This is a genomic window from Streptomyces sp. NPDC006711, from assembly GCF_042869775.1.
Classification (GTDB): Bacteria; Actinomycetota; Actinomycetes; order Streptomycetales; family Streptomycetaceae; genus Streptomyces.
This window is the reverse complement of the sequence record NZ_JBIAGO010000002.1, coordinates 457658-571553: the sequence shown is the minus strand read 5'-3', so window position 1 is coordinate 571553 and position 113896 is coordinate 457658. Positions and strand designations below refer to the sequence as shown.

Below are 113896 nucleotides of genomic sequence, written 5' to 3'. Positions count from 1 at the left end.
CGAGGGCATCAGCGAATCGGGCGGCGTCACCTTCCACGCCGGACCAGGCATGGAGATCTATCCGATCGGCGCGGGGGAGCGGGGCACCGCCTGGCTGCGGCTCACCGCGCGCGGCCGCACGGGCCACGGCTCGAAGGTGAACCGCGCCAATGCCGTCAGCAGGCTCGCCGCCGCCATTGCCCGCATCGACGCCCACGAGTGGCCGGTCCGCCTCACGCCGACCGTCCGCGCGAGCCTGGTCGCGCTCGCCGCCCTGCACGGCATCGACGCCGACCCGGCCGCCGACGACTTCGACGCCGACGAACTGCTCGGCAAGCTCGGCCCCGCCGCCGCCCTGGTCGCACCGGTCCTGCGCAACAGCGCCAACCCGACGATGCTGGACGCCGGTTACAAGGTCAACGTCATCCCGGGGATCGCCACCGGATACGTCGACGGGCGCACCGTACCCGGCGGTGAGGACGCCTTCGAGACCACCATGGACGAGCTGACAGGACCCGAGGTCGACTGGGACTTCTACCACCGGGGTGTGCCGCTGGAGGCGCCCGTCGACGCGCCGACGTACCGCAAACTGCGGGCCGCCATCGAGCGGTTCGCGCCGGAGGGCCACGTCGTGCCGTACTGCATGTCGGGCGGTACCGACGCCAAGCAGTTCTCGCGCCTGGGCATCACCGGCTACGGTTTCGCGCCGCTGCGGATGCCGCCCGGCCTCGACTACCAGGCGCTGTTCCACGGCGTCGACGAACGAGTGCCCGTGGACGCCCTGCACTTCGGCGTCCGCGTTCTCGACCACTACCTGCGGTCCGCATAGGGGAGTTGCACACGATGGTGCCCACCGGGGCTTATGGAAGCTGGCCCTCGCCGATCGACGCCGCCACCGCGGTCGCCCGCGACGGGCACCCCGACCACGTGGGGATGGTCGGTGACGAGCTGTGGTGGACGCTGGCGCGCCCCACCGAGGGCGGCCGGTCCGCGCTGGTGCGCCGGCGACCCGACGGCGAGAGCGAGGTGGCGCTGCCCGAGCCGTGGAACGTGCGCAGCCGCCTCATGGAGTACGGCGGTACGCCCTGGCACGGCGCGGCCCGGGCCGGCGAGGGCTCCCTGATCGTGTTCGTGCACTTCGCCGACCAGCGGCTCTACGCCTACGAGCCCGACACCGGCGCCCCGCCGCGCCCGCTGACCCCGCTCTGTCCTGTCGGCTCCGGGCTGCGCTGGGCCGATCCCCGGATCGACGTGGAGCGCGGCGAAGTGTGGTGCGTCCTGGAGGAGTTCACCGGCGACGCGCCCACCGACGTACGCCGGGTGATCGCGGCCGTGCCGCTGGACGGGTCGGCGGCCCAAGCGCGCTCGCTTGTAAGGGAGTTGAGTGACGGACGCCACCGCTTTGTCACCGGCCCCCGGCTCTCGCCCGACGGCGGCCGCGCCGTCTGGATCGCCTGGGACCACCCGAGGATGCCATGGGACGGCACCGAGCTGATCCTCGCCGACATCGGTGAGGACGGCCTCATGCACGGTGCGCGCGCCGTCGCCGGAGGCCCGGACGAGTCCATCGCGCAGGCCGAGTGGTCCGCCGAGGGGCAGCTCCTGTTCAGCTCCGACCGCTCGGGCTGGTGGAACCTGTACGCCATGGACCCCGATCAGGGGACGACGACGGCGCTGTGCCCGCGCGAGGAGGAGTTCGCCGGGCCGCTGTGGCAGATCGGGCGGCGCTGGTTCCAGCCCCTGGACAACGGCCTGATCGCCGTCGTGCACGGCAAGGGCGCCACCGCGCTCGGCATACTCGATCCACGCGGCGGCGACCTCGTCGACGCGGTGGGGCCCTGGCAGCAGTGGGGCGCGACGCTCACCGCACACGGCAGCCGTGTCGTCGGGGTCGCCGCGAGTTCGCGGACCGGCGCCGAACTCGTCGAGCTGGACACCGCCACCGGCCGCGCCCGCGTGATCGGCCGCGGCCACGCCGACACCGTGGATCCCGCCTACTACCCCGAGCCGGTGATCCGCACCTTCGCCGGCCCCGGCGGCCGTGACGTCCACGCGCACGTCTACCCGCCGCGCCACCCCGACCGCACGGGCCCCGAAGGCGAACGGCCGCCCTATGTGATCTGGGTGCACGGCGGCCCCACCTCAAGCTTCTCCCTCGTACTCGACCTGGAGGCCGCCTACTTCACCTCGCGCGGCATCGGCGTCGTCAAGGTCGACTACGGCGGCTCCACCGGCTACGGACGCGCCTACCGCAACCGGCTGCGCGAGCAGTGGGGCGTCGTCGACGTCGAGGACTGCGCCGCGGTGGCCCGCGCCCTGGCCGAGGAGGGCGCGGCCGATCCCCGCCGCATCGCGATCCGGGGCGGCAGCGCGGGCGGCTGGACCGCGGCCGCCTCCCTCGCCACCACCGACGTGTACGCGTGCGCCACCATCAGCTATCCCGTCCTGGACCTCGCCGGCTGGCTCGGCGTCACCCACGACTTCGAATCGCGCTACCTGGACACCTTGATCGGCCCCTATGCCGACGTGCCGGGCCGCTATCTCGAACGCTCGCCCGGCCGCAAGGCGGACCGCGTCACCGCGCCGTTCCTGCTGCTCCAAGGCCTGGACGACGCGATCTGCCCGCCCGTGCAGTGTGAGGAGTTCCTGGAGAAAATGGCCGGACGCGGCATCGGGCACGCCTATCTCACCTTCGAGGGCGAGGGCCACGGCTTCCGCCGCTCCGAGACCATGATCCGCGCGATCGAAGCCGAACTCTCCCTGTACACCCAGGTGTTCGCGATCGACCGTCACGACATCCCGGTCCTGGAGCTCACCATATGAGCGCCGCCACCGCGCTCACCCGGCCGCCCCGGCTGCGCCCGGGCGCCAGGATCGCCGTGGTCGCCCCCAGCGGCCCGGTGGTCGAACAGCGGCTGTGGGCCGGGCTCGACGTGCTGCGCGGCTGGGGACTCGATCCCGTCGCCACCTCCCAAGTGACCGAACGGGAACCGGAGTTCAGATATCTGGCGGGCGACGACGAGAAGCGGGCGCGCGACTTCCAGGACGCCTGGTGCGACCCCCGCGTCGAGGCGGTGATGTGCGCGCGCGGTGGCTACGGCGCCCAGCGCATGATCGACCTCCTCGACTGGGACGCGCTGCGCGCCGCAGGCCCCAAGGTGTTCATCGGCTACAGCGACGCGACCGTGCTGCACGAGGCATTCGCCGCCCGGCTCGGCCTGTCCACCCTGTACGGACCGATGGCCTCCACGCTCTCCTTCCTCACCGACACGGCCACCCAGGAGTCCCTGCGCACCACCTTGTTCGAGCCGGAGGCCGCCCTGACGCTCGGCCTGCCGGGCGCCGGCGCCCTGGTGCCGGGCAGGGCCCGCGGCGTCACGTTCGGCGGCTGTCTGTCCCTGCTCGCCGCGGACCTCGCCACCCCCGGAGCCCGCCCGCCGGCCGAGGGCGGGCTGCTCCTGCTCGAAGACATCGGCGAGCAGGACTACCGCCTGGACCGCACGCTGACCCAACTCCTGCGCGCGGGACGCCTGGAGGGCGTCACCGGCATCGCGCTGGGCTCCTGGCGGGAGTGCGGACCCTACGAGGAGCGCGTCCGTCCGGTGCTGCGCGAACGCCTGGGCCGCCTGGGCGTGCCCATCGCCGAGAACGTCGGCTTCGGGCACCGCGACAACGCCCTGACGATGCCGCTCGGGGTGACGGCCGTCCTGGACGCGGACCGGGGCACCCTCACCCTGGAGGCACCCGCACTCGCATGACCGGATCCGGCCCGAACTCCCGTACCGGGCAAGAACCTTGCGTCCCGGGCGTTGACGCACGAGTTTGACGTGTCCGAGCATGAGGGCGCCGGGCCTACCGATCGGTAGGGCCGCTCGCCGTGGAGGACACCGTGACCCGTCGCTTGGCCGTGCCCAGAAACCGCAAGCCCCTGGCGGCCGTCCTCGGCGCGGCGCTCGCCGTGCCGCTGCTCGCGACCACCCCCGCCACGGCGAGCGGCGCGGCGGCAGGTCAAGTCACCGTCACCGCACTGAAGTTCACGGTCGGCACGGTCGGCGGTACCTGCGCCGTCGACGCCGACCTCTACCGCCCCGCCGGCGTCGACAAGGCTCACCCGGCGCCCGCCGTGCTCACCACCAACGGCTTCGGCGGCAGCAAGTCCGACGGCTCCACCACCGCCACCGCCAAGGCGTTCGCCGCCCGTGGCTATGTGACCCTCGCCTACTCCGGGCTCGGCTTCGGCAAGTCGGGCTGCCCCATCTCCCTGGACGCCCCGGCGATCGACGGCCGCGCCGCGTCCGGCCTCATCGACTTCCTCGCCGGTACCCGCGCCGCCGACGACGGCACCCGTATCGACTTCGTCGCCAAGGACCGCCCGGGCGACCCCCGCGTCGGCATGATCGGCGGCTCCTACGGCGGCGCGGTCCAACTGGCGACGGCCGCCGTCGACCACCGCGTCGACGCGCTCGTCCCCATGATCACCTGGCACGACCTGTCGTACGCGCTCGACCCCAACAACGTCGCCGACCGCAAGGTGCCCGGCGCCTTCAAATGGCAGTGGACCAACGGCTTCTACCTCATGGGGGAGCGCCTGCCCATCACGGCGCCCAACCTGGACCCGTCCCGCTGGGGCACGCTCGGCTGCACGCACTTCGTCCCCGACGCCTGCCAGACCATCGGCCTGCTCAACTCCGGCAGCTACCCCGCCGCCCCCACCGCCGCCATGCTGCGCTACGCCCGCGGCGTCTCCCCGGTCACCTACCTCGACCGGGTCGAGGCGCCCACGCTGCTCATCCAGGGCCAGAGCGACACCCTGTTCAACCTCAACGAGGCGACGGCGACGTACAACACGCTGAAGGACAACGGCACCCCCACCAAGATGATCTGGCAGTCCTGGGGCCACAGCGGCGGCCATGTGCCCGGTGAACTCGACCTGACGCAGGGCAACTTGGAGACCAGCTACACCGGACGGCGGGTCCTGTCCTGGTTCGACCGCTACCTGCGCGAGCGCGAGCACACCGACACCGGCCCCGCGTTCGCCTACTACCGCGACTGGCGGAGCGGCTACGGCGAGGCGTCCAGGGTGCCGCCCCTGTCGCAGAAGGTGTACCTCTCCGGCGACGGCAAACTCGTCGACAACCGCGCGAAGGTGGCGCGCGGCAGCCGTACGTACACCAACTCCCTTGTCCCGACCAGCCATTCGGAGAGCTCGCTGGCCGGCACGGTCGGCCTGCCCGACCCCGCGCCCTACGACACGCCCGGCACCTACCTCGGCTGGGACACCGCCCCGCTGGCGGCGCCCGTGGACGTGGTCGGCTCGGCGAAGGCCACCCTGAAGGTCTCCTCACCGGAGGCGAGAAGGACACAGAAGTCCAAGGACGCCGCCGACAAGCTGGTCCTGTTCGCCAAGCTGTACGACGTGGCGCCCGACGGCACCAAGACGCTGGTGCGCCGTCTGATCGCCCCTGTGCGGGTGCCCGACGTCAGCAAACCCTTCACCGTCGCCCTGCCCGGCATCGCCCACCGCTACGAGGCCGGGCACCGCCTGGAGTTCGCGATCGCCGCGAGTGACGACGCCTACCTCGGCAACAAGGGCGTCAAGCCGGTGACCGTCGTGAGCGCCCCCGGCGACACGGGGACGCTCCAACTGCCCATCGTCAGCGGGCGGTTGAACTGAGAGCCGCGTAACCGGGACGCACGATCTCCTCGATGATGCGACGGCGCTCGGGCAGCGGCAGGAACGCCGCGTCGACGGCGGCGACGGTGAACTCCTCGAAGACCTCCGGGCCATAACCGAAGGCGTCCGCCATGTGCTGGAACTCCTCGCTCATGGTCGTGCCGGACACCAGGCGGTTGTCGGTGTTGAGGGTCACCGTGAAACCGAGCCGGCGCAGCTCGTCGATGGGGTGCTTCTCATACGAAACAGCCGCGCCCGTCTGGAGGTTGGAGGTCGGGCAGACCTCCAGGGGAATCCGGTTGTCCCGCACGTACGCGGCCAGGTGGCCGAGGGTGCCGTCGGCGGCGATGTCGTCGGTGATCCGCACGCCGTGACCGATGCGCTCGGCGCCGCACACCTGGACCGCCTCGTGCACCGACTCCGCGCCCACGGCCTCACCGGCGTGGATGGTGATGTGGCAGTTGGCGCGCTTGAGGTGCTGGAAGGCCGGCAGGTGCGCGGCCGGCGGGTTGCCGATCTCGCCGCCCGCGATGTCGAAGCCCGCCACGCCGCGGTCGCGGTGCGCGACGGTGAGCTCGGCTATCTCCAGGGAGCGCCGGGTGTGCCGCATGCCGGTGAGCAGCGCCCGCACCGTGATCTTCCCACCGGTGCGGCGCTCGCCCTCGCGCAGGCCCTCATTGACGGCGTCCACGACCTCGTCGAGGGTGAGGCCCCCTTCCAGGTGCTGCTCGGGCGCGTAGCGCACCTCCGCGTAGACGACTCCGTCGGCGGCCAGGTCCTCGGCGCACTCGGCGGCGACGCGGCGCAGCGCGTCGCGGGTCTGCATCACCGCGCAGGTGTGCGCGAACGTCTCCAGGTAGCGCTCCAGGGAGCCGGAGTCGGCGGCGTCACGGAACCAGAGCGCGAGTTCGGCCGGGTCCTCGGTGGGCAGCGCGGTGTAGCCGCACGCGTGGGCCAGCTCGACGATGGTGGCGGGGCGCAGGCCGCCGTCGAGGTGATCGTGGAGGACGGCCTTGGGGGCGCGGCGGATCCACTCGGCGGGGACGGCCGAGAAGGTGGCGGCGGAGTTGTCTGACAAGTGCATGAGGCGGGAGTGTACAGCGTGCCAAAGCGCCACCCGGTCGGCGCCTAGAGCGACTGGAGGACCGTGAGCGCAGGGGCCCCGGTCGGCAGCATGTGCTTGGCGGCCATCACCGGGACGCCGTCGACCCGCACGACCTGGGTCACCAGCACCGCGGGGGTGTCCGCCGGCCGGCCCAGCTGCTCACCCCTGCGCCGCCCGAGCAGGGTCGCGCTGATCTGGCTCACCGCGCCCAGGCGCACCCCGCGCGATGAGGCGGCGAGCACGGTGAGCATCGAGGACGCGGGCTCGGCCGCCAGAGCCTGTCCGAACGCGGGGTGCAGCCGCGCGAGGACGTCCTCGGGGGCCGCCCACTCATGGCTGAGCGCCACCGCCAGATCCGCCCCGACCAGCACGGACTCCCAAAAACGCAGCTCGGCCCCGGCGGGCGCGAGCAGATGCTGGGCCGTGAAGTCGGTCGGCTCCTCCCGGCTGCGCAGCAGCGCAGACACCCTCACCGGACCCAGCAGGTCCTCCAGCGGCCCCAGCTGCTCGAAGCCCCGCCGGGGCGGCCGGTCGTTGACGGTGCGGCCGACCCCGCGCCGCACCGAAAGCAGCCCGTCCTCCTGGAGCAGCAGCAGCGCCTCGCGCAGGGCGGGCCGGCTCACCCCGAGCTCACCCGCGAGCCTGGGCTCCGACGGCAGCGTGGACCCCGGGGGATAGGTGCCGTCGTGGATGGCGTCCGCGATCCGCTCGTACAGCGCCACGACCGGCCTGAGCCGCTGCCCGCTCCCTGCCATGAACTCCACCCCTCGATGTGCCGGAAGGCCAGCATGCCCGGCCCCTACTTGTCTGACAAGACGGGCCCGCAGCCGTCCGTCCCGGGTGCCGCGCACCCGTGAGTCGCCCAGAGGTCCCGCTCACCCGTACGGCTCGCTCCACCGCACTCCCGCGCGGCGCATCCGTCACGCTGGGCGCTACGGAGCTGACGGCGCACCACGTGCGGCCGAACGGAAGGGCCGGGTCATGAGCCCAAGGGGCGAGTCCAGCGGTACGGGTGGCAGGGCGGGCGGTGTCGTGACGCCGGGCAGGGTCGCGGTCCTGATCCTCGGCGTCCTGGCGCTCGTCTTCATCTTCGAGAACACCCGGCACGTCAAGATCAGGCTGCTGATCCCCGAGGTCACCATGCCGCTCTACCTCGCCCTGCTCGCCGTGTTCGTGGTGGGCCTGTGCTGCGGCTACTTCCTCAGGAGGCGGGGACGCCGATGAGCGTAAGCGCAGGGGCAGGGGCAGGGGCAGGGGCGGGGGTGGGGATCCGGGTACGGGCGCGTACGCGGATGCGGGCGCGCGCCGCGACGGTGACGGCCGGCGTCGTCCTCGCGACGGCCCTCACGACGGGCGCCGCCCTCGCCGAGGACGCGGGGACACCCGAGCGCCCCGCACGCATGCCGGCGTTCGTCGGCCAGGGCCTGCTCCAGATCTTCAACAAACTCGACGCGAGAACGAAACTGGACGTGGAGGACATCGGCGGCGGGCACCGCGCCGTGCTGTGGCCGTTCAACTGGAAGGTGTGCCGCCAGAGCCCCGTTCCGGGCGCGCCGCTCGCCGCCCACACCCGCGTCAGCGTAGGCGTGGTCAAGAAGACCGAGAACTGCCCTTCGGGCGCCGCCCGTTCGTAGATCAGTAACCTGATCCGATGCGAACCGAGTCCGGCTTTCTCGCCGAAGGCCCCCGCGTGGGCATACGCGCCCTCACCCGCGAAGACGCGGCGGAGTTCACCGCGCTGGCGGCGGCGAGCCGGGCCCTGCACGCCCCCTGGCTCTTCCCGCCCGCCGACCCCGAGGCATACGCCACCTACGCGGGTCGGCTCATCGACGATCCGTCCCGCCACGGCTTTCTGGTGTGTGAGCGGGACAGTGGCCGCATCGCCGGATTCATCAACATCAACAATGTGGTGGAAGGCGCCTTCCAGTCCGGCGCGCTCGGCTACGGCGCCTTCGCCCCGGCGGCCGGGCGCGGCCTGATGAGCGAGGGCCTGGCCCTCGTCCTGCGCCACGCGTTCACCAGGCTCGGGCTGCACCGCCTTGAGGCGAACATCCAGCCCCGCAACGAGAGTTCAGTCAACCTGGTCCGCCGCGCCGGCTTCCGTCTGGAGGGCTATTCGCCGGACTTCCTCTTCATCGACGGCGCCTGGCGCGACCACGAACGCTGGGCGATCACGAAGGAGATGACGCGGTGGGACGCGGAGCCGGCGCCCGCCGCGGGCCCCCGATGACGCCTGCCCCGTCCGCTAGCGCCGTCCGCCCTTGTAGTTGATCTTCATGGTGTCGAGGTCCGTCACCGTCGAGCGCAGATCGCGGAACCCGTGGCCGAGCGCCGACAGCGCGGACTCCGCCCTGTCCTCGGCGATCGCGGCGGCCATCTCCTCGCCGTCGGCGGCGTCGGAGACGACGGTGAAACGCCACGAGAAGTGCTTCAGGGCGCGGTCGTAGGCGAGCGAGCCCTCAGGCGTGAACGCCATCGCGGTCAGCCCGTGCTCGTCGGCCTCGGCCAGCAGCAGCGCCCGCGAGTCCGCACTCAGTCCGTCCCACACGCCGCGCACGATCACCCGGTAGGTGTGCTGCTCGCCCATGTCCCGCTGTCCTTTCCCACTGCCCGTACCGCACGCGCCCTATGGCCGTACGGCACGCGCCGTCTGCCCGTGGGGCTGATCCTCGCCCAGGGGAGCGGAACGTGTCGATCGATATACGCCGCACGACGCGCGTAGTCCGGGCCGCGCACGCCGTGCGGACCGCGCGCGCCGTGCGGCCTCCCGGGCGTGCGACCCTCCCCGCCGTGCGGGTCGGAGCAGGGCGGGGGCAGGCCAGGGCAGGGCGGTGCGGGGTGGATCGGCGCAGGCCAGGTCCGTGCAGGTCAGGGCGGCTTTGCGCAATCCTGACCCGGGGTGCCCCTGGCCGTTGTCAGTGGCGCGGTGTTCCATGGTCATCGGGGGGTCGGCCGAAAATGGCGCCGAAGCCCCGTACGAGGGAGTGAGGTTGCCTTGGCCACGACCGTGCGACGAGCCGTACTGACCCTGCCCGGCGCCCCGTTGGGCCAGGCCAACCCCCTGCCCGCGCTGCGCCCGCGCGACGAGGCGCACCGGCTCGACGTGCGGGCACTCGACGGGCTGCCCCGCGACATGGCCCGCCAGATCGGATACGAGCCGCTGGAGACGTTGCTGCCGGTGCGGATCCTCGATGGATACGGGCGCGAGCGGACTCCGGTCGACCTGGAGACGATCGTCATCGAGAACGATCATCTGCGCGCCACCGTCCTGCCAGGCCTCGGCGGCCGCGTGCACTCCCTGTTCCACAAGCCGGCCAACCGTGAACTCCTGTACGCCAACCCGGTGTTCCAGCCCGCCGACTTCGCCCTGAACGGCGCGTGGTTCTCCGGCGGCATCGAGTGGAACATCGGCGCCACCGGCCACACCACCCTCTCCTGCGCCCCCCTGCACGCGGCCCTCGTCCCCGCGCCCGACGGCGGGCTGATGGTGCGCCTGTGGGAGTGGGAGCGGCTGCGCGACCTCCCCTTCCAGGTCGACCTCTGGCTCCCCGACGACAGCGACTTCCTGTACGTGGGCGTCCGCGTCCGCAACCCGCACGAGCGGACCGCGCCCGTCTACTGGTGGTCGAACATCGCGGTCGAGGAGGGCGAACGCACCCGTGTGCTCGCCCCCGCCGACGAGGCCTGGCACTTCGGATACGAGCACGCGCTGCGCCGGGTGCCCGTGCCCGTCTGGGACGGTGTGGACCGCACCTATCCGCTGCGCGGCGAACACCCCGCCGACTACTTCTACGAGGTCCCCGACGGCGCCCGCCGCTGGATCGCCTCACTCGACGCCGACGGCCACGGTCTCGTCCAGACCTCCACGGACACCCTGCGCGGCCGCAAGCTGTTCCTGTGGGGCTCGGGCCGGGGCGGGCGCCGCTGGCAGGAATGGCTGACCGAGCCCGGCACCGCCGGATACGCCGAGATCCAGGCCGGCCTGTCCCGCACGCAGTTGGAGCATGTGCCGCTGGAGGCAGGCGCCGAGTTCTCCTGGCTCGAGGCGTACGGTCCGCTGAGCGCCGACGCGGCGCTGGTGCACGGCGAGGACTGGGCGGCCGCACGCGCCGAGACCGAGGGCCAACTGGAGCGGGCGCTGCCGCGAGCCACCGTGGAGCGGGCCTACGCCGCCTGGCGCCCGTTCGCCGACGCCGAGCCCGGCGAAAGCCTGGCCACCGGATCGGGCTGGGGCGCCCTGGAAGTCCTGCGTACGGGAGTGAAACTGCCCGGCACCCCCTTTCCGGATCTGACGCTCACTCAAGAACAGCTGCCATGGCTGGGGTTGCTGCGCACCGGGGTGTTCCCCGAACCGCGCAAGGTCGCCCCGGCCGGCCCCACCCTCGTCGCCCCGCACTGGCGCGACATGCTGGAGACGGCGCCCGCCGACCCGCTCACCGAATACCACCTCGGCATCGCCCAATGGCACGCGGGAGACCGGGCCCAGGCGGTGCGCAGCTGGGAGCGAGGCCTCACCCTCGCCCCCTCCCGCTGGCCCCTGCTGCGCTGCCTCGCGGTCGCCGACCAGTCCATGGGGCACCCGAGCCGCGCCGCCGACCGCTACGCGGACGCCTACGACGACTTCTGCCAGGAGCGCAGGGACGGCGAGCCGTGGACGGCGGCCGACGCCGCACTCGGCCGCGAGGCGATGGAAGCACTGCTCGCGGTGGACCGCCCCGCCGACGCCCGCGCCATCTGGGACCGGCTTCGCCCCGCCGTGCGCGAACGCGGCAGGTTCCGCCTCCTGGAGGCCCAACTCCTCCTGGCGGAGGGCCATCCGGAGGCCGCCCGGGCCCTTTTCGACGCGGGCTTCGACGTGCCCGACCTGCGCGAGGGCGCCGAGACCCTGAACGACCTGTGGTCCCGCCTGACCGACGACCCGCTCCCCGACCGCTACCAGTACCGAATGCGCCCCGAGGAGTAGCCCCGACCCGACGGGTTGGAGTGCGCCGTTGCCAAAACGGCTCCGGGGGGGAGCCGATGGGGGGAGGAGCACATCTCGTGGGGGAACAACTCGACGCTGCCGTGAAGCAGGCCACACCGTGCCCGCGCTGCGCGGCCGACATCCCGTACGACGAGCGCTTCACCAAGTGGTGCACCGCCTGCGACTGGAACGTGGACCAGAGCGACGAGGAGCCGCCCCTGAGCCGGTTCGAGGCGGCGCGGCGCCGCCTGGCCCCGCGCCACGGCGAACAACTGCACAGGCAACTGCTCGACGGCGGCCCCGGCGCCACCACGACGACGGACCGCTCCCACGTCCTCGCCCGCGCCGTGGCCCTCGCCGTGCACGCGGTCACCGCCGTCCTGGCCGTCGGCGGCGCCCTGCTCGTCGTACTCGGCCGGCCCCGCTACCTTCTCTGCGCCTTCGGCGCCATCCTGTCCACGGCCGCCGTCGCCCCCTGGCCGAGGTGGCCGTCGACGTCCTGATCCTCGGACCCCGCTGGGCCGTTCGCGGCCTCGCCCTGCTCCTGGACGGGCTCACCTTGCGCGGTGCGCAGCGCGGCGAATACCTCGCCGACCGGGTCGCGGCACGGGTCGGCTCGTCCGAAGTGGCCGCCGCCCTGGTGGACCGGCTGCTCATCGGCGCTTCCGTCACTGGAGCACTGCACACGGAGTCCGTCCGCGCGCGGACGAAGACCGGCGTCGCCGGGCCGGGGGCCACGGCCGATGACCTGTGGGAGCGGATCGCCGAGCGCGCCGCCACTGTCCCCGAGCGCGAATACGAGCGGCTTCGCCGCCTCGCGGCGCCGCATGGCCACAGCGTCGACTCCACCCACCCGCCCACGCATCCGCGCCGCCACCTGATCACCGCCGGGTCACCGCAGACGGCGGCGGTCGTCGTCGACGCACAGCGCTCCGCCGCCATCGCCACCGAACTGGCCCCGCCCCGCACCACCGCGGCCCGCGCGGTCCTCAACGGCGCGACGGTTCAGGGCCCGCCGCTCAGCTTGTCTTTCAACCTCAGCACGCGCGCGCGAAGCTACGGTTGATCGCCCGGCTCAGACCCGATGCCGGGGCCGTGTTGCCGGTCGGCACATGATGACCTGCATGGAGAGCGCGCTCGTGAAGATCAAGGTCTGGTTCCGGTTTGTACCTCGTGAGGGGTGGTTCCCGCAGGACACCGAGGGGTTGTGGGCGACGAGGCTCAGTGATGACACGGTCAGGGTGCAGAACGTCCCCTTTCTTCAGGACGGGGTGGCCGAAGGCGATGTGGTGCGGTACCGGACCGACTCCGACGGGCTCCACTGGGCCACCGGGCGGGTCAGTGCTTCCGGCAACTGCACGATCCGTGTGGTGCCCGTGCCCGCCGGTCCTCTGGGACGGAGTCCGCAGGCGGTGCATCAGCGCCTTTCGGCGTTCGATCTCGGAGGCGAGGTCTTCAGCGAGGACTTCCCCATGGTTGCCTTCACGGCGCCGGCCGGCGCGGACTTCGCCGGGATCAAAGCCCTTCTGTCGGAAGGCCAAGAGGAAGGCTGGTGGCACTACGAAGTGGGGAGTGGCACCGACGAGTGGTGGAACGCCTGAGCCCGTCTCCCGGCCTCCGGTCTCGACCATCGAGTCGCAGAGGTCCGAGCTGTGCGACGCGTCGCTTTGCGAGAACGGTTCGGTGGCCCAGCTGGTCGACCAAACACGGCTGGCCGAACAGCGGCGTGGGCACGACGCGTTGAGGGACGCGCTCAACCAGATCTCCGCCGCCCCTGGGAGACGCCTGCCGAACCCGCCAGGCCCAGTCCGCCCACTTGGCGTGCAGAACCAACGGCTCGCCACCCGGTGCGACGTAGCCACAACTCAAGCCCGGGGCTCTGTGAGAAGCCCCGCTACGAGCCCGCGGACGTACGCCTCATCCGTACCGGGGATCGAGAAGACCACCCGGAAGTAGAGCGGCGCGACGATCCGATCCAGAATCTGCTCCAGAGACGGGGGCGGAGGCGCGTCGCCGCGCTCCCGGGCCGCGTCGAGAACGGGACTGAAGCGCGCGCTGACCCGGCGCAGACACTCCCGCAGTCCTGCGTGCCGCTCGTCGATGTCGGGCGCGACCTCGGCACGGAAGAACGCGATGCCGCCGGGCCGGGCGAGCTCCGTCAGCGTCCAGGCCGCCTGACGCTCCAGGTCGGTGCGCAGGTCGCCGACGAGCGGGGGCGCGCCGGCATCATCGCGGTGCTCGGCGACGTCGGCCATGAGCGCGGCGAGCGTACCCCAACGCCGGTAGAGCGTACTGGAGTTGACCCCGGCGCGCTTGGCCACGGCGGGGAGGGTCACCTGGTCGGCGCCGCGCTCGCCCACCAGCGCGACCACGGCGCTGTGTACGTCGGCACGGACGCGGCTACTGCGGCCGCCGGGCCGCTTCGTCGATGCGTCAGCGTTCACCCCACCACTCTAAAGCAAAGGCTTGCGCCTTAGTGGGCCTGTGCCTACAGTCGGCACCGAAAGCTAAAGCGGAGATCGCCGCTTTAGTGTTCTTCGAAGGGAGTGCCATGACCACCCACGAAGCCGCCCTCGCCCTCGGACGCACCTTCCACCAGGCCCTCGTCTCAGGCGACTTGGAGGGCATCCGGGCCCTGCTGCACGACGACGCCACCTGGACCCTGCCCGGCGACAACACCATCTCCGGCACAGTGAAAGGCGCCGACGCCGTGGTGGAGCGCGCTCAGCGGATCGCGTCGTACGGCCTCGACTTCGAGCTGCTGCACGTTCTGGTCAGCAGGGAGAACATCCACAACAAGTCAACTCGCCGGCACCCGTGCGGGTTACGCGATCTGGCGCGCCGTCCCCGCACGAGGCCTACGATGCCCTCGGGAGTACCACCGCCCGCGCCGGGAGGCCGCCGTGACCGACCAGACCCACCGTCCGGACTACCCGCCCAAAACCCCGCCACCGCCGAAGCGCCCCGTCGAGCCGCCCCGCCCCGAAGCGGACACGACGGTCGCGACGAGGCCCCGCATGCGGGCCGCCATCGGCAATCGGCGGGCAGCGAACTGGGCCCTGGAAAACGCCCCCTGGACGCCGGCCAAAGCGGGCCGTCACGTCCTCGGACAGCTTGACGCATGGCGCTATCGGCCCGTCCCCGCTCTCGCCGACCGGCTCACTCAGGTCACCGAGCTGCTGACCCGCACCGCCCTCGCCGACGGCGGACGCCGCGTCAGTCTCCACCTCGCCGACCAGGACCAGCAGGCCCTCGTCATGGTCCTCTCCCACGCCCCCGGCGCTGACGTCACCAGCGAGGAACTGCTTCGGGACGTGGCGGAGCTCGGGGCGAGCAGTTGCGGCGCTGACACCGCCACCGACGGACGCCGCCTCTGGGCCGTCATCGACCTGTGAGTGATCGGCGGGCCCGGCGGCTCCGAGGTCACGAAACGGCAACAGCCCCACGCCGGAAGGGGAGCGGGCGGAGAGATAGCCCCCTCGACCCAGGGGGATCCATGAAGCACACCCGCACCGTCACCGTTGTCCTCGTCGCAGCGGCGAGCCTGATCCTGGCCGGATGCTCCAGCGGGCCGCCCAAGGCCGACGGTCGGCCTGCCACCGCCTGCGAAAACAAGACCTGGCCGCAGAAGATCCCCGCCGTCGTTGGCAAACCCCTCACCGACGCCGTCGACGGCCCCTTGCTCTGCTTCAACATCACCAGAGCGACCGCCCCCGACGGACGTGACGCCCTCCAGGACAGCACCACCGACGCCACCCAGTGGATCATCAACAGCGTCACGCCCGCCGCTGGCACCCGCGTCACCGAACACCAGGCAGTCACACTGGCAGTCGCCCCCGACAACTGACGGAGCCACCGCCATGGACGCCATCGATCTGGGCTTCGAAACGACGATCACCCCAAGGCGCGTGGAAACCCACACGACCCTGGGCTGGGTAGCCGCCATCACCGGCCTCGACGACACCTACGAGTACCGACGGACCTTCCTTGGTCGGGTCACGCCTGAAGACCGCGACACCCCGCCCCGAGGATGGAACGCCTGGCGCATTCCGGGTCCCGGGCTCTACGAATACCGACACCTCGGCAACTGCCAGCTTACCGGCTTCTTCGTCGTGGGCGTGACCGCACCCTCAGTCGCGCCGCACCAGCGAGGCCGACCTCCATCGGCCTGGGAGAAGAGGGCCGAGCCCCGCCCAGCTCGCCCCGGACCGCGTCCGCCCGGGGGACACCAACCTGCGCCCACGCCTGCGCAGTCCGGCCCGAGCGCCCAAGCCGCCAACTCCCGCTTCAATAGCGCCGCTTGGCGCGAAGGGCCGGCGACCCCTCAGCCCTTATGACGTGAGCAGAGAGACCAGACGGCCTGAGTGAACGCAACCCTGTACCCGAGCGACTTGTCGGACGAGCAGTGGGCTCTGGTCCAGCCGAGATCACTTCGTGGAAGGACCGGCATCGCTCGGTCAGCGGCCACCAGGGTGAACGCGATCCTCTACCAGGGCCGGACCAGCTGCCAGCAGGCCTGGGCCCACCTCCCGCACGACCTGCTCCAGAAGAGCGCGACGTACAACTACTTGGCCGTCTGGCGGGAGAACGGGGCCGACCAGGTCATCCACGAACTCTTGCGCTGCCAGGTCCGTGAAGGGGCGCGCCAATTAGTGTTGAAGACGCCAGGGATGCGGGGCTAGAGGGTCAGGCCCTCGATGCGACCGGACCGCTACGGGCCCGGGGCGCCTGCGGAGCGCTCGACCACGGACTGCTTACGCAGAGCATCGAGGGCACGGAGGCCAAGCTGAAACGTCGGGTAGACCTCGACATCCTCACCGAGGCCGGTACCGGCAGCTTTACCAGAAAACAGTAGCCGCCAAGCACCTCGGCCAGCAGGGCCCATGTGCGCTCCCACTTCACATTCCCACGCGTACAGCCAGCGCCTGAGTCACATCCCGGGACGACTTCTTGATCAAGTTGTTGCCCGTGCCGGCAGCGCCGGGACGTATCGTTGCGGCCTCCGCTCTGCCTCGAACGAGACCAGCAGAGCATCACCTGGGGAGTAGCCGCCGTGACTTCTGCCGTGCCCGTCGACGGGCGCTTTGACTTCGACTTCATCTTCGGCCGCTGGCAGGTGCGCAACCGCAAGCTGGTGGACGTCACCGACCCCGGCTGCGAGGAGTGGATCGAATTCGATGCCACGGCGTCGGCGGAGCCGATTCTCGACGGCCTCGGGCACATCGACCGGATCTTCACCGATTCCTTCGAGGGGTTCACGCTGCGCCAGTTCGACCCGGAGGCCGGGGTGTGGCGGATTTGGTGGGCCTCCAGTGGCCGACCGGGACACCTGGACCCGTACGTGGAGGGCTCATTCACCGATGGCATCGGCCGGTTCTACTGCGACGACGTCCTCGGCGGACACGAGGTCAAGGTCCGCTTTCAGTGGACCACTCATGACCCGGGGGCCCCGCGCTGGGAGCAGGCGTTCTCTTACGACGGCGGGACCACCTGGCACACCAACTGGATCATGGATCTCACCCGGACCGCATAGGCAACTCTGCACAGCAAGTAGCCGTTGGCGGCCAGTTGACTCCTCGCTAACCGGCCCCCGTCAACGGGGAAGTCGAACTGGCCGCTGACAGACCCACACCAGCCTCACCGGGAAACGGTCATCACTTCACGAACTGCCCTCTGAGAGCAGCACTGAACTCGATCCGCTTAAAGCACATGAACCACATGAAGCAGGCTCAGTCTCAGCGCCCCGGTTTGCGGTCGACGTACTCGAAGACCGAACCATCGGGGTGCAGGGCGATCAGATTGCGGCCCGCCGGGGTCGCGACCGGGCCGGCGACGATGTGGGCGCCCGCCCCGGTGAGCGTGGCGTGCGCCTCGTCGATGTCGACGACGGCGACCGTCGCGGCCACCTTGCGCAGCACATCGAGTTCCGCCTCGGGCCCGCTCATCAGCAGGAAGGCGCCGACGGCGGCGACCGATACCCCGCCCCGGTCGAAACGGTGCGCCTGACTGCCGGTGACGCGCTCGTAGAAGACGATCGCGCTCTCCAGGTCGTCGACGCAGACACGCAGCGTGGTCCCCAGAATTTCCATGCGTCGCAGCCTAGTTGGCGGAAATCGCCCACGGCAGGCGTTCCGACGACGCGAACGCGGCGCCGATGCGGGCGGGACGAGGGCGGACGCTTCCGGCGCCACCGCGCCGGAACCCGGCGGGGCGGCGCCCGCCCCCGCTCACACGCGGCAAATGATCTCCCCGTGCGGCGTCATGAACCACGCGTCGTCCTGGTCCCCCCACGCCCGCCAGGCCTCGGCGATCGTGGCCAGTTCCTCGACCGTGGCGTGGCCGCCCTCGACCGCCAGGTCCGCGTACGAGGACGCGACCGTACGGTCCGCCCACAGGCCGCCCCACCAGGCGCGCTCCTCGGCGGTGGCGAAGCACCAGGTGCTCGCCGACGCCCGGACGTCCACACAACCCGCTGCCAGCGCCCAGGACTTCAGACGCCGTCCCGCGTCCGGCTCGCCCCCATTGGCGCGTGCCACGCGGTGATACAGATCCAACCAGCTGTCCAGAGCGGGCAGTTCGGGATACCAGGCGAACGCCTTGTAGTCACTGTCGCGCACCGCGATGATCCCTCCCGGCTTGGTGACCCGACGCATCTCGCGCAGCGCCCCCACCGGGTCACCGACATGCTGGAGCACCTGGTGGGCGTGGACGACGCAGAACGTGTCGTCGGGGAAGTCCAGCGCGTGGACGTCGGCGACGGCGAACGACATGTTCTCCTGACCGCGTTCCGCCGCGTAGGCGCGCGCCTGCTCGACGATGCCCGGCGCGTGGTCGACCGCCGTCACATGCCCATCCGGGACCAGCGCGGCCAGGTCGGCGGAGATGGTGCCGGGACCGCAGCCGATGTCCAGGATCCGCATGTGCGGCTTCAGTTCACCGATGAGGTATGCGGCCGAGTTGGCGGCGGTGCGCCAGGTGTGGGACCGCAGCACGGACTCGTGGTGGCCGTGGGTGTAGACCGCGCTCTCGCCCGGCGTGACCCGAGACGTCTCCTGTGACATGGACGGACTCCCTTTCGGTGAACTGCCTGGACTGCCTGGACTGCCTGGACTGCCTGGACTGCCTGGACTGCCTGAACTGCCTGAACTGCCCTGCTGATGAGCCCACTTTAAGAGGGCTGGCCAGATTATGAGATACCCGTCTTGAGATGTGGACGAGGTGGGTGGTGCCCCGTCGCCCGCCCGCAGGGGACTGGCTCCGACCCCCACGGGTACTCGGGCGCCCATGGAAACGAACCCGCCGCACGTGCCGCAGCAGCTTTCCCAGGCCGTCCGGGACGCCATCAGGGACGAGCTGCGCGAGCAGACCCGCGAACACCGCCACACCGCGCGGATGTACGCGGGCGCGGGCGCGGCCGCGCTCTACGGAGGCGCCGCGCTCACCGCGTTCCTGCTCCTGGCACTCGCCCTGGCGCTGCCCTACTGGGCGGCCGCGCTGATCGTCGCCGCGCTGCTGCTCGGGGCCGCCGTCCTCCTGAACAAGGCAGCCCGTGACGGCCGGAGAGCGCTCTCAGGTCGCGAGACCCCAGACGCCGGCGACCACGTGACGCCGCCCCTTGAGCCGGGCGTGCCGCCGGGCGCCCCCGTCGTGGCGCCCCCCCAACTTCGCGCCCGACAACCCAAAGCGGCGGCCGGACCACCCGTAGGGGGTTTGAGCTGGCCCGTCGCGGCTACCCGAAAGGCCTAGAACGCGAGGTGACATGACTGAGAAATCCGAGAACCCGGAGAAGACGACATCCAGAACGGCGGCCAAGACCGCCCCGAAATCCCGTGAGGACGACGGCCTTCCGAGCGCGGTGGAGGTTCTGCGGGGCGCTCGCGCCCAGCTGGCCGAGCTCATCGGCATGCCCGCCGAATCCGTCTCGTCCTTCGAGCGCACCGACGACGGCTGGCTGCTGAAGATCGAGGTCCTGGAACTCTCGCGAGTCCCGGACACGATGAGCCTTCTGGCCTCCTACGAAGTCGAGCTCGACTCGCACGGCGACCTCACCGGCTACCAACGGCTGCGCCGATACGAACGCGGCCGGGCCGACAAGAACACATGACCGCGAACGCGCGCAGGACGCGCGAAATGTCCGCCGCGCAGGATTCGTCCCCCGTGCGCGAACCGTCCCCCGTGCGCGAACCGTCCGTCATGCGCGAATCGTCCGCCCGTCCCGGGGGGTGGCGAGGCTCACAGGGGCCACCACCCGGCGAGCGGGGCAGACGGTCAAGGACCCCCGGCGCTCACGAGGCGCCGCCGGCCCCAGGACGCCGGACAGCATCCGCGCCGGTAAGGGAACCGGCATCCGTACCGGCACAGGCACCGGCGTCCGTACCCGCATCGGCATCCGGACGAGCGGCACCACCCGACAGAAGACGGACGACAGGCACCACCTGACAGAAGACAGTCGGACTACACGTAAGGAGGCCCGGACACCATGACGGTTGTCCCGGCACAGCAAGGCGGCAGCGGCGGCACCAGTGGTCTCTATGACGTCCTGGAGCTCGTGCTCGACCGAGGACTCGTGATCGACGCGTTCGTACGTGTCTCCCTGGTCGGCATCGAGATCCTGAAGATCGACATACGGGTCGTGGTCGCCAGCGTCGACACCTACCTGCGCTTCGCCGAAGCGTGCAACCGCCTCGACCTGGAGGCCGGCGCGCACCGCAACCCCGGCCTTCCCGACCTCGTCGGCGACGTCACCGAGTCCGGCGCCCGCGGCAAGACCAAGGGAGCGCTCTCAGGCGCCGCGCAGACCATCTCGGATGCCTTCAAGGAGGCACGCGACGACGGCGAGCGCGAAACCAAGCCCCGGGCCCGGCGTACCACCTCGCGCCGTAAGGAGGAGCAGGAATGACCACGTACGTCTACGGAATCGCCCGCCGGGGCCACGGACGGCTCCCCGAGCAGATGGGCGGCATCGGCGACCCGCCGCGTCCGGTGCGCACCGTCGAGCAGGGTGAACTCGTGGCGCTCGTCAGCGACGCCCCCGAAGAGCTCAAGCCCAAGCGGCGCGACCTGCTCGCCCACCAGAACGTGCTCGCCGAGGCGGGCGCGGGCGGCCCCGTGCTGCCCATGCGGTTCGGCGGGGTCTCCACCGACGACGAAGCCGTACGGGCCGTGCTCGCCGAGCACGAGGAACGCTACCTCGAACGGCTCCAGGCGCTCGACGGCAAGGTCGAGTACAACGTCAAGGCGACCCACGACGAGGAAGCCGTCCTGCATCAAGTACTCGCGGACAACGCCGAGTTGAGGGCGCTGAGCGAAGCCAACCGGAAGTCGGGCGGCGGCACCTACGAGGACAAGCTCCGGCTCGGCGAACGCATCGCCGCCGCCGTGCAGCAGCGCGAGAAGACCGACGCCGCCCTCGTGGAGCAGGCCCTGCGGGACGCCGCCGAAGAGCAGTGCCCGGGACCGCAGTCCACCGGCTGGCTGGCCAACATCTCCTTCCTCGTGCCGCGCGAAAGCGCCGACGAATTCATCGCGACCGTGGACCGCGTGCGCGCCCAGGCGCCCCACCTGGTGGTCCAGGTGCACGGCCCGCTGCCCCCCTACAGCTTCACGGGGTGAACCAGTGGGCCTCCTGAAGGAGCTGCTGCTGCTTCCCGCGGCGCCTGTCCGAGGCACCTTCTGGGTGCTCGGACAGGTCGCCGCGGAAGCGGAGCGGCAGTACTACGACCCGGCGACCGTGCGACGTGAACTCGCCCAGCTGGAAAAGCAATTGATGGAGGGCGAGATCGACGAGGCAGAGTTCGACCGCCGCGAGGACGAACTCCTCGACCGGCTTGAGCAGCCCGCGCGCGCCGCATCCGATTTCGGGAGGAACTGATGGCGACCCCGGCACGATTCCCCGACGCCTACCCGTCCGACGGCGGCGGCGCCAACCTCGCAGACATTCTCGAACGCGTCCTCGACAAGGGAATCGTCATAGCCGGGGACATCCGCATCAACCTCCTCGACATAGAACTCCTCACCATCAAACTGCGCCTCGTCGTCGCCTCGGTCGACAAGGCGAAGGAGATGGGCATCGACTGGTGGGAGGACGACCCCTCCCTGTCCACCGGTGCCCGACGACGCGAACTCGCCCGTGAGAACGAGGAGTTGAAGGCACGGCTGGCCGCACTGGAAGCCGCCCGCTCCCCACAGAGCGAGGCGGCCGAGGAGAAGGAACCAAGGGCGGTGACCGATGAATGACAACGAGCTGCTGTATGTGTACGCCGTCACCCGCCCCTTCTCCGGGGAGCTCCCCGAGGGGGTGCGCGGACTCGACGGCCGGCCGCCCCGGCTGATCGAACACGACGGGCTGTGCGCGGCGGTGAGCCGGGTGCCCGCCGAGGAGTTCGACGCGGCCCCGCTCCGCGCGCGCCTGGAAGACCTCGACTGGCTCGCCGCGACCGCCCGCGCCCACGAGGCGGTGATCGCCGCGCTCGCCGCGGTCACCTGCCCGGTGCCGCTGAGGCTCGCGACCGTGTGCCGCGACGAGAGTGGTGTCCGGCGCCTGATCGACTCCGGCCGCGCCCGCTTCGTACCGACCATCGAACGCCTCGACGGCCGGGTCGAATGGGGCGTCAAGGTGTACGCGCAGGCCCAGCCACCGGCGCCGGAGCCCGAGGCGAAGGCGGCCAGCGGGCGGGACTATCTGCGCCGCAAGCTCGGCCAGCGGCAGTCCCGCGACGACACCTGGCGGCGCGCGGAAGCGCTCTCACGGGCCCTGCACGCCGACCTGTGCGAGCGCGCCGAAGCCGGACGCCTGCACCGCCCCCAGAGCGGCCAGCTCTCGGGCAAGTCCGGTGAGAACGTTCTCAACGCCGCCTACCTGGTGCCGCGCGAACGCAGCGAGGAGTTCGTCGCGGCCGTGCGCGAACGCACCCCGGGCGACGAGGGCGTACGCGTGGAGCTGACGGGCCCCTGGGCGCCGTACTCCTTCGCCGGTGGCCCGGACGACGGCCAGGAGGCACAGCGGTGAGGGACGGCGAAGGAGCCCTCGCGCAGCGTGAGGTCGCCCTCGTCGACCTGCTCGACCGGCTGCTCGCCGGCGGCGTGGTCATCACCGGCGACCTCACACTGCGGATCGCGGACGTCGACCTCGTCCGCATCGACCTCAACGCGCTGATCAGCTCCGTCAGCGCCGACGTCCCCTCACCCTTCGACGACTTCGAGGAGGCGACGACGTAATGGACACGACGGACCTCACGGCCACGGACGCCTTGGAAGCGCTGGACATCCTGACCGGCGCGGATGGCGCAGGCGGCGCGCCCGGCGACGCGCGGAGCGGTACGCGGGCCACGGATGACGTACGCGGTACGGATGACGCACGCGGAGCGAAGAGGACGGACGGCGTACGCGTCGCGGATGACGCAGGTGCCGGGGACGACGCACGCGGCGCGGACGTGCGGGACGGCGGCGGCGAGGGGAAGGCGCGGCGGCGGGTGGAGCTCGAGCCCGAGACCGTGGAGCGCGATCTCGCCCGGCTCGTCCTGACCGTCGTCGAGCTGCTGCGCCAGCTCATGGAACGCCAGGCCCTGCGCCGAGTCGAGACCGGCGCGCTCACCGAGGACCAGGAGGAGCGCATCGGGCTCACGCTCATGCTCCTGGAGGACAGGATGGCCGAACTGAGGTCCAAGTTCGGGCTGCGCCCAGAAGACCTCAACATCGACCTCGGCCCGCTCGGCCCGCTCCTCCCCAGGGACGGCGCCTGATCGGAGACGGCAAGACGGCAAGACGGCAAGCCTGCAACGGGGCAATGGGGTAAGACGGCAAGGGGGCCGGAGCGAAACACCGCTCCGGCCCCCTTGCCCGCCCCCCGGCTGCCTCAAGCGCTAGCCGAGGGACGGTATACGGTCAGCGCCTCGGGCAGCTTATCCAGCGTCAGCTCGCCTCGGCTGCCCTGCGTGTCTACCCTCAACGGCCGCTCGCAGCGAAGCACTTGGAGCGCTGCGAGAACTCCTGCCGCCCGCCCGCCGATCCGTAGCGACCGGCGTTCGCGCCGCCGCGCAAGCTCGGGGCGGACGCCCAGGCTGAACGTGTTGCGGAAGTATCCCGCCTCCGCGCCGTCCGGGCCCGGCCTGAACCGGCCGAGGTCCACCCGCACCGCGTCGCCAGAGGCCAGCGCCCGGCAGGTGTCCCGGACCCCCTCGATGCCGAGGTCACGCGCGAAGTGGTTCAGGGTGCCGCCCGGGAACACGGCGAGCGGTACGCCGGCCCGGGCCGCGACCACCGCCGCCCGGTTGACCGAGCCGTCACCGCCACACACACCGAGCACCGCACCCCGTTCGGCCGCCTTCTCCAGAGCCGACGGCAGGTCGTCAGCGTCGCACTCGACGACCTCGGCGAGCGGCAGCCCCTCACGGATCAGCGCGGCCCGCGTGAGAGCGCTTCCAGACTCGCGGTTGACGACGACCACCACGCCCTTGCCCTCGGGCAGCGCCGGTGCGTCGGCGTGCGGACGACCGGGTGGCGGAAGCTGCGCACGGGTCGGCACGAGCCCGCGCATCGCGAACGCCGCCCCCATCCCCAGGGCCGCGCCCGCCAGCACATCGCCCGGATAGTGCACTCCGGTGTAGACGCGGGACGCCGCCACCGAGAAGCCGACCGGCGCCAAGAGCGCGCCCAAGAACGGTGACTCCAGGGCGACACCCGTCACGAACGCGGCGGCGGACGCGGAATGGCCGGACGGAAACGACGTCGTGATCGGGCGGCGCTTCAACTGGCGTACCAGCGGCACCCCGTCGAGCAGCGGACGCTCCCGGCGTACCGAATGCTTCGCCACGGTGTTCACGGTCAGCGAGGCCAGCGCCAGTGAGGCGACGCCCCGCACCGCGGCGCGCCGGGCGCGCGGCGAGCCGGTCGCGCCCAGGGCGGACGCCGCCGCGAACCAGAGCACCCCATGGTTCGCGGCCCGGCTCAGCCGAGGCAGTACGGCTTCGGCGGCCGGCCAGTGTCTGGCGGCGGCGAAGTCGAAGAGCGCCCGGTCCCGGGCGGCGAGTCGTTCGTGCCAAGTGGAGTACGTCATGGCACGCGGGTACCCGACCCCCTTCCGTTCCATCCGCACCTGCCCGCATTCGACCGGGCGCCCAACCGGCCCCACCTGGGGTAAGTCCACCGCGCCCCGCATGCCTGCCCGGATGGCTGCCCAAATTCCCGCCCGATTGCCCGCCGGGCGGTCAACTTGATGCCTCGTCAGCAAGCGGCCAATGTTGCTGGAAACGCGTGGGCGCCGGTGGCCAGTCGCGCGGCGCGGCGCGGCTGATGTCGGCCAGCGCGGGACCCGCCTCCTGGTGGTCGGCCACATCACCGAGGCTCACCATGCCGAGCGGACGCCCCCGCGCCACCACCGGAAGCCGCCGCACCGCGTGCCGACGCATCAAGGAGAGTGCGGTCGCCACGTCGTCGTCCGGACTCACACACACCGGCGACCGCGTGCACACCGAGTGGGCGCTCACCGTCAACGGGTCCGCCCCCTCCGCGACCGCCCGCACCGTGATGTCCCGGTCGGTCAGCACCCCGACCACCCGGCCCGCGTCGATGACCAGTACGTCACCGATGTCCTGGGCCCGCATCAGCTGCGCCGCCTCCACGAGTGAGGCATCGGGCCGCACGGCGGTCACGCCCGCCGTCATCACTTCCCTGACGTAACGTGCCATGGCTTCAAGTCCCGTTTCCCTTTGATCCCATGTTGTTGACCTCATGCTGATCCCGTGGTCGCGCGGCCGGACGGTCATGCGGTGCCATTCAGTGCGGTGCGGTGCGGTGCCATTCGGGCGGTGCGGTGCGGTGCGGTGTGACGTGATGTGGCATGACATGGTGTGAGGCGGTGCGGGGGCCGTGTGGTCCTGCGCGCCTGTGGGGGCGCCTGTGTTGACCGGTCTTCGTGCGGGGCCGGGTACCGGGTGCGGCGCGGTGGAAACCCGCTCTTCACGCGGAGAGCGCCGTCATCGCCGCGGCGCGCATCCCGCATGTTTGGTCCCGCGAACGCCGGGCACGCGAACCATGTGCTTCGGAACGGAGGCACGTCCGAGGGAGCGGCAGTCCGCTTCGGGCGTGCCCCCCTGCCCGGCCGAAGGCTCCCCGGTGACAACCATCCGCTGAACCGTTTTCAGGGAGCCGGGATCGCAGATGCGTACCAACACCACGGCGAAGCACAAGCACCCGCATGACGACGCACCGAAGACGGCGGCCGACTTCGAACGGCTCGCGGCGCTGCCCGACGGCCCCGAGCGGGACGCCCTTCGCAAGGACCTGGTCAACGCCTGGCTGCCCATGTCCGAACGGCTGGCCGGACGCTTCCGCAACCGCGGGGAGGCTTTGGAGGACCTGCGTCAGGTGGCCGCGCTGGGCCTGGTCAAAGCAGTCGACCGCTACGACCCCGGGCGGGGCGCCGCGTTCGAGAGTTACGCCGTCCCCACCATCACGGGTGAGATCAAGCGCCACTTCCGCGACCACATGTGGACTCTCCATGTGCCGCGCCGCGTACAGGACTTGAGGTCCCGGGTACGGACGGCGAGCCAGGAACTCGCCGCGAGCGCCGACTCCCAGCGCCCGACCGTCGCGGACCTCGCCGCGCACACCGGCATGACGGAGGAAGAGGTCAGGGCCGGACTCGAGGCCATCGACAGCTTCAGCGCGCTCTCCCTCGACGCCGAACTCCCGGGCGGCGAGGACGGATACAGTCTCAGTGACTCACTCGGCGGCGCCGACCCCGCACTCGACACCGTCATCGACCGCGAGTCCGTCAGGCCGGCCCTGAGCTGTCTGCCCGAGCGCGAACGCAGGATCCTCTACATGAGGTTCTTCCGCGACATGACGCAGAGCCGGATCGCCGAGGACCTCGGCATCTCCCAGATGCACGTGTCCCGGCTGATCACGCGCTGTTGCAGCCGTCTGCGGGACCAAGCCCTGTGGGATCAACCCCTGCGGGACCAGGCCGTGCGGGATCAGCCCCTGCGGGATCAGCCCCTGCGGGACCAGGCGCCGCGGGATCCGCGTGAGGACCCCTGTCGGCCGGCTCGGGACGTGGCCGGGGCGGGCCCGGTCTCCAGGGTGACCGGCCGCTCTCCGAAGGCGTGGACGGACGGGAACCCGGGGACGATGCCGAAGGTGAAGCTGACGGCGGCCGCGACGCCAAGGCCCCGGGCGGTGTCCGAGGGCCCGCAGGGGGCGGCACCGAGGACTCAGGAACCGTCCCCGATGCCGCCGCAGACGACGCCGACGCGCAGGAATTCTCGCCCGCAACGTCAACTGAGCTGCCCAGCAAGCGAGTTGTCCACCCGTCAGGCACAGGACGCCGCATAGCCAGCGCCACATGACGGGCCATCACATCCATCGCCCGACCTTCCGCCATGGAGAACGGACGCGCCGAACCGGTGCGGAACAGCGTCAGCACCCCCGTCACCGGCCCCGGCGCCCCCAGTGGCACACACATCAGGGACGACACCTCGGCGCGGGCGAGTACCGGTGTGCCCGACGGGTCGTGCCCGAAGCCCTCGACATCCTCGGGCTGGACCTGGAGCGCACCATTCCCGGCCCGCGCCGCCTCGAGCACCACCGGGCAGTCGGCCGGGTCCTGCTCGGCCATCGCCCGAAGCAGCGCGCCGCTGGCCGGATCCGAGGGGCCCAGGCAGGTCACACGCCGCAGTCCGCCGTCGACCAAGTCGGCCACGATCCAGTCGGCGAAGCGCCCGCACAGCACCCCGGAGGCTTCGGAAAGCACCGACTCCCTTTCTCCGGGCGGGAGTTGGAGCAGCGTGGACGCCATGGTGTCGACCATTTCCATGAGTTCGGCGTGCCGGGTCGACTCCGCGAGATCGGGGACCCTCGGCGGCCGGGGAGCGGCCCCCGACCCCCGCGCGCTGCCCGCCTGGAACACCACGAGCACCGCCGGCTGCGGCTCGTCCGGCGGCCGTAGCGCGGTGAGCGTGGCCAACAGCGGTTCGTCGGGCCGCTGTTGAAGACGCACGGTGAGCCCCCGGTCGCCCTCGCCCCTGGCCACCGCTGCGGCCTGTGACCTGAACGCCGCCCTGTCGCCCGGCGTCAGCAGCGCCGCGAGCGGCCTGCCGGTCGCATATCCGGCGCGGACCCCGGCGAGCCCGGTCGCCGCGAAGTTCAGACGCCGTACGACCGTCTCCCGGTCGACCAGCGCCACCGGCAACGGCATCCGCTGGAACAACGCCTTGAGCAGTTGCCGCTCCTGCCGCTCCGCCGGCGACGGAACCACCGACCCGGCCGCCATTCGTTCGTAGCGCGGCCACAACAGCCCGGCCACGTGCTCGAGTTCGAACAGTGCCGCGTCCAGAATGACCGATTGTTCACCGGCCGGGCGAGCGCGTGCGGCGCGCAGCTCGCCCACCCGTCTGACGAAGTCCGCCAGTTCCTCGCCGAAGTCGTCCTCCGTCTGCGTCATGGGAGAAAGCTAGCCCGTCGGCCCAGGGCGCGGACCAGGGCGCGGGAGCGTACCGTTTCGGGCGACCGGGCCCGGGAAGCCGCAGTACGAGGAGGCTTTCGCCATGCTGCCCGAGCCCGAACGCCAGAAGCCGGAAACCACGACGACCGCCCGGCGCCTCTCCCGGCTCGCCGAACAGTCCATGCGCTGTGCGCCTGCCTGCTGTGGCGCGGTCGCCACCATCTCCGACAGCGGGCCCGAACGCCGCATCACCGCCACCCACCCCGACCTGGCCCCCCTCGCCGCCGTCCAGCTCGCCTGCGGCGACGGGCCCATCCCGAGCGCTCTCGGCGCGGGCGAAGCCGTGGACACAGAGGACCTACTGACCGAGGACCGCTGGCCCGGCTACCGCGCCCTGGCGCTCGACTCCGGCGTACGCTCCGCCGTCACGCTCCCCTTCCGCCGGCCCGGGATCGAGGTCACGGTCAGCCTCTTCAGCTACCGGCCCGGATCCCTCAAGGACATCGTGCGCGGCCCGGTCGGCATCCTCGCCGAGGAGACCACGACCGGCCTGGTCCGCGACCGCCGCTACCACGCGGCGCTCGCCGAGGTCGAACAACTGGAGGCGGCACTGCGCTCACGCCCGGTCATCGACCAGGCCAGCGGCATCGTGATGCATGTACTCGCCTGCGAGGCGGACGCCGCCTTCGCCGTCCTGCGCACCATCTCCCAGCGCACCAACCGCAAACTCGCCGAGGTCGCCGACGCGGTCGTGCGCGCCAAGGGCCGGGGCCTGGAGTCCGAACTGTCCGCCATGGCGCGCCCGGCCCACTGACCCGCCCGCCCGCGCTATCCGTACAAGCGGCGGAGGCGGGCAAACCTCCGTATAAAGGGCGTGGGAGGGTTCGACTTACGGACTTACGGACTTACGGACTTACGGACTCACAGGTTCACGGACTCGCGGACTCACGTTCAGGAAGGGCATCGCGCGGGTGCGTGCGTACGGAGGCGTACGGAGGCGGCGTACGCGATGAACCCAGGCGTACGCACATGGACGCTCACCAATGCGCAATCAACGCTCACGAACGCATACGGGCCGGGTGCTGACATAGGCAAACAGGGCCGAACGCGGTCAATAGGCGCTCTAGGAGGCAACGCCAATGGCAGGGACGGTCGCCGAGGGCCGGGGGCCCGTGCGCTACGGGCCACCCGCCCCGGGCCCCGGCCTGCCCGTACTCCCCGAACTCGTCTCCGCGCTCAACGCGGCCGCGCGGCGCACCGAACCCGAGCCACCCGGCGCGGGGCCCGAACTGCGTGAGGCAGCCTGCGGCTACTGGCTGCGACGCGGCCTGCCCACCCAGCCCGAACGCGTCGTCGCCGCCCCCGGCGGCCAGGCACTCCTCGTCGCCCTCCTCGGCGCGTACGGCGGAGACGTTCTGATGCCCCGCCCGTGCCCGGCCTGGTGGACGCCGCAGGCCAGGCTGCTCGGCAGGCCCGGCTACCACGTGCCGACCCCGGCCGAATGCGGCGGCGTACCCGACCCGTACGCCCTGCTCGAAACGATCCGCCGAGTACGCGCCGAGGGCGGAGCGCCCCGGTTGCTCTTGCTCTGCGTCGCTGACGATCCGACCGCCACGGTGGCGCCGCCGGAGATCCTTCGGGAGGCCTGTGAGGCGGCCGTCGGCGAAGGACTGCACATCATCAGTGACGAGACCTGGCGCGACACCGTGCATCGCCCCCATGAAACGGTGCCGATCAGCCCGGCCGAGATGTGCCCCGACGACGTGACGGTCCTCACCGACCTGGGCGGCGCGTTCACCCCGCCCGGCTGGCCCGCCGCCGTCGCCCGCTTCCCGGCCGGCCCGGCGGACGCCCCGCACCGGGCCCGCACGCTGGACCACCTCGCCGCACTGGGCGCGGTGCTCGCGGCCCCGGTCGCCGCGGCCGCGGCCCTCGCGCTCACCGAGCCGGCGTACGTCGTCGAGCGCACCCGGCGGGCGGCCGCGCTGCACGCCCGGGTCGCTGCCGCCGCCCACCAGGCCGTACTCGACGCAGGCGCACTCGCCCGGCCCCCTCAGGCAGGCCGCCATCTCTACGCCGACCTCGGCCCGCTCCGCGCCCGCCTTGCCACCCACGGGGTCACCGACTCCATGGAACTCGAGGACTACCTGACGGCCCGCCTCGCCACCCCCACCCCCGGCGGCCACCGCTTCGGCGACGACCTCGCAGCCCTCCGCGTCCGCCTCGCCACCGGCCCACTCCTCGGCTCAACCCCGGAACAACGACTGAACGCCCTAACGGCCCCCGACCCCCTCCAACTCCCGCACGTACAGGCGGCGTTGGAGCACTTCGCCGCAGCGCTCGCCGTTCTGGGCTGAGACCATTCCCCGGCACGGCTGCGCCCACCCCCCGGCACGGCTGAGACCACCCCCGGCACGGCTGAGACCACTCCGGGGGCGAGAGCGCTCCCAGCCCCGGCGGGGCCCAGACGCCCATCTGCCCTTGACCCGATCTGGGAGCACTCTCAGGGTTCGGCGGGTCGGCACGTCCATACGCCCAGCACTCAGCCCGAGAGCGCTCTCAGCCCCCACCCGCCGCCACCCGCTCCCGCCGCACCCGTCGCATCCTGCGCCAGACCGCAGGTGCCCCACTGATCAGGAGGGTCAGAGCGACGGCCGCCGCCACGCCCTTCCAGGGCTCGTCGAACAGGGAGCCCCCGAGTATGCCGATCAGGCCGTACGCGCCGGCCCAGGCGAGGCAGGCCGGGATGTCGCCCCGTACGAACGTCCGCAGCGGCATCCCGCCCAGCAGGCAGGTAAGCATCACCGGAATGCGCCCGGCCGGCACCAGACGGGACAGCACCAGCACGATGACGCCGTGCTGGTCGAGCTTGCGCCGCGCCTGGTCCAGGTGGTCCGGCGTGGCCCGGCCGCGCAGGGGCGCCAGCAGACGTGAGCCGTTCTTGGACCGTACTCCGCGCTGCCCGAGCCAGTACAGCGCGACATCGCCCAGGAACGCGGCCAGCGCACTCACCCCGAACGCCAGCAGCAGCGAGAACCAGGCGGTCTGATGGAAGGCCACGACCGCCGCCGACGACACCAGCGCCCCCGTGGGCACCACCGGCACCAGCGATCCCAGCGCCACCAGGGTGAACAGCGTCGGATAACCGACGGCCTGCTGAGTCGTCTCGGGCGCCACCGCCGACGCCAGCTCAAGGGCGCGACCAGTGATCATCGCGTGGCCTCCACGCGGACGCTCTCGCCGTGCTCGAGCCGGTGCACCGTTGCCTTCGGCGCGAGCCTGGCCGCCTGCCGTACGAACTCCTCGCCGGGCGCGTAGAACTCGTGCGGCCGCACACCCTCCATGCCGACCGGCCAGTACGTTCCGTAGTGCACCGGAACCGCTGAGAGCGCTCCCAGCTCGGCCAGGGCCCGCGCGGCGCGACCCGCGTCGAGATGGTCCAGGCCCAGGCCCGGGCCCCAGCCGCCGACCGGCAGGAGCGCCACGTCCACCGGCCCGACCGCCGACGCCATGTCGTCGAAAAGCCCGGTGTCCCCGGCGAAATACGTGCGGGCCGCGCCCTCCACGACGTAACCGAGCGCGGGGCAGCGGCGCGGCCCCATCGGCAGCCTGCGCCCATCGTGCCGGGCCGGCACTGCACGTACCCGGAGCCCCCCGACGTCGACGCCGTCCCCGGGCCGTACCTCGGTGACACGCAAGTCCAGGCGCCCGAGTCCCGGCACCGCACGCACCGCGCCGGCCGGCCCGATCACGCGCGTTCCGGGCGCGAGCCGAGCGAGCCGCGCGAGCGAGGGCAGATGCAGATGGTCGGCGTGCAGATGCGAGACCAGCACGGCGTCAGCCACCCCGGCCTCGGGCGTTGGAAGCGCTCCCCGGCGTCGTCGCAGATGCGCGAAGCGGCGCGCGAACAGCGGATCGGTCAGCAGCCGGACGCCGGAATCCTCGATCGTGCAGGTGGCATGACCCCACCAAGTGACTTCCACCGGCACGAAACCCTCTTCTCTGCTCGCCGGTCGATGCGACGGGTGCCGCACCAACCTTCGCCGACGAGCCTAAATCTCCCCGCGTACACCGTGGGGCACCCGGGGTCGCGAGCATGCGGTCGCCACCCGGCTCCGGTGGCCCACCAGATCGGCGGACCGGCCGCCCCCGGGGCGGCTCCGGCGCGCCAACAGGGGGGAGTAGGGTCGCCCCGACGGCATACGGGGGACCCGGAGACCGGGGGACTGGGGCGCGGCATGGAGCAGATACGGGTGGCGGCCATCGCCAGCCTGACCCCGCTGGAAGAACTCGATCTCGACCCCTTCCTCGTGGACACCCGCAGCCAGCACGAGATGTGCGTGCGCTGGGCCGAGAGCAAGGGGTACACCGTCACCCGGCAGTTGCTCTTCTACGGATTGCGCCCGGACCACGCGGGTCTGTGGACGGATGTCGACGCGGGTCTGGTCGATGTGTTCGTCGCGCCCAACGAGCGTGTTCTGGCAAGGGCGTTGAGGTCGGTGCCGGAGTTCTCCGCGGAGTGTGAGCGGCGCGGTGTGCGCCTGTCGACCGCCGGGCTCGTCGAGCCCGCGTACGACGCCGCAGGCAAGGCCCACATACATCGCCGCCTCTCCATGCCCACCGCCGGATACGACGGCTGCTGACGCCCCCAGTCCCACGACCGGCTCCACGCACCCCGGTCCCATGCACCCCGGTCCCACGCACCCTCGTCCCACGCGTCGCCCACCCGGCACGCCCGCCCCCTCCCTGGCGGCGGCGTCCCCCGCGCCCACAGCGGGTGGGCCAACTACTCCCGGGCTCACCGCTCCCGGCACGCACCGCTCCCGACAAGCCGCGTCCGCCCCTGTGACAGGGTGGGCGAGGAACGGGCACGGCGAAGGGCAGGCGGACGTGGGGCGATGGCGGACTACGGGCAGCGCCCTGCTCCGGGTGATCGTGGTGTGGGTCGTCTCGACGCTGACCCTGATGCTGCTCGCCGGCCTCCTGCCCGACTTCAAACTGACCTCTGACAGCGGCGACAGCATCACCCGGGTCGCGCTCACAGCGGGCTGGGGAGCGGCCGCCTTCGGGCTGCTCAGCGCACTGGTGTGGCCCCTGGTCGTGCGCGCGTTCCTGCTGGTGCCCGCGCTGGTGCTCGGTCTCCTGGTGTTCTTCCTGAACGGCTCGCTGCTCCTGATCGCGCTCCGGCTCATCCCGACCGGGAGTGGCGCTGCCGAACCCGAGACCGCGGTGATCGTCGCCGCCGTGATGTCGGCGGTCGCGTCGGCGACCTCGACCGCGCTTGCCGTGCGGGACGACGACGCCTACCGGCGCCGCCTGTCCCGGCTCGCCCAGCGGCGCAGGCGCAGACGCGGCGAGGGGGACGCGCCACAGCCGCCGGGCATCGTTTTCATCCAGCTCGACGGCGTCGGAGAGCGCTTTCTGCGCGACGCCGTCAAGCGGGGCCTGATGCCCACCGTCGCGGCCTGGCTGCGCGAGACCCACCGCCTCACCCCGTGGCGTACGGACTGGTCGAGCCAGACCGGCGCGAGCCAGCTCGGCATTCTGCACGGCACCACGTTCGACGTGCCCGCCTTTCGTTGGTACGAGAAGGAGAGCGGCGAGGTGATGGTCTCCAACCGGCCCTCCTCGGCCGTCGAACTGCAACGCCGTGCGGTGGAGCGCACCGGCGACGGCGGGCTGCTGACCGTCGACGGAGCAAGCCGCGGCAACTTGTTCTCCGGCGGCGCGGACCAGGTGGCACTGGTCCTGACGGCCGCCGCCCGCAGGGGGCGCCGAAACCGCTCTCGCGCCGGCTACTTCGCCTACTTCTCCGACCCGGCCAACGCGGTACGCACCGCGGGCTCGTTCCTCGCGGAGGTCGCCCGCGAGATCGGCCAGTCGACGCGGGCCAGGCTCCGCAAGCAGACCCCGCGCATCGGACGCGGCGGGCTCTACCCCCTCATCCGCGCCTTCGCGACGGTCGTCGAGCGCGACGTGGTCGTCGCCGCCGTCATGGGCGACATGCTCGCGGGACGTACCGCCGTCTACGCCGACCTCGTCGCCTACGACGAGGTGGCCCACCACTCCGGGCCGCACAGCGCGGACGCCGAAAAGGTTCTCAGCCGCCTCGACCGCTGCCTCGCGCTGATCGCCGACGCGGCGGAACACGCGCCGCGCGACTACCGCGTCGTGCTGCTCTCGGACCACGGCCAGAGCCCCGGCGAGACTTTTGAGAGCGCTTTCGGACTCACCCTGAAGGATCTTGTACGGGCCGGCTGCGGTCTGCCCGTCTCCCGCAGGGCCCGACGGACCAGGAGCGGGGCGGAGGCCAGATACGCGGTCCGGGTCGCGCTGCGCCGGCCGGTCGAGGAAGACCCCGTCGCGGGGCCGTGCCCGCCGGGGAGCCGGCCCGACCCGGTGGTGCTCGCCTCCGGAAACCTCGGCCTGGTCTCGTTCCCCGACGTAGAGGGCCGCATGACCCGCGAGCACATCGACCGCCGTCACCCGGCGCTGCTCGCCACCCTGGCCGCCCACCCCGGCATCGGCTTCCTTCTCGTCCGCAGTCAGGCGCACGGCGCGGTGGTACTGGGAGCCGGACGCGTCGAGGTTCCGCTGGCCGAACTAACCGACGGGCAGGGCCCGTTGAAAGGGTTCCCGGCCGGGGCCGCCGACGCGATCCGGCGCACCGACACCTTCCCGCACACCGCCGACATCATGGTCAACTCGATGTACGACCCGGACACCGGCCGGGTGCACGCCTTCGAGGAGCAGATCGGATCACACGGCGGACTCGGCGGCGAACAGTCCCGCCCCTTCCTGATCTCGCCCCTCGCCCTGTCGGCGCCAATGGCGGACGAGGGTGAGCTGGTCGGCGCCGAGCAGGTGCATCGCGTGCTGCGCCGCTGGCTGCGCGAAGGCCAAGGACCTCAGATTCCGCTGGTCGCCGGAGCCCCGACGCGGGTCGAGGCCGCGGCACCGGCCGAGATCCTGGTGGGGGAGCGAGATCGCGGCGGTGAGTGAGCGCGCGGCGGAGAGTGAGCGCGCGGCGAAGGGTGAGCGCGCGGCACGCATGGAGGATTCGCCGCCGACGGGCCAACCGGAAGGATCTTTTCCGGTTGCTGGAGGCGCCGTACAGGACAAAACCGAGTGATTTGGTACGCCGAACCGCGTGCCCGACCATGGTCAGGTTTGTTCCGTACGAGAGGCGCGCCACCCCACCATGACCACGCAAGAAGCCCAGAGCAAGCATGCCCGGCAATTCGGTCTGCCGATCGCCATTGCGCTGGTCATGGGCAACATCATCGGCGGCGGGATCTTCCTGCTGCCCGCCTCCGTCGCCCCGTTCGGCACGATCAGCCTCGTCGCGTTCGTGGTCCTGACCGCCGGCGCGATCGCACTAGCCCTGGTCTTCGGCCGCCTCGCCGAACGCCACCCCCAGACCGGCGGCCCTTACGTCTACGCCCGTGAGGCGTTCGGCGACTTCGCGGGATTCCTGGCGGCCTGGTCCTACTGGATCACCACCTGGGTCTCCAACGCCGCCCTCGCGGTCGCCGCGGTCGGCTACCTCGACGTGCTCATACCCGTACACGGCTCCAAGGCGGCGACCATCACGGCGGCCCTGCTCCTCCAGTGGCTCCCGGCACTCGCCAATCTCGCGGGCACCCGGTACGTGGGCGCGGTCCAACTCATCGCCACCGTCTTGAAGTTCGCCCCGCTGCTCCTGGTCGCGGTGGGTGGCCTGTTCTTCTTCGACCCCGCCAACCTCGGACCCTTCCAGAGCGAGGGCCACTCCGGACTCGGCGCGATATCCGCCTCCGCCGCGATCCTGCTCTTCAGCTACCTCGGCGTCGAGTCCGCAGCCGTCAGCGCCGGCGAGGTCCGCGACCCGCGCCGCAACGTCGGCCGCGCCACGATCCTCGGCACCATCGGCGCCGCCGTGATCTACCTGTTGGGAACGCTCTCCGTGTTCGGCACGGTGCCGCACGACAAGCTCGTCGGCTCCACCGCCCCCTTCACGGACGCCGTGAACTCCATGTTCGGCGGCTCCTGGGGCGGCACGGCCGTCGCCCTCGCCGCCCTGGTCTCGATGGTCGGCGCGCTCAACGGCTGGACCCTGCTGAGCGCCCAGACCCCGTACGCCGCCGCCAAGGACGGTCTCTTCCCGAAGATGTTCGCCGTCAAGCGGCGTGGTGTGCCGACCGCGGGCGTCCTGGTCACCGCCGTCCTCGCCTCGCTGCTCACGGTCTACAACTACACCGCGGGCTCCAAGGGCGTCTTCGAGATCCTGGTCCTGGTCACCACCTTCACGGCCACCGTCCCCTACCTCCTTTCGACCGCGGCGCAGATCTACTTCCTCGCCTCCGGCCAGTCCGAACGCGTGCACCGCTCCCGCCTGATCCGCGACGCGGTCCTGGCCGTACTCGCCTTCGGCTTCTCCATGTGGCTCGTGGCGGGCTCCGGCTACGAAGCGGTCTACCAGGGCGTGCTGTTCCTGTTCGCCGGCGTTCTCCTGTACGCGTGGATGGCGGCCCGCAAGCAGCGAACCCAGGAGGCGCCCGCCGCCTGACGTGTTGTTCGCCACGCCGGCGCACCGCGCGGCCCGTGAGAGCGCGTTCAGAGCCCGCCCCCAAGGCCGCGCCGGCAAGAGTCGGTTGCGTACGAGTGGATCATGTGTGGTGGGATGAGGTGATGCGAACCCCCACGCGCATGCAGCCCCGTTACCGCAACCCCTATGACGAACTCGCGGCGCTCGCCGACCCCGAGCCGGAGCCCCACCCCGAGCCCGAGCCGCATCCTGAGCCGGAGCGCCACCCCGCCGACGAGACCTGGTACGCCCCGGATCCCGCATCTCAGGAGATACCGGCGGCGGTGCCGCGGCCTGCGGAGACAGTGCTGGACAGGTCGCCGAGAGCGCTCTCACGAGGCCTACCGGACATCGACCCGGACGACGACTTCTGGTTCCCGCCGCCCGAGCTCCGGCAGGCCAGAAGGGGCCGGCGCGCCCGACGGGGCCGACGACGTCCCCGAAGCGCGTTCGCCGCGCTGCCCCGCGCCGCCAAACTGCTGTCCGCCCTGGTCGTGCTCGCGGGATTCCTGATCCTGGCGGACCGATGCGCCGCGATGTACGCGGAGAAGAAGGCACAACAGGCCCTCCAGAAGGAACTCCACCTGGAAGCCGCGCCCCAGGTGGACATCCACGGCTTCCCCTTCCTCACACAGGTGCTGGACAAGCGCCTGGAGCGCGTGGACGTCACGGTGCCGCACGTGCCGGCCGACCGGATATCGCTCGCCAAAGTGCGGGCCAGCGCACGCGACATCGACCTGACGGGCGATCTGCCCAAGGACATACGTGGCGCCGTCATCGGCAGTCTGGATGGCGAGATCACGCTTTCTTTCGACGACATGAACCGCGAACTCGCCGCTTCCCAGATCAAGTTCAGCCGCCGCGACGCGAACTCCGTCGGTGCGGACGGGCAACTGACCATCGCGGGCCAGCAGTTGCGCGTACGGGCCGACGCGCAACTCAGGCTCGACGGCGATCGCGGCCTGTCCACCGACATCGACGGCATGAGCCTCGACCTGCCGGGCATCGCCACATACCGGCCGGGCCGAGACCGGGGCCTGACCCTGCACCGGGAGAGCGCCGAACTCATCGCCCGGGACACCGCGCGCGTGAAGGAGCTCCTGTCGGTGCCCGCGGTAGTGCGGCGTCTCGGAGTACCGCAGCCGGCCGTCGATGCCGCCCTGCGCGACGAGGCGAAGCTGCACGAGCTGGTGGGCACGCCGATGTTCGTGGAGCAGATGATGCGCGTCAACCTCGTGGACGTGGTGGTGGACCACCCCTGGCTGCTCTCGAAGATCGGCATCGACCCGAAACTGATCACCGGACTCCTCCAGATGCGGCCGCCGGAACTCTCCGACCGCCTGACCTTCTCCTTCACGTTGCCCAAGGAGGCGCGGGATCTGCACCTGCGTGGCGTACGCGTCGACAAGGGTGGCGTCGTAGCGACCGTCTCGGGCAGCCGGCTGGCAGTCGGCAAGGACAGCTGACCGCCGACTGACCCGCTGTCTCGCTGTCCCGTTGACCCGCTGACCGGCGCATTCGGCCCGGTGGGCTCCTGCGGGTGCGCATCACGGCGAATGCGCGGATGCTGGGGTGTGCCAGCATCCGCAAGGAGGCAGTTATGTCGATGCTCGACAAGCTCAAGGGCCTGCTCAAGGGTCACGAGGACACCGCGCGCCAGGGAGTCGAGAAGGGCGGCGACGCCTTCGACGCGAAGACCGGGAACAAGTACGAGAGCCAGGTCGACATGGCCCAGAAGAGGCTCAACGAGCAGCTGGGCTCGGACAAGCCGCAGGACGGCCCGCCGCAGGGCTGACGGCCCCGGCGAACCCGCTGAGAGCGCTCTCCGCCTCTCGGGGTACTGTCCCGGCCACGTGCTGTGCGGCCATGTGCTGTTCGGCCTCCTCCACGCGAGATACCGCAATGGGGGAGGCCTGACGGGCGCGGTGGGAGCGTCGGAGTGGGCTCCGGCCGCCCGCGCGCCGGTGCCCCGCGCGCCGACACACATACGGCGTATGGGGCGACGGCGTGCGGGTGCTGAGGCGGTGACGGTGGCGGACGAGCGGGACGTTTGTGGCGCCAGCGGCATCGCGTCCTACCCCCGGCTTGGGCCTCCGGCCGATGCGGCGTCAAAAGCGGCAACACAAATCACCCAGTAGGGGGATCTCAGCGGAATTCGCGCACTTCGGCGGCGTAGCTGGGCAGAGCTGTCCTCGTGCCGTCCGCCTCCCTCGCCGCCCTGCGCCGTGTCCTCGCGGTGCTGTTGGTGCTCGGCGCGCTGTTCGGGGGTGCGCCCGGGGCCGAGGCGGCCGAGGGGCGGACGGTGGCTGCGTCCACGGTGTTGGTGACACCCGACCCGTCGAACGAGAGCGCTCCCGACGCGGCCGAAGCGGTGCTGCCCCCGCAGCCGATCCGGGCCGTGCGGCAGATCCGCCCCTCCCGCGACCCGGCCGTCCAGGAAACGTCTTCTCGAACTCCGCTTCCCGCCTCGTACGACAATGCCCGTCCGTCCGCTACGGCTACGGCTACGGGCGTCCGCTGTGTGGTGCTGCGCTGCTGACCGTTCCTCACGGAACCAGGTCGGACAGTCAACTCGCTTACACAGCAAGGTGGTTCACCCATGCCCATCGACCCCTTCGCGGCGCTCAACGCCCTGATTCGAGCCGAGGCCGTCCGTATCCGGCCCGACGGGACCGGCGCTCCCCAGGAGGAGCCGGCCGAGCGCGAGGAGGAACACCGGCCCGAGCGGCACCAGGACGGAAGGCAGGCTCACTAGAGACCGGGAGACGGTCGGGCCGGCGGGTGACGGTCGGGCCGGCGGGTGACGGTCGGGCCAGCGGGGCCTACCGGGCCGACCGGGCGGGACGGGAACGTTGTCGGCCCAGGTTTCAGCACCGCTTTACAGCACCGCCGATCATGACCACTACCACCACAACGGCCGTCTCACGTGTCCGATGCGCGCGCTCCCCGGGCCAGCTCCAAGGCGTACTCCGGCCACCAGCGCCCCGCCCGCGGGCCGCCCCGGCAAGTCCCGTCCGACTCGCCGGGGCGCTTGATCCAGAGGTAGGCGTCGATGAGCGGGTCGCCGGTGCTCGCCGTGGGCGGAGTGCCCAGCGCACGGCCGGGCGGGTTGCACCAGGAATCGGTACCGGCGTATGGGCCGTTGCCATTGCGGCTCGTGTCGACGACGAAGTGCTTGTTGCCGAGGGCGGCGGAGAGGCGGTGCCCGTACTCGGCGCTGGACGCGTTCGTCTGAAACGCGGACACATTGAGCGAGAACCCGTCCGCCTCTTCCACGCCCGCCTGCCGCAGCGGTCCCTCCAACTGCTTCTGGTCCTTGATCCAGCCGGAGTGCCCTGCGTCCAGGTACACCTTCGTGGCGGGCCCGCGCTTCAACTGTTCGACGGCGTAAGCGAGGAGCGACAGCCGCTCGGCCGATGGCGCTGCGTCGCACCCGCTCACCAAGTGGGCGATGGCATCCGGCTCCACGATCACGACGGCGGGCCGCTCGCCGATGCCACGCGCGAAGGCGTCGACCCACAGCCGGTACGCGTCCGCGTTCTTCGCGCCGCCCTGTGACAGGCCCCCGCAGTCACGGTGCGGAATGTTGTACGCGACGAGAACGGGGACCCGGCCGGCCGTGGCGGCGGCGCTCGTGAGATCGCGTACCGACTCCTCGACTCCGTCCGCCCGGGGCCAGTCCGCCTGGGGCCGCAGCGAGATCCGCTCCACCAGCGCGGCGTCCGCCGACCGCCCTGCCCGGTGCCACTCGGTGACCTGGGCGGCAGCGGGCCCCACCGGGTTCACCCAGAAAGGCCCGGGGTACGTCCCGCCGGGCGCGGGCGCGGGCGCGGCAGGCGCCGGGGACGCGTCAGCGGGCTCGGGCTGGGGAGTTGGCGTGGACTGCGGAAGCGCGCACGCGAGGGAGAGCGTAACGGCGAGCGCCGTCAGCCCGTAGCGGATGGGAGAGCGTGACCTGCCGGGCATGGGACTCCAAGATCGCCGAACCGAAACCGCCCCTCGCCCAGATCTTGGCATCTCCTCCCGGCCCGGCGCCCGAAGCCGCAGCCGTACGGGGTAATACGCGGCCCGGGCGACGCCAGCCATCGGTGGCCGGTGACGGTGGGCCGGGAGGCCGGCCGCTGCACTCGGGGCCTCGCACTCGCGGCGGCGCTTGTGACCCATCGGGCACGGCTCGAAGTCGGTGAAGCCGCCCACCTCGACGGCAGGAGCGCGAACCTCTCACCGTGAGAGCGCTCCCGAGCTGTACATCCCTGACCGACAGACCGCCCCCGGTCACCGTGAGAGCGCTTCCCGCGCGCGCAACCCCGGCCCGCACGGCCGCCGGGCCGATCCCGGAGAGCGCTCCCGCCGCCCGGCCCGTACGCCCGCCGCCCGGCCCGCAAGCCCGCTCCCACCCACCGTGAGAGCGCCCGCCCCCACGCACCCTGAGAGCGCTCCCGACTCCACCGCCCCCCGGGCACCCCCGCCCCCCTGCAACCTTGAGAGCGCTCCCGGCGCTCCCGCCACCCCCGTGCCGGGTGGTTCTCAGTGGCCCGCGTGGCGTACGTGGAGGTGGCCGTCCCTCGGGTAGGGAGGCGTGGCGGGGAGGATGCGGTCGAAGTGGTAGCCGGCCTTTTCCGCGACGCGGCAGGAGGCCGGGTTGTCCTCCTGGTGGATCAGTTCGAGCCGGTGCAGCCCCTCGGCGGCGTAGGAGTCGAAGGCCCACGCCGAAAGCGTTTCCACGGCGCGCGGGGCAACTCCGCGTCCACGGGCGTACGGCATCGTCCAGTAACCGATTTCGCCGACCTCGCGGCTGGGGTGCTCCGGCCACTTGAGCACGATGTTGCCCAGCAACTGGCCGCCGGCATCGCCGGGTTGGTCCTCGCAGATCGCAAAGGCGAGCCGCGTTCCGGTCCGCCTGCTCTCGCTCTGGAACTCAAGCCAGCGCTGCGCGTCCTCCAGGGTCTTGATGGGGCGGGTCACCCACCGGGCTATGGCGACGTCGCCGTACGCCTCGATCACTTGCTCCGCGTCCTCGTGGCGCCAGGGCCGTAACACGAGCGCGCCCGCCGTCAAAGCCGCCTCCACCCGCAGGGTCCCCGTCATCCCCGTCATCAACGTCCTCCTCGAAACCGCTGCCATTCACGGCATTCCCTTGGCTGCTCACTCACTTGTCCCAACAGTACGCAGGGGTCCGAGGGGAGCCGTTCATCGAGGCGGCCCGGCCCTCCCCATTACCTCCCGGGTAATCGACCCCCTGCCCCCGCCCCGGCACAGTTGAGGACATCGGGACCCGGGCGGCGCACTCCGGCCGGGTCCCGGGCCCGGAGCAGGCGGAACGCGTCGACCGACGCACTCCGGCCAGACACGACGCAGCCACACATGCCTGCGCGCACCCCGCGACGCAAGCCACACCGACACACCCACCCCGACACACCCACCCCCACCCACGCCCAGGAGGCTGATCCCATGTCCGAGAACCGCTACGAGACCGCCGTCGCCCGCTACTTCGCGGCCTGGAACGCCGCTTCGGCCGAGGATGTCGCCAAGGCGGTGGCCGACGCGTGGACCGAGGGCGGGTCCTACACCGACCCCCTCGTCGACGTCCGGGGCCACGACGCGGTGGCCGCCGTGATCGCCGGGGCGCACGAGCAGTTCCCCGGGTTCGAGTTCCGGCCGACAGGGCCGGTGGACGGGAACCACCACATCGCCCGCTTCGCATGGGAACTCGTGTCGGTCGCCGACGGCTCGGCTCCGGTCGCCGGCTTCGATGTGATCACCCTCGGCGAGGACGGCCGCATCGAGTCCGTCGCGGGGTTCCTCGACCGCGTCCCGCCCACCGCATGAGCGATCGAAGGTGCTTTTACGGCATGAAGGACTGAAGGTACGTCGCCGTCTCCGGGTCGGCCGGCAGAAACGTCTCGATGGCCAGCTCGGAGACGGTGACGTCCATCGGCGTGTTGAACGTGGCGATGGTCGAGATGAAGGAAAGCACCGTGCCCGCGTGTTCGATGCGCAGGGGCAGCGCGAAGGGAAACACCTGCTGGTGTCCCGCGTCGGCGGGGGTCTCGCCGCTCTCCGGCACGGGGTGGGCCGGCACGGGGTGGGCGGCGACCTCCTCGTAAAGGGCCCGCAGGGAATCGTTGCGCAGCAGGGCGATCTGACGCTCCATCTGATCCAGGAGGTGGCCGCGCCACTGCGCCAGGTTGCGGATGCGGGGGGCGAGGCCTTCGGGGTGCAGGGTCAGCCGCATCGCGTTCACCGGCGGGGTGAGCAGGTGCCCGGCCACGCCTTCGAGAAGCATCTCGATGCCCCGGTTGGCGGCGAGCACCGTGTATGTCGCGTCCACCATCAGCGCGGGGTAGGGCTCGTACGCCCCGAGCAGGCGCTCCATGCCTTCGCGCAGGGAGCTCATGGCGGGGTCGTCCAGCGGGGTCTGCGCGTAGTGCGGGGCGTAACCGGCCGCCAGGAGAAGGGCGTTGCGCTCGCGGACCGGCACGTCCAGGTGTTCCGCGAGGCGCAGCACCATCTCCTCGCTCGGGCGGGACCGGCCGGTCTCGATGAAGCTGATGTGCCGGGCCGAGGAGTCGGCGCGCAGCGCGAGCTCGAGCTGGCTGAGCCGGCGCTGTTCGCGCCAGCCGCGCAGCAGAGGCCCTACTCCCGTTTCCAGGGCGGTAGTTGTCATACGTCAGACAGTAACCCGGGCCTGCGGCAACGCCTCTTGCCGGCCCGCCTCCTGTCGTCCCGGGCGCCATCGGCGGCGTACTGCCCAGCCGGCCAGGACCGCGCACGCGGCGACGGCGTACGCCGTCTTCGCCATGGGGAAGTCGCCCGTCGCCTTGGCCACCACATAGACACAGGTGCCCGCGCCGGCGACGGCCAGCCACTCCCACCTCCCGTCCAGTGCCACGAGCCCGATGAGGAGCAGGGCGTACCAGGAGTACCCGGGCGTCAGGAGCAGAAAGGCCCAGCCGAGCAGCAACAGGGCGCCCGACCAAGGGCGTTCGGGGTGGCCGCGCCGCAGGACGTAGGCCGTCACCGCCAGCAGTCCCACGAGGGCGGCCGGCAGGCCCCAGCTGTCGGGCAGCACCATCCGCAGCAGCGCGAACCGTCCCTGCCCGGAGGGGTCCTCGTATCCCTCCTCCTCGGTGTAGCCGCCGAGGTAGCCGAACACGGAGGAGTGGGAAGCGAGCACGTACGGGAGATAGGAGAGCGCGATCAGAGCGGCCGTCGAGGTGAGGACGGTGACCGGCCGCCGTCGCAGGACCGCCGGCAGCACCACGGCGGGCAGCATCTTGACCGCGACACCAGCGCCGATCAACACACCGGCCGTCGCCGCACGCAGCCGGCTCATCGCGGGGCCCGCGCCTCCCGTCAGCGCACCGAGCCCGGCGAGGGTCAGCAGGACGGCGAGGACGTCGATGTGGGCGTTGTTGACGGCCTCCACGGGCACGGCCGGACACCACGCCCACAGCGCGGCGCGCGACACCTGGCCCGGAGTGCCGTCCGGGCCGCGCCGCCGCAGAACGCGCAACAGCACCAGAGTGGTGCCCACCGCGAACAGGGCGCCCCCGATCTGAAGGGGCTTGAGGCGGGCGCCCCCGGGGGAGATCTCGTCCACGAGCAGGTAGTACGCCTCGGCGACAGGCGGGTAAATGGTGTGTACGGAGGGCCTGTTGAGGCGGGTGCAGCCGCCGTCGACCCGGGCTCGCTCCGGTTTGCGGCACTGCGCCGGGTCCGTCGGGAAGAGCCAGGGATCACGCAGGCGGGCCACCTCGCGGTCGGCCGGCGCGTAGTCGTAGGGGGAGATCCCGGCCGCCTGCACCCGCCCGTCCCAGGCGTACCGGAAGGCGTCGGTACTGGTACGTGGGGGAGCGAGCAGCCCGGTGGCGGCGACGGCGATCCCGCCCACCACGATCAGCGCGGCGCGGTGGCGGGCCGGCACCTTGAACACCGACCACGCCGCGAGGGCGAAAAGGAGCCAGGCCGCCGCGTACCACCACGAAAGGCCGGCCGGGTCGGCGCGGAAGCCGTCCTTGCTGACGGTCACGCCGAGCACGAAGGTGAGCGCGACCAGCAGAACGGCGGTGCATGCGGTGCATACGCCGCGTAGGGTTCGTACGGTACGTCGATGGGTCACCCCGCGAGCCTGGCAGCTCCGGGCCCCGATCAGGCGTAGGCCGCCCCCGCCGTCCGAGAACCGTAAGGTTCATTCGGGGGAACCGGGAGCGGCCGCGTCCGGAACGCTGTTACTGCCAGCCGCCGTAAGGCACCGTCAGAAGTTCCAGCCAGTGCCCCGAGGGATCGGGGAAATACACGCCGCGGCCGCCGTCATTGTGATTGATCTCGTTCGGGCGCTTGCGGTGCGGATCGGCGAAGAATGGAAGTCCCAATTCTTCGATCTGCTGGAACGCCGCGTCGAACTCCTCCTCGGACACGAGAAACGCGTAGTGCTGTGGCGCGATCTCGGTACCGGCGGGCACGGTCGCGAAGTCGAGAGTGACTCCGTTGCTGGTCACGACGGGGACGAAGGGCCCCCATTCCTTACCGGCCTCGAGTCCGAGCATGCGGGCCAGGAATTCCGCTGAGGCGCGGTTGTCACGGGATGCGACAATGGTGTGATTCAACTGTACTGCCATGGTGGAATGCCTCCATCGGGCATATCGCAGACACCTCCATGCCTCACCCGACCGGTGACCGACACGCGATGTCGCCCGAAGATCCTAACCGCGTTCCGGCGCCCCTGTCACGGCAATATTCACGCCATCGCGTTCTGCCTCGAACGGGCGGCGTTCGTGAACCGTAAGGTGTCGCAGAGCTCGCGAAGGGGGCCGCTCGGGGTGGGATGGAGGCATGAAGCCACGACTTCCGGCGGTGCGCCCGCCCGTCTTCAGGGGCAGCCTTCACGACGCGCGTACGGCGACCGCCATCGGCCGCTGGCTGGGTGTCGCGATGACGGTCTGCTTCGGCACCGGACTGATCAGCCACTACCTCCAGCACCAGCCCGGCTGGCTCCTGGACGTGCTGCCCAGCAGGCCCGTCTGGGGGTACCGCCTCACCCAGGGCCTGCACGTGGCAGCCGGCATCGCCGCGATCCCGCTGCTGCTCGCCAAGTTGTGGACGGTCTACCCGAGGCTGTTCGCCTGGCCGCCGCTGCGTTCCGTACGCCATGCCCTGGAACGCCTCTCGGTCGCCGTCCTCGTCGCGGGCGCGGTCTTCGAACTGTTCACCGGTCTCCTCAATACCGTGCAGTGGTACCTCTGGCCGTTCTCGTTCGTGCCGGTGCACTTCGCCGTGGCCTGGCTGCTCGCCGGCGCCCTCATGCTGCACATCGCCGTCAAGTACCCTCAGATCAAGGCGCATTGGGGCACGCGGTCGCCAGGGACGCTGACGCTTGCGCCCGTCGACGGGCCCGACCGGCGCTCCCTGCTGAAGGGAGTCGCGGCCGCCGCGGGCGCCGTCACCCTGACCACCGTCGGGCAGGCCTTCACCCCGCTGAAGTTCTTCGACGTCCTCGCGCCACGCCACCCCGACTACGGGGCCGAGCAACTGCCGGTCAACCGCAGCGCGCGGGCGGCCGGCACCACCCAGGTCGACATCGGTGCCTACCGGTTGACCGTCATGGGCCCGCGCCCCTACACCCTGACCTACGACGAGCTGTCCGCGCTCACCCAGCACGAGTCCGTCCTGCCCATCGCCTGCGTCGAGGGCTGGAGCAAGTCCGCCCACTGGACGGGCGTGCGCATGGCCGACCTGCTGCGCCGGGCGGGCGCGCCGCCGGGCGCCCGGGTGCGGGTGGTGTCGCTGGAGCAGTACGGCGCCTACCGCGTGATGGAAATGGGCCGCGACTACGCCCACGACCCACTGACCCTGCTCGCCCTGAAACTCAACGGGCAGACCCTGACCGCCGACCACGGCTATCCCGCGCGCGTCATCGCCCCCAACCGGCCGGGCGTGCTGCAAACCAAATGGGTCAGCCGTCTGGAGGTGCTGTGATGCGGGTCGTGGTGGGCGCGGCCGGGCTCGCGCTGATGGCCGTCGGCGGGCTGCTCGTATGGGATCAGGCCACCCGCTGGGACGTACTGGTCTGGCTGGCCGGAGCCGCCGTGCTGCACGACGCGATCATCGCGCCGCTGGTCCTCGCGGCGGGACTGCTGACCGGCGGCGTGAAGAACCGAGGTCTGCTGCGCGGCACCCTGCTGACCGCCGGCTGCCTCACTCTGATCGCGCTTCCCGTACTGCTGCGCCCCCTGCCCGCCGCCAACCCCTCGGTGGTGCCCCTGGATTACGTACGAGGTCTGCTGGTCTCCCTGGGGGTGCTGATCGCGCTCTCACTCCTGCTGGGCGCGCTGCGGTGGGCCCGGGGGAGGCGGGGGAGGCGCGCCGGGGGGTGACGGGTGATGGGTGACGGGGTGCCAAGCGTCGCGGGACCGGGGCCGGGTGACGGCGTCGGGTGGCGAGGCCGGGTGACGGGGGCGGGTGGCGGGGTCGGCGCCGGGCGACGGGTGGCCGGAAAGTGCCCCCTGCTGAGGCGCGGGGGCCCCGATCGTCCTCCTACCCCTTGTCCCGTACGGCCGGCGCCATCGGTTCCGCCACCTCCCACACGCTGTGGAACGCCAGCCGCAGACAGGTCGCGAGCGCCGGGTGTTCGATGTACAGGGCGGTGGTGGAGCCGGTCCCCGCGACTGGGTCCGGCATGTCGCACAGGACCAACGACGCGTCCGCGATGACCAGTTTGAGGGGGAGGTGCTGGGTGAAGCGGGCTTCTTCGCCGGCCTCGGCGAAGCGCCGCACGTTCTCCAGCACCTTCTCGTCGGCCAGCGCGTCACGGGTGTACACCGCCCGTACCGTGCCCTTGGCGCGTCGAAGACGCCGTGTCGCCTTGATGCCGGAGGTGTTGGCGGCCGGGGCCACGAACGGCGGCATGCAGAACGTGAGGAGTTCGGAGTCGGCCTGCTCCTGGATGTCCGCGAAGCGCTCCGCGATCTGACGCTGGTCGCGCAGCACCTCGATGTAGTCGAGCGGATCGGTGTGGGCCCGGCCGTCCGCCCACAGGGGCAACAGCAGTGACGTCAGACCCGTGGACACCTTCTCCAGGCGTTCCAGGGACTCCCTTTGACGGTTCATCAGGCGTGTGAGGGCGAGTTCGGGGGCGATCGCGGTGAAGGTGGCGACGCGCCCCCGGTGGGCGACGGCGAGCTGGGAGCGGACCAGACCGTCGAGAACGTCGTAGATGCGCTGGCGCGGCACCTCCGCCTCCCGCGCCACCTGGGCCGCGGTGTAGGAGTCACGCCTTACCAGAGCTAGGTAGACCCGTGCCTCGTAACGGGAGAGCCCCAGTTCGACGAGGTCGCTGACCGACCCCTCATCAGGCTCCATGCGCATCCCCGTCCGACGGTGTGGGTGTTCTCCCGGCTCGATGCCCGCCACCGTATACATCTATCCCTGCTGTGAGCAGCCCCTTGATCCATGGGGAATCCGCAGGGCGGGCCGCACGGTGATCCATCCCCTTTCGAGGGCAAGGCTTTGCCTGGGGCTTGCCTAAGGCTGTTGTCGCCCCAGGCGGGCGTCGCTACCTTCATCCGTGCCACCACGTGAGCGGGTGGCAGTTTTCTCGAGGCGCAACTGTCATGCCCTGATCAGGTAATGCCGCTTCCACCGGTCATGCGCGATGACACGTACCGCCGGCCGCACAGCGCAACGGCACAGCATCCGCATCAGCACACGCACAGGCACAGGCACCCGTACACGTACACGTACAGGCACCCGTACATGTACATGTGTACGCACACGCACACACACATCCGTACCGAGCTCAACACCCGCACCAGCGCGGGCACCAGCATGTGCCCCCGCACCGCCGCGCACGCGGACTCGTACCACCTCGCGCCTCACCCAAGCGCAGCGCACCAGCAACGCACCCGCACTGCACCGGCCGGCACCACCCGCACCACCCAGCCGCACCGCAGGACGCGCCGCCGGTCACCGCTCACGGCACCGCCGACCGCCCGGCACCCGTACCACCGAACGCGCCGGATCCGCCCCGCCGCACCTGTAGACCCAGCTCCTCCGCTCGCCCCGATCCGGCGAACCGACCCCCCATGGAGGGCAGTTCCTTGTACTCGAAGAGACCCTTCGGCCTCCCCGCGCTCAGCGGGCGTGTGGCCACCGCCGTGCTCGGCGCGGCGGCCCTGGTCACCGGCGGATTCATCGCCGCGGCCCCGACTGTCGCCGCCGCAACCCAGAGCTCCGGCAGCCAGGCCGCCCACACCCAACGGCTGTGCGCCCAGCCCGCCAAGGCCGGCATGATGTCCTGCCTCGCGCTCGCCCGCACCGATGTACAGCACCACTTCGGGATATCCCCGAACGCCCTGCCCTCCGGCTACGGTCCCTCCGACCTTCAGAGCGCCTACGCCCTGCCGTCGAACGCGGGCGCCGGTACGACCGTGGCGATCGTCGACGCGCAGGACGACCCGAGCGCGGAGTCCGACCTGGCGACCTACCGCTCCCAGTACGGTCTGCCCGCCTGCACCACCGCCAACGGCTGCTTCCAGAAGGCGGACCAGAACGGCGGCACCAACTACCCGACCGCAGACTCGGGTTGGGCCGGTGAGATCTCCCTCGACGTCGACATGGTCAGCGCCGTTTGCCCGCAGTGTCACATCCTGCTGGTCGAGGCCAACTCCGCCAACATGGACGACCTCGGCACCGCGGTCAACCGCGCGGTCGCCATGGGCGCCAAATACGTCTCCAACAGCTACGGCGGCAGCGAGGACTCCACCGACCCGAGCTCCGACTCCTCCTACTTCAACCACCCCGGCGTCGCCATCACCGTCTCCTCCGGCGACAGCGGCTACGGCGTCGAGTACCCCGCGGCCTCCCAGTACGTGACCTCCGTCGGTGGCACCTCACTCAGCCGCGCCAGCAACTCGCGTGGCTGGTCGGAGTCGGTCTGGGGCACGAGCTCCGGCGGCGAGGGCGCGGGCTCGGGCTGCTCCGCGTACGACCCGAAGCCGTCCTGGCAGAAGGACACCGGCTGCGCCAAGCGCACCGTCGCCGACGTCTCGGCGGTCGCCGACCCCGCCACCGGCCTTGCTGTGTACGACAGTTACCAGGCCAGCGGATGGAACGTGTACGGCGGCACCAGCGCCTCCTCACCCATCATCGCCGGCGTGTACGCACTCGCCGGCACCCCCGCGGCCAACACCACCCCGGCGTCCTACCCCTACGCCCACACCTCCGCCCTCAACGACGTGACCTCCGGCGCCAACGGCAGTTGCAGCCCCTCCTACCTGTGCACGGCGGGCTCCGGCTACGACGGCCCGACCGGGCTCGGCACCCCGAACGGCACCGCGGCCTTCACCGGCGGCACCAGCACCGGCAACACCGTGACGGTGACCAACCCCGGCAACCAGTCCACACAGGTCAACACCGCGGCCTCGCTCCAGATCCACGCCACCGACTCCGGCAGCGGCCAGACGCTCACCTACAGCGCCACCGGTCTCCCGGCGGGCCTGTCCATCAACGCCTCGACCGGTCTCATCTCCGGCACACCGACCACCGCGGGCACCTACAACGTGACGGTCAGCGCCAAGGACTCCACCAACGCCACCGGTTCCACGTCCTTCACCTGGACCGTGACCACCGGGGGTGGCGGTGGCTGCACCGCGGCCCAGCTGCTCGGCAACCCCGGCTTCGAGACCGGCAGCGCCGCGCCCTGGTCAGCGACCGCGGGTGTCGTCGACAACTCCGCCGGTGAGCCCGCGCACTCCGGCTCCTGGAAGGCCTGGCTCAACGGCTACGGCACCACCCACACCGACACCCTCTCCCAGGCGGTGACCATCCCGGTCGGCTGCCACGCCACGCTCAGCTACTACCTGCACATCGACACCAAGGAGACGACCACCACCACCGCCTTCGACAAGCTGACGGTGACGGCCGGTTCCACCACCCTGGCCAGCTACTCCAACCTCGACAAGAACACCGGGTTCGTTCAGAAGTCCTTCGACCTCTCCTCGTTCGCGGGGCAGACGGTGACCCTCAAGTTCAACGGTGTGGAGGACAGCAGCCTCGCCACGTCGTTCGTCATCGACGACACCGCGGTCAACGTGAGCTGACCTGAACTGCGCTGGGCGGGACAGGAGTTGACGCCTCCTGTCCCGCCCTTCCGCGCGTCCGTTCGACTCAATTCCGCAGGACTCAGTCCTGTCGCAGTGCCACGAAGGCGCGGCCCGCCGAGGTCCAGCGGCCCGCCAGGCGCCAGCCGAGGGGGCGGGCGCAGGACAGGAGCGCGTTGGTGCCGAGCCGGGCCCAGGGGAAGTCACCGCCGACCGCGCCGCGCGCGTCGGTGACCGTTACCCGGATGCGTTCGTCGATCTCGTACGGGGCCGTCTCGGCCAGCAATAGGCCGCCGGGGGCTACGAGTTGGGAAACGCGCGTGAGCAGAGCCGTCGGGTCGCCGCCGATGCCCACATTGCCGTCGACGAGCAGCGCGGTGTCCCAGCGACCCTCGCCGGGCAAGTGGTCGAAGACCGAGCGGCACAGTGCGCTGCCACCCCAGTCCCGGGTCCGGCGGACCGCCTCGGCGCTGACATCGACCCCGAGCGCGGCGACCCCGTCGGCGGCGAGCGCGGCCACCAGCCGGCCCGGCCCGCACCCGATGTCGAGGACGGCGCCCCGGCAGCGACGCAGCACCGTACGGTCCGCCATGTCCGGCTCCGCACACCAGCGTTCGACTTCGAGTGGCAACAGCCATCCGTCGGGCCGGCGCAGGAACAACGGACCGCGCCCGGAGCGCAGCGCGTCCGTGTAGGGATCGGCGTGCCAGGCCGCCGGGATGGTTGCTGAGAGCGCTCTCACCATGCGCGGTCCCCGGCCGTCACGGTCTCTGCCGACGCGGGGCCTCCGGGGGGTGGGGTTGTGGGGGGTGCGGGGGAGGTGGGGGGTTTGGGGGGCGTTGGGGGCGAGAAGTCGGTCGGCCTGTGCCTGGCGGGCACTGGCTCGGCGGCGGGGGATCCGACGATCCTGGACGCGGTGGTGGTGGTGGTGGCGGCGGTGGCGGGCGCGGTCGCTAGGGACGCGGGCGTGGCGTCCGAGGGAAGCGCGTTCGCCACACCGGTCATGCTTGCCACGTCAGCCACGTTATTGACGCCAGCCACGCTGGCCACACTCGTGACGCCCGTCATGTCCGCCACACCCGTCATGCTGGCGACGCCCGTCACGCCCATCACGCTGGCCCCACTCGTCACGTCCGCCGTGGTCACCGGCGTCAGCGTCCGCATCCGCTCCTGCGTTCGTGTCCGCGTCCGCAGGGCCCGGGCGAAGCGGCCGTGCGGAGCCTGTGCGGCGACGAGCTGGGCGTCGCGCGCGGTGTCCACATCGCGCAGGCGGGCCAGCTCACGTACGAAGAGCCCCGCGTCGAGGAGCCGTTGGCGTTGGACGCGCCCCGTCTCGGCCACCGACATCGGCACCCCGAGCAGCAAGGCGGGGTCGGGATCGGTCAGGCCGAGCGCCCAGAACCCGCCGTCTTCGGCCGGTCCGAACCACGCCTCATCCGGTTGGGGCCCCTCCAGCGCGGGCGCGAGCCGCGCGGGGGTGATCTGCGGGGTGTCCATGCCGATCAGCAGCGTGGGACCTGAGCACGCGGCGAACGCGGCCGCGATCCGCTCGTCGAGGCCCCCCGCGCACTGAGGCATCACTTCGATGCCGGGCGGCAGCCATGGCCCCGGCTCGCCGTCGAGGACGAGCACCCTCCTGTGTACGGGAGTGGCGAGCACCGCGTCGAGGGTGTCGGCGAGTGACGCCTCGGCGATCCGGGCCGCTTCCTGGGGGGTGTACGGGGGAGTGAGCCGCGTTTTGACCCGGCCGGGAACGGGCGCCTTGGCGAGGACCAGCAGCGTGGTGCCCGAGGTCTGAGAGCGCTCTGAACGCGTCACCGGACCACCGCCGTCGCACGCGCCGCCGCAGGCGGCTCGGCCAGCACCTGGCGCATGTCGTGCACCGCGTGCCAGGTGCCCCGCCAGGTGCCGGTGACCTTGGACTTGCCGGTGCGCGGCCGGTAGGCCACATCGTGTTCGGCCACCCGCCAGCCCGCGTCCGCCGCGCGCACCACCATTTGGAGCGGGTAGCCGCTGCGCCGGTCGGTGAGAGCGAGTCCGAGCAGGGCTTCGCGGCGCGCGGCGCGCAGCGGTCCGAGATCGCGCAGGCGCAGTCCGGTGCGCCGGCGCAGCATCCGTGCCAGTGCCAGGTTCCCGGCGCGCGCGTGCAACGGCCAGGCGCCGAGCCCCTGCGGCCTGCGCCGGCCGAGCACCAGGTCCGCCGCGCCGGACGCCACCTCCCCTACGTAGCGGACGAGCTCGGCCGGATCCAGGGAGGCGTCACAGTCGCAGAAGCAGACGAATTCGGCCTCGGAGGCGAGCAGCCCGGCGTGACAGGCGGCGCCGAAGCCGCGTCGGGGCTCATGCACCACCGTCGCGCCGAGAGCGCGTGCGACGTCGGGTGAACCGTCCGACGAGCCGTTGTCGACCACGACGGCCCGCCAGCCGTCCGGGATCCGGCTCAGCACCCAGGGCAGCGCCTCGGCTTCGTCGAGACAGGGCAGTACGACGTCCACGGTCGCCGCACAGGGCGCGGCGGGGGATGCGGAAGTGGTTTCAGTCACGTGCTCACCGTACGAATTCAAACCGGGCAAAACAGACTTCGGGTTCTTACGAAACGCGGACATCCCCCACCCGGGGCCCACCTGGCGCAGACGGACGCCCCCGAGCGGTGCCACGCTGGGTGCCATGCACAGCATCGAGAGCCGCATTCTGGTCGTGGACGACGATCCGACCGTCGCTGAGGTCGTCACCGGCTATCTGGAACGGGCGGGTCACACCGTCGACCTCGCCATGGACGGCCCCGCCGCTCTGGGCGCGGCCGCCCGTTGCCGTCCCGACCTGGTCGTACTCGACCTGATGCTGCCCGGCATGGACGGCCTGGAAGTGTGCCGGCGGCTGCGCGCCGACGCCGCCGTTCCCGTCCCCGTGATCATGCTGACGGCGCGCGGCGACGAGGACGACCGCATCCTCGGCCTGGAGATAGGCGCCGACGACTACGTGACCAAGCCCTTCAGCCCGCGCGAACTGGTGCTCCGCGTCGAATCGGTGCTCCGCAGAGCCCGCACTGCCTCCGCCCGTCCCGGGCCGCGCATGTCCCGCTCCGGCATCACCCTCGACCCGGCCGCCCGGACCGCGTCCAAAGCCGGTGCCGAACTCGCCCTCACCTTGCGGGAGTTCGACCTCCTCGCCTACCTTCTCGCCCGCCCCGGCGAGGCGATCTCGCGCGAGCGGCTGATGCATGAGGTGTGGGGCTGGGAGTTCGGCGACCTGTCCACGGTCACCGTCCATGTGCGCCGCCTGCGCGGAAAGATCGAGACCGACCCGGCGAAGCCCGCCTTGATCCGCACGGTGTGGGGCGTCGGCTACCGCTTCGAGGCCGAACCGGACGCCCCCCTCCCCGAAACCCGGCCGCAGGCGCCCTCCGCCGTCGCGGACCCGCCCACCGTCAGCGACCCGGCCGCCGTCAGCGACGCGCTCGCCATGTCCGCCCAGGCTGAGAGGCAGGCGGCCGCCGCGAAGATGGTCGAGATCGGGCGGTGGGCGGACGAGGCCGGGGGCGAGCGCGGTTCCGAGGTGCCCGGCCCCGGCTCGCGTGAGAGCGCTCTCGACAGGGACAGCGCTGAGGCCAGCATCCGCTCGGTCGGCCCCGACAGGGAAGCTGGCGCAGAGGCGGCTGGGCCCGCAGACCGGGTTTGTGCCCCCGGTCTGCCCGGTGCCACAGGGCTTGCCAGTGCCGCCGGGTTGGGCGGAGGCGCCGCCGCCGGCCCGAAGGCGGCTGTCATAGCGTTGGAGAGCGCTCTCACGGAAGGCGCAGACCGTGGGTGACGTGCTGCTCATCGCCCTGTACGCGTTCCTCGGCGCGGCAGCCGCAGGCCTCGGTGGGGCGTTGGCGCTGCGTCTGCTGCGGCACCGTTCGCTCACCGCGTCCGTGACCGTCGTCGCAGCCGTCGCCGTCCTCGCGATGCTGGCAGGCACGCTCGCCGTCGCCTGGGCCATGCTTTTGAACACCCACGACCTGACGGTGGTGACCGTGGTCGTCGCCATGGCGGCCGTCGCCTCCCTTGCGACCGCTCTCCTTCTCGGCCGCAGGGTCGTCGCGAGCAGCCGCCGCCTAGCCCTGGCCACCCGCTCCTTCGGTGACGGCGGCAGCTTCGACGCGCCCGTGGGCCCCACCACGTCCGAACTGGCCGCGCTCAGCCGGGAGTTGGCGGCCACCAGCGCCAAGCTGACCGAGTCGCGCGAGCGGGAGCGGGCGTTGGAAACCTCGCGGCGCGAACTGGTCGCCTGGATCTCCCACGACCTGCGCACGCCGCTCGCAGGACTGCGCGCGATGGCCGAGGCGCTGGAAGACGGCATGGCCAAGGACCCGGACCGCTACTTCCGGCAGATCAGAACCGAGGTCGAACGCCTCAACAGCATGGTCGGCGACCTCTTCGAACTCTCCCGGATCCACGCGGGAGCGCTCTCTTTGCACCCCGCCCGCATGTCCGTCCACGACCTGATCGGTGACGCGCTGGCCGGCGCGGATCCGCTGGCCCGCGAACACGGCGTCCGCCTGGTCGGAGCGCGCGTCGACGCGGTGCCGGTCGAGGTCGACGGCAAGGAGATGACCCGCGTACTCGCCAACCTCCTGGTCAACGCCATCCGGCACACCCCGGCGGACGGCACCGTCGCGGTCGGCGCGGAGGACCGGGACGGCGTGGTCACGCTCTCGGTCACCGACGGCTGCGGCGGCATTCCCGACGACGACCTGCTGCGCGTCTTCGACACCGGCTGGCGCGGTACCGAGGCGCGCACCCCACCGGGCGGCGCGGGCCTCGGCCTCGCGATCGTGCGCGGCATAGTCGAAGCCCACTCGGGGCGCGCCGAAGTCCGCAACGTGGCGGGCGGCTGCCGTTTCGAACTTACGCTGCCGACGGCGACGGCCTGACCCGAGCCCGCACGGTCACCCACACGGCACGTCCCCGACCCCTCCCTCGCATGCATGGGCATCTCCCGCACCTCGCACCTCGCACGCCTCACGCCGCACCCAGCACTCCGCACCCCGCACCCGCAGACTCGCCCCCACCGCGACATCCCCGCCGCGACGTGCCAACCGCCTCGCTACCGTTCCGCCGCGGCGAACTCCGCCATCCCCTCCTCGAAGCCGACAGCCGGCTTCCAGCCCAGCTCACCGCGCAGCCGCGCCGAGTCCGCGGTGATGTGCCGTACGTCCCCGAGGCGGTACTCACCCGTCACCACCGGCTCGGGGCCGCCATGAGCCGAGGCGAGCGCGTTCGCCATCTCGCCCACGGTGTGCGGGGTCCCGCTGCCCGTGTTGTACGCGGTGAGCGCTCCCGGCTCCCGGCCTGAGAGCGCTTCCAGCGCCACCACGTTGGCGCCCGCCACGTCGCGTACGTGCACGAAGTCACGGCGCTGCCGGCCGTCCTCGAAGACGCGCGGCGCCTCACCGCGGGCCAACGCCGAGCGGAAGAACGAGGCGACCCCGGCATAGGGCGTGTCACGCGGCATGCCGGGGCCGTACACATTGTGGTAGCGCAGGGACAGCGCCCTGCCGCTGGTCGCCCGCGCCCACGCGGCGGCCAAGTGCTCCTGCGCCAGCTTGGTCGTGGCGTACACGTTGCGCGGATCGACCGGCGCGTCCTCCGCGACCAAACCAGGGCTCAACTCGGCCTCGCAGTACGGGCATTGAGGCTCGAAGCGTCCGGCGTCGAGCCATTCGACCGGCCGCGGCCCGGGGCGTACGACACCGTGCTCGGCGCACTCGTAGCGCCCTTCGCCGTAGACGACCATGGAGCCGGCGAGTACCAGTTCACGCACCCCGGCCGCGGCCATCGCGGTGAGGAGCACGGCGGTGCCGAGATCGTTGCAGCTGACGTATTCAGGGGCGTCACCGAAACCGGTGCCGAGCCCGACCATCGCGGCCTGATGGCACACCGCGTCCATTCCGCGCAGCGCCGCCGCGACGATCTCCGGGTCGCGAACGTCGTCCTGTGGGCGGACCGCCCGGTCAAGGACGAACGGCTCATGGCCGTGCGCGGCGAGCGCTGTGACAATGTGCGAGCCGATGAAGCCCGCGCCTCCCGTGACAAGTACACGCATAGGGGAGACGCTACGGACAGGGAGCCTCCGCGTCACTGCTCCACTCCGCCATGTCACCACCCCGTAAGGAGTATCCGGACATGTCCCTTGAGCCGCTGTCGCAGAAGGATGTCGAGGACCGGCTGCGGGAGCTGCCCGGCTGGTCGCTGTCGCAGGACCACGACCGGATCTCCCGCGGCTACCGCCTCGCCGGACACTTCGCCGCGACCGCCATGGTCGTCCACATCGCCCAGATCCAGGAAGAGCTGAACCACCACAGCGACCTGACCCTCGGCTACAACACGGTCGCGCTGTCGGTGAACACCCACGACGCCGGGGGCGCCCTCACCGAGCTGGACTTCCGGCTCGCCCACCGCGTCGAAGAAATCGCTCTCAACCACGGCGCGGAGTGACGACCGGGGTTGCTCACCGGGGTGAGGTCAACGCGCGCGTGAGGTCAATGGGTGAGTTCGACGCACACGGTTCGCGCGCGCGGCCGACGCACCCGGCCCGCACGCCCCGCACCCACCCGGCCCGCACACCCGCCATCGCGCGGACGCCGCCACCCGTACAGCGCGGGCGGCGGCGTCTCATGCTGTGATGCGGTGCCGTCAGTGGTTGTGGCGGCTCTCGCGGGCCAGCGCGGTCACGAAGTGGGCGGCGTCGATGGTGCCGACGCCGGTCGCCATGTCGTAACCCTTGACCGCGGTGTAACCGGTGACGCCGGCGTAGCTGTTGTTCGTGCCGTCCTTGACGTCGACGAGGCCGGAGCCCGGCTTGTACCCCTCGTGCTTGTAGAGGGAGTACAGGGCGTCGTTGATGTTGCCGAGGCGGTGCCCAGCGGCCTGGTCGGCGAGGGCGACGATGCCCGAGAACAGGGGGCTCGCCTCGCTCGTACCACCGGAGACGTCCCAGCCGACGGAGGTCGGGTCGTAGCTGGAGTACACCCAGGCACCGCCGTTGACCGCGGCCGACATCGAGATGTCGGGGGTACCGCGGCGGTTGCCGACGGCGTCGCGCACACCGTTCTGGAAGGACGGGCGCTGGAAGACGTGCGACTGCCCGCCGCCGCCCGCGCCGTTGTCGTTGTAAACGCTCTCAGGGCTGGTGCGGTTGCCCTTGTCGTCGAGGTGCAGCTGGGTGCCACCGATCGAGGTGACCAGCGGGTCCGAGGAGGGCCAGGAGTTGACGCGCTCCTTGTAGTACCCGGAGCCGTCCGCGGTGTTGTCGGTCGCGCCGCCGTCACCGGAGGAGGCCAGTACGGTCACGCCGTGCGCCTGCGCGTCCTTGAACGCGTACCGCAGCTTCTGGATGCTGGAGAAGTCGCCCTTGTCGAAGCCCGGGAACGTGTTCTCCGTGGCGCCGAAGCTCTGCGTGATGACGTCACCGATGCCGTGGTCGATGAGGTGCTTCTCGGCGTCCATCATCTCGGGCAGGCCGGTGACACCCTCGGTCTCCGCGACCGCGGTCTCCACCAGGACGATCTTCGCGTCGGGGGCGACCGCGTGCGCCATCTCGACGTCGAGCGTGGACTCACCGGCCCAGCCGGTCATGTCCTTGTTCTTCGGGTCCCACCTGGGAACGTTGCCCCACTTGACGACGTCGACCTTGCTGCTGGGAATGCCGTACTGCTTGCTGTACACGTCCAGGTCGTGCTGGATGGTCGGCGAGCCGAAGGAGTCCACGATCACGATCGTGCGGCCCTTGCCCGTGATGCCGGCCTTGTAGAGCGGGTTCAGGTTGTACGCCTGGCGGTACTGGAGCGGGCCGTAGCACGCGATCTTCCACTTCGCCTGGCACTCTTCGCTGCTGAGCGGGCCGCTGGTCGAGTGGGCGAGCTGGTGCCCGGCGATCGCCGGGACGGGCTTCACCTGCGGGGCGGCAGGTGCGGCGGTGGCGGACCCGGACAGCGGGGTCGCTATCATCGCGGCCGCGGCGAGGGCGGTGGCCCCAACTGTCGCTGCTGCGGTACGAGTCCGGGGGCGGGCTATGCGCATGAATACTCCCTGAGTGGGGGTCGAGCCGCGCGGGGCGGTCTTCGCGATCCCATCGGGAAGGTCATGCGCAGGACAAGAGTGTTTGTCGCTTGATGTCGAACGCTTTGCCTGGCCGGGGCACTTAAATGAACATTCTTGGTTGGCAGCTGACCAACCAAGTGGGAAAAACGACAAAAGGGGTGACGCTCGACGGAGGTCGGCGGCACCCCTTCTGTCACAGGGCGATCAGGAAATCGCCACAATCAATACGTGTCCGACAATACGTGTCCGATCAGGCGCCCAGGTTGAACTCGGACGGGTTCGGACCCAGCCGCTTGCCCTCGTCGAGGGCGGCCAGCGCGGCGAGGTCGTCGGCGTCCAGCTCGAAGCCGAAGACGTCGATGTTCTCCTTGATCCGCGAGGGCGTCACGGACTTCGGGATGACGACATTGCCGATCTGAAGGTGCCAGCGGAGCACCACCTGCGCCGCGGTCTGGCCGTGCTTCCGCGCGATCGCGACCACGGTCGGCACTTCGAGCAGCCCGCGGCCCTGGCCGAGCGGCGACCACGCCTCGGTCGCGATGGAGTGCTTGGCGTGCAGGGCACGCGACTCGGCCTGGGCGAGCTGCGGGTGGAGCTCGATCTGGTTGACGGCCGGGACCACGGAGGTCTCGCCGAGCAGCCGCTCCAGGTGCGCGGGCTGGAAGTTGGAGACACCGATCGCCTTGGCGCGGCCGTCCGCCAGGATCTTCTCGAACGCCTTGTACGTGTCGACGTACGCGTCCTTGGCCGGCACCGGCCAGTGGATGAGGTACAGGTCGACGTAGTCCAGGCCGAGCTTGTCGAGCGAGGCGTCGAAGGCGCGCAGGGTGGAGTCGTAACCCTGCTCGCTGTTCCACAGCTTCGTCGTGACGAAGAGGTCTTCGCGGGCGACCCCCGACGCGGCGACGGCCTTGCCGGTACCCCGTTCGTTCTCGTAGATCGCGGCGGTGTCGATGCTCCGGTACCCGGACTCGATCGCCGTCGCGACCGCCTTGGCGGCCTCGTCGTCCGGCACCTGCCAGACGCCGAAACCGAGCTGCGGCATTTCGACGCCGTTGTTGAGGGTGATGGAGGGGACCTTGCTCACGAGCGGTCGATCCTTTGCGTCGTCGGTTGGTACTCACATCGTCAACGAACGGGCGGAACCACGCATTCCCGATACACCCACCGGATCGCATCTGACCTGCGGCTCCCTGGCTCGTGACGCCTTCCCGGGGCTTCCCCGGCGCGTCCTCCAAGGGGGGCGTGCCCACTCCTGCCCTTGGTTGTCCCTGACCGGTGGCTCCGATGAGAGCGCGATCAAATCAAATCCGTCAACCCGCACTCATCGGTACAACGCGTCCACTTCGGCACCGTACGCGTCCTCGATCGCCCGGCGTTTGAGCTTCAGGGACGGGGTGAGGAGGCCGTGTTCCTCGGTGAACTGATGGGCCAGGATGCGGAAGGTCCGGATCGACTCCGCCTGGGAGACCAAGGTGTTGGCGGCGACGACGGCCCGGCGCACCTCGGTCTCCAGATCCGGGTCGCGCACCAGCTCGGACGCGGTGAGTGAGGGTTTGCCCCGTACGGCGAGCCAGTGGTCCACGCCCTCCTGGTCGAGGGTGACGAGCGCCGCGATGTAGGGACGGTCGTTGCCGACCACGATGCACTGCGCGACCAGGGGGTGGGCCCGCACGCGTTCCTCCAGGGCGACAGGAGAGACGCTTTTGCCGCCCGAGGTCACCAGGATCTCCTTCTTGCGCCCGGTGATGGTGAGGTAGCCGTCCTCGTCGAGGGCCCCGATGTCACCGGTCGCAAGCCAGCCCTCCCTCAGGACCGCCTCGGTGGCCTTGGGTTCGTTGAGATAGCCGGAGAACACCTGGCCGCCGTGGATCCACACCTCCCCGTCGTCGGCGATGTGCACCGTCGTGCCGGGAATGGGCTGCCCCACCGTGCCGTAACGCGTCCGCTCGGGGGGATTGGCGGTCGCGGCGGCAGTCGACTCGGTCAGGCCGTACCCCTCATATACCGTGACGCCCGCGCCCTCGAAGAACAGGCCGAGCCGGCGGCCCATGCTGGAGCCGCCGGACATGGCGTGCCGCACCCGTCCGCCCATCGCGTCGCGGACCTTGGCGTACACCGTCTTCTCGAAGAACTGGTGCTGCATCCGCAGCGCCGCCGACGGCCCGGGGCCCAGGCCGAACGCCTTCTGCTCGACGGCCTCCGCGTACTTGACGGCGATGTCAACGGATTTGTCGAAGGGCCCCGTCTTCCCGTCGGCCTCGGCTCTGCGGCGGGCCGCGTTGAAAACCTTCTCGAAGATGTAGGGGACGGCCAGGATGAAGGTCGGCCGGAACGACTGGAGATCGGGCAGCAGAGCGGAGGCCGACAGGGCCGGCTGATGGCCGAGTTTGACGCGGCCCCGGACCGCCGCGATCTCCACCATCCGCCCGAAGACGTGGGCCAGCGGCAGGAACAGCAGGGTGGACGCCTCGTCGCCGGGCCGGGAGTGGAACACCGGCTCCCAGCGGGAGATCAGCATGTCCGTCTCGAACATGAAGTTGGCGTGTGTGATGACACACCCTTTGGGCCGGCCCGTGGTCCCCGACGTATAGATCACGGTCGCCACCGACTCGGGTGTGACGGCCCGCCGGTGCCGGTGGACGACCTCGTCGTCGATGGCCTCACCCGCTCTGAGGAGGGCTGAGAGCGCTCCCGTGTCCAGCTGCCACAGGCGTTTGAGATGGGGGAGGCGGTCGACGACGGAGCCGATCGTCATCGAGTGGTCCTCATGCTCCACGACGCACGCGGTCGCCTCGGAGTCGTGCAGCATCCAGAAGACCTGCTCGGCCGACGACGTGGGGTAGATCGGCACGGGCTGCGCGCCGATGCTCCAGAGCGCGAAGTCGAAGAGCGTCCACTCGTACCGGGTGCGCGCCATGATGGCGACCCGGTCCCCGAACCGGACGCCGTCCGCGATCAGTCCCTTGGAGAGCGCGAACACCTCGTCCCTGAACACGGCAGCCGTCACATCCCGCCACTGGCCGGATTCGTCCTTGCGGCAGAGTGCGACGCGGTGCGGATCGTCGAGGGCGTGGTCGAAGACGGCGTCCGCAAGGCCGCCCACCTGAGGCGGTGTCGCCATGGGTGGGACCGTGAACTCGCGCAATGACCTGCCTCCCTCCGGGGTGGCCACTCCCGGTGGCGCTCCGCACAGCGCGGTGACCGTACCCCACGCGCAGTTTCGGTGACAGGGGTCTTCTGCGCGTCGAGACATACGACGTCTTCACAGGTCAGCGGCTGAAACAGGCCCACATGGGGACCCCTCGGACACTCAGCTGACTCAAAGGAAGGCTCTGCGGAAAGCAATCTCCACGGAATCTGTACGCTCCGGTCACCCCCGCCCCACGGCTGTGCCCCCTGTTGGTGCGGACCGCGCTCCGTCGTCGCAGGCCCGGGCGTCCCGAGCGGCCGAGCGGGGTTGAGTGCGCCTGATGTGACCGCACGCGGGCAGGACGATCTTCAGCCAGTGGGGGGACCCGGGTGACCCGAGTGCCCCCGGTGCAGCCGGTCGCCGCCCGCGAGGATCGCCGAAGCCAGGGCGCCCGCCGCGTCCTGCGCTGCCGAGCCGCGCCGATTGTGGAGCAGGACGAAGTCGACCGCGCCGAGTTCCGGCAGGCCGCAGCGGGCTGAGAGCGCTTCCAGGCCGGGCGGGATCAGTCCCCGGGTGTGCGCCATCACGCCGAGCCCCGCGCGAGCCGCCGCCATCAGGCCGCTGAGGCTGCCGCTCGTACAGGCGATGCGCCAGGAACGCCCGTGCTCCTCGAGGACTTCGAGCGCGCGAGCCCGGGTGATGCCGGGCGGCGGGAAGAGGATCAGCGGAACGGGCCGCCCCGCGTCGAGCCGCAGCCCCGGCGCCCCGATCCAGCACAGCTCGTCCGTCCACACCAGTTCGCCATGGCTGTCGCCCGGCCGCCGCTTGGCGAGCACCAGATCGAGCCGGCCCGCTTCGAGCCGCCGGTGCAGGGTCCCGGACAGCTCGACGGTGAGTTCCAGATCGACCTCGGGGTGCTCGCGGCGGAAGGCCTGGAGGATTTCCGGCAACCGCGTCAGGACGAAGTCCTCGGATGCGCCGAACCGCAGCCGGCCACGCAGCCGCGTCCCCGTGAAGTAGTGGGCGGCCCGTTCGTGCGCGGTCAGGATCGTCCGCGCGAAACCGAGCATGGCCTCACCGTCCTCCGTCAGACGCACGCTGTGCGTGTCCCGGCTGAACAGCGGCCGCCCCGCCGCGTCCTCCAGACGCCGCACATGCTGGCTGACCGTCGACTGCCGCACCCCGAGGCGCCGCGCGGCCTGGGTGAAGTTCAACGTCTGGGCGACGGCGAGGAACGTCCGCAACTGGTTCGCGTCGTACATGACCTCCACCGTAGCGGCGGCCCATCGCGATGTGTGATGACAGTGAGAGCGGTGTACGGGATTCCCGATCACCCGCCCGGGAGGGACCATGGGCCAGACCCACGCCCCCGGCCCGGCCTCCCGCACGTCGGTACGAGGCCCGGCCCCGTACCTCCCCTGTCCTGTCCTGTCCCGTTCTGTCCTGTCCTGCCCGAGCACGTGAGTGGAGCACATGAGTCGCCGCACCCCGAGACTGCCGTCCTGGCTGCCGATCGACCCCTACATACTGGCGCTGCTCGGCACCGTGGGGCTCGCCGCGCTGCTGCCCGCCTCGGGATCCGCCGCGCCCGTCGCGAACGGCGCCTCGACCGGAGCCGTCGCGCTCCTGTTCTTCCTGTACGGAGCGCGGCTCTCGACCCGTGAGGCGGTGGCGGGGCTGCGCCACTGGCGCCTCCACGTCACCGTGCTCGTGTGCACCTTCGTGATGTTCCCGCTGCTCGGTCTGGCGGCGAAGGGGCTCGTTCCGCTCGTCCTGACGCCGGATCTCGCCAACGGGCTGCTCTTCCTTTGTCTGGTGCCCTCGACGATCCAGTCGTCGATCGCGTTCACCTCCATCGCCCGTGGCAATGTGCCGGCGGCGATCTGCGCTGGGTCGTTCTCCAGCGTCGCCGGGATCGTGGTCACCCCGCTCCTCGCGGCGGGACTGCTCGGCGGCAGTCGGGAAGCGCTCTCAACGGACTCGTTCCTGGGGATCGTCCTCCAGCTTCTGGTGCCGTTCCTTGCGGGGCAGATCCTGCGCCGCTGGGTCGGGGGTTTCCTTGTCCGGCACAAGCGGGTTCTCGGATACGTCGATCGTGGCTCGATCCTGCTCGTGGTGTACAGCGCGTTCAGCGAGGGCATGGTCCGAGGGATCTGGCACCAGGTCGGCGTGGGCCGTCTCGCCGCGCTGCTCGCGGTCGAGGCCGTACTCCTGTCGGTGATGCTCCTGGCCACCTGGTACGGGGCGAAGCGGCTGGGATTCGACCGGGGCGACCGCATCGCGATCCAGTTCGCCGGGTCGAAGAAGAGCCTGGCCGCCGGGCTTCCCATGGCCAGCGTGCTGTTCGGCGCCCAGGCATCTCTGGCCGTGCTGCCACTGATGCTCTTCCACCAGATGCAGCTGATGGTGTGCGCCGTGCTCGCCAAGCGCCGCGCCCGCGATCCGCTGCCCGCGCGGGGGACGGCCCCGGACCAGGAGGGACCCGGCCGCCCTGGGTCCGGCCGCGCTGAGCCCGGGCGCGCTGGGTCCGACCGCCCTGAGCTCGACCGCCCTGAGCGCGGCCGCGTTCTGCCCGACCAGCCTTGGCCTGCGCGGCCACGGCAGCAGGACCCGTCCAGGCCGGCACGGGTTGGCGGCCGGGAGGGCGGCTGCTGAGAGCGTTATCAGTCGGCTTGCTCTGTGCTGGTGAGCGGCTGGGGGGTGGGGGGTGAAAGCGCGATCACCGAGATCCGTCGGCTCCTTCGGGGGTGGGCGGGATCTGGCTGAGAGCGTGATCAGCCGTCCGTCCGACCCCGGCCGACTGCGGGCAGGGCGCTCGCTGAGAGCGCGATCAGCCGCCCCTCCGACCCCGGCCGACCGTCGGCGGGACGCTCGCTGGGAGCGCGATCAGCCGACGCGCTCGTGCCGCCCCGGCATGTATCTGCCCACCCTCACGCCAGCCCCCCGGACCTCAATGCAGGGCCCCGCACCCTCAACGTCGGCCCCAGCCCCTCAATGTCGGCCTGGCTCCGCAACGTGGGCCCGGCCCCTCAAAGCTGGCCTAGCTCCTCAAGACCGGCTCGTACCCTTTACCGCCGGACCCCCGCCGGACTACCGGACCCCCGCCGTCCCGGCACGTCAGGCTCGGTGCGGGCTTGGGCGGTAGTCACGGGAACGGGGCAGCTCGGTCCCGGGTGGCCGGAACGGGTCCCCGGCGTACGGGCTAGATCATCGGGGCCGGTACGGTGCCGCCATGACCGCACTCGAAGGCGAGCCCGCCAGTCTCGACCCCGCGCGCACCGCGCTCGTCCTCGTCGATCTCATGGACCGCATCGCGGCGCTGCCGCTTGCGCCCCGTTCCGGCGACCAAGTGGTGGCCACCGCAGGTGAGTTGGCGCGAAAGTTCCGCGCTGCGGGTGCCACCGTCGTACTCGTGCGGGTCGAACGCCCGGGCGCGGTCACGCAACCGCCCGGCAGCGATGTGGTCGCGGGCCTCGTAGGGGAGGGCGACCTGGTCGTCGTGAAGCGTACCGTCGGCGGCTTTCACCAGACCGGGCTGCATGACATGCTGGCCGAACGCGGAGTCCGCACCCTCGTGTTCGGGGGGATCGCCACCAATCTCGGTGTCGAATCGACGGCCCGGGCGGCCGCCGACCACGGTTACGAGCTGCTGTTCGTCGAGGACGCCATGGCGGCGCTGACCGAGGACGAGCATCGTGCCGCGATCGCTCTCAACTTCCCCCGCCTGGGAACGGTAATCACTGCCTCGGCTCTCGGATTCGGCTGAGGACATGCCCAAGTTCACGATATCCGCGGCCGGTTCGCGCCCCTGCACCCTCGTCGTCTGCCGTGGCTGCTGTTGTGGGGACGCTCGTAAGACTCCCGGTACCGACCATGCCCGCCAGCTGGACCGGCTGCGTACCGCGGCCGCTGCATCCGGTGGCCGGATCGCTGTGCGCACCACCGACTGCCTCGGCCCTTGTGGCCAGGCCAACGTCATCGTGGTGCAGCCCTCGGGCCGGGCCCGCCAGCGGGGCGCCCGTGCGACGTGGATCGGTTGGGTACTCGACGACGACGCCACCGACGACATCCTGGCCTGGGCCGAACAGGGCGGGCCCGGCGTCGCGGAGCCCCCGGCCACGCTCGCCCTGCAGATGATTCCGGCGCCTTCCGATGCGCGCAGGCGAGCCCGCTGAGCTGAGAGCGCTCTCAGTCCGCCAGTCGGCCGCCGTCCGTCCTACCGCTGCCCGCTGGCCAGCCCGCCGTCTGTCCTACCGCTGCCCGGCTGGCCGGCTCGCCGTCAGGCCGACCAGTCCGCCGTCCGGCCGACCAGCCCGCCGTCCGGCCGGCCAGTTCGCTGTCCGCTCGGGGGCGGGGTCAGACCTCTGACCGCAGGGCGATGCGCTCGTCCCCCGCGTACACGTTCATGGAGCTGCCCCGCAGGAAGCCCACCAGGGTGAGCCCGGACTCGGTGGCCAGGTCGACGGCGAGCGAGGACGGCGCCGAGACCGCCGCCAAGACCGGGATGCCGGCCATGACCGCCTTCTGGGCGAGCTCGAAGGAGGCCCGTCCCGAGACCAGCAGGACGCACCGGGAGAGCGGCAGCCTGTCGTCCTGGAAAGCGCGTCCAATCAGTTTGTCGACGGCGTTATGGCGGCCGACGTCCTCGCGTATGTCGAGAAGTTCCCCCTCCGGCGAGAACAGCGCCGCCGCGTGCAGACCACCGGTGCGGTCGAAGACGCGCTGCTCCGCGCGCAGCCGGTCGGGCAGCTTCGCGAGCAATTCGGGCTCGATCCGCACGGGGGGAGTGTCCGCGATGGGGAAGCGGGCCTGCGTGCGGACGGCGTCCAGGCTGGCCTTGCCGCACAGACCGCACGACGAGGTGGTGTACACGTTGCGTTCGAGGGTGATGTCCGGCACGGTGACGCCCGGGGCGAGGCGCACGTCGACCACGTTGTAGGTGTTGTGCCCGTCGGCGGTCGCGCCCGCGCAGTACACGATCGACTGGAGCTCGGAGGCGGCACCGAGCACCCCCTCGCTGACCAGGAAACCGGCCGCGAGCGCGAAGTCGTCACCCGGTGTACGCATGGTGATCGCGAGTGGCTTGCCGTTGAGGCGGATCTCCAGGGGCTCCTCGGCGACCAGGGTGTCCGCGCGGGTTGAGACCGCCCCGTCCCGGATGCGGATGACGCGGCGGCGTTCGGTGACCCGTCCCATGCCCTCAGTCCCTCAGTCGCTGTGGCCCGGCCCGGTCTCGTCACCCGGTCGGTCTTGTGTGACGCACTCATTGTCCTGCACATGGAGGACGAGGTCGTCGTCGAGGCCACAGGGCGGCACCAGGCCGGCCGCAGGGTGCGAACTCTGAGGCGCGAGCCCTCAGTGCCCGGGCCCCCAGGCCGCGAGGCCTCATGGCGTCAGCCACGCTCCGGATCCTTCGCCGGGCCGCAGAGATGACTCGCGCCGTAGCGGTGACTGCTGACTCGCGCCGCAGCGGTGACTGCAGAGATGACTACAGTGTGCGACTCCTCGAGCCGAGGCGGGCCGCGCGTACTCCATGGAGGCGAAACGCTGACACAAGGCTCCAAAGGTGCGGCAGTGAATCCTGTGGGATCTCGCGCCCCTGTACCGATCAGTAGCCACGAAGACTGGATGGCTCCGGATGTTCAGCACTGAATGCTCGTATCGAGGGGATCCGCCATGACCGGCATGCGAGGCTCGCGCGTTGTCGCGGTCGGGCACTATCAGCCCGCCAAGGTGCTCACCAATGACGACCTCGCCGAGCTGGTCGACACCAGCGACGAATGGATCAGCAGCCGGGTCGGCATCCGCACGCGCCACGTCGCGGGTCCCGACGAGCCCGTGGACGAGCTGGCCGCGCACGCAGCCGCGAAGGCGCTGGCCGGCGCCGGCCTGACCCCCGCCGACATCGACCTGGTCCTGGTCGCGACCTCCACGGCGCTCGACCGCTCGCCGAACACGGCGGCCCGGGTGGCCGCCCGGCTCGGCATGGGATCACCCGCCGTGATGGACCTCAATGTCGTGTGCGCCGGCTTCACCCACGCGCTCGCCACCGCCGACAGCCTCGTGCGCACCGGCACGGCGACGCGCGCGCTGGTGATCGGCGCGGACAGCATGACGGCGGTGACCGACTGGACCGACCGCAGCACCTGCGTCCTGGTCGGCGACGGAGCCGGAGCCGTGGTGATCGAGGCGAGCGAAGACGCCCTGATCGGGCCGGTGCTGTGGGGTTCGGTGCCCGAGATGGGGCATGCGGTACGCATCGAGGGCAGCCCGCCGGTGTTCGCGCAGGAGGGCCAGTCCGTCTACCGCTGGGCCACCACGCAGCTGCCGCCCATCGCCCGCCAGGTGTGCGAGCGCGCGGGGCTCACGCCCGAGGACCTGGCCGCCGTCGTGCTGCACCAGGCGAACCTGCGCATCATCGAACCCGTCGCGCGCAAGATCGGCGCCGTCAACGCGGTGGTCGCCCGCGATGTCGTCGAGTCCGGGAACACCTCGGCGGCCAGCATTCCGATGGCCCTGTCGAAACTGGTCGAGCGCGGCGAGATCAGCACCGGCGACCCGGTCCTGCTGTTCGGCTTCGGCGGCAATCTGTCGTACGCGGGGCAGGTCGTACGCTGCCCGTGACGAAGCGGTGACGGCCTTCTCGGTTTCGTCCAGGGTGACGCCGTCCAGGCGCTAGGCCACGTACGGCGTGAGGGCGGTTGGCGCGCGGGGCGCCCGGCATCGGGCGAAGAACGGCATCGGGAGGGACGGGTTCCGCTAGTCCCGCTCGACGTTGGCCGTGACAGGCCCGGGCCCCAAGTCGATGGCCCCTCCGCCCCCGCGCGGGAGCGAGGGCATGAGCCCGTGACGTCCTTGCTCGGCGTCGCAAGCCGCCCGCCTCAACCCACCAATCGTTTGCGCCAGTTCAGTGGCGCGACCGTGATGGTCTGCCCGGGATCGCCGTTCCACTCCACCGACAGGCCGCACTCCTCAAGCGCCGCCACCACCTCCCGACCGACGGACGCGGTGGTGCGCTCCGAGCCGTCGAACCCCCCGTACATCAACGTCAGTCCGTGCCCCGAGGCGGCCGAGTCGGTCGACTGGGAGTGGAAATAGACGAAGCCACGGGCCTCGGGCGAGCCCGCGCCGCCTATCTCTGCCTGGCCGCACGAGCGACAACAGGTGAAGTTCTCCCGGGCGGTGAGCCCGGCCGACTCCAGGGCGGCGAAGGCGTGGGTGATTCGCTCCGGGTCGCTCTCCTCCTCTTCATCGTCCCAGTCCGCCTGCTCCGCCACCCGCTCGAGCCAGAGGCGGTCCGCCAACTGCCGTGCCTGCTCCGGTGACACGGGCCGGACGTCACCGGATACGAGGTAGTCCTCCGCCAGCTCGGCCAGCTGCGCCCGGGTCGCGTAACCGCCCGCGATGACCTCACGGATTCGGGTTTCCAGGAGCGTGCGGTCGTCCGCGCCGAGATCCAACGGCGGTATGTCGGCCGGGGGTTCGAAGTCCAGTCGCTCCCAGTGCATCCCGGCGTTCCAGTCCGCCGTCCGCCGAGCCCACCCGGTCATGGCCGCTATCACCGGCTCCGCCGTGTCGAGCAGCGTACGGAAGTGCCGGTCGGCCGACCCGTCCCGGTACTCCAGCGTGTACTCGCCACCCGCCTCGTGCCACACCTGAACGAACACGTCGGGCAGGTCAGGTATCGGCTGCACCACCAGGAACCGGTTGTCCTCGCCCCCGATCCGGCGGACCAGATCGGCCAACGCCTCGGCGGTGACCCGGCTGTGCCGACGCCCGTTCTCCGTATCGACTGTGATCGCAAGCATGCTGTCGACTCTCGCACAGGCCACTGACAACGCGCGGGGGCAGCCTGCGGGCCTCATGCGGGGTGGGCACAGCTTCATGCGAGACCGCAGTTGAAGCGGGAGGGCAGCTCCAGTAGAAAGCAGCAGTTCAAGTGGGGCGGGCGGTCCAAGCAGGCGGGGTGGCTCAAGCGGGGTCGGTGGTTCAAGCAGGAGGGGTGGCTCAAGCGGGGCCGATCGTTCATCCGGCCGGTGTCAGCCAGCGCCGAGCGGCCTCCACGCTGTCGCCCCCGCTGGTGTTGAACGCGATCGCGGAGCCCGGTGCGTGCCGGCGTACCAGGTTCACGATCCGCTCGAAGAACGTGAGCAGAGGTTCCGGTTTACGAATACCCCCGCCGATCACGACCACGTCCCAGGCCCGCTCGCTCAACGCGGCGACCACCGTGGGTTCGGCCGTCTCGTCCAGCGCGATGAGCGCCATGGACGCCTGGATTCCATGCGTGCCGAAACGGGCGAGTTCGTTGTCGAGGGTCGAACGGAGGGCGTCGCCGTCCATCCCGGGAACGGTGTGCGGATCGATACCGAGTACGAGTGCTGTGGGCATGCCATGGGGGACGATCTTGTGTCAGCGCCGGTTCCGGTCCTGGGGAGGCGGCGGCTGCCGGGGTAACCGTGACGTGGGCGTACGGCGTCGGAGATGCCCGGATGCCCGGAGCATGCGGCGCAGGAGATGCCCGGATGCCCGGAGCTGGACGGCAGTGAGAGCGCTCTCATCCTGGATCCGGGGCCCGGGCCGGCCGTGGCGGCTCGAATGAACGCGGACGACGCCCTGCTCACCGGCGCGCTGAGGTCACCCGATTCCCTGCCGGTCCGGTTCCAGGGCGAAGGCGCGCTCGTCTGCCTGCGGTACTGCCGACGCGACCGCTTGGACGAGGAGTTCGCGGTGGCGCAGCAGTGGCCGGCGTCGGGATGGCGGGACGATCCGGAGCAGATCGTCCAGGCCCGCCAGGATGCGACGGGTGACCTGGGGGCTGCCCACCGCGCAGAGCCGGATCTCGGCGAAGGCGAGATCGACGAGGTCGGCCCAGTCGGGTACGTCCTGGACGAGCCGGACCGTGCCCTTGCCGTCGGGATGCCCGACCGCTCCGAGCGGCCGGTCCGCGAGGGCGGTGAGCAGTTGGAGGATCCGGTCGAGGCACTGGACGGCGGTGGTGGGGTCGTTCACCGCGGCCGAGAGCGCTCTCAGGCCGATGTCGCAGAGCTGTCGGAGCCCGAACCCCAGATCCTGATGGAACGTGCGCTCCACACCGACCGACACGGTGCGGCGCAGCGCGGTTCGCGAGGGCACCTTGCTCCCGTCCGCGCCGTGCACCGATAGGAGCGGGGTTCCCGGCACCACGAAGTCGCCGATCCGGGGGAGCAGCCGCAGCACCACGCCGTGGCGGCGCGCCACCCGGACCAGGCGTGCGATGTTCACGTCCCGCAGGACCCCGGCCCGCCCCTCGTACCCGACGCGGGCGAACTCGGGGCCGGGGTCGAACCCGTCGAGGTCGCCGCGCGGCATCTTGTCCACGACGCGCAGCGCCTCGCCGGTGATCCGCTCGACGACGTACCCGGCCCGCATGAGTCGCAGCGTGGAGTTCACGTACGCGATGAAGAGGAAGAGGCTGAGCGCGACCATCATCAGCGTCAGGACGCTCTGAACGAACGGGACGGTCGTCACCAGACGCGGATCGCTTTCGCTGTCGAACGAGGTCAGCACGAGCAGCGTCAGTGTGAAGGTCGCGAGGAACACGGCGAACGTCAGCTTTGTGATGCGGGACCGTACGAAGATCCGGACCACGCGGGGCGTGAAGTGGCCGCTCGCCATTTGAACCGCCACCAGCGAAATGCTGAACACGACGCCGATGAAGGTCATCATCGCCGAGCTGACCGTGTTGATCACGGACTTGGCGTCGTTCACGATCCGGATGAGGTTGTCGACGTCGTCGAAGTCCTGGTGTTCCTGGAGCAGCCGGACGATGGCCGCGTCGGCTTCGCTCGCGGCGGCCCACACGACGAAGATCAGCACCATGGCCGCGGTCGGTGCGAACCAGTAAGTGTCGCGCAGATGCTCCCGCAACGGTGAGAGCGCTCTCGGCCGCCGGTATCCCGTGCCCTGGCCCCTGCCCGTTCCCGTGTCCTTGCCCTTGCTCACGCGGCGAGGCTAGGGCCGGCCCGCTCGGCCGAGGACGTCGCGCCGCCGTGTGGTCCCTCAGTCGTACACACATTGGTCCTCACGGCGTACGCATACGGACAACCGGGGCCCGAAGAATGGAGAGCACAGGGCGCCGCGCCGAACGGGACACGCAAGCGGCCGCTCCCTCCGCCGCCGTCCAAGGAGACAAAGACATGCCCGCCGGCCTCACCCGCACCCGGACCGTCGTCCTTGCCGTCCTGGCGATCGCGGTGACGATCGGGTTCGCCGCGGTCGTGGCCGTTCCGGCGGTGAAGGACTGGTACCAGAACCGTCACGACGAGGCCGCCTCCTACCGGTCCGGCAAGGAGGCCAAGGGGGACCGCGTCTCCGTGCCGCGCTGGCTGCCCGACGACGCGAAGCACATCGAGTACGCGATGCGGACGACCGGCGGCGACCGTCTTGTGAAGGCCACCCTCCCCGCAGCCGCGCTCCCGCCCACCTGTGAGCCCCACAAGCCGGACGCCGCCGCCCGCCCGCCGGCCATCACGGCCTCCTGGTTCCCGAAGCGGGCCGGGCAGCGCCCTCTCGCCCACTGCGGGACGTACTACGCGTATCTGGAGGGACACACGCTGTACGCGTGGCAGGTGAACGAGGACTGGGCCCCCGCGAACAGGGCCTGACCGATCGCCTGACCACGCACTATGCGGGTGAACAGCACCTCAAACCCCTGGTAGAGTTCTCTATGTCGCCGCGGGGAACACGCCGCGAGACAGACACCTTGTCCGGGTGGCGGAATGGCAGACGCGCTAGCTTGAGGTGCTAGTGCCCTTTATCGGGCGTGGGGGTTCAAGTCCCCCCTCGGACACCACCAGGGACGTTCACGAGATCGTCCCGAAGCGTTCACGAATTACCGGTCGAGTCATGTGACTCACCGGTAATTCGTCGTTTCTGGGGCCTTAAGCCTCGTGATCGGCTCGATGAGGAGGTGAGGCGGTGGCGGTCCAGGCACTGCGCCTCTCACCTGCGGAAACAGGACATGCCTGCGCGACGGCTGGTAGCCGTGGCGCAGGCATGTGGGGTTTTCAGGGGGCGGAGCGCGACGGAGGTGTGTCACTCGCGTGGCGGAGGCTCGACCTGCTCGGTCGGAAGCGGTCGCGCCAGGGGCGGGTCGGAGGGCTCACCGGGTTGGATTGCGGCGCTCTGCGTGCTGGCCTTACGGGGCTGGATGCCCTGGTCGCGGAGGAACCGTCGGATGGCTCTGAGGTTCGCCACGAAGATGATGACAGCATTGAGCAGGGTCTGTGCGACGCGTCCGTGCGGCAGGCGGAGCTGAGGATTGTCGATGCTGTCGAGGGCGGACTTCTTGAGGTTGCCGTTGCCGCCCTCGTTCTGACTGCGCAGTCCGGACCAGGCTTCCTGCCACCGAGGGGTGAACAGGGCGTATTTCTGCCGCCACTTGGCCAAGACGGTGCCCGGGACGGTGATGCTCTTCCCCCTGCAGATGTCGGGGTAGACGGCGGTGTCCCGCTTGGGCCTAGGGATGGTGGGCAGGGCTGCCGGGGTACGGACAGTGGGGGCGTCGAGGTCGACGACGGTGGATGGGCGCGGCTGGGGCCGGCGGTAGCAGGTGACCGTGGCGTGCGGCCCGAGGGCGGGGCACTGTCGACGTTGATCCCCTGCGGGCCCGTATTCCTTGATCTTGGCCTGGTAGTCCTTCCGGGATTGGATCAGGTTGAGTGCGTGGGCGCGGTCCTCGTCCGTGCGGCTGTCGATGTATGTGGCGCCCGCAGTGACGAGCGGGGTGGGCATCAGCGGGCAGTAGAACTCGCCGCCGACCAGCTGCATGCCGCGGAACTCTCCCTGCCGGTCGACCTTGTCGTCGTTGTAGTGCTTCACCGTATTGAGGCCGAGTTTCAGCAGCTGCAGATGCAGGTTGTGAGGCTTGGCCTGGGTGATGCCCCGGTCGGCGCAGAACAGGTCTTTGACCAGGCCCCGTTCGAAGGCTGGCTGGATGGCGCGCAGGGCGGCCGGGCCGGGTTCGGTGCCCGGGGTGTGGAGGATCATGCCGAGGCAGACCGCGGGGTAGGCGCCGGCGAGGTCGCCATGGCCATGGCCCGGGAACGCGGCCATCATGGCGTAGCGGAACTCTCTCTTCTCCGGCGCCTTGGCCTTCTTCTCCCGTGCCGACTTGGTCTTGCGAGGCACTGGCTTGTTTGCCGTGCCGCGCCGGGTGCCGGTGTTCGTGGAGGCCGCAGCTTTGCCGCTGGGCGACTTCTTCCGCGTTCCTCCCTTAACGTACATCCCGGCGGTGATCTCAAGCGAGGCCCGGTCCTGGTGGTAGTCCGGCTCTTTGCCCCAGACCGGAACCGGAGTGTCGTCGACCGCGATGTGGCCAGGCCACCGAGCGAAGTCGCCGCGCCGGTAGGAAGCCATCACCGGAGCGAGAATCAGATCCTGGGCGATGCCCTCCAGGTTACGCACGGTGTCCTGGTTGTCGCGGGCATTCCACTTCCGTCGGATCTGCTTGGCCTCGCTGAGAGACAGCCGCTTGCGGCGGTCGTGCGGTGCAGGGTCGAGGCGCCGGGTCATCGAGGACCAGGACCGGTAGACGCGCTTCGACGTCGCGTACTGGTGGTGCGCGACGCGGTCGACTTCTTCTCGGGTTGCGCCCTCGCGGATGTGCAGGTCGACGTCGGGGACGTCAAGGAGGGCTTTGGATCCTGGAGACAGGGCGAAGAAGAGCGTCTCCCATGCGTCGTTGATGTTCGCGCTCTTGCCCATGTACTGCGACAAGATCAGGCCGATCAGCACTGTGCGGAACGGGAAGCCCTTCGGGCCCGGCCGGTGCTCGTTGGAGGGAAGGCGTTCCAGTACTCCGCTGTGGCGCACGAGGTCGAAGACCTGCCTCACAACGCGGTCGCTGAGGGTGCGGCCGGGGGCCTGCGGTGCAGGGCGTAAAGCGAGGCCGGTACGCCGGCAAGGTTTGTCTTCCGGGTTCTTCCTGCTCATGCCGCCCCCCGCAACAGATCGGATGCCTCCGCTTCGGGCACGTCGTGGAGGAAGACGAGGTAGCGCGAGAGGCTGTGCAGGGTCCCGAGCCCCGACGCTTTGAGGATCACCTTCAGCGGAATACCTGCATTCAGCAGATCGACGAGCCAGGTCGTACGCAGCCGCTGGGTCTGCAGCACTGCACCGTCACAACGGCCGATGATCCGCGGGTACCTGGCCAGCCAGTCCGATGCGATGTGCTTGCTGGTGCGGTCCTGCCAGTCCGGCCGGAAGGCGTACGCCTCTGCCGGGATGTGGGCGGCTTCCGCCAGCAGCAGTTCCTCGTAGGCGTACCGGCATACGACAGTGCGCGGACGGCGCCCGTGCACCTTGACCAGAGCCCGGCCGGTGGGGCCCGCGAGGATGTCCCGCCCTTGAACGTACACAAGATCCTCAACGGCAAGCCCGCAACCCAGGCCGAGACAGAACAGAAGACAGGCGTTGCGCCGCTGGGCGGGGGTGGGCAGGCTCTGCGCCCAGATCAGCCAGTAGGCGATTTCTGCCGGCGGGTAGGGGGCCACTGGGGCGGCCGTGGCCTTCAGCCGGATCGGCGGATGCTGTCCGAGCTGGTCCAGCAGGAGTGCTTCGGAGGCCCGGCGCAGCTGGCTGCTGCAGGTTCGGCGGCTGTTGGCGGCCATGTCGCGGCAGCCGACGAGGATGAACCGTTCGACGGTGCTCTGGTCAAGGATCACCGAGGGTTCGAGCGGGAGGCCCTGGGCCTCGACCCAGGCGACCAGCCGTGCGAGCGGCGTCATGACCACGTCTGGGCCGTAGGGTCCCGCTGCGACGGCCATGAATCCCAGCGATCGGACGACCGGAGCGATGCGGCGCCACTGGGCGGGCGGCACCGTCTCCGCCTTCGGGGCGTAAGCCAGCAGGCGATTCGACACAGCGACCTCCAGGCGCAAGGCCCATGACAGGTGGCCGGTTAACCGGCCACTGGTGTCAGTGTCGATCACGATCTGAAGGAACGCATCTTTATGACCGGAGGCCGAGCGCGCACGGCGCCGCCATGGAGTTACGCCGTCGATCCGGAGGAGTGGCCGGATGCCCGGATCGCCGGGGAGCCCGCCGCGGCGGTGGTCCAGACGATTGCCCGCCGCCTCGCCGCCGCCCTGCGTGAGAGGCCGGAGCTCTCGCTGCGTGCACTGGCCGCCCAGAGCAACGTCGGCAGACAGACCATCGGCGATCTGCTGGCGGGCGCCACCTGGCCGGATGTGCTGACGGTCTGCCGACTGGAGCGCGCCCTGGGCCTGGCGCTCTGGCCCGGATCGAATGCGACCCAATGTGCTCATGACTGATCCCCAATTGCCTATTTGAGGTCAGTCGTGCACGCTCAAGTGTGGAATGGCTCAGACGCCCTATAGCGCCACCCGAGGGAGCGCTAGAGTGAACGTGCGCGACGGACCGGAACCCTGCTAGGAGAAGCGTCCGTTCGCGTGTTTGGCGGCCTCCCTCGACCGCTAATCGAGGGAGGCCTGCTTGTTGGGTTAGGGTCGTTCTCGGGTAGATCAAGCAGCCCGGGATGACAGCACAGCCCGGAACATTCCCGGTGCTACGTTTTCCACCTCGCCAAGTTGCTTCATGCGGTTGAGGGTTTTTCCTACGGATGAGCGGACCGTCGCGTCCGCTCCCGGGCGCACCGCCGCCGCGATATCGGTGATGGACATTGCCTCTTGAGCGGCGCACAGGAGTGTGAGGATCGCATCGCGCATGCTTCCGTTACGCGGTGGCCCCAGGGTCCGAGTGCCCATGCCCGGGCGCGCATCGTCGGACGAAGGATCCTCGTCGGCGACAGAAACTTCAGGCGGACCCTCCCGGGAAGGCTGGGCGGTTTCCGCGTCCTCGCCAGTGTCCGGCGGCTCTTCGCGGACATCGGTGGATTCGGCGCCCTGGCACATCATCGCGTACACAGCTTCCAATGTCGCCAACTCCCCGCGCAGTGAAGTGATCAGCTCCTTCACGGCATGCCGGGCCTGGCCGATGTAGACACCCTTGTCTGACGCAGGTGCGCTGGTCCGGTATCCCGCCATAGCGAACTCCTAAGGAAGCCCGCTGCCAGTGTAGGGACGGCACACTGTGGCACGCACGCAGTTCCTGTGAGGTGCTATCAAACGGTCAGCAGTGCGCTCAAGCACGGCAAGTCCGGTCGGGGTTATCGCAGGACTCGACCTGTCTTGGCGCAGAGTTGGCTCGCCGGGTCGTGCGATGCCGCACCGGAACTGTGAGACGTGCCATCACGGAATCCTGACGTGTGGATTCTGTCGAAGCTCCCGGTCTCCGGGAACGTTTGAGCGTTACGGTTCCTTCATGGTGGATGGCAAGCATCTGTCGGCGACGGAGGCCTTAGCGTCGGTGACGAAGGCCCTGGATGTTCTCGTCCTGGCGTATGACCGGGGGGAAGTCGGTGTTACCGAAACCGCCCGGGAGCTCGGTATCTCACGTTCCACTGCACACCGCATCCTGGTCACCCTGCAGCGCACGGGTTTCCTCCGCCACGATCCTGGTCAGCACGGATACTCAGCGGGGCCGGAGCTCGTACGCATGGGACTGGCCGCGATCGCCCAGCTGGACGTCCGACGACAAGCGCGCAGGCCCCTGGAGGAGCTCTCCGAGAAGCTGCACGAGACGGTGTGCCTGTACTCCCTGGATGCGGCCGTCGTCCGACTACTCGACGGAATCGAGTGCCGGCATGTCCTGCGCGTCAGCGTTCCGCTCGGACAGGAGCTCCCCGCCCACGTCACAGCGGCGGGCAAGGCCCTGCTCGCACTGCGCGACCCGGCAGATGTACGCGCGATACTGCCGGCCGCGCTCCCTGCCACGGCGGCAGGAAGCATCACTGAGTGGCCGCTGCTTGAGGTGGAGTTGGAGGAAGTTAGAGCCCGGGGATGGGCGGCAGACCTCGAGGAAAGTGCACACGACCTGCACGGCGTAGGCGTGGCCATTCGCAATCGCATCGGGGAACCGCTCGCCGCGATCTCCGTCTACGCACCCGCCGTACGTCTGCGTGAACAGGACATGCCAGCGATTGCCACGGCCCTGCAGGAGACCGCCACCACGATCGCCAGGGCAGCGTGACAGCGGGCGCCGAGGTGCCAGGACTCAAGGCCCCAATGTGATCCGCCCGTCCGGGATCCACCCCTCCAGGTATCCCGTCAACAGCACATCCACATCTGGCAGATCACACCGTGTGCACAACTCCTGCCACTGCTCAGGCCCGGCCCAGCGTGTCGCTCCCCTCCAGGACAGATGATCCGGCGGATCACCAGCTTCAGCGAGACGAAAGATGAACAGGTGCGCCTCTCGACGGCTCCGGCCTACGGGCACAGGCACCTGAGCCCAGCGGCATCCTTCAACAGTGCCCCCGCGCACCGGCATCGCGCCGACCGCATCAAGGAGTACGCGCACTGCCGCCTCACGGTAGGGCTCTGCGGCTCGGACCGATCCTGACGGGAGCACCCATCGGGGAACAGCTCCAGGCAGGTCGTCTGCCACCAGGGCAAGCCGCCCGTCCGAGCTCAGCAACGCGACGAACACCACCCGCCGCATCCTTGGAGGCGGCACGGTAGGGCACCTCGAACTTTCAGCGGCGTCCAGGAAAGCAGGCACAGTCCGATCCTGACATGCGGCCGCTTAACCGGCCATTCGTGTCCTGGGAGAAGCAGGTTTCATCTCGGAGCTCAATGCGGCGAATCTGATCTATGTCTGGGAGCAGCAAGCCGCACGGATACTTCAGGGACCGTTACCCGAGTGCAGCCTGCCACTTCGGTGATGTCACCGATCGCCGAGCTCAGCTTCACGGCGGTGTCCTCCCATTCTCTCGGGGGAAGCCCCCAGCGAGAACGTGCTTGCGCAGGTCGCTGACCTAGCAGGTGCCCAGCAGCCCGGTACGGATCACCGGATCGCGCAGCAGAGCGAGGGTATCGGACTCGTCCGTGAAGATGTCCTCGGCGCCCGGGACGACTGCTTGGTGGAACATGGCATGAACAACGTCGGCGGTGGGCTGCTCCCAGATGGTTGCTGCACAGGCTGCCACCTCCTCCAGGTCGTCCTTTTCGAAGGCAGTACGCCACTTGTTCAGCAGAAGCGGGGTGATCCGGTAAGCATTGAGCCGTCCCCGGACGAGGATTCTCCGGTTGAGGCCGAAGACCTTGATCGTGGCGGTGCCCCTATCGGTGAGATCGATGTATTCGCCGGCAGCGAGCGAGAGGTGCAGATGCGGAGCGGGATCCTCACTGCTCGGGTCGATGAGCAGGGGCGTGCCGTCGTTGGCGAGGGGGAAGAGGTCACGTTTGAGGTGGCTGTTGCACAGGGAGCACGCCAGCAGGTGGTTGTTCCAGTCGAAGGTCCGTAACGGATTGACCCGGACGGGCTCGAAGTGGTCAATGTCCGTTCCCTGGTTGTCCCCGCAGTACATGCACCGCTCCAGCCCGGGTGCCATCTCCGCGAGGGCGCTTTTCAGCACGGGGTGTATGTGCCTGCGGACGGACGTGTGCTTCCATAACTGCCCCGCTCGCGTCTTGGGTGCAGCGGCCTGCCCGATGTCACCGGTGTAGCCGGCCATGGAAGTCAGCGTCGTCTGCGGGAGTGACACCCTCGTCACTCGGATCATGAATCGTGCCCTGGACGGCGGGAGTGGAGCCCGGCTGCGATTTCGTCGACACGGGTTGCCGGTGAACTGGCCAGCTTACGTTTCAGGTGACGGTAGCGGTCCTTTTCCTCTTCGCTGGCCCGGCCTCGCACGACGTCCAGTTCCAGGGCGAGGAGCTCCTCCCGCTTCTGTTCGGCCTGGTCCGAGTAGGGGGTGTCGAGCCCGAACAGGTCCGAGAGTACGGCGTCGTCGCCGCTGCCGAAGATGATGCGGTCGTAGAGGTGCTGGGGCACGACCTCCACAGGGCTCTCCTCGTCCGGGCCCGGCAGCCGGATCAGTCCGCCCGGGTCCGCTGCCTGGCAGATGTAGGGGCTGTGCGTGGTGACGATGAACTGGATGTTCGGGAAGTGCGCCTTCAGCCAGCCGCCGATGCGCTTCTGCCAGGACACGTGCAGATGGGCGTCGATCTCGTCGATGATGACGACCCCGGAACTCGGAACGTTCGGCGTGCCGTCCGTCGTGTCCAGGATGAGTTCGCCGTATGCGTCATGGATCTGCTTGAGGATGTCCACGACCAGGGCCGCCACCGTGCGGTAGCCGTCGCTCATCTCCCGCAGCGGGAATCGATGGTTTCGGTTGACGACCCACAGGCCCTCTGAGTCGACGTTGTCGATCCGGTAGTCGTCGGGCAGCAGGTCGTCGCCCAGGATGGCCAGAGCAGCCGCCTTGAGGTCCCGGGCGCCGTCCTTGTCCTCGAATGCGCGCAGGTGCTGCTCGATGAGCCAGCTCACGCCTTCCGCCAGCGACGCGTCCTCGTGGAAGAGGCTCGTCAGCCGGGCTACCGCGCCTGAGCTGGACATCAGCCGCTGGATGTCGCTCGAGCCCCCGGCGAGCCTGCGGAAGGGACCGTACCCCGCGCAGAACCATCCCACCGGATTGTCCGCCCATGGGCCGCGCTGGGCGACGGGGCGTTCCTTCTGGTAGCCGATGGCGTTCAGCGCCGGCTGCCCGGCCCTGCTGGAACCCGGCTTGCCGGAGAGAGACGTCTGCTCAGCCGCGGTCCAGCGCAGCCCGGCCCAGATCGGCCGGACCGGACGCCGCCCCGTGGTGAACTGATCCTGCTCCGGGTCATGGACCAGGCACACCTCGGCCTTCGCCACCGTCTCGTCCCGCGAGACCCAGGTGTCGAACCCGGGGACGAGACTGCGGGCCACGGCGGGTCCGCTGATCGTCAGGGCGACCGCGCGCAGCAGGGTCGTCTTTCCCGAGCCGTTGCGGCCCGCCAGGACCGTCCAGCCGGCGTATGAGCCGTCGGGCCTGGTCAGGTCCAGGTCGACGTCGCGCGCACCGTGGAACGACCTGATGTTCCGTAGGCGAAGGTTCTTCAGGTACATGTCTCGTCCGCCCGGATCCCGTTCTGAGGTGAGAGCCGGACGACGGCCGGCTCCGTGGTGACTCTAACGCGGCGGCATTGTGTCGCGTCGCCGCAGGTCAGTGGCTACCCTCCAGGAACGGGCTGCGTGGTCCGGCCCAGGTGATGGAGAGCTGTTCACGGGCCCTGGTGGCCGCGACGAAGAGCAGCGAGCGCTCGCGCTGCAGGTCGCGGTCGTGCTGGGTACGGTCCTCGGAGATCGGGGTGACGGCGCCTGGCTGCGGCACGTGATCCGCGCCCACTCCGATGATCGCGACCGCCCGGTACTCCAGGCCCTTGATCCGGTGCATCGTCATCACGTGCACCCCGGAACCGATAGCCGGTGTCTGCCGCGGTCTCACCCTGACGGCCTTGATCCCCGCGTTGTGCAACGCCTCTACCGCCGCGTCCGCGAGCTTGTTGGTCCGGGCGGTGACGACGATCTCGTCCTCCTTCAGCCCTTCGCCCAGCCACTCCTCGACCCGTCCGGCCAGGCCCGCGAGTTCCGCGGCCGTGCTCGGGTACTCGGTCAACTCGGGCTTCGCTCCGCCGAGAACGGACCGGTAGCCACCCAGGTCCTCGGTCGCGTCGTCGAGGTCGTCGAAGCTCGCGTCGCCCAGCAGGCTCAGTGACGTTCCGAGGATCTGACGGGTCGTGCGGTAGTTCAGGGTCAGCCGCCTGGAGCGTCTCCCCCGCACGTTGATGCCGTGGGCGCTCAGCGCGGTCCGGTTGTCGTAGATCCGCTGGTGGGCGTCGCCGACGATGAAGAGGTCGTCCTCGCCGACCGGGACGAGCGCCCGCAGCAGCTTCCAGTGCGCGGCGTGCAAGTCCTGGGCCTCGTCCACGACGATGTGCCGGTACGGGCGGGTCTCGTCGCTCCAGCCCGAGGCGATCCGGGCGGCCTGCGCGGCGAGTTGGGTGACGCCGACCTCACCGGCCGCGTCCAGCCGATGCTCGAAGGCCTCGATCAGTCCCCACACCTGCGCCCGTTCCGGGCGGTTGAGGCGCCGGCCGCGACCGGCCCGGCTGGCGACGAGGTACTCGTCGCGGCTGCGCACGTCCTGGGCGAGCACGACCTGCTTCCACTCGGCCTCCAGGAAACGCGCGTCCCAGCGGTGCGGCTGCTGTTCCTCGGCCAGGTCCTCCCAGCGCCTGCGGATCTCGTCGTCGCCGAGGGATTTGGGGGTCTTCGCGCCGAAGACCTCCTTGGCGATGCCGTAGGCGACCTTGTCGATGTTGCGGACGTCCACCTTGGCGGTGAGCTGGGTGCCGCCGAGGTCCTCAAGCAGCGAGCGCAGCAGTTCGGCGAGGGTGGTGGTGTAGGTGGTGAGCAGGATCGCCTGGCCGGGCGGCAGTCGTTCGGCCAGGGCCTTGACCCGGTGCAGGGCGACGACGGTCTTGCCCGTGCCGGGGCCGCCGGTGACCCGTACCGAGCCCTTGTTGGGGGTCTTGCGCTCGGCCAGGGCGCGCTGGGCCGGGTGCAGGAAGATCCGCCAGGCCGACAGCGGCTCGGACATGATCCGGCCGAACTCGGCGACGTCGCCGGTGACGACGAAGGATTCCTTGGTGGCGGGGCGCTCGTTGGCGGCCTCGTAGTCGTCCGGGTCGATGGTGTCAGTGGTCGCGGCGACCGAACTGACGTGCTCCCAGACGTCCTCGACGGTCATACCGTCGGCGAGGCAGAGGATCACGTCCCTGGCGAGCTTGGGCAGGTGCTCCACGAAGCCGAGTATCGCGTCGATGCTGCGGATCTCCCGCAACGCCGGTACGACGGAGGGGTGCACGCCGAGCCGGTCGAAGTCGGCGTCCGAGACGTGGGCGAAGACGGACGGTTGCTCGGCGGCGGGTGCCTGGGCGGGCTGCCCGCTCAGGGTGCCGTGGAGGCTCGCGAGATTGATCAGCTCGACGCCGCCGGTGACCTTGTTGATGTCGAAGATGATGTGGGACGCGAGGGTGTAGGCGTCGTCGTGCGGCAGCACCGCGACCAGGTAGTAGATCCGGTCGGCGTAGTGCATCAGCACCGCGCGGAAGTTGTCGTTGATCCTGGCCGTGCGCACCCGCTTGTCCTCGGCGCCCTTCGGCGGCTTGAGGTTCAGACCGTTGGCGTCCGGGTCCCGCTGCATCTTCATGATGAACTGCAGGACCTGTGCCTGGACCGACCCGTCCAGCTTGTCGTAGTACTTGCCGAAGACGTCCGCCATGACGACCTGGGCCTTGGACATCACACATTCTCCAAACGCTCGGCCAACTCGGCCACATCAACTGTCCCGGCGTGTACGACGTGCCAGCCGGCCTCCGCGAACGCGGCGTCACGGTGCTCGTCCACGTCGAGGAACACCGCCACCCTGGCGTCCGGCCAGGCGAGTTCCGCCTGCTGGGCGACCCGGTCGTCGAGCTCGAAGCCGACCTCCGGGGCGCCGAAGTGACGGGTGCGGGCTTCCCGGCACAGGGCGAACAGCAGTTCCTCGGCCTGCGAGGAGGCCCACTCGACCGCCTCCGCCCAGGGTTCCGGCAGTTCGTCGGGCAGGCCCGTGGTGGTGGGCAGCGCACCCGCGAGGAGGGCGACCGTGTGCGGGTCGAGCTGCCCGGCCGTGGACATCGCGATCTGGTGGAAGGAACGCGGCAGTGCCGAGCCCCGGTCGCCCGTCAGCAGCTGCAGCAGATTGGACCACCGCAGCCAGTCGGCCCACCGTGCCCGGTGGCCCGGCTCGGCGACCGCCTCGTCGCGGTCGTCCAGCACGGTGAACGCCGACCAGGCGGACATCCCGGGCTGCCCGGTCGCGGGCTCGGCCCGCCGGTCGAGCAGCCCGATGACGCGCAGCCCGCCCAGGGTGCGGACGTCCATCGCGATGGCGTCGGCGGCGGCCGGGTTGCCGGCGACCGGCAGGGGGCCGCCCGCCAGCACGTCCGACAGCCGCTCGCCCACCGAACGCCGGTCGATCGGCTGCCGCGCCGCTCCGCCCCCGGCGAAACCGCTGATCAGCGCCGCCGCCCTGCGGGACCACGTCTCCGCGTCGGGATCGGCGAGCACCGCGAGCAGCGTCTCGATCGGGTTGCGCAGTGCCGGGTCCAGGGTGTCGTCGGGGCGTGGGCCGCCCGTCAGCATCTGGTGGATCTGCCGGGCGGTCCGCAGCGCGCCCTCCCCGAGGAGCGGTTCGGCGGGGGTGCGCACCTCGCGGTCGTCCGCGGTCCCCTCCACCGCCGCCTTCCAGGCCATGACGTCCGCGTGCGTGAACTGCCACACCTGCATGCCCTCGGCCCGCAGTGCCTCGCGCTTGGCGGCGTCGTCGGCGATCCGGTTGATGCCGGTGCTGGCGTGGAAGGCGTAGCCGTCGAGGAAGACCGCGATGCGCGTCGACGGCCCGTCGATCCGGGTCAGCAGATAGTCCGGTTCACTGGGCGCGGACGTCAGCTGCCGCACATGGTCCTGGAAGAGCCAGCGGGTGCCGCTGCCGTCCGGGCGGGTGAAGCGCAGTTCGTACTCCATGCCGCGTTCCCCGGCGCGGGGCGTCACCGATCCGGACTCCGGGCGGCGGCTGCCCCAGTCCACGAGGGTACGGACGAACTGCTTCTCCAGTTCGCTCTCGGCGAGCTGGTCGATGCGCACCCCGGACAGGGTGTCGACCTTCTCCGTGTCCCAGCCCGTGAGGATCTCGTCCAGGAGCTCCCTGGCGACCCGCAGCGACGCGAAGGGGTGTTCGTTGCTGCTGACGTGCGGCAGCAGGCAGCGGTGGCAGGGGGTGCGCAGGTTCTCCTTGCCGCAGGGGCAGTCCCGCAGGGCGGTCTGGGCGAGGGTGAGCACCCGGTGCAGCACGGTGGCGTCGGCGAGGTGCTCCAGGTAACCGGTGCCGCCCGGCATGGAGTCGTGCAGCACCAGGAAGCGGCGGCGCAGTTCCCGGGTGCCGCCCGGCATGGTCGCGGGTACGACGCGCAGGTGGTCGGGGGCGCCCCCGAAGTGCATGGTGATGCCCAGCAGCAGCGCGGCCTTGAACGACACCAGCCGGATCTGCAGTTCCATCGTGGAGACGGGCAGCAGGATCCGCAGCGCCTGCGTGGTCAGCTCGTGCGCGAGGACGAGTCGCTGCATCGACGCCGTCTCGGCGTCGATCCCGTCGTCCTTGTGGCCGCACCAGTACGCGTGCCGGGTACCGATCCGCTGGGCGGCCCGGTCCCATGCCTGGGGGTGCACACCGCGTACGGCCCCGCACTCCAGGCAGGTCTCGAAGCCGGGCACCTGGACGTCGTCGCCGGCGATCTGGTGCTCGGGACCCGCTGCGGCGGCCGGGCCGAGGTTGAGGGTGCGGATGGTGGCCACCCGGGCGAACTCCACACCGAACGGCAGCTCCCCGACCCGCTTCCAGGCACGCAGTCCCTGGGGTTGTTCCGGGTCGATGTCCACCAGCGTGATGTCGTTGAACCGGCGCCGCTCCCGCTCGTCGCGCTCGTCGGTGAGCCGTGCGTCCTCGCGGCGCTCGCGGGCGGTGACCCGTTCGGGCACGAGAACGGTGTGGAGCGCGCCGGGATCCGCGATCTGCGGCGTCAGGCAGCGCGGGCAGGCGGTGAGGTCCAGCCCGGACTCGGCGGTGGCGACGTAGCCGCACTCGGGGCACAGCCGCCACTTGGCGTAGGCGGTGTCGCCCTCACCGGCGCCCAGGTCCAGGCCGTTGACGATGTACTTGTAGCCGTCGGTGTGGAAGGTGTTGCCGGGCGCGAGTTCCAGCAGGCCCATCCGTGAGCCCCGCCCGTACTCGGTCAGCTGGTCCTGGAACTCGCCGTCGGCGTCCTTCCACCACAGCGTCGCGTCGAGCAGCGTGGCGTCGTCGTGGAGGGTGTAGTTGGGCAGTAGGCCCAGACGGACCATGGCGTTGACCGAGTTCTCGCCGACCAGGGCGTCCCTGCGCCGGTTGACCGACCTGCGCTCGGCGTAGAGCTGGCGGCGCTGCTCGTCGCGTTCGCGGTCCCCGGATGCGGTGGACAGGGCGTCGAAGGCCCGGCCGATCTGCCGGGACCGGGAGCGCAGAGCCTCCAGGCGTTTGCGCCATGCGGTGGCGGCCTGGCCGACGGTCTGCTCCAACTCCAGCTGCGCGAACTGCCGCAAACCCTGCTCGGCCTCGGCCGACATGCCGGGGAAGAGCTGGACGAAGGAGGACGCGAGTTCGGCGTGGCGGGCGTGGGCGACGTCCAGGAAGCGGCGGAACCAGCCGTCCTCGGCGAGCCCTCGGGTGAAGAGGACGCCGATGCGGTGCGGCATGGGCTCCTCGGGCATCATCGTCCCCCGCCACAGGCTGCGGTCGGCGGCCCGGTCCAGCAGGTACGCCAGGTACTGGCGGCGCAGGATCTCGGAGGCGTCGAGGTAGCAGTCCGGCGGGATGATCCGGCCCGCGAGCATCTGCTCGGGTGCGTGCAGGTAGTACTGGTTGCGGGCACCGCGCGGTACGAAGGTGACGGTGAGCGAGTTGCCGGTGCTGCGGCCGGCACGGCCGATGCGTTGCGCGTAGTTGGCGGGCGCGGGCGGCAGGGAGGCGAGCAGCACGGCGGACAGGTCGCCGATGTCGATGCCGAGTTCGAGGGTGGGCGTGCAGGTCAGTACGTTCGGGTCGAACGGCGAGGGGCGGTTCTTGAAGGCCTGCTCGACCTCCTCGCGGCGGGCCCGGCTGAGCGCGCCCGTGTGCTCGGCGGTGAGGACGTCACCGGGCCGGTCGACCGTGTAGAGACGGCGGTAGTAGTCGTCGCTGTAGTCGCGGTCGTCGGTGGTGAACGTGCCGCCGCACTGGAAGCGCAGGCAGGGCGTGCCGAGCCAGTCCTCGCGCCGGCCGGGCGGGACGGTCTGCCGCCAGGTGCAGCTGTCGCAGCGGACGCCGTGGTCGTTGACGCCCGTTCCGTCGGCCCCTGCCCCGTCCGCCCCGCTGCCGTCGTCGGGAGACGACGGGCCGGTGTCGAGGCTGTGCACCATGATGGTGCGCGGCCTGAGAGCGAAGACGGTCGAGCCGCCCTCGGCCGGGTAGGTCGCCAGCACCTCGCGCTGCGCGAGCAGCTTCATGGCCTGTTCGGCGAGAGCGCGGGCCTCGCGTCGCTCGCAGCCGAGGGTGCGGTGCCCCCAGTCGGCGAACCATGTGTTGTCGCGGGCCAGCGAGTCGAACTCGGATGTGCCGAGGCGCCCGAGGACCGGAAAGGTCGGTGCGGCCAGGCCGCGGGGGAAGGCGGGCATGCCTGTGGGCCGCCCGCCCCAGATCGGCCAGCGACGGGCGCCGGCCTGGGCGATGTACTCCTTGAGCCAGGGGTGGAACAGCGCCCCACGCAGGCGCATGCGCTCCAGCAGGCCGCGCAGGTAGACGACGTAGTCGGCGTCGTCGGTGGGGAGGGTGATCTGCCCCGGGAGGCGCTGGTGGGCTTCCCGCAGCAGAGCCGCTACGGCGGCGGCGTCGGGGAGGTGTACCTCGGCGGCGGCGGTCCGGGTCAGTTCGAGGGTACGGCCCAGGCGTGAGCGCAGCCCGAACTCCAGCAGGGTCTGGAAGACCATGCGGTCCTGCAGCATGTACGCGCCCGCGTCGCTGAACCCGTCGCCGCTGAGGAGCGTCTGGATCTCGGGGTTGTCGCGCAGGTCGGGCGGCACGATCGAGGCGAGCTTGCTCATCTCGCCCTTCTCCGCCGCCGTCACCACGGCTTCGGCGGCATCGGTGGCCAGGTCGTGCACGGCGACGGGGGCGCCCGGCTTGAGCTGCTCGGCGAGCAGCCCGCGGAAGGTGAAGCCGAAGCTGCGGTTGGCGATGAACGCGGCCCGGTGAGTGGCGTCCTGGACGGAGTCGGTGAAGACCAGCAGCTTGCGTTCGTCGTCGGTCAGGCCGCGGTCGGAGAACAGCTGGGTGGTGGTGACGGAGGCGAGGGTGGCGGTGCCCGCACCGAGAAAGCGCATGCCGTCGGTCAGGTCGCAGGAGGGGCACTTGTCGCCCGCGTTGGCGGGGACGGGCCCGGCGACGGTGATGACGGGCACGGTGTCGTTGCTCGGCACCGTACGCAGTTCGGCTTCCTCGGCGTGCAGGAAGACGGGGGTGTGCTCGCCCGGCCTGGCGCGGATCATCCAGCGGACGGCGCGGTTGCCCTGGGCGGAGGCCCGGTAGATCTCCAGCGGCTTGGTCTTGAGCTGTTGCCACTCCAGATCCGTGGAGAGCGCTGCCCAGCCGGAGCGGCCGCAGTGGCGGCAGTACACGGCGGGGAGGTGGGCGCGGTAGGCCGGGCCGACGGGGCGGACGAACGGGACGGAGCTGTCCGGGGTGAGGGCGGAAGTGCCGTCGCCGGGGGCATACGGGTCTGTGTCGGCGTCGGCGGTGCTGTCCACCTCGGCGGAGGGGTAGACGGCGAGGTTGGCCGGGTTGGGGCGGGTGTCCCCAGTGGGGCCGTCGTCGTCGAACCAGCGGAAGTGGGGCGTCGGCGTCGCGGCGCGGATCACGCGGCGCACCTCACGGACCCAGAGCTGGGCCTCGACGCGGAGGAAGGGGATGATGCGGTCGGCGATCGGGTCGTAGGCGCGGGCGGTCGAGACCAGCGCGAGGAGCCGCGCGAGGCCGGTCGCGACCAGGTCGATGTCGGTCCGGGCCGCCTCGTCCCAGGCCGCGCCGCCGCCGCGCTTCGCGAACTCGCGGGCGATCTCGGGGACGGTGACGGGAGTGTCGCCCGCGACGTCGAGGAGGGCGCGGATGAGGTTGTGCTGGCGGAGCTTCTCGCCGAGTTGGATCGGGTCGGCGAAGTCCATGCCGACGACGAGTTCGGCGAGTCGGTGGAGGGCGGACGGGTCGTCGAGGGGGTCGGGGACGGCGGCGAGGGCGGCCGGGGAGGGCACGGGGAGGAGGAAGTCGGGCTCGGCGACGAACTCGCCGGGCGTCTGGCGGTCCTCGCCGATGAGGGCGGCGTCCGGGAAGGGGGTGCCGAAGACCTTCTCGGCGAATTCGAGGAGGAGTTCGCGGTCGGACTTCTGGGGGCCGTCGGGGGTGGGGGCCGCTTCGGCGGAGGGGGTGGCGCTGGTGGCTGCGGTGTGGCCGAGGGCGCCGGTTCCCTTGGTTGCGCCTGTTCCGCCTGTTCCGCCGCCGAGGGTGGCGGAGGTGGCGACGGGGGTGATCGTGCCGAGGGGGCGGCCCGGCTCGGCCTTGCCGGTGGCCGCGCCCAGGCGGCGCAGCAGCATCGCCACATCGGTGCCCTGGGCGCCGTCGTATGTGTGGAACTCGTCCAGGACGACGTACGTCAGCCCGCCGTCCTGCCAGAGCGGGACGTCCGGGATGCGCTGGAGGAGGAGGTCCAGCATCTTGTAGTTGGTGAGCAGCAGGTCCGGCGGGTTCGCGCGGATGGCCTCGCGGTCGGTGATCAGGCGGCTGTCGGGGGACAGCTGGGCAGGGGTGATGGTGCTCGCGCCGGACTCGCGGGCGTAGGAGCCGGGAGCGTCCTCGTCCTCGTCGTCCGGGGGGCGGTTACCGGAGGCGCCGCCGATGTAGATGCCGGCGGTGACAGAAGAGAGGGCGGCGTTCTTGGCGAGAAGGTCGTCGATACGGCGGGCCTGGTCGTCGGCCAGCGCGTTCATCGGGTAGAGGAGCAGCGCCTTGACGCCCTTCACCCCGGCGGCGCGGGCGCGGGCGCAGTGATCGAGGATTGGGATGAGGAACGACTCGGTCTTTCCGGAGCCGGTGCCGGTGGTGACGATCGTCGGCTCGGGGGCGTGGCCCGACTTGCTGGACAGCCGCTGCCAGGCGGTCGCCTGGTGGGTGTAGGGGCGGAGGCTGGGCGACCAGTCCAGGGCCTTCTCCCAGCCGCGGGGCGCGTACCGGAAGGGCGTACGGACACGGAGGTACGGGCCCCGGAAGAGCCGGCTCTCCGGCCGCTCAAGGAACGCTTCGAGTTCCTCGCGGACGTCGTCGTCGGCGAGCGCGAAGCTCGTCGTCAGGTACGCGGCGAGGGCACGGCGCAGATCCTCGGCGGCCAGGGAGGGAAGCATGGCTGGGTGCTACCTGCTTTCCGGGGCGGGGGTGGGCGTGGCGGTGGACTCGGCGGGGGCGGGCGTGGGCGTGGTGAGGGGGTGCTCGGCGAGGTAGGCGGCGTAGTCGCCGTATTCGCCGGCGTGGAGACGGGCGGTGAAGTCGGCGTGGGCGCGGGTCATTTCGGCCTCGCGGTTGGGCTTCACCCAGCCTTCGGGGATGGCGGGGGTGGGGTCGCCTGCGCGGGCTGCCTTGGCCCAGGCCTTGACGAAGGCGGTCTCTTCGGGGGTCTGGCGGATGCCGACGTTGTGGGTGGCCGCGCCGATCTTGTGACCGTCGGGCGCGAAGAACATCTCCCACTCGTACTTGCGGAGTACGGCGAACTGGGAGCGGTACATGGCGCAGAGTTGTTCGGCTGTGAGGCCGAGCATTACGGCCACGAGTGCGTCGATCTCGACGAGGGCCATACGGCGGTCGTATTCAGTGCGGAGTGGTGTTGCCATGGACCAAGTCGGCTCGACGGCCTGCACAGGGGGGCGAAGTGATCCGGGGTCGGTCCAGCGGTCGGTGAGCCAGAGGGGCTCGAAGAGTTCGGTCCAGAGGGGGGCGTAGTCGCGGGTCAGGCAGTTGAGGCGGAGGGTGCGGAGAAGTAGGGGCGTCGTGAGTGGGTGCTCCAGCGGAGCAGGGAACTGTGAGACCAGTTCAATCTGGATATCCGCTTTCCCCGAGACCTTGACGAGATAGTCGAGCGGCAGACCCGACCAAATCCCCCCCAACACTACAGTAGCTCGATTCGTGTCGAGAGCCATGGTGTGGACGGTATGGACATGCGTCGGCCCTGGAGCCAATAGCGCCGCGTGAAGTCCTCGCTCAAGCGGGGGAGCCGTCATTCTCCTCCAGGCAATCCGGAAGAATTGACTAGCCCTCTTACCTCCCCAAAGCTGTTGCGTCGACTTAAATTCATCCACCGAACATGAGCGGAAATAATTCGTACGAGGGATAACTGATTCAGGTAGCTCTTCCAGTCGCCAAGGCGAGTAGTCACCGTTCCCGTGCACAATTTCCCTCGCTTGCTTGGCGAAAGGCGTTGCCACCGTGAAATGCGGCCCTTGGAGAACGACATCACCCCAAGATGAAGGGATATCGGTCTTCCATTCAATAATTCGATCCCTCTTCGCGCCTTTCTCGTGAAGGCCAGATGTCCACCAGAAAACAAAGTCACCGAGTCGCTGCGGGAATCCAGAGAGCACTCGGAGCGCCTCATTGTCGCTATTCGTCAGCGGTCTCAGCATTCGAGCCTGCAGCGAAGGAGTTCCTTTCTCGTCGACGAGCGCAGCCCAATCGGAAAGGACCGCCTCCGTCACCGTCACTACTCGCTCCGCATGAGGTCGGAAGTCCCAACCGCCGGACTCATGCTGAATTCCTGGTGCATCGCCGATTCCAGAATGAGTGAGTGATGTGTCGACCGTGTCGGGGTGGAAAATTGAACTCATACTGATGAACCTGGGCGTCTGCGGAGGTCCGTAGATATGAATCCCATAGACATTAATGTGATCAATCTCGGGAAATAGTTGAGCCTCGTTCCGAAATTGAAAATGGCGTCGAATTCTCTTGTAGGTTTCCTTGCGAAACCCGCCACCTTTCGAGTCGGTAAAGTGTGACTCTGGATGAATTAGGCCAGCCCTGCCCGTGGCTCCCAGGTTTCGCCAGGCCCGGATCATGAAATTCCGGTAGACGTTGGTTTGCGTTCCTGCCAGGGCCGAGTTTTCCACCGTCGATCCGAGATGCGCGTTAGTCCCGGCCCAGGAGTTCAAGTCGGAAAAATAGCCGCGTAGTGCCGTTTCCCTGGAGAGAACGTCAAGCCTTCGAGTGCTCTTGATCGATTCCGGCGATTTGTCGAGCAAGCCAAACCAAGGGTCATACTCGGCGAGTGCCAGGTAATCGTCCCAAGTGGGGCGATTCCAGGGCGGATTCCCAACCTGCAGGTTAAACCCGCCCCGCTCGAATACCTGCGCGAACTCAAGCTCCCAATGAAAGAACCCCTCCCGCCGTGAGATCGCGTCAACCTCACTCAGCCACGGGAACCTAACCATCACTGACGGCAAGTCCGCGCACTGGCTCATCACCCGGTCGAACTCGTCGTCCATCGCGAGCTTGTCGAACTCGCCGGTGTCGGCGAACAGCCCGAACTCGTCGTCCAGCCCCGCCGCGCCGCCACCGACACGGCTGGACTGCCTCGCCTTCGCCTTGGCCGCCGGAACACCCAGCACTGCCTCGCAGAATGACAGCCACTCCTCCATGCTGGGCGGCGCCGGGGTGTCGGGTTGCCCCACGGGCCAGAACCACAGGGCGCACCAGGCGTCCATGACCAGCTTCAGTCGGCCGCGCGGTGAGCCCGGTTCGTTCAGTGCGCTCTCGATCTGCTCACGGGTCACATCTCCCGACGCCTTCTCCAGCGGTTGCTCGGGATCGACCTCCCACACGTCGATCTGGCGCCGTACCTCCCGCTCGCTCACGATCAAGCGGCGCCGGGTCAGCTCCCACAGCCGCTCGACTCGCGTTGCCAGTGCCAGCAGCCGCTTGCCCTGCGCCACCGACGGCGTCGACGTGACGGCCGTCCGCCACTTCGCCAGCGCATCGCGCTCGTCTTTGGCCAGTTCCTTGGCCTGCTTGGCGTCGGCGACGGCGCCCCACCCCTTGGCCGGCACCAAGAAGTGGTGGATCTCCTTGCCCGCCTGAAACTGGCCTTCCTCGGCTCCTGCCCGCAGCGGGCGGTCCGTCGGGACCGTCGTCAGCCACGCCTTCCGCTTCAGCGCCTCCGCCGCATACACGGCCCGCCGCGCTCCGATCAGCGAGTTACCCCGCCGCAGGTGCAGGCCGAACCAGGGGGCCTTGAGGCCCTCATGCATCGAGTTGAGCCACAGTGAGACCTCGGCCAGCTCAACGGCAGTCTGGTTGAGGTCGACGCCGTAGCAGTTGTGCAGCGCGAGGTACGCCTTGACCTTCTGCAGCTCCGCCTCGTACCGGTCCGGAGGCAGTTGTTCACCACCCAGCTCCGCCATCCTTCGCTTCAGGTACTCCGCAGCCAGCTGATTGATGGCCTCATTGAGGAACGCGCCGGAGCCCAGGGCGGGCTCACACACCGTCAGGTTCAGGATCGCCCGCGCAGGCGTCGTCTCACCGTCCTGGTCCAGCAGCTCCGCCAGAGCGTGCTTGACCGTGCTGCGGGTTAGTACCTCCGGCGTGTAGTACGAAGCCGACCGCTGCCGCTCCCGACCAGACAAGCGGTACACGAAGCTGCCCCTCTTGTGCAGGACACGCTTCTTTACGCCCGTCAGCTCGTCCGTCCGCTTGACGAAGACGTCCTCGTCGTAGTTGTCCGCATCCTTGAGCGGCACGACCCAGGTGCCGCTCAGCCCGTCCGAGTCCGGCTTGGCGACCTCGTACAGGTCATCCCAAGCGAAGAAGCCGGTGTACGACATCAGGCCCTCGTACACCGCGCCGAGCTGGTTGATGCCGAGCTGCGCGTACGAGATGAAACCCTTCCCCGTGCCACCGCCGGCCTTGCCGCGTCCGCTGCGCCGCCCCTGTGTGAGCATCAGCAGGTTGAGAACCCGCCACAGCACCTTGTTGCGCAGCCGCGTGTCGATCCGCTCCCCCTCGACCGACACCGAGCCGATCAGCGGGGTCGCGTCGGCCTTGAACAGGTCGCTGCGCAGGGCCTCGAAGCGCAGGCCGTCCGCGTCGAGGACGGTCACTCCGTCCTCGGTCGGCGCGGCGTCCGAACCCAGAGGGCGGTGGCCCTGGTCGACCAGCCGGAAGAGCAGATTCAGTGAATCGGCGAAGTGCGTGCCGTCCTGCGCCTCCTCCGGAAGGTCGTAGGAGACCAGTTCGCCGAGCCGGGCGAGTCCGTAGCCGTCCTGATAGGCGTCGTCCTTGCTGGGCAGGATGCCAAGCTCGGGCCGCGCCTCCGCGTAGAGCAGGAACAGGATCCGGTACAGGTACCGCAGCGACTCCCGAGTGAGCCGGCTCGCCAGGTCGGCCGGGTCGCCCAGCTCCACCGGATCGGCGCCGCCCTCCTTGAGCCGGTCCAGGATCTCCTGGGCGATGAGTTCGACCGACTGCCGCAGCCCTTCCCGCAGCTCCTTCGAGACGCCCACCGCGTGCTTCCGGCCCTTGTCGACCAGCCCGTCCAGGTACCCGGCGACTCCGCCCTCCGTCAGCAGTGACTCCGCGCCGAACAGCGCGGCCACCGCCTCCAGTTCCTCGCCGTCCGCGCTGAGGTTGCGGTCCAGGGCCTCGTCCACGCTCACCGCGAGGAACCGGCCCTCGTGCCAGGCCGTGCGGTCGGCGAGCAACACCGCGCCGCCCGCGAGGAGCAGGACGTAGCGCGGGGCGTAGCCGTCCTCGCAGCCGAAGAGGAAGGTGACGGCGTCGGCCGCGCTGGTGATGAGCTGCTTGCCGTCGAGCTGGATCGGGTCGAGGAGTTGTGCGCCGCCGTCCTCGACGTCCGCGACGACGAGTTCGCCGTCCACCTGCCAGGTGACGTCCAGGGCGACGAGTTCCAGGCCGCCAGGGCCCGTGACGGCGAGCGCCACCGGCACCGACCGTTCCTTGTCGCCCTGCATCACACCGAAGTCGCCCCGGCGGAGTCGGGTGTGGGTGGAACCCGCGGGCTCCGGAGCGGCGCCCTCCGCGTCCTTGTCCTCGCCCTCCGGCTTGACATACGCCAACGCCGCCAGCAAACGGTCGTTGAGCTCCCGTACCTCGGGACCGTCGAAGGCCTTGTTCTCGGTGATGCGGACCTTCGCCTTGAAGTACTCGCGGCGCAGGCCCTTCACGCCCGACCGGGACGACGGAGCGCCCGCCCGGTTGGCGGAGGTCCAGCGCTTGCGCAGCTCGGTGAGGTCCTTGGCGAACAGCTCGGCGAGGTAGTGGGCGGAGATGTACTCACCGCGGTTGGTGATCGCTTCGAATGCCACGGTGTCACGCGCCCCTCTGCTGCTGAATCACGTTGCCGCCGGCGGCCGCGGGTGGCGCCAGGACTCCGATCACACGAACCATCGCCTCGCCCTGTGTGGCCAACTGCTCGATGAGCTGCTCGACCTCCACCGCGGTCTTCTGCACGCGCGTCTCCTCGTGCTTCCGCCGCATGCCGCTGAAGCTCAGTTGCTCGAAGGTCGACAGGCTGGCCTTCCGCCATGCCTCCAACCGCTGTTCGTACTCGACGAGTTGCTCCACCAGTGGGGTTTCCTGCTCGTTGCGCAGCGCGCCGATGTGCTCGCGGCTCGCCTGAACCGCCGCCGGGACCAGGGCCTGGAGGGCAGTCCTGTCGCCGGTGAAGGGGCGGTTGAGCATTCCCGGTTTGACTCCGGCCCGTTCGAGTACGCCCACCAGGTCGTCGTCGAAGGTGGGTGTGCCGCTTGCCAGGCCCGTCACGCACGTCCAGGCAAGGACGGTCGGGTGGCCCTTGGCGTTGGAGTACATGCCCTGGGTGAGGAACACCGGTTCGCTGACGTCCGCCGTGATGATCGGGGCGGTGTTGCGGGTGAGTCTGACGAGGACCTTGTCGGTGAGCCACTCCACCACCGGGTGCTGGTCGGTGAGGTAGCTGACGTCGGGCCAGCCGGAGGTCTCGGTGCGCTCCTGCTTGGTGATCGCGCCCTTGGCACGGTTGCCGCTGCGCTCGCGGGCGCGGTCCAGCCGGTCCTGGCCGAACTGCTTGTCGAAGGTGACCCGAAGCTGGTCCAGGACCTGACGCTCGTCCAGGTACGACTTGGGGAGGACCAGCAGGCGGCGCTGGAGTTCCCGGTCCGGGGTGAAGACCATCATCTTGGGGTGGTCGGCGTCCCAGTGCTTGCCGATGCGCTGCTCCGGGTTGTCGTAGACCTCCTCCAGGGCCTCTTCGACGAACGCGCGGGTGGAGGCGAACAGTTGAGGCACCCGGTAGCCCGGTGAGTCGCCGTCCGGGGTGTGGTCGGCGAGGAACGCCTCGAAGGGGTCCAGCGGGACCGAGGGAACGGCGGCGTCGAACGGTTCCTCGTTCGCCAGGAGCCGTTCCATGATGGCGTTCGTCTCGGTGCCCTCGTCACGCAGGCCCAGGATGGAGGCGGCTTCGCCGAGGGTGCGGTGGACCTCGTCCTCACGCTGCAGCAGGCGCTCCGACACCGCTCGGTCGGCCGAGGGGCGGTCGGGGTCCTCGTCGGCGGTGAGCAACAGCAGGGCGCGGATCTCGGGGCAGTGCTGTTGGCCGTAGCGGTCGATACGGCCGTTGCGCTGCTCGATGGTGATCAGCGACCAGGGCAGGTCGTAATGGATCATCTGGTGGCACTGGCGGTGCAGGTTGACGCCCTCGGCGGCGATGTCGCCGGTGAGCAGGACCCGAAGTTCGCTGCTCGCCAGGCCGAAGTCCTTGACGGTGCGCTGCTGTTCGTCGTCGGAGAGGCCGCCGTGGAGCTGGCGGACGGCGCCGCTGGTCTTTCCCTTGCTCGGTGCGAAGCCGAGGGCCGAGGGCAGAGTGTCCTGCAGTATCTGGAGAGTGGCGCGGCGCTCGGAGAAGATCACGACGCGGGTGTCGGAGCCGGGGCCGACCTTGATCTCCTCCTTGAGCACCTTCACCAGCTGCCGGAACTTGGCGGCGTCCTCGATGTCTATGGCCTCGGCGATGGTGCCGAGGTTGACCAGTGCGTCGCGTTCGGCCTGGCGTTCTTGTGGGTTGGTGCTCCGGTCGATGCTGTCGATCCGGTTGTCGACCGTTTCGACGAGCGCGGAGTGGGAGGAGAGGAAGGACTTCAGCAGGGTGTACGGGAAGAGCCGTGCGCCCTTGCCGGAGACGGGGGCCGTGCGGCCGTCCTTCGGGTTGATCCAGACGTCGTACAGCTCGTCGAAGACCCGCTGCTCGGCCGGGGTCGCCGTGCAGTCGATGGCGACGGGCGGCTTGCGCGTGGCCCACATGTGGCCGATCTCGGCCGAGACGTCGGGCGACATCTTGTGGCGCCGGATGTAGAGGTGCTGGAGCTGCGTCTCGTCGTAGTCGCTGGTGTTGGGAATGGCCGTCGGGTCGAGCAGGCTCAGCAGCTCGCCGAAGGACTCCCGCTGGCCGTTGTGCGGTGTGGCGCTGGCCAGGATCAGGGCGTCGGTCTTCGGCGCGAGGAGCTGCGCGAGGCGGTTGTTCTTCGTCCCGGTGTTGATGAGCTTGTGCGACTCGTCGATGACGACGGCGTCCCAGGTGACCTGCATGAGATGGCTGCGCCAGCGGTCGGAGCGCAGGGTGTCGATGGAGATGATCGCGCGCTTGTAGTAGGAGAAGGGGTTGCGGCCGGCGGGGATGTCGTTCTTGATCCGCTCGATACCGGCCGAGTCCAGCCGCACCACCGGGATCGCGAAGCGCGTCCACAGCTCGTGCTGGAACTGTTCCAGGATGTGCTTCGGCGTCACCACCAGGATGCGCTCGCCGCGCCCGCGCCTGATCAGTTCGGACAGCAGCAGCCCGACCTCGAGGGTCTTGCCGAGGCCGACCGCGTCCGCGATCAGCAGTCGGGGGCGAAGGGCGCGCAGAGCGGCCTTGGCGGGTTCGCGCTGGTAGGCGAGGTCGTCGACGAGGTGGGTGCCCACGGTGGCGAGGCGCTGTTCGGAGAGGGGCAGCGGGGTCTTGCGGATCAGCGCGTCGATGAACAGGCGCGAGCGGCGGCACTCGGGGGAGTCGTCGGGGACGAGCTCGGTGTCCTCGGGGCGCAGCGGGATCACCTGGTCGAGGCTTTCGTGCGCGAAGAAGACGGCCCGCTGGTCGCGGACCAGGGGCGAGATGCCCCGTACGTCCAGGCGGGTGCCGTCCTTGGCAGTCTCCGAGGCCTCCACGACCAGCCAGTCCTCGTCGCGGGCGCGGACCTGCATCCCGGCGGCGAACCGGACGCCACCGGACGCATAGCCCGGGACGTTGCCTGACGCACTGTCGGCGACGGTGGTCATCGGCGGGTCTCCTTCGATTGCTGCTCTGCTGCTGTGCCGCTGTGCCGTTCAAGCACTGGGCGTCTGTGGTTTGTGCGTGGGTTTGACGGGGTCAGCCGCCGTAGTCGCCGCGGCGGTCCTCGATACGGCTGCGCCATCGTGCGGCCCAGCGGTCCGGCATGCCGTCCGGCCGGGGCCCGGGAGCGAGCGGCTCCGCGGGCCTGGGGAACGGTGCGGCCTCGGGCATCGGCTCGGGGGCGATGTCCCTAACGCCTTCCGGCTCGGCGTCCACCGCGGCATCGGGATCCGGTACGGCATCCGGCGCCTCGACCGGTGTGGCCTGCCGCTCCAGCACCGCCGCGAGGAACGCCTCCGGCAGCGGCGGGTACGCCTGCGCCTCCGTCGGCACGCCGAAGTCGAGCAGGCGTCCCATCGCCTCCTCCAGCACGTTCTGCGCCGTCGGCCGGTCCTCGGCGTCGAAGGCCAGTGTGTGGGTGACCAGGTCGAGCAGCGCGGGCGGGAGGCCGGTCAGGTCCGGCTGGAGGTCCAGCGTCCGCTGTGCCGGCATCTGTGCGTAGAAGGGGACGTGGCCGGTCGCCGCGTGCGCCAGCGTCGCGCCGAGGCTGTAGACGTCCGACGCCTCGCCGGCCCTACGGGAGTCCGCCGCCTGTTCCGGCGCCATGTAGGAGAGGGTGCCGAGGGCCGCGCTCGCCGTGGTCAGGCCGGTGCCGCCGCTGACGTGGGAGATCCCGAAGTCTATGACCCGGACGCCGTCCGTGGCGACCAGGACGTTGCCGGGCTTGAGGTCCCGGTGCAGTAAACGCACCGAGTGGATGTGCATCAGGGCGTCCGCGAGACCCGCTGCCAGCCACCACGCACCCAGCTCGCTGACCGGGCCGTGCTGCTCCACCAGCTCCAGCAGCGAGGGCGCGTTGATGTACTGGGTCGCGATCCAAGGCGTCGCCGCTTGCGGGTCGGCGTCCACCAGAGCGGCGGTGTGGAAGCCGCCGACGCGGCGGATCGCTTCCAACTCCAGGGCGAAGCGCTTGCGGAAGTACTCGTCCTCCGCGAGCTGCGGTCTGACGACCTTCACCGCGACCGGGCGGGTCGAACGGTAGCCCAGGTACACGACACCCATCGCGCCCTGCCCCAGTCGGCCGACCAGTCGGAAGTTCCCGACCGTCCTCGGGTCGCCCGCTCTGAGCGGCTGCAGCACCTTTGCCCCCGTACTGTCCTGACCTGGCTGGACGAGAGCGAGGTTATCAGCGGGTCGGTTCACTGAACCTGCGCCTCCTGGGACTCGCCCTTCCCCGAAGAGGCACTGGTGGCGGCCGACGGCGGCAGCAGGGCACCCTTGGTCAGCCCGTCGTACGCGAGTGCGCCGACCCGGTCGCCGATCGCGGCGGCCTCGCGCAGCAGTTCCTCGAAGGCGGCCAGACGCCGGAAGGCCTCGCCGTACTCCCGCTGGCGCCCGATGTCCATCTGCGGAATCTGCGCACCCGAGGCGCTCAGGCGGAGGGTGCCACTGGCGGCGGTGCTGCGGCGGGTGTTGGCGGCGCTGCGCAGGAAACCGCGCAGGTAGTCGGTGTCGAGCTGGTCGGTCCGGGAGGTCGGCTCGGTGCCGTCCAGGTCGACCAGACCGCCCCGGACGAGATCGCCGAGTCCCATCGGCGCGGCCTCGATGCGGCCGGGGCCGGCAGGGAGCTCGGGGAGCAGGTCGAGCAGGTCCCTGGCGAGACTCTGGACGCGGTCGCGCAGGGCGGCGTACTCGACGGGGTAGTCGCCGTGATGGGGGGTGACGTAGCGGCCGGGGCTCAGGTCGACGTCGTCGTCCAGGATGTCGACGGGCGGAACGTCCGCGATCTGCTCCGGCGTCGGTGCGCAGTCCTTCACGCCGATGCCGATGCCGTCCGGGTCGGCGGTGCTGAGGTCGATCATGCGGATGTGTGTCGGGGTGGGGTCGCCCTGGTCCGGTCGCCGCAGGATCCACAGGTGCACGGGCAGTGAGTGGTTGGACATCAGACCGGGCGGCAGTGCCACCACGGAGGCCAGCAGTCCTCGGCGGACCAATTCGGCCCGGATACGGCGACCGGCCTTGCGGTAGGCGACGGACGAGGGCAGCACCAGCAGCGCCCGGCCGCCGGGGGCGGTGTGGGCGTAACAGTGCTGGACCCAGGCGAGTTCGCTCTCCGAGCGCGGGGGTACGCCCAGCTCCCAGCGGGGGTCGAGCAGCAGGTCGTCCCGCCCCCAGTCGGCCACGCCCACCGGGGGATCGCAGACGACCAGATCGGCGCGGAGGTCGGGGAAGGCGTCCTTGCGCAGCGAGTCTCCACAGGCCAGCGTGGCGGTCCTGCCGCCGAGCCGGGCACGGAACTCGGCGATGGAGGCGGTCGCCGGATTGAGTTCCTGGCCGTACCGGTGAGCACCCGGGACGGCGGTGAGCAGCAGCGTCCCGATGCCGCACGCCGGGTCGTAAACCGTGCCGATGGTGCCGTCCGATGCTCCGGCTACCTCGCCGGCCGGCCTGGTGAACGCCGCGACGATCCGCTCCAGGGCGAGGGTGGTCATCGGCTCACCGCCGCTGCGGGTGGTGGAGGCGATACAGCGCTCGACAAGGTCGGCGTAGAGGGCGTGTGCGCCACGCTCCGCGGACAAGGCGGTGAGGGCAGCCGCGGCGGGTTCGGCCAGCGGCTGCTCGACGGCGGTTCCGAGCAACCGCGCGCCGACCGCGCCGAGTGCGGTGAGCAGGTCGTCGCCGTACTGAGCGCGCAGTTCGTGCCACAGGTCGACCTCAGTGGAGGTTTCCCGGCCCTTGCCCTGTCGGTCCAGCCACTGCTGGACTTCCGTGAGCGCGAAGAGGGGGCTGGTCGCGGTGCCGGCGGCGGGGCGCGGGAAGTCGGCGTGGCGGCGGCGCCAGTTGGAGACGGCGGCACGGGTCACCCCGGCGAGGCGGGCGATCTCGGCAGCCGTGACGACCGCCGCGGGGGCGGATTCGTCGGCGGCCATGACGGGACCGTACACACCTCAAAGGGCATAGGCAAGACGCCTGCGTTAACGCCGCTAACAGTGCGGTGACATTTCTGCCCATTTCGGAATTCAAGGAGCGAGGAACCACACATCAAGGGGACAAACGGTCAGCCGACGAGTGAGAAGGTTGGTCAACCCTCGCTGCGGTGGCACGCGGCGAAGCCGACGAAGGCCGCCCATGCGGTGCGGTCCATGGTGAGTGCGGGGCCGGGGACCGCCTTCGAGTCCCGGACGTGGACGGTCCCTGTCGAAGCTGCCACTTCCACGCACTGGCCCCCCTCCGCGCCGCTGTAACTGCTCTTGAACCACCGCAGATCCTGAGCGACGGCAGTGATCCTTCGGGTGTTCATAGCTCCCCCAGCGACTTCTCGATGTAGGCCAGCGACTCACACGGGGTGAGGGCCTGCGCACGGATGATCCCATAGCGTGCGGCGAGTGCGCGGACCTCTTCGCGATCGGTCACCAGTGTGCTACGTCCCTGCGCCTCCGTGTAGCCGATCTGCTCCCCTCCCTTGCGCGTGAACAGCGTGAACCCGCCGTCCACACCGGCGTTGTCCTCCCGGTCGAGCGGCATCACCTGCACCTCGACGTTCCGTTTCTGGCCGATGAGGAGGATCTGCTCCAACTGCCCCCGAAGCACCGTGGTTCCGCCGAGCCGCCGCAGCAGTACGGACTCCTCCATGACGAAACTGAACAGGGGCGCGGGCCACTTGTTGAAGATCTCCTGGCGGGCCAGTCGTGCCGCGACCCGCTGCTCGATCGTCTCCTCGTTCAGGAGCGGCCGGCGCATGGTCAGCAGCGCCCGCGTGTACTCCTCGGTCTGCAACAGGCCGTTCACCACATGGGTGTCGTACGTCTGAAGCTCGACGGCCTCGGCTTCCAGCCGCGCCGCGTCCCGGAAGAACGCCGGATAACGCGCCCGCGCCACCTCTTTCTTCATCGCCCGCAGGACGCCGCCCGCGTTCAGCACCTCGTCCGCCCTGTCGATCAGCTCCGGCTTGGGGATGCGTCGGCCGAGCTCGACCGACGTGATCTGGTCCTCCCCGTAACCGAGCCGGGAGCCCAACTCGGCCCGGGTCAGCCCGGCCCGCTCCCGAAACAGCTTCAACTGCTGCCCGAAGCACCGCAGGAAGCCCGTCCCGTCGTCCTGCTCCGCCATGCCCGCCACCTCCGGCAACCTGTCCGCCCACGGCTCTGGTACGCGGCTGTACACGGTGAGGCCACCGCACTCAGCGCCATAGGGCACGCTACGTGCGGCGGCGAAAGAGTCGGACCTGAACGTTCGCAAGTTCCCCCGTACGAGGACTTGCCCCTGCCTGTACGTCCGTCGCGACGACCTGTACAGACCAGCCCCGTACAGGCGTCGTGCTGGTCAGCGCCGTGTGGTCTCCGGCAGGCTCGCCGCCATGGAATCCTCGGACACCGCCATCGCGCCGACGCCCCAACCCCCGTCTGCCCAGCACGAGTTCGCCATGTGTTTCACCTCCACACCGCGCGGTGCCCGTCTCGCCCGCCGTCTCGTCTCGCATCGGCTCGACCAGTGGGGATACGCCTACGACTCCGCAGCGAACGAGACCCTCACCCTCATCGCGGCCGAACTCGCCGCCAATGCCGTGCGGCACGGCCACGTGCCCGGCCGGGACTTCCACCTCCGGCTGACGGCAACCTCCGACACCCTCCGCGTGGAGGTGACGGACACCCGCACCGAGCGGGTGCCGCCCCAGCCCGTTCCCGAAGCGCCCGGCGACGCGGAGTCCGGCCGGGGACTGCTGCTCGTGGCCCGGCTGGCGACCGCCTGGGGCACCGACCCGCGCCCCGCCGCACCCGGCAAGACCGTGTGGGCGGAGCTGTCTCCAGGACGGAGCGGAACGGCGACGCGCTGAGCCGGCGGGTCAACGGGCCGGCTTCTCCGGACGCACGGTCCTGCGCTGCGGCGCCCGGAACTCCGCCTGCTCCCGGCGCATGTCCTCGTAAAGGTCGGTGATCCGGGACTTGGCCGCGTCCACGCGGGCGAGGTCTCCTTGCCGCGCCGCCTCGGTCAGCATCTCGCCGGTCTGCTGGATGCGTTGCTGCAACGCGGCGTTGACCCCGTTGTGCGAGGCGAACGCCAGAGCGCTCATCACCTTGTACAGGTCCTCGCCGAGGCGGCGCCGGATGCTCAGCACCTCCTCGGCGATCTTGTGTCCGCGGTCGAAGTCCGCCGCCTCGCGCATCGACTTCAGGGCGCTGCGGTGGCGCAGCATCGCCTCAAGGTCCTCGTTCGGCATCAGCTCGGCCACGTGATGCGGATAGCGGTAGGCGAGAGCCGTGGCCCAGCGCACGCTCTGCTGACGTTCCAGCAGGACATCCGCGTCTTCCAGGAGCGTGTCCAGGGAACGCCCGGGAGCCTCGCCCGTGACGACCTGCTCCAGTGCGGTCGCCGTCTCTGCCAGGACCGCGGATTCCGCCGGGGTGAGCTCATGGCGCCAGTCGGCGAGGAACGTCTGGAATCGTCCGTGTGTCTCCCGCGCCCGCCTGCGGAACTCCGGGGGCAGCGGGTTGCGTCGGAAGACGGCCGGGGTGAACGAGGCTCCGTCGAGCCGGGTCTCCAGCCGGATCGAGCGGTCCCCGTCCAGGTGCACGGCGATGGTGAGGGCTTTGGTGCCCGTGCTTCCCTCGGGCAGTTCGTACATGGAGACGCCGCACAGGTCGTTGCGCTCCGCGGGCTGGAGGTCTCCCTCGTGCAGGGCGATCTCCAGCATGTCCCCGGGATTGGCGGTGAGCTGGAAATCGTGCCGGATCGGCTGCTCTGTCGGGTAGCGGGTGCCCGCGTCGACCAGAATCACCAGACTGCCGTCGCTGGTACGGACACCGATGGGACGAGGAGTCACATCGGACGGGGCCGCGACGGGCAGCTCCGCGTTGCAGAGTGAGCAAGAGGCGAGGCCCGGCTGGTTCACGAATGCGCAGCTCGGACACTTCAGACCGCCGCTGTCACGCAGTTCCGCTCCGCACAGGTCGCACGCCATCGCGTCTGGAGCGTTCTCCTCTCCGCACTCGCCGCAGACGGACGGGGTGGGCGGTGCGGGTCGCTGGGCCGAGAGCGCGGAGAGGTCCGATGCGCAGACGGGGCACGCGCCGGTGTTCTCGGGCGCAGGGACGTGGCAGGCCGGGCACTCGACTGTCGGAGTGCCGACGAGCGGGGTGGCGCAGTCGGAGCAGGTGTCGGCGTCCAGCGGGCAGGTCGCGTGGCAGTCGGGGCAGTCGAGGGTGTCGACGAGTGCCGACTGGACGGCCGCACCGAGCGCGACGCACGTCATCGGGTCCACGTCCGTGCGCAGCTTCTCGCGGCCGAAGAGCTCCGCCAGCCGTTCCGCCACCAGGGGGATGGCGCTCGAGCCGCCGACCAGGAGGACCTGGTTGATGTCCTCCGGCAGCAGGGACGCCTCCGTCACGGTCCGCCGGGTCAGGTCGACGGTCTCCTCGATCCGCTCGGCGATCAGGCTCTCGAAGTGCTTCCGGTCGACGGTCTCCGAGAGGACGGCGCCCGACTCGCCGAGCGGAGACACGATCACCTCGGTCGAGGACGCCGCCGACAGACGGATCTTGGCGTGCTCAGCGGCCTTCCGGATCTTCGAGGCGTCACCCGGCAGGGGTTCGTGTCCGGGGCTGCGCTCGTTCAGGAGTCCCTGCAGGTGATCGGCCAGGCTGCCGTCGAAGTCCGTACCGCCGAGCAGGTTGTCCCCGCCCACGCCGAGCACATCGACGAACCCGGGCATCAGCGTCAGGATCGAGACGTCGAAGGTGCCACCGCCGAGGTCGTAGACGAGGACGGTTGCCTGGTCGGCATCATGAGCGCGTCCGAGGCCGTACGCGAGCGCGGCCGACGTGGGTTCCATGAGCACCCGAACCACGTGGAACCCGGCCAGTCTGCCCGCCTCACGGGTGGCCGCGATCTGCCGTTCGCCGAAGTACGCGGGCGCGGTGATCACGGCACGGGTGAACGCCGTACCGAGGCGTTCCTCCGCGTCCCGCTTGAGCCGCCTGAGGATGATCGCGGAGATCTGGACCGGAGTGTAGTCGTGGTCTCCGAGTCTGATCAGGATTCCGCCGTCCGGCCCCTCGGTGATCTCCGGACCGCCCTGCCCCATACGGAGGACGGCCTGCCGCACCTTCGGGTCCTTGAACTGGCGGCCCATGAGGCGCTTGACCGTGGCGATCACCCGCGAGGCATCCCGCTCCAGCCAGTTCAGTGCCTCCCGGCCGACCAGGAGGCTTCCGTCTCCGGAGAGGCCCACGACCGACGGAGTCCCGCTCTCCTCCGGTGCGGCCGCGATGACCTCCGGTTCGCCGTCCTTGATCCAGGCCATGACCGAATTGGTGGTGCCGAGGTCGATTCCGAGTGTCCTGTGCACTTCAGGCTTCCTGTTCTTGGAGTGGGCGGGCTGTGCGGTACCGGGCAGTGGATGGGATTCCGTAGCGGGAGAGGAAGGTCAGGAACGGCGGCGAGTACGGCGCTTGTGACGCGGCAGTCGCCGAGGCTGTCGTCGTGCCGTCGTCGACCGGCCGGGCTGCTCCGGCTCCCTCACCGGTTCCTGAGACGGTTCCGGGCCAGGGCCGATGTCAGGGTCGGAGCCGGGGACGGCGACCACGACCTCGGCTGTCCGCAGCACCTGCTGCCCCAGGTAGAAGCCTGGTACGCGTTCCTCCAGTACCAGGTCGGCGGGGTGCCTGGATGTGGGGCGGGCACCCACGACCCGTGCGATCCCGGGGTCGGCGCGCTGGTGCACGAGGTCCATCGGCCTGACATCCGCGGTCAGCAACTGGCGGCGCAGCAGCCTGTGCGCGGCGGACACCTGTTCCGTCAGGCTCGCCAGCGGCGCGGCGGCGTGATGCGGCACCGTGGAGTGCCGGCGTGCCGACCAGCGCAGGGACTCCGCGAGTGCGTCGTCGACGTCGAGCAGGCCGGTGAGCAGGCGGCGGAGCGACGTCTCCCACTCGGCGTCCTTCCGGGCCAGTTCGTCCTCGTACTGGGCACGCCGCCGCTCCAACGCCTCGCACCGTCTGCGCAGTTGCGCGATCAGACGTTCGGAGTCGGAGTCGGGCTGTGCGGAGGACGGTGCGGTCAACGCGGGCTCCCGGGACGTTGAAGGGGCGTGAGGCGTACAGAGGCGGATCACCGAGCGGTCGTGGGGCCGTCAGCCGGACGGCGGGGCGAAGCTCGCCGGGTCGGGCATCAGGGGGGCGACTCGGGACATGTGCCGACGGGCCTCGGCGAGCAGCGCACCGCTCGCATCGGGCGGCAGCGCGCCGGGCAGCGGTGTCAACAGCTCCGCCACCCGACGTTCTCCGGGGCGGGAGAGGGCGTTGCGCGCCCGGGAGAGGCGGTCGCGCAGTTCACGATCGCGCCGGGCGGCCTTCGAACACCGTTGGTAGGCGGCCAGGACGTCGGCCCTGGACGCACCGACCTCCAGACCCAGCACCTCGTACGGAGAATCGCCGAACATGGACATGGTCACCCCGTGTCTTCCCCTCACCACAGATGATCGGCTTCGCCCAGCCCGAAAAGAGCCAGCGGATGCGTCGGGTCGTACTTGCGAACCGCCCGTACGTCGGAGTGGGCGGCGGCGATGTCGCCCTCGGAGAGGCGTCGACGGGCGCGTCCGGCGTAGGCCTCGGCGACTGCCCTGTCGAGTCCGCTCCGGTCCTCGGCGTCTCGTGGACACCGGCGGACGAGCCGTATGGCCTCGTCGTAGTCCTCGTTCCGGCACAACAGTCCGACGAGGTGGGCCAGGAGCGCGGCCTGTTCGTCGGCGACACCCGGGAGGACTTCGTAGGTGCGGGCGACGGCGATCACGTCGAGCGCGTGCCGCAGCTCGTCCTCGTCGGACACGTCGACCGGAAACGCTCGTTCGCAGAGTCCGTTCGCGACGGCCTCCTTGGGCCCCCGCCCCGGAGCGCAGTCGTCCGAGCCCGGCTCCAGGAGGCCGCGGGCCTCCCTCATCAGACCCATAGCCTCGGCGCGGGCGCCGGTCAGGGCTACATCGAGGGAGCGCTCGTACAGAGCCGTTGCCAAGGCCTTGCGGACGGGCCGGAGGGTCGCGTCACGGTCAAGGATCCTGCGCAGCTCCGTGATGGCACGTGTGAGCACGGACACGGGCTGTTTCTGGAGGAGGTCTTCGGCCCACCGGGTGTCGGATTCGTTCAGCGCTGCGACGACGGATTCGTTCGAAGGATCCAGCTCGTACGCCTGAGCGAAGCGGGCACGTGCCCTGTCCTGGTCCCCCTGCTGCTGGGCCTGCCGGCCCAGGTGCACGCACCCGACAGCCAGGTTCCGCTTCAGTTCCTCGTCTTCCGGTGCCAGGTCGAGGGCGCGCTGGAGAAGGCCGGCATACGCCTGCCAGTCCGGCCTGACACGGTTCTGCACCAGAGCGAGTCCGGCCTGCCGGCCTGCCCGGGCGATCTCCTCCTCATGGAGGGTGAGCGAGGCGCCGGCGCCCGCCGCGTCCTCGAAGTCCCGCACGGCTTCGGACCAGCGCTTGGCCTTCAGATGGTCGCGTGCCCGGGCGACCAGTGCCGCGCCGAGGATGCGCTGAGGGCCGTGCGGAGGCCCGGCGTCTCCCGGGGCCCGGGGTTCCGTCGCCGTCCCGGCCTCGAGTGCCGCGATGACCTGGTCGAACCTGCCAGTCTCCAGGAGCATCGTGTAGCGCCCCTCGGGTGACATCAGATCGCGGAGCCGAGCGCCGCTCGCCGCACCCGAGCGGCCCGCGTCCGACACCCAGCCGTCGACCTCCTCGGCCAGGGCCTTCCATGGGGCTCCGGCCGACCGCAGGAGGCCGAGGAAGCCGGGGCCGAAAGCGAGGTCGCCGCCGGCTTGAACGGGCCATCCGCAGTCCGTCGTGGCCAGGACCCCGGCCAGGCAACGGGCAGCGGCGAGCTCGACATCCCAGGCCAGCTCCAGGCTGTCCACCACCGGCCGTTGCGCAGCCCTGTCGTCGTCCCGCAGGACCTGGCGGATACGCTCGGCGACCTGGTCCGAGGCGTCCTTCCGCTCGGCGGGCGTCCATGGGTGCCCGGAGCGCCGTGCCAGTTCCTGCCAGTAAGAGGCGGAGTGCAGAACCATCGCCCAGCAGGCCATGGCCTGCCGTACGGACGCCAGACGCCTCCGCCTGTCCGTCTCGGTGTCGTCCGCGAAGACCCGGAGAGCCTCGACGGCCAGGGCGTGCACGACCACGGTGTCTACCGGTTTCGCCAGCCAGTCCTCGTACCGGACTTGCCACGCCTCGGCGTGCCGACCCGCACGGCTCAGCCCCCGGGCTCTCCAGGGGCGCAGCCACTCGTACAGCGCCGGGAACGACGAGGACGCCGTGTCAGGCACCGGGGCACTCAGCCGTTCCAGGTCCACGCCGGCGAGCGTCACGGACGCGCGGAACAGCGCAAGCGCCTTGCGCCGCTCCGGAGCGAACGCCTCGAGCACGTCGGTCTGTTCACCGAAGCCCACGGTATGTTCCGGGGCGAGGCACGCCAGCAGTGCCTGCGCTGTGGCCGACTTCGCAGCGCCGGCCCATGGAGCGAGCGCCTCTGCGGCGGCCTTGACACGGCCGGCCAGAATCGCCGCATGCACCAGGTTGTGCACTGCCACATCGAGGCACGGGCCGCAGCGGGAGACCTCGTCCATGCTTTCGGCGCCGTGCGCCGCGCAGAACCAGCGGGAGCACTGGCCACACCGGTTGTCGGCAGGTGAGGTGCAGTCGTCGTTGTGGCAGGGCTCGGTCGACTCGGGCGGACGGGCACCGACGGTTCCTGAAGGAACCAGCGACCGGATGTACCAGTCACAGCACTCCGTCCAGTTGCCGGCGCGAGCCGCGAGTGCCCCGCGCAAGGCAGCGTGGCGGGCGTCGATCACCGCGTGGCCGGTGTCGGCATCGCGTTCCAACAGCCGCAGATGGCTGACGGCAAGCGCGAAGTTTCCGTGGGCGTAGGCGGCAACGGCCCGCTCGAACGCAGCGGATGGCCTCTCGGCCGTTCCCCCGTTTACCCCGCCCTCGTTCGGCGCGGAGTGTGACACCACCGTTCCCCTCCGGTTTTGCCGTCGGCACGGACGCCGTCGCCCAAGGCCCCCTGTTGACTCTGCATATGCCTGTGCAGCATAGAGTCTCAGGTGGCGTCCTCGAACAACTGCCGCATCAACTCCGTCTGGAAAAGGCCCACTTCGGCCCGGACTTCCATCAGTCCGCAGATGGCCCGCCGAGGCGATGTCGGGCACCGGTGAGAGATCTCGCTGGCTGAGACAAGCGCCGACCGGCACGAGTTCCGACGGCGCAGTGGCGAGCGGTACGGGCGGCGGAGTGCGATCGCGCCTGCCCGCCTTGCGCAGCGGCGTGACGGTGGGACGAGGTCGACCGAGGGAAATCAGCCGCTCGACGGTCCGTCACCGGTGGCGTCACGGCACTGATCGCTTCCCTCCCCGTCACGTGTCGAATGTGAACAGGCGACTGACCAAATCCGGGTAACTGAGGCCTGCTTCGGCGAGAATCTTCCTGAGAGCTTCCGGCGGGCCCTTCTGCAGCGGGGCCGGGGAACCGACGCGGCCGGGTACCGCGGAAAGGTCGCCGCCGCTGAACCGTGATTCCGGTGTGGCGGGGAGTCGTACCTGGTAGGTACGCCAGACGCGTGCCGGGGGATTCAGCAGGACCAGGTAGGGGTCCGCCCATGCCATGAAGGCCCAGCGGTTCTTGCTGCGGGCCCGTACAAGCACGCCGTCGGCGTGGTGCCGCCCGAGTCGTTCGGCGGCCTTGGCCACGACCGGAAGCGGATTGCCGAAGGAGCCCGTGATCTCCCAGAGCCCGTCCTCGCACACGACCGACCAGCCGGCCGCGGTGAGCCCCTCGATCGCCTCCGCGTAGGGGTCGTCCTCCTGCGCCAGCGCGATGAGTCCGTCCACCTCGCTCCAGGGCGCGACGCGGGCGAGCGCCCGCTCCGGCGGGATCATCAGGTCCTCCGCCTCGGCGGGCTCGGCACGCGCGATCATCGTCTTGCTGCCGTGCCAGGCGCGGGCCGCCAGTACGTCGTGCTCGGCGCCGCCGGTGAAGGTGGCGTCCTGGGCGAGCAGTGTCATCACCACGGCCGCCACCGCGTCCAGCCGTCGCCGGGTCTCGGGCGGATCATCGTGGTCCGCCTCGGCCGTCAGGTCTTCGGAACCGAGTGCTTCGAGGAGGCGGCTGAGCCCGTCGCGCCAGCTCTGGTCCTGCTCGTCCCAGACTCCGGCGGCCAGGAGCTGGACGTACAGGTCGGCCACGAGCAGCCGGACCGGAACCGGTGCTGCGGCTGAATCGTCAGGGCCCGTGAGCGCCGCGACCCAGCGCTGGGCCCAGGCGCGGAAACGGGCACGCTGCGCCGGCGCGACGTACGGGGCGACCGGCACGCTCGTGGTGGGGAGGTCCACCTCCTCCGTCTCGTCCTCGTGCTCTTCGTCGTCCTCCTCCCGCACGCCAAGAGTGACCGCCGACACGATCCACCGCGACGACGGTGCCTGCGGCAGGTCGAGCGGCGAGGTGCCGAACGCCAGATCCGTCAACGGTGCCCCGATCATCCGGCGGCAGCCGGCGAGGTAGGCGTCCCAGCGGTCGACGCCGCTCGATGTCACCGAGCCCGCTGTCGTCTCTCCCGCCGGGCTCACCCGGGGAGCGGACGTTCCGGCGGTGAGTTCGCGCAGGCGCAGCAGATCGGCTTCGAAACGGCGTGCGGCACGCTCGTCGGCGAACAGGGTCTGCACCGTGTAGTCGTATCTCAGCCGGGGACCGCTGTCGGCGCTGTGGCGCCGTGCGCAGTGCACGGGGCTGTAGACGAAGACGACGGCGGATTCGGCAGTGGTGCCGTCAGGACGAGCGCACGTGGCGCGAACCGCCGCACCAGGAACCTCGGGCAGCGGGAAGGAGCAGGCCGCCGCCCCCGCCGGAATGGTTCCGGTCCGTGTCCAGGAACCCGGTGAACCGTCCGGAGACGTGCTGATCACCACGGGCAGGGGCTGGGGGTGCGCCAGAGAGACGTGCAGGCCTTCGCTGTCCGCCTTCGCGCCCAGCAGGACGAGCGTGTGACCGGTGGACTGGAAGGGCCGGATGGTGCGGCCCGTCAGGCTCGCGAGTGAGGTGACGCGCCCCTGTTCGGGAAGCAGCGGCGCGGTGTCGGCGGCGAGTACGGCGAGCTCGCAGTTGCCGCCGTCCCGGGTGCTGGTGCACAGCGCGGCGCGGGTCAGATTCGGGCTCCCGGTGAGAGCGTATCGGCGGCCGTCGGCCTGCCACTCGACGAACTTGCCGTGCCGCATGCGAGTCTCCTCGAGAAAACGGATCTGCGCGTCGAAGCCGCCGAGTGCCCTTTTGATCGCTCCGGCGTCATAGCTGGACCAGCGAGGCTGGAGCCCGAGGATGGTGCGGCGGGGTGTCAGACGGCCGACCAGCTCGCTGAGGGCATGACTGGCCTCGTCGACGAACGGGGCGTACGCGTGCAGTTCGTCGACAGGACCGAGCGGCAGTTGGTCCAGCAGACTCTCCTTGAGATTGTGCAGAAGCCGGGCACCGGATTCCGGTCCGGCCGGGGCGTTGACATGCCGTTCGGTCAGAAGGGCAGCCAGTTCCGCCAGATGACTCGCCGACCAGGGGGCCAGTTCCACGGCGGAGGGCAGTGCGTCCAACCAGTCGGCGAGGTCGGCCAGGAGGGCGTGGGAGTCGTCGTCCTCGGTCTCCACCACCGTCCACAGCTCGTCGTTGGCGCCCCAGCCGGACAGCGTCGGGTTCCCCGAACCCACGGCGAGCCGGCAGGCGTGTTCTCCGACCAGAAGGACGACCTTGGGGTGGAACGCACGCTGGCAGGAGGCCAGACCGTGCAGATAACTGTGGCCGGCCATGCGCACATCGACCGGGTCGTACAGCCCTTGGGCAGCATCACCGATCACCGCGGTGCGCGCACCCAGGCCACGGGCGACGGGTATGGCGACCTTCTCCAGGAAGGGGAGATCGACTGTGAAACCGAGGAAGAGCGCTTCGTGCAGCGCCTGCTGATCGCTGCGTTCGCTCCACTCTCTCAGCAGCGTGACGGGGGATGCGAACCGGGTGTGCTGTGCCGCGCTCATGGGTTTGTCTCCAGGATCCGCCGTCCCTCCGCGGTGACGGTGTGGCAGTTGTCGCGGACCGCGAAAAGCCCCAGCTGCGCTGCCAGGGAGCCCAGTTGGGGGATGCGCGTGCCGATGTCGGAGTCTCCTTCGTCTCCGGTCTTGAAATAACGCTCGTTGCGAAGGTGCAGACGGGAGAAGATCTTCAGCCCGCCGGTCGCGGGGTCGGTGCGCAGCTTGGCGAGGGCGACTCTGCGGGACTGGGCGAGCATGTCGTCCACCAGTCGAGCGGCCAGGTCGCGGACCGGCCGGTCGGCGTAGTCGTCGATGAGGCCGTCGACCCACGTCGGGTCGAGGAACTCGGCCCAGCGCCGCTGACGGCCCAGGAAGACGGCCCGTACGTCGTCCGGCAGATGACCCTCCCGGGAGCGCAGCGCACCTACCATCAGGAGCAGCACATTGGTCATCGGAGCATCGGCACCCTGCGTCAGAAGTTGCCGTTCGACCGGCAACAACTGACCTGCCGCGTTCTTGAGCGGAGGCAGGTCGTCCAGGACCCGCCGTACATTCGCATCCGGGGCCTGTTGCGCCAGCCAGCCGCGCAGTTCCTCGGCCGACCGGTCGGCCTCGCCGTCCTTGGAGCCGACACCGGCCACCAGTGCCGCCCACAGCCGACGCCAGGCGCCGACGGAGTAATGACGCAGCAGCACTCCCCGCCAACCGGCCGTCTCGGGAATCGCCGCCAGAACGGGATCCGTTGTCGCCTCGCCACCGAAGGCCACCGCGGAGCGCAGCGTCTCCTGATACCCGTCGCCCTCATGACCGTGGAGATCGATCGCCCGACCGAGGATACGGAGGGTCGCACGCCGAGTGCGGTCGGCCGTCTCCCAGTCCCTCTGCGCGTGGGTTCCTCCACCGTGAGTTGCGGTCAGCACGTCCGTCAGCCATTCCCGCTCGGCCGGACACGGGACGCCAAGAGCCGCCTGCCCTGCTGTCTCCAGGTCGGTGAAGGACACGACGTCCCGCGCCGTGAGAGACAGCAGAGGGGCGAAGAGCTCCTTGACTGCTGGAGGGCACGGGTGCCGGCCGGGTCTGAGCACTCCGTCCCGGACGTCCACGGTGCCGAGCACCGTGGCAGGTCCGCCGTACTGGTCCCAAAAACCCCAGCGGCGGGGTGAATACGACTGGCTCAGCTGCTCCTCATCGGCGGCTCGCGCGAGTTCCAGTTCCTCTGTGCAGAAACGCCGCACCCGATCGACCCCGTGGGCAAGCCACGCCGGATCTGCCTCTGTGTGGTGCTGGAGCGCCGCCAGCAGGACTTCGCTGCGGCGGACCGCCCGGCGGCACGCGCTGATGTCCCACGCGTTCCGTTCCGCGTGCGCCGCGATCGCCGCATACAGCGAGTGGTAACGGATGTAGCGGGTCACCGTGGACACTCCGGGAACCAACCGGTCCACCGCCCGCATCACCGGGCCCTCCACCGCCAGGGGATAGCGCCCGGATCGCACGCCCAATCCCTCGAGTGCCCATGCCGGCCCACGGACATCCGCTGTCACTTGCCACTCCTTGTCGGCTGCCGGAGCGTTGCATCGGCAGAAACTACCTGACCCTGCTTCAGGGTAGGTGCTGATTTCGGACGAGAGGCCAGTACGGTCGACTGGATTATGGAAGGCGCCAGGACACGCCCGATCCACCCTCAAGGCGGTCCACGACTGGACTTTCCGCAACGCCCGGGTTAAGTGTGGCGCTGGCGCAGGCGCCCGCTGTACCAACCCCCTGGGGCAGCGCCGACAGACAGCGCATCAACGGACTCCCCCGGTGT

The 113896-nt window shown here is 70.4% G+C and carries 94 protein-coding genes, 1 tRNA gene and 5 pseudogenes (1 of these 100 only partly in view); 51 read left to right on the top strand and 49 right to left on the bottom strand.

Annotation, left to right across the window (positions count from 1 at the left end):
* The 4 genes from ACFYM2_RS06570 to ACFYM2_RS06555 form a co-directional block, all read left to right on the top strand.
* A protein-coding gene (locus ACFYM2_RS06570; protein ID WP_388833912.1) for a M20/M25/M40 family metallo-hydrolase crosses the window boundary here: on the top strand, positions 1–808 show its 3' portion. It extends 524 nt beyond the left edge of the window; 808 of the gene's 1332 nt are visible here — the last part of the coding sequence; its start codon lies off the left edge, out of view; its stop codon occupies positions 806–808.
* Between the two features lie 14 nt (positions 809–822).
* Positions 823–2802, top strand: coding sequence for a prolyl oligopeptidase family serine peptidase (locus tag ACFYM2_RS06565; RefSeq protein WP_388833909.1), 1980 nt, complete (start codon positions 823–825; stop codon positions 2800–2802).
* Positions 2799–3737: an LD-carboxypeptidase gene (locus tag ACFYM2_RS06560; protein ID WP_388833906.1), complete on the top strand. Its 939-nt coding sequence runs from the start codon at positions 2799–2801 to the stop codon at positions 3735–3737. Before ACFYM2_RS06565 ends, ACFYM2_RS06560 begins: the two co-directional genes overlap by 4 nt.
* Before the next feature lie 131 nt (positions 3738–3868).
* Positions 3869–5653 (top strand): CocE/NonD family hydrolase, encoded by a 1785-nt coding sequence (locus tag ACFYM2_RS06555; RefSeq protein WP_388833903.1) that lies wholly within the window; start codon positions 3869–3871, stop codon positions 5651–5653.
* Here the strand turns inward: ACFYM2_RS06555 and ACFYM2_RS06550 are convergent.
* Together ACFYM2_RS06550 and ACFYM2_RS06545 are read right to left on the bottom strand one after the other, a co-directional pair.
* Positions 5634–6737 carry an adenosine deaminase gene (locus ACFYM2_RS06550; RefSeq protein WP_388833900.1) on the bottom strand — a complete coding sequence of 368 codons (1104 nt, stop codon included), beginning with the start codon at positions 6735–6737 and terminating at the stop codon, positions 5634–5636. The two genes, ACFYM2_RS06555 and ACFYM2_RS06550, sit on opposite strands and share 20 nt — an antisense overlap.
* A gap of 44 nt (positions 6738–6781) precedes the next feature.
* The gene (locus ACFYM2_RS06545; RefSeq protein WP_358993772.1) at positions 6782–7513 is read right to left on the bottom strand and encodes a GntR family transcriptional regulator; all 732 of its coding nucleotides are present in this window, start codon (positions 7511–7513) and stop codon (positions 6782–6784) included.
* 226 nt (positions 7514–7739) lie between these two features.
* On the opposite strand from ACFYM2_RS06545, the gene ACFYM2_RS06540 reads away from it, so the two are divergent.
* Genes ACFYM2_RS06540 through ACFYM2_RS06530 form a run of 3 tightly spaced genes read left to right on the top strand, consistent with a single transcriptional unit; the run spans position 7740 to position 8988 of the window.
* Positions 7740–7982, top strand: a complete 243-nt coding sequence (locus ACFYM2_RS06540) for a DUF1049 domain-containing protein (protein ID WP_388455775.1) — start codon at positions 7740–7742, stop codon at positions 7980–7982.
* On the top strand, positions 7979–8392 hold the full coding sequence (locus ACFYM2_RS06535; protein WP_388833897.1) for a hypothetical protein: 414 nt from the start codon (positions 7979–7981) through the stop codon (positions 8390–8392). The genes ACFYM2_RS06540 and ACFYM2_RS06535 overlap by 4 nt, the downstream gene beginning before the upstream one ends.
* Positions 8393–8409: 17 nt before the next feature.
* On the top strand, positions 8410–8988 hold the full coding sequence (locus tag ACFYM2_RS06530; protein WP_358993763.1) for a GNAT family N-acetyltransferase: 579 nt from the start codon (positions 8410–8412) through the stop codon (positions 8986–8988).
* A 15-nt stretch (positions 8989–9003) separates the two neighbouring features.
* Here ACFYM2_RS06530 and ACFYM2_RS06525 read toward each other — a convergent pair whose 3' ends face one another.
* Positions 9004–9345: a DUF6204 family protein gene (locus ACFYM2_RS06525; RefSeq protein ID WP_388833894.1), complete on the bottom strand. Its 342-nt coding sequence runs from the start codon at positions 9343–9345 to the stop codon at positions 9004–9006.
* 408 nt (positions 9346–9753) lie between these two features.
* Here ACFYM2_RS06525 and ACFYM2_RS06520 point away from each other — a divergent pair, with 408 nt between their 5' ends.
* From ACFYM2_RS06520 to ACFYM2_RS06505, 4 genes are all read left to right on the top strand, one after another.
* A complete protein-coding gene (locus ACFYM2_RS06520) occupies positions 9754–11721 on the top strand; it encodes a DUF5107 domain-containing protein (protein ID WP_388833891.1) in 1968 nt (655 codons plus the stop codon).
* A 77-nt stretch (positions 11722–11798) separates the two neighbouring features.
* Complete coding sequence (locus ACFYM2_RS06515) at positions 11799–12224, top strand: hypothetical protein (protein WP_388833889.1); 426 nt, start codon at positions 11799–11801, stop codon at positions 12222–12224.
* Positions 12206–12787, top strand: coding sequence for a hypothetical protein (locus tag ACFYM2_RS06510; RefSeq protein ID WP_388833887.1), 582 nt, complete (start codon positions 12206–12208; stop codon positions 12785–12787). The genes ACFYM2_RS06515 and ACFYM2_RS06510 overlap by 19 nt, the downstream gene beginning before the upstream one ends.
* 46 nt (positions 12788–12833) lie before the next feature.
* On the top strand, positions 12834–13322 hold the full coding sequence (locus ACFYM2_RS06505) for a DUF4265 domain-containing protein (protein ID WP_388833885.1): 489 nt from the start codon (positions 12834–12836) through the stop codon (positions 13320–13322).
* Positions 13323–13586: 264 nt separating this feature from the next.
* Here ACFYM2_RS06505 and ACFYM2_RS06500 read toward each other — a convergent pair whose 3' ends face one another.
* Positions 13587–14165: a TetR/AcrR family transcriptional regulator gene (locus tag ACFYM2_RS06500; RefSeq protein WP_388833881.1), complete on the bottom strand. Its 579-nt coding sequence runs from the start codon at positions 14163–14165 to the stop codon at positions 13587–13589.
* Between ACFYM2_RS06500 and ACFYM2_RS06495 the strand changes: the two are divergent.
* From ACFYM2_RS06495 to ACFYM2_RS06475, 5 genes and pseudogenes are all read left to right on the top strand, one after another.
* Positions 14150–14497, top strand: a pseudogene (locus tag ACFYM2_RS06495) (nuclear transport factor 2 family protein); the annotation flags it as partial. The gene ACFYM2_RS06500 and the pseudogene ACFYM2_RS06495 overlap by 16 nt on opposite strands.
* A gap of 127 nt (positions 14498–14624) precedes the next feature.
* On the top strand, positions 14625–15116 hold the full coding sequence (locus ACFYM2_RS06490) for a hypothetical protein (protein WP_388833878.1): 492 nt from the start codon (positions 14625–14627) through the stop codon (positions 15114–15116).
* Positions 15117–15217: 101 nt separating this feature from the next.
* Complete coding sequence (locus ACFYM2_RS06485) at positions 15218–15568, top strand: hypothetical protein (RefSeq protein ID WP_358993742.1); 351 nt, start codon at positions 15218–15220, stop codon at positions 15566–15568.
* Positions 15569–16085: 517 nt separating this feature from the next.
* Positions 16086–16403: a transposase gene (locus tag ACFYM2_RS06480; protein WP_388833874.1), complete on the top strand. Its 318-nt coding sequence runs from the start codon at positions 16086–16088 to the stop codon at positions 16401–16403.
* A gap of 371 nt (positions 16404–16774) precedes the next feature.
* Positions 16775–17254 (top strand): hypothetical protein, encoded by a 480-nt coding sequence (locus tag ACFYM2_RS06475; protein ID WP_358993737.1) that lies wholly within the window; start codon positions 16775–16777, stop codon positions 17252–17254.
* Positions 17255–17456: 202 nt separating this feature from the next.
* On the opposite strand, the gene ACFYM2_RS06470 is transcribed toward ACFYM2_RS06475, so the two are convergent.
* Both ACFYM2_RS06470 and ACFYM2_RS06465 read right to left on the bottom strand, forming a co-directional pair.
* Complete coding sequence (locus ACFYM2_RS06470; protein WP_358993734.1) at positions 17457–17810, bottom strand: VOC family protein; 354 nt, start codon at positions 17808–17810, stop codon at positions 17457–17459.
* A 138-nt stretch (positions 17811–17948) separates the two neighbouring features.
* Complete coding sequence (locus tag ACFYM2_RS06465) at positions 17949–18782, bottom strand: class I SAM-dependent methyltransferase (protein ID WP_388833870.1); 834 nt, start codon at positions 18780–18782, stop codon at positions 17949–17951.
* A 223-nt stretch (positions 18783–19005) separates the two neighbouring features.
* Between ACFYM2_RS06465 and ACFYM2_RS06460 the strand changes: the two genes are divergently transcribed.
* The 9 genes from ACFYM2_RS06460 (at position 19006) to ACFYM2_RS06420 (ending at position 23462) form a co-directional block, all read left to right on the top strand.
* Positions 19006–19467, top strand: coding sequence for a phage holin family protein (locus tag ACFYM2_RS06460; RefSeq protein ID WP_388833867.1), 462 nt, complete (start codon positions 19006–19008; stop codon positions 19465–19467).
* 13 nt (positions 19468–19480) lie between these two features.
* Complete coding sequence (locus tag ACFYM2_RS06455) at positions 19481–19825, top strand: gas vesicle protein (protein ID WP_350233531.1); 345 nt, start codon at positions 19481–19483, stop codon at positions 19823–19825.
* Positions 19826–20200: 375 nt separating this feature from the next.
* Positions 20201–20620 carry a gas vesicle structural protein GvpA gene (locus ACFYM2_RS06450; protein ID WP_358993725.1) on the top strand — a complete coding sequence of 140 codons (420 nt, stop codon included), beginning with the start codon at positions 20201–20203 and terminating at the stop codon, positions 20618–20620.
* Complete coding sequence (locus ACFYM2_RS06445) at positions 20617–21333, top strand: GvpL/GvpF family gas vesicle protein (protein ID WP_358993722.1); 717 nt, start codon at positions 20617–20619, stop codon at positions 21331–21333. Before ACFYM2_RS06450 ends, ACFYM2_RS06445 begins: the two co-directional genes overlap by 4 nt.
* Positions 21334–21337: 4 nt before the next feature.
* Positions 21338–21592, top strand: coding sequence for a gas vesicle protein GvpG (locus tag ACFYM2_RS06440; RefSeq protein ID WP_358993720.1), 255 nt, complete (start codon positions 21338–21340; stop codon positions 21590–21592).
* The gene (locus ACFYM2_RS06435) at positions 21592–21957 is read left to right on the top strand and encodes a gas vesicle protein (protein ID WP_388833864.1); all 366 of its coding nucleotides are present in this window, start codon (positions 21592–21594) and stop codon (positions 21955–21957) included. Before ACFYM2_RS06440 ends, ACFYM2_RS06435 begins: the two co-directional genes overlap by 1 nt.
* Complete coding sequence (locus ACFYM2_RS06430; protein WP_388455807.1) at positions 21950–22729, top strand: GvpL/GvpF family gas vesicle protein; 780 nt, start codon at positions 21950–21952, stop codon at positions 22727–22729. Before ACFYM2_RS06435 ends, ACFYM2_RS06430 begins: the two co-directional genes overlap by 8 nt.
* Complete coding sequence (locus ACFYM2_RS06425) at positions 22726–22938, top strand: gas vesicle protein (protein WP_350233537.1); 213 nt, start codon at positions 22726–22728, stop codon at positions 22936–22938. Before ACFYM2_RS06430 ends, ACFYM2_RS06425 begins: the two co-directional genes overlap by 4 nt.
* 215 nt (positions 22939–23153) lie before the next feature.
* The gene (locus ACFYM2_RS06420; RefSeq protein WP_350234843.1) at positions 23154–23462 is read left to right on the top strand and encodes a gas vesicle protein K; all 309 of its coding nucleotides are present in this window, start codon (positions 23154–23156) and stop codon (positions 23460–23462) included.
* A 164-nt stretch (positions 23463–23626) separates the two neighbouring features.
* On the opposite strand, the pseudogene ACFYM2_RS06415 reads toward ACFYM2_RS06420, so the two are convergent.
* A pseudogene (locus ACFYM2_RS06415) lies at positions 23627–24775 on the bottom strand (bifunctional phosphatase PAP2/diacylglycerol kinase family protein); the annotation flags it as partial.
* Between the two features lie 151 nt (positions 24776–24926).
* The gene (locus ACFYM2_RS06410) at positions 24927–25406 is read right to left on the bottom strand and encodes a CBS domain-containing protein (protein ID WP_388833861.1); all 480 of its coding nucleotides are present in this window, start codon (positions 25404–25406) and stop codon (positions 24927–24929) included.
* 472 nt (positions 25407–25878) lie between these two features.
* Here ACFYM2_RS06410 and ACFYM2_RS06405 point away from each other — a divergent pair.
* A pseudogene (locus ACFYM2_RS06405) lies at positions 25879–26667 on the top strand (RNA polymerase sigma factor SigF); the annotation flags it as partial.
* On the opposite strand, the gene ACFYM2_RS06400 reads toward ACFYM2_RS06405, so the two are convergent.
* Positions 26624–27916 (bottom strand): PAS domain-containing protein, encoded by a 1293-nt coding sequence (locus tag ACFYM2_RS06400; protein WP_388834249.1) that lies wholly within the window; start codon positions 27914–27916, stop codon positions 26624–26626. The pseudogene ACFYM2_RS06405 and the gene ACFYM2_RS06400 sit on opposite strands and share 44 nt — an antisense overlap.
* 349 nt (positions 27917–28265) lie before the next feature.
* On the opposite strand from ACFYM2_RS06400, the gene ACFYM2_RS06395 reads away from it, so the two are divergent.
* Both ACFYM2_RS06395 and ACFYM2_RS06390 read left to right on the top strand, forming a co-directional pair.
* On the top strand, positions 28266–28976 hold the full coding sequence (locus ACFYM2_RS06395; protein ID WP_358993709.1) for an ANTAR domain-containing protein: 711 nt from the start codon (positions 28266–28268) through the stop codon (positions 28974–28976).
* A 325-nt stretch (positions 28977–29301) separates the two neighbouring features.
* Entirely contained in the window at positions 29302–30519 is a 1218-nt protein-coding gene (locus ACFYM2_RS06390) for an aminotransferase class I/II-fold pyridoxal phosphate-dependent enzyme (protein ID WP_388833857.1), read from the top strand.
* A gap of 202 nt (positions 30520–30721) precedes the next feature.
* On the opposite strand, the gene ACFYM2_RS06385 is transcribed toward ACFYM2_RS06390, so the two are convergent.
* Entirely contained in the window at positions 30722–31375 is a 654-nt protein-coding gene (locus tag ACFYM2_RS06385; protein WP_388833854.1) for a DedA family protein, read from the bottom strand.
* A complete protein-coding gene (locus tag ACFYM2_RS06380; RefSeq protein ID WP_358993700.1) occupies positions 31372–32151 on the bottom strand; it encodes an MBL fold metallo-hydrolase in 780 nt (259 codons plus the stop codon). Before ACFYM2_RS06380 ends, ACFYM2_RS06385 begins: the two co-directional genes overlap by 4 nt.
* A 249-nt stretch (positions 32152–32400) precedes the next feature.
* On the opposite strand from ACFYM2_RS06380, the gene ACFYM2_RS06375 reads away from it, so the two are divergent.
* The 7 genes from ACFYM2_RS06375 to ACFYM2_RS06345 all read left to right on the top strand — a co-directional run bounded on the left by ACFYM2_RS06375 (position 32401) and on the right by ACFYM2_RS06345 (position 39483).
* Entirely contained in the window at positions 32401–32805 is a 405-nt protein-coding gene (locus ACFYM2_RS06375) for a hypothetical protein (RefSeq protein ID WP_388833851.1), read from the top strand.
* Between the two features lie 322 nt (positions 32806–33127).
* Positions 33128–35164 (top strand): alkaline phosphatase family protein, encoded by a 2037-nt coding sequence (locus tag ACFYM2_RS06370; protein ID WP_388834246.1) that lies wholly within the window; start codon positions 33128–33130, stop codon positions 35162–35164.
* Between the two features lie 199 nt (positions 35165–35363).
* Positions 35364–36710: an amino acid permease gene (locus tag ACFYM2_RS06365; protein WP_358993692.1), complete on the top strand. Its 1347-nt coding sequence runs from the start codon at positions 35364–35366 to the stop codon at positions 36708–36710.
* A gap of 122 nt (positions 36711–36832) precedes the next feature.
* The gene (locus tag ACFYM2_RS06360; RefSeq protein WP_388833847.1) at positions 36833–38194 is read left to right on the top strand and encodes a DUF2993 domain-containing protein; all 1362 of its coding nucleotides are present in this window, start codon (positions 36833–36835) and stop codon (positions 38192–38194) included.
* 134 nt (positions 38195–38328) lie between these two features.
* Positions 38329–38523, top strand: coding sequence for an antitoxin (locus tag ACFYM2_RS06355; protein ID WP_358993687.1), 195 nt, complete (start codon positions 38329–38331; stop codon positions 38521–38523).
* A gap of 399 nt (positions 38524–38922) precedes the next feature.
* The gene (locus ACFYM2_RS06350; protein WP_388833844.1) at positions 38923–39267 is read left to right on the top strand and encodes a hypothetical protein; all 345 of its coding nucleotides are present in this window, start codon (positions 38923–38925) and stop codon (positions 39265–39267) included.
* 60 nt (positions 39268–39327) lie between these two features.
* On the top strand, positions 39328–39483 hold the full coding sequence (locus tag ACFYM2_RS06345) for a hypothetical protein (RefSeq protein WP_388455822.1): 156 nt from the start codon (positions 39328–39330) through the stop codon (positions 39481–39483).
* Between the two features lie 167 nt (positions 39484–39650).
* Here the strand turns inward: ACFYM2_RS06345 and ACFYM2_RS06340 are convergent, their stop codons facing one another.
* The gene (locus ACFYM2_RS06340; protein WP_388833841.1) at positions 39651–40694 is read right to left on the bottom strand and encodes a glycoside hydrolase family 6 protein; all 1044 of its coding nucleotides are present in this window, start codon (positions 40692–40694) and stop codon (positions 39651–39653) included.
* Between the two features lie 561 nt (positions 40695–41255).
* Positions 41256–41825, bottom strand: a complete 570-nt coding sequence (locus ACFYM2_RS06335) for a GNAT family N-acetyltransferase (RefSeq protein WP_388833838.1) — start codon at positions 41823–41825, stop codon at positions 41256–41258.
* A 354-nt stretch (positions 41826–42179) separates the two neighbouring features.
* On the opposite strand from ACFYM2_RS06335, the gene ACFYM2_RS06330 reads away from it, so the two are divergent.
* On the top strand, positions 42180–42557 hold the full coding sequence (locus tag ACFYM2_RS06330; protein ID WP_388833836.1) for a nuclear transport factor 2 family protein: 378 nt from the start codon (positions 42180–42182) through the stop codon (positions 42555–42557).
* A 16-nt stretch (positions 42558–42573) separates the two neighbouring features.
* Here ACFYM2_RS06330 and ACFYM2_RS06325 read toward each other — a convergent pair whose 3' ends face one another.
* The 3 genes from ACFYM2_RS06325 to ACFYM2_RS06315 all read right to left on the bottom strand — a co-directional run bounded on the left by ACFYM2_RS06325 (position 42574) and on the right by ACFYM2_RS06315 (position 45349).
* Positions 42574–43395 carry a helix-turn-helix domain-containing protein gene (locus ACFYM2_RS06325; RefSeq protein ID WP_388833833.1) on the bottom strand — a complete coding sequence of 274 codons (822 nt, stop codon included), beginning with the start codon at positions 43393–43395 and terminating at the stop codon, positions 42574–42576.
* Between the two features lie 3 nt (positions 43396–43398).
* Positions 43399–44850: a glycosyltransferase family 87 protein gene (locus ACFYM2_RS06320; RefSeq protein WP_388833830.1), complete on the bottom strand. Its 1452-nt coding sequence runs from the start codon at positions 44848–44850 to the stop codon at positions 43399–43401.
* 109 nt (positions 44851–44959) lie between these two features.
* On the bottom strand, positions 44960–45349 hold the full coding sequence (locus ACFYM2_RS06315; protein WP_358993664.1) for a VOC family protein: 390 nt from the start codon (positions 45347–45349) through the stop codon (positions 44960–44962).
* Positions 45350–45563: 214 nt separating this feature from the next.
* On the opposite strand from ACFYM2_RS06315, the gene ACFYM2_RS06310 reads away from it, so the two are divergent.
* Both ACFYM2_RS06310 and ACFYM2_RS06305 read left to right on the top strand, forming a co-directional pair.
* Entirely contained in the window at positions 45564–46706 is a 1143-nt protein-coding gene (locus tag ACFYM2_RS06310) for a molybdopterin-dependent oxidoreductase (RefSeq protein WP_388833827.1), read from the top strand.
* Positions 46706–47104 carry a hypothetical protein gene (locus ACFYM2_RS06305; RefSeq protein WP_388833824.1) on the top strand — a complete coding sequence of 133 codons (399 nt, stop codon included), beginning with the start codon at positions 46706–46708 and terminating at the stop codon, positions 47102–47104. The genes ACFYM2_RS06310 and ACFYM2_RS06305 overlap by 1 nt, the downstream gene beginning before the upstream one ends.
* Before the next feature lie 160 nt (positions 47105–47264).
* On the opposite strand, the gene ACFYM2_RS06300 is transcribed toward ACFYM2_RS06305, so the two are convergent.
* The gene (locus ACFYM2_RS06300; protein ID WP_388833820.1) at positions 47265–48089 is read right to left on the bottom strand and encodes a TrmB family transcriptional regulator; all 825 of its coding nucleotides are present in this window, start codon (positions 48087–48089) and stop codon (positions 47265–47267) included.
* A gap of 722 nt (positions 48090–48811) precedes the next feature.
* On the opposite strand from ACFYM2_RS06300, the gene ACFYM2_RS06295 reads away from it, so the two are divergent.
* Complete coding sequence (locus ACFYM2_RS06295; protein WP_388455835.1) at positions 48812–50827, top strand: putative Ig domain-containing protein; 2016 nt, start codon at positions 48812–48814, stop codon at positions 50825–50827.
* An 82-nt stretch (positions 50828–50909) separates the two neighbouring features.
* Here the strand turns inward: ACFYM2_RS06295 and ACFYM2_RS06290 are convergent, their stop codons facing one another.
* From ACFYM2_RS06290 to ACFYM2_RS06280, 3 genes and pseudogenes are all read right to left on the bottom strand, one after another.
* Positions 50910–51572: a class I SAM-dependent methyltransferase gene (locus tag ACFYM2_RS06290; protein WP_388455837.1), complete on the bottom strand. Its 663-nt coding sequence runs from the start codon at positions 51570–51572 to the stop codon at positions 50910–50912.
* 446 nt (positions 51573–52018) lie between these two features.
* A pseudogene (locus ACFYM2_RS06285) lies at positions 52019–52606 on the bottom strand (DUF2064 domain-containing protein); the annotation flags it as partial.
* A 35-nt stretch (positions 52607–52641) separates the two neighbouring features.
* A complete protein-coding gene (locus ACFYM2_RS06280) occupies positions 52642–53370 on the bottom strand; it encodes a glycosyltransferase family 2 protein (RefSeq protein ID WP_388455840.1) in 729 nt (242 codons plus the stop codon).
* 124 nt (positions 53371–53494) lie between these two features.
* On the opposite strand from ACFYM2_RS06280, the pseudogene ACFYM2_RS06275 reads away from it, so the two are divergent.
* Positions 53495–54220 (top strand): annotated as a pseudogene (locus ACFYM2_RS06275) (response regulator transcription factor); the annotation flags it as partial.
* Positions 54221–54626: 406 nt separating this feature from the next.
* Positions 54627–55739 (top strand): sensor histidine kinase, encoded by a 1113-nt coding sequence (locus tag ACFYM2_RS06270; protein ID WP_388455842.1) that lies wholly within the window; start codon positions 54627–54629, stop codon positions 55737–55739.
* 173 nt (positions 55740–55912) lie between these two features.
* Here ACFYM2_RS06270 and ACFYM2_RS06265 read toward each other — a convergent pair whose 3' ends face one another.
* On the bottom strand, positions 55913–56911 hold the full coding sequence (locus tag ACFYM2_RS06265) for an NAD-dependent epimerase/dehydratase family protein (protein ID WP_358993649.1): 999 nt from the start codon (positions 56909–56911) through the stop codon (positions 55913–55915).
* Positions 56912–56991: 80 nt separating this feature from the next.
* On the opposite strand from ACFYM2_RS06265, the gene ACFYM2_RS06260 reads away from it, so the two are divergent.
* The gene (locus tag ACFYM2_RS06260; protein ID WP_358993646.1) at positions 56992–57303 is read left to right on the top strand and encodes a 4a-hydroxytetrahydrobiopterin dehydratase; all 312 of its coding nucleotides are present in this window, start codon (positions 56992–56994) and stop codon (positions 57301–57303) included.
* Positions 57304–57501: 198 nt separating this feature from the next.
* On the opposite strand, the gene ACFYM2_RS06255 is transcribed toward ACFYM2_RS06260, so the two are convergent.
* The 4 genes from ACFYM2_RS06255 to ACFYM2_RS06240 all read right to left on the bottom strand — a co-directional run bounded on the left by ACFYM2_RS06255 (position 57502) and on the right by ACFYM2_RS06240 (position 63303).
* Complete coding sequence (locus tag ACFYM2_RS06255; RefSeq protein ID WP_388833816.1) at positions 57502–58887, bottom strand: S8 family serine peptidase; 1386 nt, start codon at positions 58885–58887, stop codon at positions 57502–57504.
* Positions 58888–59158: 271 nt separating this feature from the next.
* Positions 59159–59995, bottom strand: coding sequence for an aldo/keto reductase (locus ACFYM2_RS06250; RefSeq protein ID WP_388833813.1), 837 nt, complete (start codon positions 59993–59995; stop codon positions 59159–59161).
* Between the two features lie 237 nt (positions 59996–60232).
* Positions 60233–62032 carry an AMP-dependent synthetase/ligase gene (locus ACFYM2_RS06245; protein ID WP_358993638.1) on the bottom strand — a complete coding sequence of 600 codons (1800 nt, stop codon included), beginning with the start codon at positions 62030–62032 and terminating at the stop codon, positions 60233–60235.
* Between the two features lie 377 nt (positions 62033–62409).
* Entirely contained in the window at positions 62410–63303 is an 894-nt protein-coding gene (locus ACFYM2_RS06240) for a LysR substrate-binding domain-containing protein (protein WP_388833810.1), read from the bottom strand.
* Between the two features lie 211 nt (positions 63304–63514).
* Here ACFYM2_RS06240 and ACFYM2_RS06235 point away from each other — a divergent pair, with 211 nt between their 5' ends.
* From ACFYM2_RS06235 to ACFYM2_RS06225, 3 genes are all read left to right on the top strand, one after another.
* Positions 63515–64696: a bile acid:sodium symporter gene (locus ACFYM2_RS06235; RefSeq protein WP_388833808.1), complete on the top strand. Its 1182-nt coding sequence runs from the start codon at positions 63515–63517 to the stop codon at positions 64694–64696.
* Positions 64697–65273: 577 nt separating this feature from the next.
* The gene (locus ACFYM2_RS06230) at positions 65274–65807 is read left to right on the top strand and encodes an isochorismatase family protein (RefSeq protein ID WP_388833806.1); all 534 of its coding nucleotides are present in this window, start codon (positions 65274–65276) and stop codon (positions 65805–65807) included.
* A gap of 4 nt (positions 65808–65811) precedes the next feature.
* Positions 65812–66216 (top strand): (2Fe-2S) ferredoxin domain-containing protein, encoded by a 405-nt coding sequence (locus ACFYM2_RS06225; RefSeq protein ID WP_350233571.1) that lies wholly within the window; start codon positions 65812–65814, stop codon positions 66214–66216.
* Positions 66217–66397: 181 nt separating this feature from the next.
* On the opposite strand, the gene fdhD is transcribed toward ACFYM2_RS06225, so the two are convergent.
* A complete protein-coding gene (gene fdhD, locus ACFYM2_RS06220) occupies positions 66398–67237 on the bottom strand; it encodes a formate dehydrogenase accessory sulfurtransferase FdhD (protein ID WP_388833803.1) in 840 nt (279 codons plus the stop codon).
* A 489-nt stretch (positions 67238–67726) separates the two neighbouring features.
* On the opposite strand from fdhD, the gene ACFYM2_RS06215 reads away from it, so the two are divergent.
* On the top strand, positions 67727–68665 hold the full coding sequence (locus ACFYM2_RS06215) for a beta-ketoacyl-ACP synthase III (protein WP_358993917.1): 939 nt from the start codon (positions 67727–67729) through the stop codon (positions 68663–68665).
* A gap of 257 nt (positions 68666–68922) precedes the next feature.
* Here ACFYM2_RS06215 and ACFYM2_RS06210 read toward each other — a convergent pair whose 3' ends face one another.
* The 3 genes from ACFYM2_RS06210 to ACFYM2_RS06200 all read right to left on the bottom strand — a co-directional run bounded on the left by ACFYM2_RS06210 (position 68923) and on the right by ACFYM2_RS06200 (position 72022).
* The gene (locus ACFYM2_RS06210) at positions 68923–69849 is read right to left on the bottom strand and encodes a DUF6891 domain-containing protein (RefSeq protein ID WP_388833801.1); all 927 of its coding nucleotides are present in this window, start codon (positions 69847–69849) and stop codon (positions 68923–68925) included.
* Between the two features lie 217 nt (positions 69850–70066).
* Complete coding sequence (locus tag ACFYM2_RS06205) at positions 70067–70429, bottom strand: hypothetical protein (protein ID WP_388833799.1); 363 nt, start codon at positions 70427–70429, stop codon at positions 70067–70069.
* Between the two features lie 246 nt (positions 70430–70675).
* On the bottom strand, positions 70676–72022 hold the full coding sequence (locus tag ACFYM2_RS06200) for a DUF2254 domain-containing protein (protein WP_358993620.1): 1347 nt from the start codon (positions 72020–72022) through the stop codon (positions 70676–70678).
* Positions 72023–72216: 194 nt separating this feature from the next.
* On the opposite strand from ACFYM2_RS06200, the gene ACFYM2_RS06195 reads away from it, so the two are divergent.
* Both ACFYM2_RS06195 and ACFYM2_RS06190 read left to right on the top strand, forming a co-directional pair.
* Complete coding sequence (locus ACFYM2_RS06195) at positions 72217–72684, top strand: hypothetical protein (RefSeq protein WP_388833796.1); 468 nt, start codon at positions 72217–72219, stop codon at positions 72682–72684.
* Between the two features lie 100 nt (positions 72685–72784).
* A tRNA-Leu gene (locus ACFYM2_RS06190) sits at positions 72785–72872 on the top strand.
* Between the two features lie 242 nt (positions 72873–73114).
* Here ACFYM2_RS06190 and ACFYM2_RS06185 read toward each other — a convergent pair.
* Positions 73115–75013: a hypothetical protein gene (locus tag ACFYM2_RS06185; protein ID WP_388833793.1), complete on the bottom strand. Its 1899-nt coding sequence runs from the start codon at positions 75011–75013 to the stop codon at positions 73115–73117.
* Positions 75010–76011, bottom strand: coding sequence for a hypothetical protein (locus ACFYM2_RS06180; RefSeq protein WP_161239161.1), 1002 nt, complete (start codon positions 76009–76011; stop codon positions 75010–75012). Before ACFYM2_RS06180 ends, ACFYM2_RS06185 begins: the two co-directional genes overlap by 4 nt.
* Before the next feature lie 21 nt (positions 76012–76032).
* Between ACFYM2_RS06180 and ACFYM2_RS06175 the strand changes: the two genes are divergently transcribed.
* A complete protein-coding gene (locus ACFYM2_RS06175) occupies positions 76033–76353 on the top strand; it encodes a helix-turn-helix transcriptional regulator (protein ID WP_079259476.1) in 321 nt (106 codons plus the stop codon).
* A 210-nt stretch (positions 76354–76563) separates the two neighbouring features.
* Here the strand turns inward: ACFYM2_RS06175 and ACFYM2_RS06170 are convergent, their stop codons facing one another.
* Positions 76564–77085 carry a hypothetical protein gene (locus ACFYM2_RS06170; protein WP_388833788.1) on the bottom strand — a complete coding sequence of 174 codons (522 nt, stop codon included), beginning with the start codon at positions 77083–77085 and terminating at the stop codon, positions 76564–76566.
* Between the two features lie 277 nt (positions 77086–77362).
* Here ACFYM2_RS06170 and ACFYM2_RS06165 point away from each other — a divergent pair, with 277 nt between their 5' ends.
* Positions 77363–78130, top strand: coding sequence for an IclR family transcriptional regulator (locus ACFYM2_RS06165; protein ID WP_388833785.1), 768 nt, complete (start codon positions 77363–77365; stop codon positions 78128–78130).
* Between the two features lie 24 nt (positions 78131–78154).
* Here ACFYM2_RS06165 and ACFYM2_RS06160 read toward each other — a convergent pair whose 3' ends face one another.
* The 11 genes from ACFYM2_RS06160 to ACFYM2_RS06110 form a co-directional block, all read right to left on the bottom strand.
* Positions 78155–78601: an NUDIX domain-containing protein gene (locus tag ACFYM2_RS06160; RefSeq protein WP_388833782.1), complete on the bottom strand. Its 447-nt coding sequence runs from the start codon at positions 78599–78601 to the stop codon at positions 78155–78157.
* Positions 78602–78917: 316 nt separating this feature from the next.
* Entirely contained in the window at positions 78918–79616 is a 699-nt protein-coding gene (locus ACFYM2_RS06155) for an HNH endonuclease (RefSeq protein ID WP_229870725.1), read from the bottom strand.
* Between the two features lie 44 nt (positions 79617–79660).
* Positions 79661–81037 carry an AAA family ATPase gene (locus ACFYM2_RS06150; RefSeq protein WP_388833779.1) on the bottom strand — a complete coding sequence of 459 codons (1377 nt, stop codon included), beginning with the start codon at positions 81035–81037 and terminating at the stop codon, positions 79661–79663.
* Between the two features lie 97 nt (positions 81038–81134).
* Entirely contained in the window at positions 81135–83276 is a 2142-nt protein-coding gene (locus ACFYM2_RS06145) for a UvrD-helicase domain-containing protein (RefSeq protein ID WP_388833776.1), read from the bottom strand.
* Entirely contained in the window at positions 83276–90034 is a 6759-nt protein-coding gene (locus tag ACFYM2_RS06140) for a DEAD/DEAH box helicase (protein ID WP_388833773.1), read from the bottom strand. Before ACFYM2_RS06140 ends, ACFYM2_RS06145 begins: the two co-directional genes overlap by 1 nt.
* Before the next feature lie 9 nt (positions 90035–90043).
* The gene (locus tag ACFYM2_RS06135) at positions 90044–94996 is read right to left on the bottom strand and encodes a type II restriction endonuclease subunit M (protein WP_388833770.1); all 4953 of its coding nucleotides are present in this window, start codon (positions 94994–94996) and stop codon (positions 90044–90046) included.
* A gap of 4 nt (positions 94997–95000) precedes the next feature.
* Positions 95001–97982, bottom strand: a complete 2982-nt coding sequence (locus tag ACFYM2_RS06130) for a DEAD/DEAH box helicase (RefSeq protein ID WP_388833767.1) — start codon at positions 97980–97982, stop codon at positions 95001–95003.
* Between the two features lie 91 nt (positions 97983–98073).
* Complete coding sequence (locus ACFYM2_RS06125; protein WP_388833764.1) at positions 98074–99177, bottom strand: protein kinase; 1104 nt, start codon at positions 99175–99177, stop codon at positions 98074–98076.
* Between the two features lie 59 nt (positions 99178–99236).
* Positions 99237–100967 carry an N-6 DNA methylase gene (locus tag ACFYM2_RS06120; protein ID WP_388833761.1) on the bottom strand — a complete coding sequence of 577 codons (1731 nt, stop codon included), beginning with the start codon at positions 100965–100967 and terminating at the stop codon, positions 99237–99239.
* Positions 100968–101119: 152 nt separating this feature from the next.
* The gene (locus ACFYM2_RS06115; protein WP_388833758.1) at positions 101120–101338 is read right to left on the bottom strand and encodes a DUF397 domain-containing protein; all 219 of its coding nucleotides are present in this window, start codon (positions 101336–101338) and stop codon (positions 101120–101122) included.
* A complete protein-coding gene (locus tag ACFYM2_RS06110) occupies positions 101335–102147 on the bottom strand; it encodes a helix-turn-helix domain-containing protein (protein WP_388833755.1) in 813 nt (270 codons plus the stop codon). Before ACFYM2_RS06110 ends, ACFYM2_RS06115 begins: the two co-directional genes overlap by 4 nt.
* Positions 102148–102394: 247 nt before the next feature.
* Between ACFYM2_RS06110 and ACFYM2_RS06105 the strand changes: the two genes are divergently transcribed.
* A complete protein-coding gene (locus ACFYM2_RS06105) occupies positions 102395–102871 on the top strand; it encodes an ATP-binding protein (protein WP_388833752.1) in 477 nt (158 codons plus the stop codon).
* A 9-nt stretch (positions 102872–102880) separates the two neighbouring features.
* Here the strand turns inward: ACFYM2_RS06105 and ACFYM2_RS06100 are convergent, their stop codons facing one another.
* From ACFYM2_RS06100 to ACFYM2_RS06075, 6 genes are all read right to left on the bottom strand, one after another.
* Entirely contained in the window at positions 102881–105382 is a 2502-nt protein-coding gene (locus tag ACFYM2_RS06100) for an Hsp70 family protein (protein ID WP_388833749.1), read from the bottom strand.
* Positions 105383–105460: 78 nt separating this feature from the next.
* Positions 105461–106096, bottom strand: a complete 636-nt coding sequence (gene grpE, locus ACFYM2_RS06095) for a nucleotide exchange factor GrpE (RefSeq protein ID WP_388833746.1) — start codon at positions 106094–106096, stop codon at positions 105461–105463.
* Between the two features lie 69 nt (positions 106097–106165).
* A complete protein-coding gene (locus tag ACFYM2_RS06090) occupies positions 106166–106486 on the bottom strand; it encodes a hypothetical protein (RefSeq protein ID WP_388833743.1) in 321 nt (106 codons plus the stop codon).
* A 14-nt stretch (positions 106487–106500) separates the two neighbouring features.
* Entirely contained in the window at positions 106501–108645 is a 2145-nt protein-coding gene (locus ACFYM2_RS06085; protein ID WP_388833740.1) for a hypothetical protein, read from the bottom strand.
* A gap of 792 nt (positions 108646–109437) precedes the next feature.
* Positions 109438–112095, bottom strand: a complete 2658-nt coding sequence (locus ACFYM2_RS06080; RefSeq protein ID WP_388833737.1) for a hypothetical protein — start codon at positions 112093–112095, stop codon at positions 109438–109440.
* Complete coding sequence (locus tag ACFYM2_RS06075; protein ID WP_388833734.1) at positions 112092–113582, bottom strand: hypothetical protein; 1491 nt, start codon at positions 113580–113582, stop codon at positions 112092–112094. The genes ACFYM2_RS06080 and ACFYM2_RS06075 overlap by 4 nt, the downstream gene beginning before the upstream one ends.
* Positions 113583–113896 lie beyond the last annotated feature (314 nt).

Excerpts from the sequence above, each read along its gene's own strand:
- ACFYM2_RS06565 (WP_388833909.1), top strand. The coding sequence starts at position 823 with ATGGTGCCCACCGGGGCTTATGGAAGCTGGCCCTCGCCGATCGACGCC.
- ACFYM2_RS06560 (WP_388833906.1), top strand. The coding sequence starts at position 2,799 with ATGAGCGCCGCCACCGCGCTCACCCGGCCGCCCCGGCTGCGCCCGGGC.
- ACFYM2_RS06550 (WP_388833900.1), bottom strand. The coding sequence starts at position 6,737 with ATGCACTTGTCAGACAACTCCGCCGCCACCTTCTCGGCCGTCCCCGCC.
- ACFYM2_RS06545 (WP_358993772.1), bottom strand. The coding sequence starts at position 7,513 with ATGGCAGGGAGCGGGCAGCGGCTCAGGCCGGTCGTGGCGCTGTACGAG.
- ACFYM2_RS06540 (WP_388455775.1), top strand. The coding sequence starts at position 7,740 with ATGAGCCCAAGGGGCGAGTCCAGCGGTACGGGTGGCAGGGCGGGCGGT.
- ACFYM2_RS06535 (WP_388833897.1), top strand. The coding sequence starts at position 7,979 with ATGAGCGTAAGCGCAGGGGCAGGGGCAGGGGCAGGGGCGGGGGTGGGG.
- ACFYM2_RS06530 (WP_358993763.1), top strand. The coding sequence starts at position 8,410 with ATGCGAACCGAGTCCGGCTTTCTCGCCGAAGGCCCCCGCGTGGGCATA.
- ACFYM2_RS06525 (WP_388833894.1), bottom strand. The coding sequence starts at position 9,345 with ATGGGCGAGCAGCACACCTACCGGGTGATCGTGCGCGGCGTGTGGGAC.
- ACFYM2_RS06505 (WP_388833885.1), top strand. The coding sequence starts at position 12,834 with ATGATGACCTGCATGGAGAGCGCGCTCGTGAAGATCAAGGTCTGGTTC.
- ACFYM2_RS06485 (WP_358993742.1), top strand. The coding sequence starts at position 15,218 with ATGAAGCACACCCGCACCGTCACCGTTGTCCTCGTCGCAGCGGCGAGC.
- ACFYM2_RS06470 (WP_358993734.1), bottom strand. The coding sequence starts at position 17,810 with ATGGAAATTCTGGGGACCACGCTGCGTGTCTGCGTCGACGACCTGGAG.
- ACFYM2_RS06465 (WP_388833870.1), bottom strand. The coding sequence starts at position 18,782 with ATGTCACAGGAGACGTCTCGGGTCACGCCGGGCGAGAGCGCGGTCTAC.
- ACFYM2_RS06460 (WP_388833867.1), top strand. The coding sequence starts at position 19,006 with ATGGAAACGAACCCGCCGCACGTGCCGCAGCAGCTTTCCCAGGCCGTC.
- ACFYM2_RS06455 (WP_350233531.1), top strand. The coding sequence starts at position 19,481 with ATGACTGAGAAATCCGAGAACCCGGAGAAGACGACATCCAGAACGGCG.
- ACFYM2_RS06450 (WP_358993725.1), top strand. The coding sequence starts at position 20,201 with ATGACGGTTGTCCCGGCACAGCAAGGCGGCAGCGGCGGCACCAGTGGT.
- ACFYM2_RS06445 (WP_358993722.1), top strand. The coding sequence starts at position 20,617 with ATGACCACGTACGTCTACGGAATCGCCCGCCGGGGCCACGGACGGCTC.
- ACFYM2_RS06435 (WP_388833864.1), top strand. The coding sequence starts at position 21,592 with ATGGCGACCCCGGCACGATTCCCCGACGCCTACCCGTCCGACGGCGGC.
- ACFYM2_RS06430 (WP_388455807.1), top strand. The coding sequence starts at position 21,950 with ATGAATGACAACGAGCTGCTGTATGTGTACGCCGTCACCCGCCCCTTC.
- ACFYM2_RS06410 (WP_388833861.1), bottom strand. The coding sequence starts at position 25,406 with ATGGCACGTTACGTCAGGGAAGTGATGACGGCGGGCGTGACCGCCGTG.
- ACFYM2_RS06400 (WP_388834249.1), bottom strand. The coding sequence starts at position 27,916 with ATGCCGTTGCCGGTGGCGCTGGTCGACCGGGAGACGGTCGTACGGCGT.
- ACFYM2_RS06395 (WP_358993709.1), top strand. The coding sequence starts at position 28,266 with ATGCTGCCCGAGCCCGAACGCCAGAAGCCGGAAACCACGACGACCGCC.
- ACFYM2_RS06390 (WP_388833857.1), top strand. The coding sequence starts at position 29,302 with ATGGCAGGGACGGTCGCCGAGGGCCGGGGGCCCGTGCGCTACGGGCCA.
- ACFYM2_RS06385 (WP_388833854.1), bottom strand. The coding sequence starts at position 31,375 with ATGATCACTGGTCGCGCCCTTGAGCTGGCGTCGGCGGTGGCGCCCGAG.
- ACFYM2_RS06375 (WP_388833851.1), top strand. The coding sequence starts at position 32,401 with ATGGAGCAGATACGGGTGGCGGCCATCGCCAGCCTGACCCCGCTGGAA.
- ACFYM2_RS06370 (WP_388834246.1), top strand. The coding sequence starts at position 33,128 with ATGCTGCTCGCCGGCCTCCTGCCCGACTTCAAACTGACCTCTGACAGC.
- ACFYM2_RS06365 (WP_358993692.1), top strand. The coding sequence starts at position 35,364 with ATGACCACGCAAGAAGCCCAGAGCAAGCATGCCCGGCAATTCGGTCTG.
- ACFYM2_RS06360 (WP_388833847.1), top strand. The coding sequence starts at position 36,833 with ATGCGAACCCCCACGCGCATGCAGCCCCGTTACCGCAACCCCTATGAC.
- ACFYM2_RS06355 (WP_358993687.1), top strand. The coding sequence starts at position 38,329 with ATGTCGATGCTCGACAAGCTCAAGGGCCTGCTCAAGGGTCACGAGGAC.
- ACFYM2_RS06345 (WP_388455822.1), top strand. The coding sequence starts at position 39,328 with ATGCCCATCGACCCCTTCGCGGCGCTCAACGCCCTGATTCGAGCCGAG.
- ACFYM2_RS06340 (WP_388833841.1), bottom strand. The coding sequence starts at position 40,694 with ATGCCCGGCAGGTCACGCTCTCCCATCCGCTACGGGCTGACGGCGCTC.
- ACFYM2_RS06335 (WP_388833838.1), bottom strand. The coding sequence starts at position 41,825 with ATGACGGGGATGACGGGGACCCTGCGGGTGGAGGCGGCTTTGACGGCG.
- ACFYM2_RS06330 (WP_388833836.1), top strand. The coding sequence starts at position 42,180 with ATGTCCGAGAACCGCTACGAGACCGCCGTCGCCCGCTACTTCGCGGCC.
- ACFYM2_RS06325 (WP_388833833.1), bottom strand. The coding sequence starts at position 43,395 with ATGACAACTACCGCCCTGGAAACGGGAGTAGGGCCTCTGCTGCGCGGC.
- ACFYM2_RS06315 (WP_358993664.1), bottom strand. The coding sequence starts at position 45,349 with ATGGCAGTACAGTTGAATCACACCATTGTCGCATCCCGTGACAACCGC.
- ACFYM2_RS06310 (WP_388833827.1), top strand. The coding sequence starts at position 45,564 with ATGAAGCCACGACTTCCGGCGGTGCGCCCGCCCGTCTTCAGGGGCAGC.
- ACFYM2_RS06305 (WP_388833824.1), top strand. The coding sequence starts at position 46,706 with ATGCGGGTCGTGGTGGGCGCGGCCGGGCTCGCGCTGATGGCCGTCGGC.
- ACFYM2_RS06300 (WP_388833820.1), bottom strand. The coding sequence starts at position 48,089 with ATGGAGCCTGATGAGGGGTCGGTCAGCGACCTCGTCGAACTGGGGCTC.
- ACFYM2_RS06295 (WP_388455835.1), top strand. The coding sequence starts at position 48,812 with ATGGAGGGCAGTTCCTTGTACTCGAAGAGACCCTTCGGCCTCCCCGCG.
- ACFYM2_RS06290 (WP_388455837.1), bottom strand. The coding sequence starts at position 51,572 with ATGGTGAGAGCGCTCTCAGCAACCATCCCGGCGGCCTGGCACGCCGAT.
- ACFYM2_RS06265 (WP_358993649.1), bottom strand. The coding sequence starts at position 56,911 with ATGCGTGTACTTGTCACGGGAGGCGCGGGCTTCATCGGCTCGCACATT.
- ACFYM2_RS06260 (WP_358993646.1), top strand. The coding sequence starts at position 56,992 with ATGTCCCTTGAGCCGCTGTCGCAGAAGGATGTCGAGGACCGGCTGCGG.
- ACFYM2_RS06255 (WP_388833816.1), bottom strand. The coding sequence starts at position 58,887 with ATGCGCATAGCCCGCCCCCGGACTCGTACCGCAGCAGCGACAGTTGGG.
- ACFYM2_RS06245 (WP_358993638.1), bottom strand. The coding sequence starts at position 62,032 with ATGGCGACACCGCCTCAGGTGGGCGGCCTTGCGGACGCCGTCTTCGAC.
- ACFYM2_RS06240 (WP_388833810.1), bottom strand. The coding sequence starts at position 63,303 with ATGTACGACGCGAACCAGTTGCGGACGTTCCTCGCCGTCGCCCAGACG.
- ACFYM2_RS06235 (WP_388833808.1), top strand. The coding sequence starts at position 63,515 with ATGAGTCGCCGCACCCCGAGACTGCCGTCCTGGCTGCCGATCGACCCC.
- ACFYM2_RS06230 (WP_388833806.1), top strand. The coding sequence starts at position 65,274 with ATGACCGCACTCGAAGGCGAGCCCGCCAGTCTCGACCCCGCGCGCACC.
- ACFYM2_RS06225 (WP_350233571.1), top strand. The coding sequence starts at position 65,812 with ATGCCCAAGTTCACGATATCCGCGGCCGGTTCGCGCCCCTGCACCCTC.
- fdhD (WP_388833803.1), bottom strand. The coding sequence starts at position 67,237 with ATGGGACGGGTCACCGAACGCCGCCGCGTCATCCGCATCCGGGACGGG.
- ACFYM2_RS06215 (WP_358993917.1), top strand. The coding sequence starts at position 67,727 with ATGCGAGGCTCGCGCGTTGTCGCGGTCGGGCACTATCAGCCCGCCAAG.
- ACFYM2_RS06210 (WP_388833801.1), bottom strand. The coding sequence starts at position 69,849 with ATGCTTGCGATCACAGTCGATACGGAGAACGGGCGTCGGCACAGCCGG.
- ACFYM2_RS06205 (WP_388833799.1), bottom strand. The coding sequence starts at position 70,429 with ATGCCCACAGCACTCGTACTCGGTATCGATCCGCACACCGTTCCCGGG.
- ACFYM2_RS06195 (WP_388833796.1), top strand. The coding sequence starts at position 72,217 with ATGCCCGCCGGCCTCACCCGCACCCGGACCGTCGTCCTTGCCGTCCTG.
- ACFYM2_RS06185 (WP_388833793.1), bottom strand. The coding sequence starts at position 75,013 with ATGAGCAGGAAGAACCCGGAAGACAAACCTTGCCGGCGTACCGGCCTC.
- ACFYM2_RS06175 (WP_079259476.1), top strand. The coding sequence starts at position 76,033 with ATGACCGGAGGCCGAGCGCGCACGGCGCCGCCATGGAGTTACGCCGTC.
- ACFYM2_RS06170 (WP_388833788.1), bottom strand. The coding sequence starts at position 77,085 with ATGGCGGGATACCGGACCAGCGCACCTGCGTCAGACAAGGGTGTCTAC.
- ACFYM2_RS06165 (WP_388833785.1), top strand. The coding sequence starts at position 77,363 with ATGGTGGATGGCAAGCATCTGTCGGCGACGGAGGCCTTAGCGTCGGTG.
- ACFYM2_RS06160 (WP_388833782.1), bottom strand. The coding sequence starts at position 78,601 with ATGCGGCGGGTGGTGTTCGTCGCGTTGCTGAGCTCGGACGGGCGGCTT.
- ACFYM2_RS06155 (WP_229870725.1), bottom strand. The coding sequence starts at position 79,616 with ATGGCCGGCTACACCGGTGACATCGGGCAGGCCGCTGCACCCAAGACG.
- ACFYM2_RS06150 (WP_388833779.1), bottom strand. The coding sequence starts at position 81,037 with ATGTACCTGAAGAACCTTCGCCTACGGAACATCAGGTCGTTCCACGGT.
- ACFYM2_RS06145 (WP_388833776.1), bottom strand. The coding sequence starts at position 83,276 with ATGTCCAAGGCCCAGGTCGTCATGGCGGACGTCTTCGGCAAGTACTAC.
- ACFYM2_RS06140 (WP_388833773.1), bottom strand. The coding sequence starts at position 90,034 with ATGCTTCCCTCCCTGGCCGCCGAGGATCTGCGCCGTGCCCTCGCCGCG.
- ACFYM2_RS06130 (WP_388833767.1), bottom strand. The coding sequence starts at position 97,982 with ATGACCACCGTCGCCGACAGTGCGTCAGGCAACGTCCCGGGCTATGCG.
- ACFYM2_RS06120 (WP_388833761.1), bottom strand. The coding sequence starts at position 100,967 with ATGGCCGCCGACGAATCCGCCCCCGCGGCGGTCGTCACGGCTGCCGAG.
- ACFYM2_RS06115 (WP_388833758.1), bottom strand. The coding sequence starts at position 101,338 with ATGAACACCCGAAGGATCACTGCCGTCGCTCAGGATCTGCGGTGGTTC.
- ACFYM2_RS06110 (WP_388833755.1), bottom strand. The coding sequence starts at position 102,147 with ATGGCGGAGCAGGACGACGGGACGGGCTTCCTGCGGTGCTTCGGGCAG.
- ACFYM2_RS06105 (WP_388833752.1), top strand. The coding sequence starts at position 102,395 with ATGGAATCCTCGGACACCGCCATCGCGCCGACGCCCCAACCCCCGTCT.
- ACFYM2_RS06085 (WP_388833740.1), bottom strand. The coding sequence starts at position 108,645 with ATGGACGAGGTCTCCCGCTGCGGCCCGTGCCTCGATGTGGCAGTGCAC.
- ACFYM2_RS06080 (WP_388833737.1), bottom strand. The coding sequence starts at position 112,095 with ATGAGCGCGGCACAGCACACCCGGTTCGCATCCCCCGTCACGCTGCTG.